The sequence below is a fragment of the Metabacillus niabensis genome (genome assembly GCF_020524345.1).
Classification (GTDB): domain Bacteria; phylum Bacillota; class Bacilli; order Bacillales; family Bacillaceae; genus Metabacillus; species Metabacillus niabensis_B.
Genome location: NZ_JAIVLH010000003.1, coordinates 115,344 through 230,686 on the forward strand (window position 1 = coordinate 115,344; position 115,343 = coordinate 230,686).

The window sequence follows — 115,343 nt, forward strand, 5'->3', positions numbered from 1 at the left end:
TCATTAAACGATAAGAAAATCGCATATAAAATAGGGCCAACAACAAATAGTAACAGGACAAATAAAGCAGGTGACATGAATAAATAACCTTGACCTGCCTCTCTTAATCTTGCTGGTGAGTACTTTCTTTTCATGTGTTTCATCTCCCTTAATAAGAGCCCTCTCTTTTAGTTTATATAACTCTTTCTAGCGATGTTAGATTGAAACATCGCTAGAAAGAGTTGTATACCTTAAAAGGATCAAGAGGAAGGAAGCAATTCCTTCCTCTCTTAAAATTATTGTTGTGCTTCAATCTCTTTATTCGCTTGATCTTGTGCTTCCTTCAATGCATCTTTTAGTGGTCGATCACCTAAGTATGCACTAACAAACTGATTATTAAAGTTCGTAAAAATAACAGGTAGGTTTTTACCATCAGACCAAACTGTTGCATATGGTGCACCTTTTACAAGTGCGCCACGTAACTCATCTTTATCATATCCAAGCTCAGCTGCAACGGATTGACGAGATGGTAGTTCAAATCCTTTTGACGTCCAAGTTTTCATTCCTTCTTTACCAGTTAGATAGGAAATCAGCTCCCAAGCAGCTTCTTTCTTCTCTGATGCTGCATTCATCACGTAACCTACAGTAAATGCCATTGTTCCTTGTTTTCCATCGATTGTTGGTACTTCTGTTGTTCCGAAATCAATATCTCGGAACGTACTTTGTAAGTATGGAATAGCCCAGTTCCCTTCAATGACCATTGCCGCTTTTCCTTGACCGAACATTTCACCAGTCCAACCTGCACCAACTTCATTCGGTTGTGCTGCCGTTTTGTCCACTAAGTGCTGATCCACATATGGTTGTAATCCTGCGACAACACCTTCACTTGCGAAGTTTGCTTTACCATCTTTTACAACATCCCCGCCTCTAGATTCTGCAATGAATTGAAGGCGTGCTAATTCTGGATTTTGACCGAAACCAAATACTTGATTACCTTGTGTTAATTTTTTAGATACGTCTTGTAGTTCAGCCCATGTTTTTGGAACTTCTACGCCAGCATCAGCAAACATTTTCTTATTATAGAAAAGAGCTAGAGTAGAATATCCTTTCGGGAAACCATACGTTTTACCATCCATTTGGAAAGCTTCTATTAGAGGTTTTTCAAAATCATCTGTGTCAAATTCATCTGTCACGTAGCTATCTAAAGGTTCTACAACACCTGTTTCAATTAAACCTGGTGCTTCAAACGCATCAAGATAGAATACATCTGGACCTTCACCACCGATTAATCTTGTTTTCATAACATCCATATATTGATCAGCGATTACTTCATGCTTCACCTTAATAGTAGGATGACTTGTTTCAAAATCTTGAAGAACTTGTTTTAGTAGTTCACTTTCTTCTGGAGATGACCCCCATCCAGCAAGTGTAATTTCAACTGGTTGATCGGAGTTTGTTGCATCTCCGCTTGCACTATCCTTTTCATCACCATTGCTACAGCCAGTTAAAACACTTCCAACTAAGAAAGATACTGTACCTAAAGCAGCTAACCACTTTTTCATCTTCATTTTTGCTTCCCCCTTTTATGGTTTTTCTTCATAAACAATGCTGTATTAATAGATAAGTTCAAACCCTGTTGTATTCTCTAAAACTGTTACTTCAATGCGATCTTGATTTCGTTGAAGTGAAACCGATAGTTGACCATTTCCAATTGTCATTCCTTCAACAGTTAATGAGTTCATGTCATCTAATAGAGTCGGATTTAGTTTCATTTCCTTTTTCAAACTATCTGGGAATAACCCTAATAAAGTTTGGATAAAGACAATTGGTGTTCCAGCAGCCCAAGCCTGCGGGGAGCACGCAACTGGATATTTCACAGCCTGACCAATCTCTTTGCTGTAACCACAGAAAAGTTCAGGCAAACGATCATATTCGAAATGAGCTGCGGCATCGATTAAACCAGTCATCACTTTTTTGGCTTCTTCCTGCTGACCAAGTTTACCCATTCCTAATAAAATCATGCTATTGTCATGAGGCCAGATGCTTCCATCATGATAACTCATTGGATTATAGCCAGCTTCCCCCTCACCCATTGTTCGAATTCCATAGCCTGAAAACATTTTTTCCGAAAGAAGCATGTTCGCTACAGCTTTGTTTCTTTCTTCAGAGAGCATACCCGAGAATAAGACATGACCTGGATTTGACGTGATGGTTCCAACTTGTTTTTTATTTTCATCAAGAGCAATCGCATAGAAGTTCACATCATCCATCCAGAACTCTTTATCAAACTTTTCTTTCAGTTCACCTGCTTGTTGTCTAAGCTCGTTAGCTTCCTCTTGTTTTCCAAGTTGGTCGTAAAGATCAGCCATTCCTACTTTTGCTTGATAGACGTAACCTTGAACTTCAGCTAATGCAATTGGTGTTTTTGCATAATCTCCGTTACGGTGCACAATGGAGTCACCTGAATCTTTCCAACCTTGATTCGCAATTCCCTTACTAGATTCTTGATGATATTCAACAAATAAATCACCATCACGATCTCCGTATTGATCGATCCATGTTAAGGCTGCCGCAATATTCGACTCCACTTCCTTCACAATCTCAAGATCACCCGTCCATTTTACATACTCGCTGATTAAGACCAGGAAAAGTGGTGTAGCATCAATTGTTCCATAGTATGGTGTGAATGGAATCTGATTTGTGTTTGCTAGTTCCCCAAAACGAATTTCGTGCATAATTTTACCTGGTTGTTCATCACGCCAGGAATCTAGGTTTTTCCCTTGTTGGCTTGCCATTGTTAAAATTGTCCCTTTAGCCACGTCAGGGTTTAGTGATAGCATTTGTAGAGCAGCTATTAAACTATCACGACCAAATGGAACGCCGAACCAAGGTAAGCCCGCTACAGGGAACTTGCCATAACCAAGATCTGTTAATAGAACTCGTAAGTCGCCAATCCCTCGATCCACAAGACGTTGAAGAGCATCATGATCTGTTTTCACCTTCGGAATGTTTGCTTCCCACTCTTGATATGATTTTTTTAGTTGATTAAGAGCCAATTCCGATTCAATGACCTTATTATCGTTTGTGTCACCTACTTGTGGTTGAACCATAAAAGTGACAGATTCTTCACACCCATGATCAAGATTAAAATCAAACGTAATGTCACCTGCTTCGGTTACCTGAACTGCTTCTTTATTCCAATCAATTCTTGTGCGTCTATTAATTTGATCAGCACCTTCATAATGATAAGTTAATGAATTCCCATCAATTGTTTGCCCTGTACGCTTTCCAACCTCTCCATTTTGAAAGCCGCGAACAATAAACATGTCTTTAAAATCAACATCCACATGGATACTTAGGTTAAATTCAACAGGCTTTGGATAGTAATTTTTCACCTTAACTGTTTCATATAACACGTCTCCGTAAATAAACCGTGTACGTTCTATTTCGACTGATTCACGCCATAAAATGAGTTCTCCATCTTTTTCCATATGTGGATTTGTTAATAAAATCTTAGCCATATAGTTTTCATCAGCATCTGATGACAACAGAATAGGTTCCTCCCCATTAATACGAAGATCCAATTTGCTTAGAAAACGAGTATCCTTCGTATATAAACCTAAACCATATGAATGATTCTCAGGGATATTTCCTTTGTCATCTGTTAGTAAAAATAAATCATTTTCTTTTATCACGCGGTAATCCATTCTACTTCCACATCCAATCTCTTAACATTGATGTTTAATTATGAACTTAATTTCCAAAACGTTTCGGAATTTGCACATAAAAAAATCTTATTTATATGTAACTTTAACGTTTTGGATTTTTGTTAAATAAAATATAATCGAGCATTTTTACCAATACTACTTAAACGTTTTGGATTTACGCTAAAAACCACTCATTACTTGTGGTTTTTAGCCGCAGATTCCCTTACAACAAGTTTAGTTCCAAGGGTAATCACATGTGGCTCAAGTGTTCCTTCTAACATTTTTATTAAAAGGTTTGCAGCTTGATAACCTAATTGAAAGATATTTTGAGAAATAGTTGTCAAAGGTGGGTTAGAGTATCCTGCTAATAATATGTCATCATACCCTACTACAGATAAATCTTCTGGGACCTTTCTACCTATCTCTTTTGCCCCTTCAAGAATTCCTAGTGCCATTAAATCACTTGCAGAAAAAATAGCTGTAATTTCAGGGTGTTTTTTTAATAGTTTAATAGCTTGTTCTTTTCCTGTTTCTTCTTCAAACATTCCATTGACTACCCATTCTTTTTTATATGAAAGACCAGCCTCCTGTAATGCTTCCATGTATCCTTCGAGTCTTATTTTACTAACAAAAGCCTTGCTATGACCATTGATCATCGCAATATTTTTATGCCCCAATTCAATGAGGTGATTAACTGCCTTTTTGGCACCTAATTTATTATCTGTTGTAACGTGTCCAACATTCTCACTTTGTATTGGATAATCAATTAATACACAAGGAATATCACTATTTACAACCTCTTGCAAATATGGGTCATCTGTTTTAATTCCCTGAATAATAGCCCCATCTACTCTACGCTCACGACAAAGCTGTGTATAGGTTTTCTCCCGCTGTTTAGTCGAGTTCGTATTAAATAATACGAGATCATAATCTAATTCAGATGCACATTCATTGATACCAGAAAGAACCGAAAAAGTAATTTGATCTTTTTCACTTTCTCTGTTTAACCCTGATACTAACAATCCGATTGTTTTGGATTTATTCATTACAAGTCCTCTTGCCAGCGTATTAGGGCTATAGTTTAGCTCTTTAACTAATTTCATAATTTTTTGTCTTGTTTTCTCGCTAACATCTGAGTATCCATTTATCGCCCTAGAAACTGTTGTAACTGATACACCAGCAGCTTTAGCAATATCTTTTATTGTTGTCATGTCACCCAGCCCCCAAAACGTTTCGGATTACTTATGATTTTATAATAATAGATCATAAAACCGTTTGCAAGTATTTTCTTTTTTCTATCATATTAGACACGAAAACAAAAAAGCGTAAGGCGCTCACCTAGAACAATAAGACAAGTTTTATCATTTTCTTGTGTATGAAATAATGTATTATACTCAACAGCCGACAACATAAACCTATCAGTGAATGTTCCTATTCTAAAGCTAATCAATTAGTTTATAATATTATCCATTTTATTTCGCAGAAAATAAATTATTTCAGAAGAAAGACAAATTACACTATGTCTCTTACCTATTTCCTTAAATAATACTCTAATCAAGCTTTCCTTTTCCTTGAGCGTCAGACTTGCTAAAAGCTATTAAACAGCAGAATGGAACATTTTTTTGTATATAAACCATATCGAAAAAAGACTGAACCCAAAAGACTAATTAGCTAGACTTTTGGGTTCAGCCCACATACATTCTTTAAAACATATATCAACTATCCTAAAACCGGAGAAAACTCACCAGTAATTGTCTGATACCCATTATTCTTATCATACTCTTGTTTGCGTTCCAATCCGAATTTCTCCAAGATTGGTAAATCATTTGTTGAGAATAAATAGCTATCACTTGAAGCAACGTGCTCGTGTAATGCCCAGTTTGGTACAACAAAGAAATCACCTTTTGACCAATCAAATCGAACACCATTAATAGTTGTATAGCCTTCACCTTCATGAACGTGATAAATAGAAGCATGTGTATGTCGGTGTGCTTTTCCTCTAAATCCAGCAGGAAGCTTTTGCATCCAAGCTGCAATGGTTGGACATGCTGTATCTCCATTTGAAGGATTAATATACTCAACGGCATAGCCATCATACGGATCTGGCTCAAATCGACTTAAGCCGTTGATTGCTGCCTCTGTTCCTTGCCATTTATAAGAGCCAAGAGGAGCTTTTTTCGAATAGCGATCGGAAATTGGACGAACCATTCCACCTTGGTAACGTTGTGAACTATAATTATCTGGAAGACTAGGCTGCTCGATACGATCTGGATATGGTTCAAAGAATGTTCCACCAAGATAGTAGATTGTAGGAATATCAAGACAGTCCATCCAGATCATTGGTTTATCACCTTCATGTCCGTGACCGTGCCACAGGCCGTTTGGTGTTGTTAAGAAATCTCCTCTTTCCATGAAGATTCTTTCACCCTGAACAATGGAATATGCCCCTTCTCCTTCCATGACAAAACGAAGTGCGTTTTGCACGTGTCGATGAGATGGTGCTGTTTCACCAGGTTGGATTAATTGAACAGCTGCGTATAATGTTTGAGTCGTTGATGCCCAGCCCCACGGCTTTCTGTAATTTAGACCCGGATTTTGTAAGTAAATTGCTCTTCTTTCTCCCCCACGATCTGGAGTAAAAATTTGTGTAGCTTCCTTTAGCTTTTTCATTAATAATTCACTTTTCCATAAGTATGCCTGTGCATGTGGTTCAGGTGTATGCTTCATTAAATCTGGAATCGCATTCCATAAAGGACCAAGATGGTATTGTTCTATGTCTCTATTAAAATCCTGAACAATCGTACTGTTAAAAAATTCATTTTTTTCCGCCATGTCTTCTCCCCCTATTCTTGATTATACTTTGATAAATTGCGCTGAATTTGATGATAGTGCTTTTCAACATGCTCCACGATCAAATGGTTCACGATAAACTCAACAGGTTTTCCATCAAAGCGCGGGTTACGGCTTGGAGCAATTATTTCTAAATCTTCACTTGAAAGGGCTTGAAGCGTTTTTTCTACCTCAGCTGGAATAGAAGCAAGTTGGTCTAGTACATCCGCAATCTGCAAACTGGTCACATTTTCTTCTGACACTGTTTTCAGTCTTGTTTCATCCGTTAAGCCTCGACCCCATGTTTGATCAGGATGTTCTTTTATCTGTTGAATTTCCCTCACCCAATAAGGAATAGCTTCGGCAACATGAGTAATAATTTGCATAATTGACCATTCTTCCGTAGATGGCTGCCATCTAATTTCCTTCTCTGAAAGTCCCTTCACAACGTTCATGATGTTATGAATAGAGTGCTGTACAGATTCAATAGAGCTCGCTTGTAATGTTTTGGTCATGATACGGGCACCTCCGCTGTTTGTTTCACTTTATTCTCAAGGACTCCAACCTGATCGACCTCAATACGAACCACGTCTCCATCTTTTAAAAACACTTGTGGATCTCGTGCAACACCTACTCCTCCGGGTGTACCAGTTAAAATGATATCACCGGGCTCAAGCGTCATGATATTGGACAAAAATTCAACAAGATACGGAACCGAGAAAACAAGATTGGCAGTATTAGATCGTTGGCGTTCTTCTCCATTCACCGTTAAAACAATTTCTAATCCAGATGGATCGGTCAATTCGTCTGTTGTTATTAACCAAGGACCCATTGGAGCGCTTCCATCAACTGCCTTTCCTTGAAGCCACTGTAATGTACGTCGTTGTAAATCACGATACGTAACATCATTCACAATTGTATATCCTGCAACATATTTTAAAGCCTCATCTTGCGAAACATTGCGTGCACGTTGTCCAATCACAAAAGCAAATTCCGCTTCATAGTCAAGCTGCTCTGAAATCGGATGAAATGGAATATCATCCTGTGGTCCGACAATCGTATTGGCAAACTTAGCGAAAACAACTGGATGTGGAGGCAGTTCACGCTTCATTTCTAAAATATGCTCACGATAATTATGGCCAACGCAAATCATTTTGCCAGGAGCAGGAACAGGTGCCTCTATTTTGACATCAGAAACAGAGAACACCAGCTTACGTCCCTTTACTTCATCATGATTTACCGCATAAGCAACTGCCTTTTTTGCCTCCTCAATGCTTTCTAATCCACCTTGTAGAAATTCCGTCATTTCTCCTGGAACAAATGCTTCTGCAATTTTTTCGGCACGTAACTTCCCTTCTGAATCAAGTAAGGAACGATAGGCGGCGTTCAAATCAATCACGTTTTCATTCTCTATTGCCCCTAAACGGGATATCCCATCTTTCGTAAACATCACTAGCTTCAATTTCATTCCCTCCAAATCGAAAATTGTTTTACTCTTGCTCATATTATATCGAGATGAATAGTGAGCTCACATTCTATCGTTCTTCTATATGGAACAATTCAGAAAAAAAGCAAAAAAATAAAGCTGAGAATCAAATTCTCAGCTTTTGAAACGATTATTTTCCTTTCGTTTGCGCAACCTTACTAATTCCGTCATTTTCTCTCCTGAACGAACGACTTCTTCAACTAATCTATGACTATTCAACTTACTTTTCATCCGATTTGCTGGTCCGACCATATTAATGGCTGCCAACACTTGTCCCTTCTCATTAAAGATTGGTGCTGCAATTGCCATTACGTGTTCCTGAAATTCTTGGTCACATACAGCATATTTCTCTGCTTTAATACTATTTAACTTTTCATATAAACTTTCATGGGAGGTTATCGTGTTACTTGTAAAGGATTCCAACTTCTCCGGCAAAAGTTGATGTCTTTCTTCCAACTCCTGAAAGGCTAGAATAGCTTGACCAATGCTTGTTGCATGAATAGGATGCCTTTTCCCAATATGTGTAAACAGTGAAGTTGGGTTATCACACTCTACCTTTTGAAGGTAAATCATATGTTGATCCTCAAGAATTCCAAGATGTGAGGTTTCACCTGTTCTTTCTGTTAACATATTTAAAACAGGAACGGATTCAGTTAAAATTGGTAACTGTGAACTCACAAGATTCGTTAATGTTAAGACAGAGGTCCCTAAGCTGTAACGATTTGAACGAGGATTTTTATAAACAAAGCCTTCACTTGCCATAGACGCAAGCAGCCTGTGAACGGTACTTTTGCTTAATCCTAAATGTTTCGCAACATCTGTCACACCTTGTTCAGGATGATCCACTGTAAAGCCTTTTAAAATACTTAAAGCATTTGCTAGAGATGAGTCTCTTTTCTCCTTCAATACACTCACTCCACCCTCTTAGACTCTTACATTTTTACTCATATCTATCAATTCACTAAAAAGCCTAACTTTTCCTTTGTTAAATAGAAGAAACTCATTCTTTTTTAGTATAATAGAAGAAGATTCTAAATAGAGGTGTGAAGCTAAATGGATATGGATACCCCAGCAAAAGCTATCTTATCATCTGTTAAGAATGCTATGAGAATATTACGTTTGTTCAAAAAGGGTCAGGAAGAATTAAGTGTAACAGAGATTGCAAGACTTATTGATTTGCCTAAAAGCACCGCACATCGATTAATTGCGGAGCTAGTAAATGAAGGATTTTTATCTAAAAATCCGAAAACAAATCATTATCGCTTAGGACTATCTCTCTTAACTTTAGGTGGTGTTGTATTTAGTCATAGAGAACTCTATCGTGAAGCACAACCTATCGTAGACAATCTTGTAGATGAGTTAGGGGAAAGCGTTCATATTTGTCTTCTTGAAGATCATGAAGTTGTTTATTTATTTCGAAAAGAATGTGACCAACCTGAAAGACTCTTAACCTATATGGGCAGGAAAAATCCTATTCATTGTACTAGTGAAGGGTTAGCAATTATGGCTTTTCAAAAACAAAAGAGTATCAATAGCTTTTTAAAGAATACTTTTTACTCTTACACAGAGTTCACACTAACAGAACCAAAAGAATTAAGAGATGAAATGAGTAAAATCCGAAAAAAAGGCTATGCCATTACACCCGGCCATTTTTACAAAGGCTTTGTCGGGATCGCTGCCCCTATCTATGATCATACAGAAAACGTAGTTGCTTCTGTATCAATTATTAGTTCAACATCACGAATAACAGAGGAAAGGTTTCCACTATTCATTGATAAAATAAAAGCAGCAGGCAGTCAGATCTCTGAAATGCTGGGATACTTTAAATAAACCATCCAGCAACAGAACACTGGATGGTTTTTCAATACTATATTAGATAAAACGTATTTCCCTCAGGTCCTATCGGTAAATGACCAGCCTCAATTAAATCAACAATTGATATAAAAATATTTTTCCCCTCGGCTAGCTCCGCTGTGCATGACATTACACTCACGTACATGGCTAAACCAACTAGGTATTCTACGGTTTTCTTTTCTTCAAATTGCTGAAACAGATGTGAATAAGCACCATGAAAGACGAGTTCCGGCACGCGATCACCTAAATCCAAAAGGTACTTTTCATGACCAGCTTCCTTAATCTTGCGGCTTAACTCTTCTGGAATTTCTTTTAAAGATTCCCACATTTCACTTCCCTCAAAGGTAAGACAGCTAATTGTTTCTGGTACTTCTTCTTTGGATAACCACTTTATTTCATAAGAATTCACATTAAGATTATCCATAAATTCAATGACTTTTTCCTCTGCCTCTAGGTTTTGCTGTCCAGCCTTCTTCCCCCAATGAATAGCTTGTAATCTATTCACCATTGCGTCAATAGATTTAGTCTGCAAATCAACTTCTGCAACATTAATATTCTCAGACATGTATCTTCCGCTCCCTTCGATTGGTTTTATGTTAATATTTTGTTGTTAATTCAGGTGGTCCAAATTTAGGACCATAAGGACCTTCATCTAGCCAACGTCCCAATCTAGGAATAATAGATACAAGTGATGCAGCTAATTCACGCTTCATATTCATATCAGGAGCATTTCCTTGTAAATGATGTAGGGCTGTGCTTGAGCCATCACGGTTCCACAACGCTGCAATTCTACGTTCATTCGCCACCGCTTCAATGGCTTCTGTTCGCTCTTCTTCTGAATTAGCTTTTAGGGCTTTTTCAATTCCACGAACAGCTAACAGTGCATCAGGAACTCCAGAGTTTAGACCGCGAGCACCAAATGGAGCGAATAAATGAGCTGCTTCCCCCGCAAGAAGAACTCTGTGTTTTTCATCTGTAAACGAGTTAGCAACAACCTGATGAAAACGATATGTTGATACCCATGTAATTCTTTCCGAGTATTTTGAATCCATTACTTTTGGTAGCCACTTTTTCACTCCTTCAAGATCAGAAAACTCTTCTGGATTATCGTTTTCTAACAGTTGAAGGTCGACACGCCAGCCCCCTTTAAAAGGAACAAACATCACATTTCTCCCTCCCATTGCAGGGTGCTGATAATGGAATGTTCTCTCAAGAGGGAGAGGATTCTCTTCATCTTCTTTCACATCGACGACAAGAAAAGTATCATTTGTTCTCGGACCCTCAAACTTTAAGCCAGCTTGTTCCCGCACTATAGAACGAGCCCCATCACTACCAATAATGTATTTAGCTTCCCATTCTTCACCAGATTTCGTCGTTAAAATAACATGATCTTTTTCAATAACTAATTTGTCTACAGGTGAATTCCAGGAAAACTCCACACCAGATTCCAAGCATTCTTCATAAATATGTTTTTCAATTTCATCTTGATGAAGTGCTGTAAAATGCGGTAGTTTATGAGGATCCTTGTTATTGGTTATTCCATAATTACGGACATACACTTCTTTACCTTTGTACAAAGTTCTTTTTACTGGCCAGATAATTCCGTTTCTTGCTAGAGTAAAACCAAGTCCTTTTGATGTTTCTTCTAAGAGCTTTAACGTGGCACTATGCAGATAAATAGCACGACTCCCTGGGCGGGCACGTCCAAATGGTTCAGCTTCCATCACAACTGATGAAATCCCCTTTTTTTGTAAAGCAAGACCTGCTACAAGTCCAACCGGACCAGCACCGACAACGATTACATCACATTTCTTTTTATTCGACATTTCCTTCTCCCCTTTAACGAAATTGTTTTCTTCTTATCTTGATTATAAGAAATCGAAGCGATTATCCTTATCCTTTTGTTCCTCTATACGGAACAGGAATATAGTTTTTTTCTAAAACCTCTATTAAAATTTTCCTAAACAAAATTACTCTACTAACGTCCATACAAAAAGACTCATGGCAGAAAATCTTTCTACCATGAGCCCTCAAAACTAGCACTCTATTTTTTCAACTGCGTGACAAACATTTACTTCAAATCCACCAATTTGTTCAATTTCAATCTTCACCTTGTCACCATGCTCAATTGGGCCAACGCCTTCTGGAGTTCCTGTTGCGATAATATCTCCAGCATTTAGCGTCATATTATTACAAGCAACTTCAAAACATTTATAGCAATCATAAATCAAATGTTTTGTACTGCCATCCTGGCGTATTTCATCATTTACCCACAAAGTCATTTTTAAATCATTAGGATCTTCAATTTCATCAGCTGTGACTATCCAAGGACCAATTGGGGTAAACGTATCAAACGACTTTCTCCATGTTCGCTCTTCATTTCCTCTAATTGATATATCTAACAGAGCAAAATAACCAAAAATATAGTTTTTCGCATCCTCTGCTTTTACGTTTTTCGCTTTCTTACCAACAATATAGCCAAGCTCCGCTTCATGATCTGTTCGACGATCCTTAAAAGGAAGAATAATCGGGTCGGACGGTCCTGATAATGATTCAGGAGACTTTAAAAATAGTGCTAAATCTTCAATTGTTCTTGGAGCATTGTTAAACATTTTATTCATTTCAATTTGATGGTTTTTATAGTTAACTGGTGCAGCCCAAATTTTCTTTGTGGAAGGTACAGGTGAATGAAGTTTTACACTAGATAAAGGATATGATGTACTCTTGGCTAAGGCATCCTCTATTCTTCCTTTCAACACATCAAAGTTTTCAATAAGGCGTTGAAAGGATTCACCTGGATTAGAAGGCTTCCACTCTACTGCAATTGATACATCAAAGATTTGGTTTCCTTGAACAATTCCAAGTAAATTCTCGTTAAAAATCGCAATTTTCATTCCAGGCTACCTCCTTATCTTAATGCTAGTTTTCCGGTACAAACACTTTCTCTACAATTTGATGACCCTCGTTATCTTCGTATGCTTCACTGTACTCAAGGTCTAATTTTTCCATAACCGGTTTATCATTAAACGAAAACAGAAACACATCACCTTCTCCAGTGTTCACATGCTCATGTAAACTCCATGGCGGTAAGATAAAAAAGTCACCTTTTTCCCACTCAAACTTCTCTCCATTAATGACCGTATAACCTGAGCCTTCAAGAACGTGGAAGATCGCACTATGCACATGTCGATGTGCCTTTGTTTGTTGACCGGATTTAAGCTTTTGCATCATCGTTCCAATTCGAGAATCTGCAGAGCCGCCTGTTGTTGGATTAATGTACTCAATTGCATAACCATCAAAAGGATCGTTATCTTCTTTTGTCATTTCATCTAGCAAATACTTCACCCGTTCAAACTTATACCCAAAGATTGGGGAAGGATAGCCAGGCTCCTTTGATTCGTTAAGCTTCTTAAATGCTCCCATAGAGAATTGCTTTGTTGAGTAATTTCCAGGTGCTTCCATTGGGTAGGTTTCCTCTTCATATGGTTCGAAAAATGAGGCAGCCATTGTTTTCACTAGTCCAACATCAAGCCCATCTAGCCAAAACATTGGCTCAGTTCCTTCATGCTTATGTTCATGCCACGTCCATGCCGGAGTTAAAATCATATCTCCGCGCTCCATATATGTTTTCTCACCATTAACGGCTGTATATGCTCCGTCTCCTTCAATAACAAAACGAATCGCTGACTGTGAATGATGGTGTGAAGGTGCACTTTCACCTGGTAACAGCAATTGAATACCAGCATAAAGGGTATGTGTACCATAACCTACAAGACCTCGTTTTAATAAACTTGGATTTTGTAAATAAACAACGCGTCGCTCAGCATCTTTACCTGGTTCAAGTAATTCGCCAGCTTTTAACACATATTCTCGGATTGTTTTCCATTTCCACAGATATGGTTCTACATCATGAACAGGCTCCTTTGTTACCATATGTCCGAGATTATACCAAAGTGGTCCTAAATGCTGCTTTTTCATCCCTTCGTAATACTGATCCAATTCTTCTTTCATAAACACATTGTTTTTTGCCATCTTTATTCACTCTCCTAGAATTACGATCTATATTTTTCTTCTTTTATAATGATGTCAGCAATCCTTCGTTTTACCTTTACTAAATCCTTCTGACTGCTTCTCACGAGTCGACAGGCAAGCTGAGATAGAGATTCTTCATCACCTATGTGTAGTAGGAGGTTTAATGCTCTTATCGCCAATTGCTGCGATTGTTCATGTGTATACAATATTGTGTAATCAATCTTTTGCTGGTTTCTTTCAATACCAGAAAGTTTAATCACCTTTTCTGTTCTTAATATCGCACTCTCAATTGCATAGATACATGAAACAAGGTCAGCAAGGAATGCTGCAACTTCTTGTTCATCGTTTAACAAGATCAAATCATATTTTTGTATGGAAAAAATCATTGCGTGATACAATTTTTTTAATAGATGAAGAGTTTGTTTTTCCTGAATGAGAATTCCTTCTTGCGCTTTTGTTTGCTCAATTGGCTTTTCATACGTTTTAAATAGTGTTGAGGCTATATTCAATCGATTAATTTCGTTCGTCCCTTCAAAAATACGAGTGATTCTGGAATCACGATATAACGTCTCTATTTCGTATTCGGCCATGTATCCGTAGCCTCCATGAATTTGAAGGGCTTCATCAACAACAAAATCTAGTGTTTCTGTTGACATCACTTTATTGATAGAGCATTCAACTGCCAAATTGCTTATTGTTGGTGCAACATCTTCTTGATCAGCTAATTGGTTAAATGACTTTTCTAACAATCCTGCTGTTCGATAAATAGCACTTTCATTTACATATGTTTTTATTACCATATCCGCAAGTTTATTTTTAATGAAAGGAAAGCTAGAAAGTGACTGACCAAATTGTTTTCGCTGATTAGCATATGTAACCGCTAGCTCAATCGCATGCTTGGCTGCTCCAAGTGATGTGGCAGAAATTTTGTGACGCCCAAGATTTAAAACATTAAGTGCAATCACATGTCCTCTTCCAATTTCACCAATGATATTTTCCTTAGGAACCTTCACATTGTCTAAAATAAGCGAACAAGTTGAAGACCCTTTTAGCCCCATCTTTTTTTCCTCTGGACCAATAGACACTCCATTGAAGTCTTTTTCTAAGATAAAGGCAGTAAACCTGTCTCCCTTTACTTTTGCAAAAACGATAAAAAGATCTGCAAAACCAGCGTTTGAAATCCACTGCTTTTCGCCATTCAAGATATAAAAACGATTACATTCGGAAGGAATGGCTGTTGTTTTTATATTCATAGCATCTGTTCCAGCTCCAGCTTCTGTTAATGCGTAAGCTGTAATAAGATCACCAGTTAAAATGGCGGGTAAGTATTTGTCTTTTTGTTTCTCTGCGCCAAAGTAAGCAATTGGAAGAGCACCAATCCCGGTTTGCCCTCCAAAAGTAATTGAAAAAGAACGAGCTGGTGCTATTTTTTCAGAGATAATCGTTGCGGAAATTTTACCAAGACCCAGACCTCCAATAGCCTCTGGAATATCGGCACTGATTAATCCGAGTGTACCAGCCTCTTTCATCAGTCGTACCGTTTCATGATATTGCTGATTTTCTATTTTATCTAGTGATGGTCTTACATCTTTCACAACAAACTTCTCAACTAAGTCTTTAATCATTTCATGCTCCTGATTAAAATCCTCCGGAATAAAGACTTCATCAAGTTCAACATCAATCGTGAGATAATGCTGTTTCTTTTTTTCCGTGAGCATTTTTTAAGCCTCCACAGGTTGGTCAGGTTGTAGCATTTTTCCTCGAACTTCTTCAGGGATTTGCTGTGCTTTTGGCTTTTCTTTAAAAGAAGTCCAAGCCCGAACTTCATATCCATTTGCTATTTCTTTTTCTCCTCTTAAGAACACATGACTAATTTTAAACACTTTATTTTGAATTTCCTGAACTGTGCTTTGAACTCTAACCGAATCTTCAAATAAAAGTGGTTGCTTGAATTGACAATTTGCCTCAAGAATCGGACAGCCTATTTGCTGTTCTTGAAATAACTTGAAAGATGGATAGCCAATTGCTGATAAATATTCATGTGTAGCCTCGTCCATCCATTTATAAAAATTGGGATAAAATACGATACCTGCAGCATCTGTATCTCCCCATCTCACTTTAAAATCATAGTTACTTTTCATATAAAACACCTTCTTTCGCTTTAGACGGGACGACTTATTTCCCCTGCCAATTGATCACGAAGCTTTAGCTTTTGAATTTTCCCACTTGCTGTGACTGGAAAATTCTTTGTTAAGATAACTTTCCCGGGCAATTTATAGATTGCAAGCTGCTCTTTTAAATAGTCTTTCAGTTCCTCTTCTGTGCATGTTTTTCCATCTTTTAACCGGATCACAGCACAAACAATCTCACCTAGTGTTTCGTCTGGAAGCCCAACTACAGCTGCTTCAGCAATTTTCGGATGCTTCATTAAAACACCTTCAATTTCTTGAGGGTAAATGTTAAAGCCCCCGCGAATAATCATTTCTTTTTTTCTACCAACAAACGTTAAGTAACCTTGTTCATTTAATTTTCCTAAATCACCTGTATAGAACCATCCTTTATCATCCAATACATGAGCCGTTTGCTCAGGCAGCTTATAATATCCCTTCATCATCCCAAAACTTTTAATGGCAATCTCGCCAACATCACCATTAGAAACTACTTCTCTTTGATCATCTACAATTTTTAACTGCACACCAGGAATAGGTTTGCCGACTGTTTCACAAATATTTTTTTCTTCATCATCGTATGGCGTCATAGTTACTGAAACAGTTTCTGTGATTCCATAGGATTGACAAAGGTTAATTCCCATCTTTTCTCTAATTTCCTTCATTTTTGCTGGCGAAATAGCAGATGCCCCTACGATTCCTGCTCTTAAGGATGACAGATCATACTGATCAAAATTTTCTGTTTCCAACACTTTAATAAACATGGTTGGAACACCTTGTTTGATCGTCACCTTTTCTTGCTGAATCAGCTCTATCATTTGCTGTGGATGGAATTTTTCTTGCAACACTATACGCGCTCCTGAGGATATTGCACAATAGAGATTAATCGCCATACCAAAGATATGAAAAAATGGAGCAGCAACCACAAATACATCTTGATCTGTACAAAAAAGTTGTCTTTTAATTGTGTTCGCTGATTGCACAACACTTCGATGCGTAATCATAACCCCCTTTGGAACTCCTGTTGTTCCAGAAGTATAAAGAATACAATTAACATCATTGTTTGTATCAATTTCTGCTTCTTCACCTTCATTTTCATTATTTAAGCGTAATTCATCATACGATGGAATACCAGCCAGCTTACATTTAACCGCGATCGCTTCAGGTACAATATAAAGAACTTCTTTGAATCCAATGTTTTCTTCAAATTCTTTCGTAGCGAAAAGAATTTTAGGTTCAGAGTTATTTAAAATAAAATTGACTTCATGTTTTTTATACTTTGGGTTAAAAGGAACAAGTACAGCCCCAAGTTTAGCGACAGCAAAAAAGATTACGGCCGTTTCGTATAGATTGGGTAATGCTACAGCAATGCGGTCACCTTTCTTAATTCCTTTTCCCCTTAACCCTGCTGCAATACGATCCACATCTTTTAAAAATCCCGAATATGAAACACGTTTCGTTAAGTCGTATATGGCCTCTTTCTCTCCATACTGAGTAGCTGTCCTTTTTAGTAATCCATACAAAGTCATTTGATCTTCGTTATGATTCATAACTAGCATCCCCTCCCTTGTTCCTATGTCTTAACAAGTGATAGATCATGAAATTCCTATATAAAAGGGTCTATATCCTTGTAATTGATCTTAATTCACACATATAACATTCGATACAACGCTTTCATTCCCTTGGGAATTTAAACTATTTCTTTTTTGGAAAGCAATTACAATGCTTCCCAGATAGCTGCAATTCCTTGACCTCCTCCGATACATACTGCGGAAGCCCCGAATTTTTTGTTTCTTCTTCTTAATTCATAAATGAGGGATGTTGAAATTCTCGTTCCACTTGCAGCTAACGGATGTCCAATCGCAACGGCTCCACCATTTACATTTCCGATCTCTAAATCAAACCCTAACACTTTTTGGCATGCCAGATATTGTGCCGAGAAAGCCTCATTAATTTCAATTAAATCTAGATCACCAAGTGACATATTCGCTTTTTTCAAAGCACCTTGAATAGCTGGAACAGGGCCAATTCCCATATACTTAGGCTCAACTCCGACTACTTCCCATGAAACTAAACGGGCAATTGGCTCTAAGCCACGCTCACTGGCATAATCACTTGATGCAACAACAATCGCAGCAGCTCCATCGACCATTCCACTTGCATTCCCAGGTGTTACCACACCGTTTTCAACAAATCGTGGTTTTAATTTAGCAAGCTGTTCCATACTTGTATGACGAACATGTTCATCTTCTGAAATCACTTTATCACCTTTTCGTCCCTTGACTATTACCGGAACAATTTCTTCCTGTAAATAGCCCTTTTCTCTTGCTGCCAATGCCCGTTCATGACTTGATAGCGCATGTCGATCCACTTCTTCTCTAGTCACATTGTATTTTGCTGCAAGATTCTCGGCTGTTTCTCCCATTGTGCAATCTCCATAGGTATCATAAAGACCATCCCATACCCAATCCTCAACAACTGGTGCACCAAGCTGACTTCCCCATCTCATCCCACGAATAACGTGAGGCACCTGACTCATGCTTTCTGTTCCACCTGCTAACACTACATTTGCTTCATTCGTTAAAATATAGCGCGCTGCCGTTAAAACAGATTCAAGACCTGTTCCACATAAACGGTTAATGGTTAGTGCAGGTACATCAATGGGTGTCCCTGCCTTTAATCCAACATGTCTTGCTAGGAGGTGAGCATCTTTACTTGATTGCTGAACATTTCCAAATACAACCTGATCAACATCCTCACCAGTTATCTTTGCTCTTTGCAGGGCTTCTTTCGCTGCAATTGTACCCAAGTCAGTTGCGGTAATATCACGAAATGATCCGGAAATCTCGGCAAATGGTGTTCGCGCCCCTTCTAAAATCACGATATCTTTCATATATTTCACCTCATTTTTAATTGATGGTGTTTCCTATCTTCCCGTATAAACAGGTTTTCTTTTCTCCACAAATGCTTGAAGTCCCTCGACTCTATCCTGAGTTGAAAAAGCATTGCCAAAGCAAGTACTTTCAATGATAAGTCCTGATTCTAAGTCAGTATTTCCACCAACATTTACTGCTGTTTTTACCATTTGAAGTGCAACTGGTGGTTTTTGAGCCAATTTCTTTGCCCATTCCTTTGCTGCACTAAGAACCTCTTCAGCAGGAACTACTTTGTTAACAATCCTTAGTTCTAGCGCTCTATTTGCATCAAACATATCACCGAAGTAAAGAAGTTCCTTTGCTATACCTTGACCAACAATTTTTTGTAATCGCTGTGTTCCACCACCACCAGGGATGATTCCTAAACCAACCTCTGGAAATGCAAATCTTGCTCGATCTGAGCTGATTCGCAGATCACATGCAAGAGCAAGCTCTAAGCCCCCACCAAGTGCCAAGCCGTTTAGTGCCGCAATAACAGGCTTTGTTATTTGTTCAATTTTTGAAAAAACGGTTCTAGATACTTTGTTCATTTTATTAACACCAACAAGATCAAGACTAGCCATTTCGTTGATGTCAGCTCCTGCCACGAACGCTTTCTCACCGCTACCAGTAAGAATGATGGCACGGACTTCATCGTCCGCATCAAGTACATCAAATAAGGTTGAAAGCTCCTGAAAAACTACTGTGTTCAATGGATTTACCGGCGGTCTGTTAATTGTGACCACCGCTACATTTTCTTCAATTTCACATAATAAAAATTCATAAGTCATTATGACGTCCTCCTTCATTATTCGTAATCGTAAAATCCTGCACCTGTTTTCTTACCGTGTCGCCCTGCTCTCACCAGCTGCTTTAATAATTGTGGTGGGGCAAAATGGTTATCATTAAATTCTTCTTTAAAATACTCCATCACATGGTAACCAATCTCAACTCCTGCATAATCTTGAAGAGTGAAAGGTCCCATTGGGTAGTTCAATCCTAGCGTTACCGCCTTATCGATATCCTCAGCTGAAGCAACGCCTTCCTCTAATAGCTTAATTGCTTCAATAAATTGTGGAATCATAATTCTATTTACGATAAACCCAGGCGAATCTTTCTTTACTTCTACTGGTTCTTTCGATAGTTGTTTAGATAGCGCTTTCAATTCTTCGATTGTTTCATCACTTGTCTTATATCCACGAACTACCTCAACAAGCTTCATGAGTTGTGCTGGATTAAAGAAATGCATCCCTGCCACACGATCTGGACGTTTCGTTGCAGAAGCAATTTCTGTAATAGACATGGACGAAGTATTTGTAGCTAAAATGCAATTTTCGTTCACAATGTTATCAAGCTTTGAAAATACTTCTTTCTTTAATGAGAGATCCTCTAGGACTGCCTCAATCACAACATCTACTCCACTCATTTCTTCTAAGCTAGTAGTTGTTTGTATACGGGCAAATGCTTCTTGCTTTTGCTCTTCAGTCATTTTTCCTCTTTCCACACTTTTGCTCATAAACTTATCAATACGTTTAAGAGCACCATCTAAATAACGCTCCTCAATATCATTTAAAATAACATTAAACTTATTCAAAGCTGCTAGATTCGCAATACCTGCTCCCATCGATCCAGCCCCAACCACACCAATTGTTTGAATAGCCATCTCATCTCATCCCCAATCTCTTTATCAATTTCGATATGTTCATTATAGCCGTCGCTATAAGGGGTTTGTACCTACACAATGTAGGAAAAAAATTATTTATTTTCCTACATTGTGTAGAAGGTGGCAGTGCTATCACTACTCGTAATTTGTCGAATAAGTTTACAAAAAAGCAGTCCCAACTCAACACAAGTAGGACTGCTTTTTTACTACTAATCTAGCTCTTCTTCAACCGCTCTCCATTCATATCATACAGCTTGAAAGCCATCATTAAATTAAATCTTATTTCAGCATCATTTAAATCAACGTTTAAAAGCGATTCCACTTTTTCAAGTCTGTATAAAAGGGAACTCCGGTGAATGAAAAGCTCATCTGATGTACTTTTTATATTTCCGTTATTTTGTAGAAAAACATATAAAGTATGATATAAATCTATGTTTTTATTTTCTGTGTAAGTTAACAAAGGATCCAGCTGACTTTTTAAAAACAAGTTTACTGCATTAGATTGGTCGAGATAGTGGAGAATAGTATACGCTCCAAGATCTTCATATAGTGAAAAAGAGATATGCTTCATCCGAATTTTAATCACATTTAATGATAGAAGTGCCTGTTGATAACTCACATAGTAATCTGGCATTTTGTCTGTTGATGAACCGATACCCAGTAAAACCTTACAATCGCGAAACACTTCTAGTGACCATTTTTCAATATTATGATAAAGGTTTTTCCAATACTTTTTACTTTGAATGTCTTCGTCATCCACCGGTATTAGCAAAATATAGTTTTCATCATGTGACACTGTTAAAATTCGATGATCGAACTTAGCAAGATGTGACTTGATCGCATCCCATATAAGGACTTTTTTTGCCTGTTGTTCTAAAAGGTCGTTTTCATCTAATGAAATCGTCAATACCGCGACACGATGACATTTGAAAATATCCCATTGAAAAAGGTTAGCATATTGAATGATACTTTCCTGATCTTCGATTTTTTCTACTAACAATTTACTAATAAAACTATCCTTTACCTGCTCTTTTGTATCAAGAACAAGCTTTTGCTTAATAAATTGTATTGAGCATATGTTACGTGCCATCTCAACTGTTAGCTGGTCGAATTCATTCATTTCACTAGCTGTATTACAAACAGAAAGATACCCTAATAAATTGCCTCCACCATTTATCACCCAGAAGGAAAACACACAGTCATTTTTTTCAGGATGTATGACTGTAAATTTTTCTTGTTTATTTAGAGTTTGCCTTGTCTTATTCGCTTGTGATGCCAGATTATCAGGTAACATGTAATCGCTATCACCATTTCGTAAGTTAAAGGTAATGGGCCTCATAAATCGATCATATAGAATAACTGTTTCTTGAAATAAATCTGAGAGCTTTAATGTAATTCCTTCAAAATCATCATCTTCAACTGTTTTTTTCACAAGTGATTGTTGAAAATCCAGTAAAAAGTGAAGGCGGTTTTTATTATCTTTTTCACTTTTATATAATCGCGCATTCTCTAAGAGAGTCGCAACATGTGTTGAAAGCATTTCTAAGATTTTTAAGTCTTCTTTAGTAAAAGGTCTTTCATATTTATTCTGAACATGAAGTACACCGATTGGCTTAAGATCAATTAAGAGTGGGACTGTCATTTGGGCGCATTCCGTTGCCTCAAGAAATGGAAAATATTCCTTAAGTGCATAGTTATCCTCAATCATGATACGATCGAGATATTCCATTTCCCCATAAACAGGCTTTTGTAGAACAAAGCAATTTTCTTTTTCATTATATAAATACATACAAGCAAAATCGGCATTTGTCGAGTTACCCGCTCTGTATGTTACTTCCGAAAAATGCTGGTCTAGAGAAGAGTCGAGAGATTGATTTTTGCTGATCCATTCAATACCTTCTAGCTTCTTTAACTGATTTTCCTTTTGTCTTGCCACAGATAAAGCTACAGCCATATCTTTTCCGAATTCCTCAAAATGACTTTCCATCTCTAGTAGTGGCACATAACTTAAAAATCCTACTATACAAAAACCAAAGTGATGAATGTCATCATTTAGTGGAACAGTAAACCATGTTTTCACATTTTCTTCCTTAAGTATCTTTGTTAACCTGCAATGACTAGTTGATGCAGATGTTTTATATGTTAAGCTTTGACGAAGAAGTTTGGAGGAACAGCTTGTCGCTAAAAGAGGGAAGTGCCTAAGGACTGTCGGAATATTTCCACTCCATGCCTTAGGAATAAAATGATCTCCCTCACTCAAAACGACTCCAACAAAATCACAGTATAATTCAGAACGGAACGAATCAGCTAAATATTGAAGCACTTCATCTTCTGTATTAATTTTGATTAGCTGCCGGGATGTGGTTCGTAGATGATGTTCTACCTTTTTCATTAGTACTTCTCTCTTACTGTTTGACACACAATAACCCCCTGTTTCCGTTTTTCTTGATATTAATAGTATAAAAGAAGAAAAACTTAATTGAAAAGGTAATCGTGATCGTTTTAACGATTAATCTACTTGATAAAATGATATTTGAACATCATTTGGTCTCCTAATTCCTTCTCCAATAAAAATCATTCGGTTCAAATAAGAGTACTTTTCACTGCTTGTTTCAAAATTGGGAGTAGTTTTGAAATAATAAGAGCCATCAGGAACCTGCTCACCACGTATGATTTTATCAATAATTTCTTTAGGACCGTGTCTGAATCCTTTATTAATCACATAAATGGGTACGCCATCGTCCGTTTCAATCACATAGTGAGCAAGAGCTTCTGTTACACCATCATATCTTATAATCTGATAATCAGCCCCTCCTGATAGGACTTTTCCTTTTATTCCATTACCTTCAAAAGTACCTCCAACAATCGGAATCACTCTCCTTATACCTGTTCCAACATCCCCAACTTCAATTGGATTTACCACCTGAATATTTGCTTTAAAAAGAAATGTCGTTTCCATCCACATAACCCTTTCTTTGATTAACATTTTTAGTTACATAAACAAAATAACAAATGGGCAACCTTCTACCATTCTAAAATTTCTTGAAGAATAGTAGGGAAGTTAACCCATTTGAAGGTAAACCCTGACAAACTTATTTTGCTACATTCACTGGTCGATTTTCTGATTTAATTTCATCTTTTGCTTCATAATAATCCCCATGCTTTTCCTGAACAAACAACATCGCGATCCCACCTAGTAACGCAGCCCCTCCGATTGCCACAAAATTAAATTGTGGTAAAAGATTCATTGTTAATAGGAAACCGACAAAGGTTGGCGCAACAATTCCACCAATACGACCAAAGGCCATCGTGCTTCCAAGTGCTGTGGAACGCATGCTAGAAGGATAGTATTGAGAAACAAATGCATTGGAGATGTTCTGTAATCCAACTGAAGCTGCACCGATGATCGATATCAATACAAAGGCGATTGCCATACTATTTGTTAATCCGATAAAGGATAATGCAATAGCACCACAGAAGAATAAAGGAACAAGAACCTTTTTAAATCCAATTTTATCAACCAATCGACCAAAAATGATCGTTCCTACGATTGCTCCAATTTGCATAACAGCAGTGAATGCTAGACTTGAGCTAAGATCATAACCTGATTGCATCATAAGACGCGGCAACCATGTATTCATCGAGTAAATCAAAACAAAGGCACTAAAGCAAGAAACCCAGAACATAACTGTACTTAATGCACGCTTATCTTCAAAAAGCTTTACAACTGGTGAACCTGGATCTTTTGCGGGTGGCTTAACAAATTCGAATCCCCCGCCATTTTTTAAGCTTGGGTCAATTTTCATTAACGTTTTTCTTGCTTCCTCTTCTTTTCCCTTGTCAATTAGAAACCCTACGGACTCTGGGATACTTTTTAATAGAAATGGAATAAACAATAGCGGAATACCTGCTAACCAATATACCGGCTCCCATCCAACGGTTGGTAAAAGCGAACGACTTGTTAGTGCTGCAGCAAGTGCTCCAATGGAATAACCACAGAATATGAAAGAAACAATAGCAGATCGAACTCGTTTTGGAGAAAACTCAGTAGCAAGCGCAATAACGTTCGGCATTACCCCACCAAGACCAATTCCAGCAATAATTCGAAATACGGCAAATAAAATTGGACCTGTTGCAAAACCAGATAACATAGTAAAAAAACTAAATAAAAACGTAGTAAGTATAATAATCTTTTTACGGCCTATTTTATCAGACAACATCCCAAATATAACTGCCCCAAGAGCGGTTCCAATAACAGTGTAACTACCTATTGCTCCAGCAGTTACATCAGAAATCCCCCACTCCTGAATTAATGAAGGAACAGACGCACCATAAACGACAACATCGTAACCATCAAAAGCAATAACCAAAAACAACCAAGTTATCAACCATACATGAAACGAAGAAATTTTACTATTATCAATAACATTCATCGGATTAATCACTTTCATTTTTGTTAGCCCCCTATTAGCATTTTTAGAAAACGCTTTCAAAAACTCCCTCCCTTTTTTAAATATTCAGTTTTCTTATTTTTATTGTAATAGATTTAGTGGAAAATAGTTACCTACTTTATGTAGGAAAAGAGGGATTTTATTTCGTTATATTTGTGGAAAGAGTGTACAAAAAACTTCAATCCTATGTTGGACTGAAGCTAAGTTAAAGACTTTCATTCATGTTCCAACAACTGACGAACTTCATTAGGGATCACAACAGCTTTAGGTTTTTTATCAGACAGATCTCCCCAGGCTCTTAATTCAGTACCAATAGCTATAATGTCATGACCCTTATGAAAGGTATGCTCTACTAAGAAAACTTTACTATGAATCTCTTTAATTTCTGAATGTATCGTCACATTGTCTTCAAAAAAAAGAGGTTGCTTAAAATCACAAGTAGTCTTTATAAGTGGTAATCCAATCTTCTTGACCGTAAACAACTCTGATGTCGGATATCCTATTCTTGAAAATAGATGATGTGTTGCCGTATCCATCCATTTATAAAAATTAGGATAAAAAACAATTCCTGCTGCATCGGTATCTCCCCAAGTAACAGAAAACTGATACTCGCTTTTTCTCATGTAAATTTCCCCTTTAAAATGGAAAACACCTTATAGTGGAAGTAAGGTGTTTTCCTAGTTTATAAACTTACTAGTAATTAATTAACAGCTCTTTCATCCACAACCCGCTTAGCTTTTAAGTCAAATCGAGGCAGTGAATTCTCTGCTACCATTTCTACATCAATTCTTAATCCAATTCTGTCTCTTAATTTAGTTGCAACTTGAGTGACAAGATCGGCCTCAGCTTCTATTTGCACTTTAACTTGATTCATATTTTGTTCTGTGTAATAAATAATTCTAAATTCCTTCACAGCCTCAAACTCACGTATGATGGATTCAATGGAAGAAGGAAAGATATTAATCCCACGAATAATAACCATATCATCCAAACGCCCAATAATGCCGTTAACTAAGAGGGTATTTTTATTACCACAAGGACATGGTTCTTCACTGCAAATGACCATATCACCTGTGCGATAACGAAGTAGAGGATACCCATATCTTCCGAGGTTCGTTAGCACCAACTCACCACGTTCCCTTTTTCCAACAGGCTCTAACGTATCTGGATTGATGACCTCCACAATAAATTCTGCTTCATTCACATGCAGTCCATTTTGTTCAGTACATGAATATCCATATGCCCCTATCTCTGTCATTCCAACATGATCATAAAGCTTTGCATTCCAAAGCCTTTCGATTTGTTGTCTAATTGATGGAACAGATCCTCCAGGTTCTCCTGCAGTAATGATCGTTTTTATGTTAGTTTCTCGTAGATCTATAGAATTTTCCTCGGCTACCTCTGCTAGGTGTAGAGCATAACTTGGGGTGCATAATAAAACGGTTGCTTCATTATTTATCATGCTTTGTAATCTTTCTTTAGAGCTTTGACTTCCTCCTGTAATGACTAGTGCACCTAGTCGCTTAGCTGCTTCGAATGCAGCCCAGAAGCCAATAAAAGGTCCAAAGGAAAAGGCTGAGAAAGCGATGTCATTTTTTGTTACATCACTAGATTTAAATACTTCCAACCAACAATCTTCCCACCAGGTCCAACTCTCTTTTGTATCAAGTACTTTTAATGGTTTCCCTGTTGTACCAGAGGTTTGATGATATCTCACATATTCTGCCTTAGAAAATGTGTGGTTTCTTCCTAATGGTGAAAAATTTGTTTGATCTTGTACAAGCTCATATTTACATGTAAAAGGAAGCTGTTGCAAATCTTCCTTTGACCGAATCGGTAATAAAACATGTTTTAGCCTATCTTTATAAAACTCATTGTATTGAGAAATAAACACAAGCATTTGATTTAGCTTCTGAATTTGTAAGTCTGATAGTGTCGTGTCCATTTCATTTACACGGAATGTGCTTTCCATTGTAGTCCCCCCTATTCATGCTCCAATTATAGAGGATTAAAAACTGACCTTGTATTCTATCGTTCCCCTATATAGAACAACTAAAAAACAATTTTACATCGTTATATTAATATTCTTAGGCTGTTTCACCTTTATTGGTACTGTTTCTTTAATACCAAATGTACAAACAAACGCAATGAATGCTGCGACTGCTGTAATTCATAACGGAGCCGTTAATCTGTAATTATCAGCCAAAACTCCCGCCGTCATCGGCCCCATCGCCCCACCGATTATTTCTCCTGTTAAAATAACGAAGATTATGCTAATTGCAATAAACACACGAGGAACAGATTCTGCAGGAACAATATTCATTACTAGTGGCTGATAGCCATTTCCGATTGAAAAAATAATAAGAGCGGATGAAAAATAACATCACGACAACTTAACAGAGAGAAAAATATATAAAAATTTTTCTAATTTCATTCTCTGAAAGGTCCTTTACGATGTTAATGATGTTATGAATAGATTCAATGGTGCTCGTTTGTAATGTTTTGGTCAATGATACCGGCACCTCAAATGTTTGTTTCACTTTATTTTCAAGGACTACTCTAGTAGCATTTGATAAGATTAATTTAAATCAACAACTACTTCATTTTCAATAGACCCAATACGTGTTACACCTTCTCTAGTAAATGATACAAGTTTCATAAAAATCTCCTCTCCTACTCTTTGTTATGCCACTCCGACTTTTCTTGAAATTTCATTTCTTATACCTCTTCACTCTACTATCTTGAATCACTCCATCCCAATTTAATCCATAGGCAAAATCATAGACATTGCCTTCTGAATCCACATAACATTCCATGTCATGAGGAACATCTTCTTTTTGTTCTTCAATTGTTCTCATATTAGCAGGCATTTGCATTGGTAATAATCCGGACGGCTCTCGGTCACCGGTAAGAATATCCAAAATAACTTGATCCTGAACCCCAAAATTCGCGACAATCGCATGAACATCTTGTTCAAACTCCGCTACTATAGCTGGTTTGTTTAAAAGTAAAGAAACGATAGCTGGTTTCCCGTTCATCTCTTCTTTTGTTTTCTTTACCATCTCTAAATCTGTCGTGTTTGCAGGAGTAACTATTTTTCCTTTATAGCTTCGATTATCACCTGCAATACTTTTTTCTCTAGCATGTTCAGCCATATATGTTCCATATTGAAGACTAATTGGAACATATCCATTTCCTCCAGCCTCAGCATCTGAACGGCTAAAGCCTGTTCCTGACTCAGGGTTAAAATGAAAATCAGGATTGGTTATAAACACAAGACTAAAATCAGCTTGGTCTGGGTCTTCGGTCACATTAAAGTATTTCCTTACAATATCCAGACTGACCGGGTAATCGTATTTTTCCGGGACAGGGTTGCCAAACCAATCTTCCGATTCAGCTGTATATCTTTTCGGAATATAAACGGTTTTCCCCTTTTTCAAAGGTAGAATATGATCCTTATTTTTCAAACATACAACTGATTTCACTTGAGCTTCATAGCCTTCAGCCATGTATTCTGCCTTCCCAACCGTCTTTTCACTTTCCTCTACATGAAGATAAGGATTTTCAAAAAGACCAGTGCGGAAAATATTTTCTAAAAGACGAACTGCTGACGCCTCAAAGCGCTCACGCATATAAGCTTCACCATGCTCTTTTACGCCCATGTTGTATGCATCAATGACTGGTTGAACTTCATTATTTCCACCAAACTGATCTACTCCTGACATAAGCAGTTTATAATGACGCTCAGCTACTGTGTATCCTTCTACACCCCATGGTTTGCCTGCAAACTTATCTTCCGTTTCCGGCTCATCGGCAGTAATTAACCAATCTGTACAAACAACACCGTCATAGCCATACTTTTCACGCAGAAGGTCGGTAATAAGATAAGAGCTATAAGAGTTTCCGACATTTTCTCCATTAACTGGGTCTTGGTCAAAAGAAATCGTGTAATATGGCATAACTGCCGATGCCTTTTTGGTTTTCCCTTCTAGTTTAAAGGCACCTTCAAGGAATGGTTTTAAATGCATGTCAAAATTATTACCTGGATATACTGCATATTTACCATAGCCAAAATGTGCATCACGTCCACCTTCACCGGATCCTCCGCCCGGCCAATGTTTTACCATCGCATTCACACTGTCATAACCCCAGCCCTCAGTGATTTCTTTTGGACCATCCGAAGTCTGAAATCCATCAATATAGGCGCGCCCCATATCAGTAGATAATTTCGGATCTTCTCCAAACGTCCCATTAAATCGATACCACCGCGGGTCTGTTGCAAGGTCTACTTGCGGTGATAATGCCGTTGTCAGCCCTATCGCACGATATTCCTTTGAAGCAATTTCCCCAAATTTACGGGAAACTTCAGGGTCAAACGTTGCGGCAATTCCTAGTGACTCCGGCCACATAGAAATTTGTCCTCCGGCACCTTCATTAAACTCTGCACTCCCTTCAATTCCATGTCTAGGGTCTGAACTGTTGTTGGCTGGAATCCCTAATCTAGTTCCTTCTACGAAAGCTTGAACATTGTTATTCCACTTTACCGCTGCTTCCGTGCTTTCCACTGATGTAATGAGAACATGTCTAAGGTTATCTTTTTTAAGAAATTCCTTTTGCTGATCAGATAAATCCCAAGGCTCCGCATCACTTTCCGGGTATTCCTTTCCAGCAAACGTATACTTATAGGGTCCTCTTGACAGCGCCGGAATAGATTGATGGCGACTATAAAGCATGAGACCTGCTATTTCCTCAATTGACATTTTTGATGCTAAATCTTTTGCCCGCTCCTTTGGAGACAAACGCCAATCCTCATATTTATCCAATTTCCCATCTTTATTTAAATCCTTAAATAGATGTCCATCAATATTTATAATTGAAACATCGGAACTTGTGGAATAACCGAGAAAAGGACCTTCTGAATTTTCCACATATTGAATCGTTGCCTGATTACTTTTTGTCTTCATCCTTCATTCCCCTTTTCACTTCATATCCAAAGATTTTTCCAACTCAGGTACATTCTTTATTAGACTTAGCCCTAATCGAATATATTGGCCTTCAGGTGCTTGAACAAGCTGCATCTCTTCAATTAATTGATTAATAAACCGTGCTTCTATTTCTTTGTCATAGATTGGCTCTACTTGCTCATAATCTTCTTTTATATTAAATAACATGGATTCTTGAAAGTTTTTATAAAATTGGAATGGGTTTCCTTCTTCACTAAACGGAATCTTATAAACAGGATAATCCGTATACTGCAAATATCTTCCTACCTCGATCTGATCACATTTTCCGTTACCCATAAAATTGCGGAATGAGGTTGGCATGGCTGTATACCAATCACATGGGAAATTATCTTCCCTTTCAGGCCCCCGGAAATACGTATAGTGTCCATCCGTAATATTTACTGTCATTCCAAACATGCCATATAAAGCATGGCCTCGTATTTTCCGCTTTGTACCATGAATAAGGCCGAGTAAGGAGCTACCACAAACCGTTGCCGGAACATCAAGATGAAAATAATCTAAAATGGTTGGCATGATATCAATATTTTGAGTGATTTCAGCGATCCGTGTTCCCCCTTCTACTCCCGGTAGATGAACCATTAATGGAAGGTGAGCGACCTCATTGTAAACATGCATAAAGTTTTTTCCTGTCCACTCATGTTCACCTAATAAAAAGCCATGGTCTGTTGTAAAAATAACCAGTGTATCATCCCACAATTGTTGACCATCCATTTCATCCAGTAATTTGCCTAACCAATGGTCAATCATTGTGAGGTTAGCAGCATAGCGTTTTTGAAGATGATCCATTGCATCTTGTGGCTCGGTTACTTTTTTATAGCCTGGCCAGTTAAACCTCGGCCCTTCATACTCATCACCATAGAGGTCCAAATAATGCTGTGGACAATCGAAAGGCTCATGAGGGTCAAAAGCTTCAACCATTAAAAAGAATTGATCCGCACCTTTGTTATCCTTCAACCATTTGCATGCTGCCTCCATTGTTTTAGGACCTGGGTAATCTTTTTCATTCTTTATAGTACTGCGATTTTTTTCATTTTGCGGGAGAACCCTCCCAAGAACTTCTGGCATGATCGGATCAGTTACTCGTGAAACCCAAGGATCTCCCTCTTGACCACGATGAAAATCCCATGTATCAAAACCTTGGCAATAATTTTCTCCGCCAGTTGAAAAATAGTGATAATGATCAGTAACGATATGTGAAAAAACATTTCCTTCGCGAAGTGTTTGCTGAAGTGTGACATCAAACGGTTCCATCCCGCCCCAGCCTCGTTCTAGAAAAGCAAGGCGACCTGTGAATAAATCCCTTCTTGCAGGCATACATGGTAAAGACCCTGACCAATGATTGTCAAAAATGACTGACTTATCGGCTAGCCTCGATATATTAGGTGTTTTCACCCATGATTGTTGATTATATGTTTCTAGCATTTTACGAGTTAAGGTATCTAATAAGATAACAACTGCTTTCATTTTGCATTCTCCCTTCATTTGTTCATAGTTAAGCCATATTCCATTTGATCAATTTTCTTAATACGCTCGTTCAGCCTTTCCTCTGGTTGTGAACCTTTGAGAGAAAGGACTTCATTAACAATTCTAGTTGCTACCGGCGCTAATTTTTTCCCTTTAGGTAATGTTTTTTGACGCTCTTCAAGCCTTTGTTTTACTTCTTCAACCGATTCGAAATGAAATTGTAAGTCCATAATATCCGCTCTCCAGGTCAGCAAAGCTTGAACAAGCTCACTTTTGATTGGAGCAACTGCCTCATCATGAAATAAATCATTCCTTTCTTGAGGGTCATGCCTTCGATCAAATAATCTTCCTGTACCTTCTTCAAAATAATATTCCAGCTTCCACTTTTCACTAGCCACTGCTGCTGATTTAAATAAGGTTGCAACAGCACATTGACGAGGGGAGGAATCCCCATCTATTAAAGGTGTAAACAAATCAAATCCTTGCATGGAATCACTGTGAATACCAGCTGCTCCAAGGATCGTTGGTCCTATATCATTCCACGTTGCAAACCGCTCTCTTTTCCCTTCTGGCAATGTTCCAGGCATGCTCATCATAAAAGGTACTCTCCACGATTCATCATAATAGTTATGTTTATCATTAAATCCATGATCAAAAAGCTGTAACCCGTGGTCCGAGCTAAAAATAACAAGTGTATTCTCACGAAGACCTGTTTCATCTAAAAAGCGAAGTAATCTGCCTGTTTGATGATCACAATACGCCGCTAAGCCATAATATAGTTTCCTTACCTTTTCTACTTTCTCACGTAAGCCTTCATGATAGATTGCTCCTCGCGCTTCATACAAATCCTTTAAGGATAAATCGTCCGGTAACGGTTTACCAGAAAAATAATCTTTAAACCCTAATAATATTTTCATATGCTCTGGAAAAGCTTCAATTTCCCCTTCTATATAATTTAGTTCAGGCAAATCGATATCATCATATAGAGTGGCCCATTTTCCAGGAGGATCCATAGGCTCATGCGGGCTTACCATTGAGCAAAATGCAAAGAAAGGTTGTTCGGTTTTTGAGGACTTTTCCATTTCTTCTATCGTCTTATCTACAAGAAAAGCTTCCATAAATAAATCTTCAGGTATTGAATTCGGGTGGTCACTAACACGACTATATCCGTGTTTCGTTATATGTTCTGCATAACAATCCTTTATATTACTAAACTTTTCTCCAACTACATGTTGAATATCAAATGAATCAATTGGACCAAAGTGTGTTTTTCCAACCATTATATTTCTGTAACCAACTTTTCTTAAATAATCCGGAATTGTTAGAAAATGGGTTCGTCGTTCTAACCCATTTTCTAAACAACCATGAACGGGAGTATGGACTCCTGTCATCAAACTGCTCCTTGCAGCTGAACAAACTGGCGATGAGGTATGTCCTTGTTCAAATAAAACCCCTTCCTTTGCTAATCGATCTAAATTTGGTGAAATAGCAAATGTGCTTCCCATGCAGGATAATGTATCCCACCGTTGGGAATCTGTCGTGATTAATAAAATATTAGGTTTTTTCATCTAATCCCCACCTTAATTGATATCGATTTATAATAGAATAATAGATAAAAACCCGAATAAATAAACACTAAAATCCTATTCTTATTTAATTGTAACCGCTTTCTAAAATGAGGTTAAGGGGTCGTTTTTTATGATTCAGGGTGATTTTTTTTACATTGCATCCTAGTTTGAAACAAATAAAAAAATACTGACATGTCACTTAAAACAAGAGACAAAATCAGTACTTTTTTTGCTTTTTTCAATTATTGTGTCTTTTAAATCTTCAAATTTATAATCCCCTAAACGTAACCGCTTTCAAATGTTAGTATGGGAGTCTTCTAATTTTACCTTTTCCCGATATTCACCTGGTGTTAATCCAATATCTTTTTTAAAGGTTCTCCTGAAATGCTTCTCATCCCAAAAACCGACCTCTTTTGCGACATCTTTATTAGTTAATTCTGTTTTCTTCAACAACCTGCAGGCATGCTTCATTCTTACATTTCTTAAATATTGAACAAAGCCGGCACCTGTTTCCAATTTAAACAGACGGCTTAAATAAGAAGAATTAAAACCTGCCTGGTCTGCCAGTACAGAGAGAGATAAATCTTCCATATATGAATGTTCAATAATGGATAGTACTGATTTAACTAACTCTACACCACCATTAACCTCTGCAATATCCACCTTATCTTCTTTATTGTCTTTTGGATTTAATTGTTCTTTTAAATTTGTTAAAACATCATAAATTTCATCATTATTAATTGGTTTGAGTAAATAATCAACCGCACCGTAACGCATAGCTGTCCTTGCATATTCAAAATCGTTATGTGCCGAAATAACAATAACAGGCTGGGGTAAACTTCTTGATTTCATTTCTTCCATTAATTCCAAGCCACTCATAATTGGCATATGAATATCAGTTACGACAACATCAATCTGTTTATTATTTTCCAGCTTTGTTAAAGCTTGTCTTCCATCACGTGATGTATCAATGACAGTAAACCCACAATCCAGCTTATTAATAACCTTTTTGAAACCTTCGCACATCCATACTTCGTCATCTACCACTAATACGTTGTACATTCGTTCAACCCCTCGCTTCTGATGATTTATTACAAAGAAGAATCGTTCAACTGAAGGCTTACTCCGCTCCTAAGTCCATAGGTGTGTTTCTTGCGTCCCTTTTATCTGTCCCCCTTCAATTCTTTCAATGAAGAAAACTAGCTGTCTACAGAATCACCATGAAGAGGAATCGTTATTTCGATAACTGTACCTGCTTTTTCATTACTCTTTATATTGAGCTTTCCTTTTTTACCATAATTATGATAAAGCCGTTGTTGAACATTATTTAAACCAATATGATTTGATTGTAACTTTTCCTTATTTATTATACCTTTACGTAAACTACTAGTTAAATAGTTTCTAATTTGAATAAGTTTGTCCTTTAGTATGCCAACTCCGTCATCTTTTACTTGTAAGATTAATAGATCCTCTTTTGATTCAGCTGAAATCCAAATGTTTCCTTTCTCTCCTTTTGGAAGGAGACCATGCTCTATCGCATTTTCTACTAATGGCTGCAATATCAACTTTAAGACAGGAATTTCTTTAAGATACTGAGGAATGTCTATATGACAATCTATAGAATCTGGAAAACGGATACTAATAATATTTAAATAAGCTCTGACATGGTCCAATTCTTCGTCAATCAGCTTATATTTTTCTCCATCAATACTGTACTTGAACATAATGGACAGAGATTCACTCATTTCATAGACTTCCTTCACCTCATAAACTTCACCGACGCATTTCATTGTATTTAATGTGTTATATAAAAAATGCGGATTAATTTGCATCTGTAATGCATGAAGCTCTGATTCACGATTGAGTAATTGCAGTTTAGTTTCTCTAAGCCCTGCCAAATAAACTTCCTCTTTTAAATGTTCCAGTTTTTTTAACATATGGTTAAAGTGTCTACTAAGATCGCCCAGCTCGTCGCCGCGATCCATTGGTACTTGAAATGTAAAATCACCTTGTTCTACACGTTCCATTGATTCCTGCAAACGAAATAATGGACGCGTGATAACCTGACTTAAATATTTTGAAAAAATTAAAATAAATATAATACCAATTATACAAAAAGCAACGATGCCATAACTAATCGTTTTAATCTTAGCTGACACCTCATGAAATGGAACAACCCCTACGATTTTCCATCCTGTTTCCTTTGATGTCGAGAAACTTACCAATGTTAACACATCATTAATTGTCATTAGTGAGTAGCCACTATCTTCTTTATACATTGAAAGAGAAGATAGTTTACTAATAATCTCTTCATTTTCCTTTTCGACAGACGTTACAGGCTTTCTATCATTTGTAAGCATGAATACAAAACCTGTATCCCCTAATTTAATTGAATCAGTCATTTCGGATAAATATTGGGGGTCAAAGTTTAATAATAATGTCCCTTGTTCTCTATATTGACTAAAATAGTTTAATCTTCCCATGTATGTAAAAGAAGATTTTCCTCTTGCAAAAGCATGTTGCTTAACAGGTAGCAAATGAAATCCTTCCTCTTTTATTCTATCAACATACCAAGGGTCACCTAAAAAATCATAGTCAAATACAGAACTAGATTTACTAGAATGGATTACTTTTCCGTAATCATTGATGACATAAACAGAATCCAGGCGGGCGCGATGGTGTGTAATGTTGTCCAGGAATTGACGTAATCTTTGAGAATTTTCAATAGTTGATTGTTCATATGGGTCATCCGTATCCAGAAAATTCTGAACACTATCATTAAAATGGATCGTAGAGGTAAGGTGGTTCATCTCTTCAAGAAAAGAGCTTAATCGTTGATCAACCTGTTTGGTTGTCCCGACCATGTATGCTCCAAGTTCATCCTTTAATATTTCAGTCGAAATAAAATAAAAGAATGCCGCTAAGGTTAAAAGCGGCACAAAGCTAACAAAGTAAAAAATAATCAATAATTTAGGTTGTAGTTTAAACTTCCCACCCCAGCGATCTAATTTGTCTAATAATGTTTTCAAAGTAAGCTCTCCTTACCCTTTTACTGCTCCTGCTATTCCTTCTACAAAGTAACGTTGGAACAGGATAAATACAATGATAACAGGAATTAGAGAAATACTTGCAGCCGCTGCAGCACCTGTCCAGTCAATCGAATTTTCTCCAACAAACTGATACATACCTACACCAAGGGTTCTTAATTCCGGCTTGTTTAAAGTAAATACTAACGGAATTAAGAAGGAATTCCAAGCCCACATAAATTGTAAAATTCCTGTTGTTGCAACAATTGGTTTTGATAATGGCAGCATTACCTTTACAAAAGTACGAAAGAAGCCGGCTCCGTCAATTTCTGCTGCCTCCTCTAATTCTTTAGGAATACCTCGGAAATGAGCAGTAAAAAGGAGAATGAATAGAATATGTGCCCCACCTGACTCAGCTAAAATAACACCAGCTAGTGTGTTATTTAATCCTAGTGAGTTGACCAATGTATACATTGGGATGATCGTGTAGCCCTTCGGTAGAAACATAGTTGCTGCAATGGCAATGAGCATAAACTTTCTTCCCGGGAATTCATAACGACCTAAAGCATATCCAGTCATCGCACAAAGTACAATAACAATGATCACTACAGATACAGTAATAATAACCGTATTAATAAAATAGGTAGAAAAATTTGCTGTTGTCCATGCACGAATATAATTTTCAAATTGGAACTTTTCAGGTAATAGCGACAATCCTCCTGAAATATATTCTGAGTTTGTCTTAAATGAAGCGGTTACCATCCAAATAAATGGATAAATCCATATTACCCCAAATCCAAGTAATAATAAATGAACAAATGGTATCCCTATCTTTCTTTTTATGTTTTTGTCCATGGTTAATTCACCTCTTTTTAAATTAAGATCCTTATTTTACTGTCTTTTTCCCGCCAGTCGCTTTAGCAAAATAACCAAGTACTAGTGAGACGATTAAAATAGCAATTCCATATACAACACCAGCTGAAGAAGCAAACCCTATTCTAGCTTCACCTTCACCGGAGAATGCATAACGATAGATGTATACATCAACCATGTCAGTTGAAAATGAAGGACCTCCGCCTGTCATTGATTCTACTAAATCAAATACATGCAGGGCATTTACAGCCGACAAGAGGATGATAACGCTTCCAACAGGAATTAATAAAGGAAGTGTAATATAGCGGAATGCTTGAAAATTTGTAGCACCGTCTACTTTTGCTGCCTCATAAATATCCTTTGGCAAAGCCTGAATCCCCGCTAACCAATAAATGACTTTGATACCAAAGTTTTTCCAAATCCCGACGATAATAATAATCAATAATGCTGTATCCATACTTCCTAACCAGTCAATGGGTTGACTAATAAGTCCTATTGCAATTAACACTTCATTAACTAAGCCCTTGTATGAACCAAAGATAAATTTCATAATCGTTCCGACAATCGCAGTAGTTGTTACAACAGGCAGAAAATATAATGTACGATAAAAAGCTGACCCTTTTAACCACTTGGCACTAAATAACAGAGCAGCAAGCAATGCCAGTGGAACCTGAACTAATACAAGGGCACCCATAAAGATAAAACTGTTTTTGAACGCATTCCAGAATAGCGGATCTACTAACGTTTCTACAAAATTTTCAAAACCGATAAAATCATCCATCGGTCCAATTCCACTCCACTCATAAAAGGCATAAACATAACTCATGATAATCGGATAGAGTGTGAATCCTAAATATAAAATTGCTTGAGGTAAAACAAATAAATAACACCATAGCATTTTCTTTCTTCTTAACTTAGAAACTTTCTCTTTCCCTATACTGATTGGTTTCGATTGATTAATAGGGACACCTTTCATTTCATTTCCTCCCATCATTATTTACTATACGTTAATTGTAATCGCTATCATAAAATCGTAAAATGTGCTATTTTTTACTTTATGAGGGCTTTTTTTTGTGGTGTCAACAATATGAAAATATGAACTCTTAATCTTTCAAATCTTATATTTAAAGCCGATTTTAGTTGGGTTATAACAACAAACTATTAGAAAAGAGCCTAATAAAAGGATAACCGATTATAGCAGCCAACTTACTGTGATATAATCGGTTATTATTTATGTTATTAATTTATTTAAGTTCTTCGTAGTTATCTTTTGTATAGTCCGCTTTAGGATCCCAATTAGGGAAAATATAATCTTCTAAACTTACATTTCCACCTTTTCCTTTAACCTTTTCAATCCCTTCTTGTAGATTTTTATTTAATAGGATATTTGCTTCTTTTAGTTTGTCTTCAACATTTCCCGTTTCATTCATTAACATAACAAATATTTCACTTATAGAAGGTTTCATTTTCGATTGTTCCATTCCACCTATTTCATTAGAAACAGCAATCTCTTCAGGATTTCTCACAAACGGGTCTGGTATGGCTTTTATTGTATCATTATGTGTTTGTACAAAATTTTCAAATTCCGGGAATGGATATAAACTCTCATCTTCATTAACTTCAGGCATTGGTGAAAGTCCTTTTGCACCTTGTACCCATTTTTCACTAAAGTTCTTAGAACCAATCCCTTCCTCAATAAATGTTGCTACTGCTTCCGCATGTTTTGTATCTTTAGATACAACGATTCCACGTTCAGGCAGTGCTGAATTATATCCGTATGTCGGAGTACTGCCATCTTTAGTTGGAACATGTGTTACACTATAATTTACGTCCGCATTATTATCTTTAATATTCCCCATTGCCCATCTACCGTCTATCAAGAAAGCTGCTTTCCCTTCTGCAAATAACATTTGTGCTTCAGGTACCTTTAACATCATAGACGACGGAAGGATGCTTCCATCTTTCTTTATATCTAATAAAAAGTTAACGCTTTCAACCCAATTTTCACCATTAAACTCATACTTTCCTGTTTTAAAATTAAAACCATCCATAGTGTGCTCTGGATTACTTCCTATAGCAAATCCGGCAATTAAATTTTGCACAAAAACTGCCGGTCCTCCACCTGCAAACGCTAAACCGAAGATATCACCTTTCCCTTGTTCTGTAACGACTTTAGCCATGTCACGTAATTCATCCCACGTAGTTGGCGGCTGATTCGGGTCTAGACCTGCATTTTTTAATACATCCTTGTTATAGTAAAGCATATAGCTCAACGAAGGTCCGTCAAATGACCAAGAATAAATCTCTCCATCAAATACATTTACACCTTCTTGGAATGAATCGTCGTAAAAACGTTCTGACCATTCTTCAGAAACTAACCCTGATATAGGTTGAATTAATTCATCTTTAACCATACTACTTACTGTAGTTCCTAAAGGCATCTGGAAAATATCTGGTGTATCTCCAGAAGAAAACGCTGCTTGCATAGATGGATTATGTTCTTCCCAAGGAGCATACTTTGCATCCACACGTATCTTCCCTTTATATTTTTCATTAAACTCTTTTATAACCTGCATACCACCACTATCTTCACCCCTAAATTCTCCTGCAGCTGTCCAAAACTTAATCACGACTTCTCCATTTTCAGTAGTGTCGTTTTGTGTTTTTTGTCCTCCGGCACATCCTACAACGGTTATTAATACTAATAGGATGAAGATGGAAATTTTCGAAAACGATTTTAACCTTTTAACACTCATTGCATTTCCCCCTTTTTATTTTTGAATAGTTTGAATAATTTCATTGTAAACGCTTTCTACACTTGTAGTTAGGGGATCTTTTTTACTTTACCGGGACTATTTTTTACTTCATCAAAAAAGTCCTAAATAAAGAAGTGCGGAATCCTATGAAGGTAAATTGATAGAATGATAAAAAGCCTGTCTCCTTAAAAGAAAACAAGCTTCTTACTAGATAATATTATAGACTAAACATAGTTTAAAGAAAACGCTGCCTAATCCGCAATGCAAATTTACGAACCAGTTCGGGCTGAACTTCTCCTAGATTTTTTAATTCAAGTGGATCCTCTTTCAAATCATATAATTCAGAAATATCATTGTAATTTTCTATATATTTGTACCTATTTGTTCGGAGTACTCTAAAATTACGTTCTGCACTTACTATATCGCTTCTATGATTCAAGCTCTCCTTCCTGAGAATTGAGCCAAAAGATTTTGCGTCAATATTCTCTTGAGCCGGGAGTCCTGCCAATTCACACACAGTTGGATTCAGATCAATGAGTTCGATCAGTGCGTCAGACACTTCCCCTTCCGGAATGTCAGGACCCGAAATAATTAATGGAACATGTAACGCAGGCTCATAGCCAACGCTTTTTTGATATAATCCATGATCACCCAGCATCTCCCCATGATCACTTGTAAAAATAATGTACGTGTTATCTACCATATTTCGTCGTTCTAAAGCGTCCAAAATCATACCTATTTGATCATCAATAACCTCAATCGCAGCACAATATTGTCGTCTTGTACTTGCAATTATTTCAGGGTCATCCGTAATTTGTCGATTTTTTACCCATTCTGGCTTTCCTTGCATTGAATCTTTTACTGCAGATGGTACATCCTTTTCTCGATATTTCTCTGCATACTCTGTTGGAGGATCAAATGGATCATGTGGCCCAACAAAACTCACAAAGTTAAACCATGGATAATCATCTGGAACCTTTTCAATCCATTCTGCAGTTCTTCTACCAATATAAATATCTGCAAAATGCTCAGTTGGAAGTACAGAATCATGATGATTAAGAACAGATTGTTGATGGCCAATTTTAAATCGAGACATATAATCCTTATTAAACGGTTCAAGCAACCCATGCTCTTGCAGGTAATAGCTATATGGACCTTGAGGAGTAAGTGACCTGGCAGCGTGCATTTTCCCTTCACATTCTTCTGGATGTGTAAAACCCCATTTGAAGGCATCTGCTCGATCGCCGTTTTTGCCGTTATAGGGATCAGGCTTATTCAAATCAAGTTTACCAACACAGCCAACCCGATAACCATGATCACGGAAACGTTGATAAAAAGTTGGGATATTAGAAGGTAAACTGCACCAATTGTCAACTGCACCAATACGTGAAGGTTGAAGACCGGAAGCCAACCCAATACGTGCTGGAACACATATTGGTGAATTTGTAAAACAATTCGTAAATCTAACACCTCTTGAAGCCAGTCTATCAATATTTGGGGTATTAACAGAATCTAAACCCGCACATCCAAGATAGTCAAACCTATGTTGATCGTCCATAATAAAAAGAATATTTGGCCTATCAGATTTCCTGCTCATAGTAACACTCCTCACTGTTATTAGGTTATCAATTACTTAGTTGTAGCAAAAAATACCTGTCTATTTAGAGAAACAGGTATTTTTTGGGGAATATAATCAGTTACAGTCTAAGAAGAAAGTTAGTATACAAAATAAGTCTATATTTTTGCTTTTCCCCAAGTAGACTCCGGATCTACTATAGGTTCTTTTGATAATGCACCTGTTTTAGCCCACCAATCGTCTACTTTGTCCTTTAATTTCTGTTTGATAGATTTATATTGAGTGTCATTGCAAATATTTTTTAATTCGTCAGGATCATTTTGTAAATCGTACATCTCTTCTATATTGTCTTCATAATAATAAACATATTTGTAGTTCTCTGTTTGAATCCCCCGTAAAGGATGCTGACCCCAATATGCTTTGTAGTGTTCAATAAAAACATGAGCTTCAGGATTTTCAGTTTCTTCATCCAATAATGGTAATAATGATGGATAAAAAGATTCCGGTAAAGGGACTCCGGCTGCATCTAGCATTGTCCCGGACAGACTGGCACTAGAAGTAAGATCCCCAATTACCTTTCTTTTCGAAGAAATCCATGGTAAATACATGATTAAAGGAACATGATAGAGCTCTTTATAAGGTAATACTCCTTTTAACCTCAGTCGATGAGCCCCTTGCATATCACCGTGATCTGATGTAAAAAGAATCATTGTATGATCTAATAGCATTTTTTCCTCTAGCTTTTCTAAAATCTTCCCCAGGTTACGATCCATTAATGAAACTAATTTTCGATACTTTCTGGCATCTTCTCTAATCAATTCTTCTGTTAATTTTGACTCTCCTGATTGCGCTCTAATTTGCTGATGAGCAGGTTTGGTTGATAAATCATCTTTATAGTAACTGTTAGGCACAGGCATATCACTTTTCTTAAACCTATCATCGAATGCGCTTACATCTTCAAACGGTCCTGTTTCAGGCTGATTTGGATGCGGCATATACCAAGAAACATGCATAAAGAACGGATCTTTTCCACTATACTCATCTAAATAATTGATCGTCTGAGCAGTTGTATGTGCATCTTTATTGCTAAAATATTGATGAGATTCATTTGCGCCACTCAAATCAACACCATCTGTACGGTAATCAGTAACTTTAAAACCATAGTCAGATGGTCGACCTCCAAGGTGCCACTTTCCAAAATAGACAGTCTCATACCCTGCATCATTGAAAGAATAAGCAATATTCTCATCCTGAGGATCGAGCATATGCCCGATAATATTTACGCCAACTTGATGCGGATATCTTCCTGTCATCCAAGTAGCTCTAGAAGGTGCACATTGAGCTGATGTCACAATATGTTTAGTAAATGTAACACCCATTTCTGATAGTTTATCTAGGTTTGGAGTATAATAGGTACCACTATTACCTATAGCGTCAAATTGTTGTTGATCTGTCGTAATAAATAGTATGTTTTTAGGCTTCATTTTATCTCTCCTAAAATTGAAGTAAATGAATTCAATAAAACTTATAAATTACTTATTCAGCTCTTCATAATCTTCCTGAAGATACTCAGCTTGAGGGTCCCAATTTGGAAACTTATAGTCTTCCAGGCTGACATTTGCACCCTCTTCTTTCACCTTTTTTACCGCTTCTTCTAGATTTTGATTCAATTTCTCATTCGTTTCATTAAGTAATTCTTCAACGTCTCCTGTCTCATTCATTAACATAACCATAACTTCACTAAATGATGGTTTCATTTTTGATTGTCCGATACCGCCTATTGCATCAGAAACTGCATCTTGTTCAGTATTTCTTGCAAATGGATCAGGAATAGATTTTAGAGTTTCCTCATGAACTTGAACAAAATCATGAAAAACAGGATAAGGATACGAACTAGTATCTTCATTTACTTCTGGCAGTGGAGTTAGCGATACTCCACTTTGAAGATATTTTTCATAGAATAATTTAGAAGTAAGTCCTTCTTCAATAAATTTCGCAACCGCTTCAGGATGCTTCGTATCTTTTGAAATAACGTTTTCTCTCTCATGTAATGCAATATTATATCCATAAGAAGGAATACTGCCGTCTGGTGTAGGACTATGTGTAACACCAAAATTTGCTTCAGGCGTATTTTTCTTGATTTGCCACATTCCCCATCTTCCATCTAGTAGGAATGCAGCTTTCCCTTCACCAAATAACATTTGTGCTTCCGGCACTTTTAACATCATAGATGAAGGTAGAATATATCCATTTTTCTTTAAATCTAGTAAATAGCTTACACTATTCACCCAATTTTCCCCATTCACTTCATATTGACCAGTTTTTAAATTAAAGCCATCATTAGTATGTTCAGGATTTATCCCCAAAGCAAAACCGGAAATTGCATTTTCAACAAATACTGCAGGTCCTCCTCCAGCAAAAGTTAAGCCGAAGGTATCTCCTTTTCCTTGCTCTGTCACTTTTTTGGCCATCTCTTTGAGTTCATCCCATGTCTTTGGAGGTTTATTAGAGTCTAAGCCTGCTTTTTCTAACACATCCTTGTTATAATAAAGCATATAGCTCATAGAATCTCCTGATTCAGGCCATGCATAAATTTTCCCGTCAAATTGGTTTACCCCTTCTACAAAAGTACCTTCATAGAATTTACTTGACCACTCATCAGAAACTAATTCAGAAATCGGTTGGATCAACTCGTCTTCTACCAATGTGCCTACTTTTGCACCTAGAGGCATTTGAAATAAATCAGGTACGCCTTCAGAAGCTAGTGCTGCTTGCATAGACGGATTATGTTCCTCCCATGGAGAATATTTTGCGTCTACGCGAATTTCTCCTTTATACTTTTCATTAAATTCTTTAACAGCTTGCATTCCAGGACTACTCTCACCATTGAATGTATCTGATGCAGACCAGTATTTAATAACAACTTCTCCATTGCTGCTTTCAACGGTACCCGCTTCTTTTCCACCCGAGCAGGCTGCTAGAACTAGTAATAAAAGCAGCATTGCTAGTGATATTTTTGAGATTTGTTTAAGCTTTCTACTCCTCATTTCTTCCCCCCGTTTATTATATTTGAATAATTAAATTGTAATCGTTTACCCATTTTTCTGTTAGGGGAAGTTTTTTACATTATTTAGAATATTTTTTACATAAGGGAAAGTTGGTTAAAGATTACCGGTGTCTATTCACTGCACAGTTAGCTATTATTCCACTTTTTCTCACTAAACATTTGTGCCCTGAATATTTTGTTAAATTCAATATTCACTGCATTTGGTTCCTCAGGAAACTCACTCGGATGTTTTCTTTTTAACTCTTCTGCTTGACTTAGGCGTCCCGTTTCTATCAATCTATTCGTATATCCAGGTAAAAATCCTTTTGCGTGGCCTGGACCTCCTTCTTTCATAACTGTCCATAATGGATCAACGTTATCTCCTGATCTAAGCATCATTTCATCATGCCACTCATTTAAATAATAAACTGCTTCCATACAGATTGATTTATTCTCAGTAGCTACATTGTTTTGTTCATTTGGGTCTTCAGCTAAATTAAAGAGCATTTCCATCTTAAAAAGGTGGTATCCATCATGATAAGTTCTGATATACATCCAATCGCCGAATCGTACTCCACGCTGGGCAACATGGGCACATTGAGAGACAACAAGGTAGTCACGACCGCAATCTGCTCCTTCCTTAATAGATGGCGCAAAGCTTTGACCATCCCATTTAGGGGAAGGGGGAAGATTTAAGATATCTGCTAGAGTTACAGGAAGGTCAATGTGATAATGTAAACCTTCATCAACTACCCCTTCCTTCATACCCGGCCAACGGATAATCATTGGGATATTACACGTTCTATCATCTGCGGTTGCGTGCTCACCATAAATTCCGAGTTGACCCATATTTTCCCCATGGTCAGCAGAGATAATAACAATTACCTCATCCATCACACCTTGTTCTTCCAATAACCCGAACAATCTGCCAATATGGTCATCTATATATCGAATCCCACAATCGTAGCCATCAATCATTTTTCTCATTTCATCCATATCCTGAATTTGACCTGGATTTCGCGGGAACTTTTCATTTTCCGCATTATTATAGGTTTTCCCGTGATGATCAATATTTAATTCATTAACAGTATGAGGACCGACCCTTTCTTTATGTTTTTGAAGAACCTCTTCATTTAGCCACTCCGGCAACGGCTCTTCTGCAAACGGATTACCAAAGTTCTCTGGAGCACGGTATGGAGTATGTGCATCCCAGTAGTTGATATATAAAAACCAATCATCCTTCATCGCATTTTGTTCCACCCAGTCTTTTACAACGGGCGACACATGTTCAGCTGATTCAAATCCATACATTCCTGTATTCCTTATGTCATTAAAACCTGCATAGAAATTAAAGGTTGAATGTCTTTGTGCAAACGGACTTATGAGAACTGTGTGCAAACCAGCAAATGACTGCAAGAAAGATGGCAAGGAATGTCCCAGAGATAAACTTCCCATCATCCCTCTAGGTTCACCCTCAGGCTTCATATCACCTGCTGTACCTCCGTGCCCTACTAAGCCATTTCTAATTCCAAATTGACCGGACATTAAAGCTGTACGTGAAGGAGCACACGGAGCATCAGACGTATAATAGTTCGTAAAACGGCAGCCTTCCTCTGCTATTTTATCAATATTCGGCGATGTGTTCCGATGATAACCATAACAACCTAAATGTTTAGGACTGACTGCATCTAAATCTAAAAATAATATTTTCATCTCAATTCCTCCTCTATCTGAATTTTATTTATTTTAAATCCTTAGCTATGAAAATAGTAGCCATCACATTCCATGTTTTTAACTAAAATCTCTTGTCCAGTTCATGTCTTACTACATCTGAAGTTTCTAAATAAAACCTTAACAATCTTTCCTTTAAGCTCATTAATTCTTCAGTTAAATTAGGATCATCAATACAATTATTGACCTCATTCGGATCGTTTCTAAGATCATATAGCTCATCTTTCTCATAAAGCCGGCTAACATACTTAAACTCTTTTGTTCTGCACATTACAGCCTTTGTATGTTCAGGTCCTTCCTGTGTCTGCAAATCAAGTCTTGGCCAGTAAAGACCTGTTTTCGAACCATGACTCGTAGCATTTGCTTCCATACAATGTGTTTCACCGTGTAATCTCCCTCCCTCACAAAAAACAGCATCTCTGTGATGTTTATCTCGATCATGTAATAAAGGGATAAGGGACTTCCCAAAGTGGGTATGACTTGGTGTAATACCGACCATCTCTTCTATCGTAGCCGGAATATCAATTAGTTCTACTAAACTATCACATATCCCGGCATTCAATGGGTAAGAAGCTGGCGGTTTTATAATCAAAGGGACATTTGTTATTGGGTCCTCGAATGTATTTTGATTTTTTTCAACAATACTAAAATCTCCAGTGTAGTCGCCATGGTCGGAAAAGAAAAATACTGCCGTATCATCGTAAATCCCCGCTTCTTTTAATGCATCCATCACCATTCCAAATTGATGGTCCACTCGTGCACACATACCGTAATAAGTTGCCCTTAACTCTATCCATTCTTCTTCCGTCCAGGACTGCATGTTTTGTCTTTCATGAATACCCTTTAACATGCTCGGCTTTCCTTCCCAATGACCAGGATGTTTCACTCGTTCCGGAATTTTTTCACGGTCGATCATACTGTACCAAGGCTCTTCCACTCCATAAGGAGGATGTGGATACATTAATGGAAGATAGATACATAGCGGCTGATCTTCAGGTGCATTTTTAATTTTATCGATTGCTCCATATACATAAGCCCAATCTTTATCATAGAATATCTCGTCTCCTGGAAATGGCTCTATTTTTCCTGCATAAAATGAATAATAGTTCCTTCCATCAGGCTCCCCGCGCCAAGTATTATTAAAATGTAGATTTGATTCTTTTCGGGGCATATTTTCCGGTTCATATTTTTCATCACAATATTCATCAAAATTTGCATCACTAGGGATCAGATCATTTTTTCCTCCCCACCACACATAATAGTCATTTTGTTTTAACGTTCTTAATAAAACAGGTTCATCCGGCTGCATCATGTGATAGATTGTGCGGTGTCCTCTTACATGTGGATACCAGCCGCTCATAAATGAACAACGGCTTGGTGTACAGACCGGATTTTGACAAAATGCTGATGAAAACGAAACCCCGTCTTCCTCTACCATTTTGTCAAGGTTAGGTGTTATGGCTGCAGGGTTATTTAAATGCCCCATGACATCTCCTCTCCATTGATCTGGATTAAAAATAATAATATGTGGTTTCTTTGCCATAATTAGTACCTCCATCTTTTCATTTATGTGATTGTAATCGCTATCAAAAATCTCTTAAACATTCAGTTCTTTACATGAACGGTGGTATTTTTGACTACTTTTATTTAGATTGAAGCGATATACTTACAATTTCACTAAGCAAATCATGTTTTGCACTGCTGGTACCCTCAGCCATTATTCAGCCAAACAATTTGTTCACTCCTTTTGAACTACTTTTACAAATGCATTCTTAGCTGACCACATCATTAACAATGCTAAACTACTGCCTCCTAAAAAAAGGATTAAGCTAGGGATAAAACTTCCGATTATATAAAGAAGGATTATTCCTATAGCCATACCTATAGTTGATTTTGGGTTAAGAACCATAATAAGAAAGGAATTTTTAATCACTTGTAATAGATTAATTTCATAATGAACAAAGACAGGAAAAATATATAAAAGCATTATACTAAAACAGATCGTAATGGCTAAAATAGGAACATAAAAAATTTCAGATGCTGTTATTGAGAAAACAAATTTCATATTTACATATAAAGTAACACCAAACAATAGTAGGATTAGACCTAACAAGTTTCCTTTAATAAAATCAGATTTATAATATTTCCAAAATAGCTTAAATACCGGTAGATCTACTTCTCCGCCTATCCACCTTCGGATCACGGCAAACATCGCTATTGTTGCCGGAAAAAAACCAAATACAATTAAACCCGTTAAACTGGCTACAATCCATAACGCGTTAAGATACGCTAATCTAACAAACACTTCAGAAATTTTATAAAAGGCTGCTGAAATCCCACTTACATGCATTTAATCACTTCCCTGTATAATGTAGAGTTCATAAATGGGTAAAATTGCTTCTATCTCCCTATTACGACGAAATATGTTCAATCTTCTTCTGCCCACATAATTTACAGTTAACCTTTCTTACTGAAAGTCGGATTTTTAGGTTTCTCCTTTCCTTTATTAAACTATCTTCTATAATCGTAACCGCTTACCACCAGTTAGTTTAGGGTGATTTTTTTACATTATTGGTTCTTTTTTTTACATTTATCACATTTCAATGTCCCAAAAAAAGACCCCATTGGTCCAATATCAATACACCGACCAACCCGTGACATGCTTTGCGTCATCTTTGCCGCATCTATCTTGCGTTTAAAGCCTTTAGAGGTGTATTGGAATCCACGGTAACTATGGATAAGAGGTTGTTCTCCATTCAATAGTACTGTTGCTTTATCAAGTGTCTTGAATACAAGTTGATTATTATTAGAGTGTCCTAATGGATCCATCATAAATTTCACGAATCGCACTTAAATAAGCTTTTTTTGATTGACCATACTTAAATTCCGTAACGTCCGTTACCCATTTTCCCCTTCCTGAATAATGGCCTATAATTTGTTATTTACTTTACTAATAAAATTTTAATATTTTATAGGAGTTTTTTTCTACCTCTTAACCAATTACTTGTTAATTCTTTATTTATATTTCAGAGAAAAAGAACTTAGATTAAAAAATAGTTATGGAAGTGTTTTTGACAAGTGGTTGAAGTTTGGTACTGTAAAAGATATGAAGCAGGAAGAAGTTGAATAGCAAATTTGCATTTTTATATTTAAGTTGAGTATACTAAGTAGCTAATAATTCTATACATTAAAACGGTAACCTTGAAATCCATGAGGTCGGGTAGTTGGATGATATGGTGAGAAGTAAGTGTTGGAGGTTAAAGATCACATGTTGATTATTAACCTCTTTTTTTGTTCTCTTACTATCTGCACCCAGGAGGCGAATATAGGGATTGATAAGTAAAGTGATATATATGCCTGAAATAACGCTGTTATAAACCTATCTTGAAATTTCAGGGTATACCAAACGGTAAGTACAGTAAAAATGCTTATAATTATAACACAGCACCTGGTAACGGTCCTCAGGACAACACCTTTTTAGTAAAAAACAAAAAATAAAACTAGCCTCTTGTCCTGAGACTAAGAAGCTAGTTTTTATTCGTTTATTAACCTTTCAATTTCTTTAATAGAACAATCAATATCTTTGAGTTTTCTTCAGAAATTGATTTTCCAGTTTGAGCTTTTAATTGATTTTCATAAGCGTTTAGTTGACCATTCATTGCCTGTTGATTGCCTTTTGCTGCTGATGCTTTCGCAGCTTGAAGCTTTTTCACTAGGGCGTCAGCTATTCCTTCTTTCGTTACCATCGTCTCTGTTAAGCGACCGAAACTATCAAAATCAACAGTGACTGTAAATTCGATTTCTGCTATTGCAGTATTACCTGCTTTGTCTGTCGCTGTAGCCGTAAATTTATTGATTCCTAGCTCAAATTCATAAGCTGGTCCTTCAATATTTTCACATTCTTTTGAAGCGATACCAGACAAATCATCGGTGATGTTACAAGTAATCTTAATATTTGAATCAACGGTATATGTTTCTTGATAGCCATTAAATTCGATTACTGGTGGTGTTGTATCCTTTGGCTTCTCGACAGTTACTTCACTCACCGCCATTAATCCACCGTCAACTGTTGTTACAGTGATTTTTGCTTTTCCTTCTTTTAAGGCCGTAACTTTTCCATTTTCGTCAACGGTTGCAACTTCTTCATTATTACTAGACCATACAACCGCTTTATTGACAGCATCATTAGGTGTAACTGTTGCTTGCAGTGTTCCTGTTTTACCTTCTGACAACGTGACTGCTTCCTGATCAAGTGTTACACTTGTTGGATGTTGTTCAGCGCTTGGAACTTTAACAGCCGGAACTGTTTTTAGTAAGGCTTCATGTTCCGCTTTGGTTACTGGAAGTACTGTTCCATGACGTGGTCGTGCTGGTAAATCGTAGTTTTCAGATACTTTCCATTCGCCTGACTGCAGATCCGTTGTTTCAAAAGGAACATATCCTCTACCGCCGAACTCATCAATGAACATATACCATTTTTCTTCTGCATTTGATTTAAAGATCGTTGGACCTTCACCTTGACCAATTGAGCCTTTTCCAATTCCCTCTTTAATAAGCGCGAAGTTAGGGTCAAGGACTGAGTTTCCTACCTCCTGGAAGATAAACTTACCGTTTGGTGAGGAAGATGTATTGCTTCTTTCATCTTTTGATAAACGGTAAATTTTATCATCATGTTCAATCATTGTTGTATCAATAACTGAATAACCAAGATCAATATAGACTTCAGGTTCAGTGAATGTGTAGAAATCTCTTGTTTTACTGTACATCATTTTATTATAAGTTGAGCCACTATGATCGGCATTGTCATAGAGTTTTGATGCCCAGAAAACGACGTACTCTCCTGTTGTATCATCGTAGAAGATTTCAGGTGCCCATGTATTTCCTGCCTCTGGTGGAGCTACTTCTACCATTCTTTGCTCAGACCAATTAATCAAATCTGTGGATTCCCACACCATAATCGATCGACTGCCTGATCTTTGGGCTCTGTCCCAATTCCAATCTCCATTAACTTTTAGATCTGTTGCAATTAAATAGAATTTATCACCTTCAGGAGAACGAATGATAAACGGATCTCTAAGTCCTTTTTCTCCTAATTTAGATGTGATGGCTGGTGCTCCATTGTTTAACTCATTCCATTTAAGTGGGTTATTGCCTTCACTTAAAGCGAAATAAATTTGTTCACCATTTGTATAGCCTTCGCCTGTAAAGTAGCTGAAGACGTAACCTTCATAAGCTTGTTTTTGCGGCATTTCTTTCACATTTGCTAAAAATGCCTTTGTAATGGTTTCCTTATTTAACGTGATTGTTGCCGTTAATTTCACATGTTTATTTCCTTCTCCATGTGCCGGGCGTTTTACTTCACCAGTTGCTGTAATCATCTTTGAATCACTAGATTTCCAAGTAATCTTTGATCCATTCTCACCAGATGTCGGTAATGTAAGATTACCGCGAACATCATGAATGTTATGAACCTTCAATGCTTCTGCGTCTGCTCGTACTGCGACTGAATCGTGTGGTTTCTTTACTACAGTAACAGTAAACTCTTTTGTTGCTTCATTTGTCCCATCAGTAATCTTCGCTACAATCTTAACTGTTTTGTCTCCATCTTCATATGAAGGTCTTGAAACTTTTCCTTCATTTGTAATGATCTCTTGATTTTTTGATTCCCAAGTGATTGAAGTCCCATTTGCTCCTGTCTTAGGGAATACTAAATTTGACGTGATTTTATCTTTGTTTTCATTTTTATTGATAATTGTTGAGTAATCTAGTTGTTTGATCGCATTTTGAAGAAGTAAACCTTCCATTTCAGCAACTTTTTCATCTGCTTTTTCTTTTAGTTCACTAATTTCTGCAGCTGTTAAGGCTCCATTATAGATTTCGAAGTCTGCAATCATTCCTCCAAAATATGGATCAGACGAATAGAATGAGCGACCAATAAATCCACTTCTTTCATTCGGATTATTGATCTGTGCTAATGTGTATCCATTTGTTGAATCTGATGCAACTTCAACACCGTCAACATACAATTTTAACGTCTTATCTTTGCCTGACATAACAGCTGTAACCAGTTTCCATTCATGTGACGTTAATGAACCAGTTGTGGCATTTGCTGCAGCTTCATTCGTCCAGCTTGCTGTTGCAATCCCGACTCGAGCAGAACGATCGCCTGAATTTCGTTTTGGTGTTGCAAATAGATATTTATTGTTATCCTGACCTAAAGCAAATATCCATTCAGCCTCGTTCTTCCCCTCCCAATTCACTAATGATGAAACGGTTACACTTTCTAATCCATTTAACACACCTTGAGGCATTTCAATATAAGAGCTTGTAGAGCCGCCTTTAAAATTGATCACCCCAGCTTCTTCTCCTTTAATAACTTCAGCGTTTTGAGGATTGACAAGCTTACCATCATAAGTACCTGTTTGATCTACTACTTTCGTGTCTTCCACTTTACTCATATCGTAGTCAAGAATTAACTTTGTTTCTTCTGGTTCCTTTTCAGGTGGTGTTGAAACCTCTTCATCCGCTAAACTGGTAATTTCTTCAGCGTTCAGAGCTCTGTTGTAAATTTTAAAGTCATCAAACTTCCCCTTAAAAAGACTATGATTGTTATTGCTCGATTTACCTAAATAGTTCATTGTTGTTTCTACTAGCATTCTAGGCTCTACATTATATGTTGAGCTTCTTGAAACTTCCTTTCCATCCACATATAAAACAGCATCAAATCCTTCAATTGTCATCGCTACATGATGCCATGAACTAGCAGAAAGCATTGGCGCTCTCACAGCATATTTATACGAGCTTCCTAAAAGAGAATGTTGATTGGCAAACTTTTCTGTGAATGGAGTCACAATAGCAAATTCCAAGTTACCTGTATCACCTTGTGTACTCAAATACATCGTATTGCGGTTTGCAACTCTTCCTGTATTAGATGAAAAGTCAAAAATGCGTTGATTTGCTTGATCACCTTCGACTTTTACCCAAGTAGACATTGTCATACTTTCTAGGTTAAGATCTTTAATGACATTTTTCGGAAGCTCAACATATCCTGTACTTCCATCTAAGTCTACTGCTCCAGAAGATTTCCCAACTGTGTCAGTAGAATCAATCTTAGATCCACCAACTAATTTTGCATCAAACCCATTATTGGAAACATCTTTAACTGTTGTTCCATCAATGTCTTCTTTATCAAATGTATAATGTACAACTGGCTTATCAGATTTCTCAGGTCCAGGCATACCGTATTTTTTTTGAAGTGCATTGTATTCCTCAGTCGTGATCGGAATAACGGTTCCATGTCGAGGACCAGGTGGGAGTGCATATTCAGAATCAGGAAGTAAATTGTTCACAAATTGAGTACCATCTTCCAAATCTGTCGACCAACGCACATGATATGGCCAAGAATCTAAGAACATGTACCATTTATCTTCATGGATGTCTTTGAAAATTGTTTGCCCTTCGTTGTTGCCTTGGTGACCGATTAGACCTTTATTTCCATCTTTTGTTCCAGGGATCACATCGTATTGGAATCCATTCTCCTTAATACCATCTTTGTCATTGAAAAGATCTGTTGCTTTCTCATAATACACTCGGTAATTGACTTCAGATTTTGTAAATCGATAAAATGTTCCGTCGTTTTCGATAAAGCTGGTGTCGATCGTCGGGAAACCTTCATCAATAAATACTTTTGGTTCAGAGAATGTATGGAAGTCTCTTGTTGTTGCGTAATACATGACATTGTACTGTCCTGCTGGTCTTCCATTCGGATAATTCCCGTATGTTTCTTCGTTTTTCATCGAAGAAGCCCAGAATACAACGTATTCACCTGATTTCTCATCATAAATAGCTTCAGGTGCCCAAGTGTTTCCACCCGTTTTAGGAGCCACCTCTACCATTCGTTGTTCGCTCCAATTCACAAGATCATCCGATTCCCAAATCATAAGGGAGTGACTTCCAGTGATTTGAGCTTGGTCAAAGTTTGTGCTTTCACCCATTTTCAAATCAGTTGCTAACATATAAAATTTATCTCCCTCAGGAGATCGAATGACAAACGGATCTCTAATCCCCTTTTCACCCATCGTTGATTGAATGATCGATTGACCATTATTTAATGAACGCCATTTTAATGGATCTTCTGCTGTTGCGAAAGAAATTTCCTCTCCACCTTCGTACTCTCCAGTGAAATACGAGAAGAAATAGGCATCATATGTTAATTTGCCAGGGTCTTTTATTACGGTAAGCTTAAACGTTTTTGTTGTTTTAGCACTTCCTTTTGAAATTGTTGCCGTTAATGTCACTTCTGTATCAGCTTCTGGTCTTGTTACCCAGCCAAGCATTTTATTATGATCAGCTGCCTCAGCTGACCCTTTTACAATTTTCGGGTTTGAAGATTCCCAAGTAATTGTGCTTCCTTCTATGCCTGATAGCGGTAAAGTTATATTCCCTTTCACGTTATCTGTGTTAGTAAGTGCTAAGTTTGATGCGTCTAAGTCTACTACTTGATCATCAGAATACTCTTTTAAAACGGTTACAACAAACTTTTTCACTTTTTCAGCTCCTTCATAGGAGATGCTAGCAGTTAACTCTACTTCTACATCTGTTTCTGTTTTACCAGGACGAGTAACGGTCCCGTCATTTGCAATGACTTCCGTGTTACTCGAGCTCCAAGTAACATCTACCCCATGTTTGCCTTTTGTCGGAAGTGCGATATTACTAGTTATTTTATCTACTTGATCACCACTATCTAAATATTCTATCATCTCTAGAGATTCTGTCGCATCGTTAATAACAAGTTGATTGATTTTATCAATTTTACTAGATGTTTCTGTATATAAATCTGCTACCTGTGCTTCTGAAAGTGCACCATTATATACACGGAAATCACCTATCATTCCTTTAAAAAATGGATCATTTTTAAAGATGGATTTTCCAATAAAGCCTGAGAAGCTAGATGAAGGATCGATCATTTCTGCCAGTTTCTTTCCACCAGCTGAGCCTGACGCTACCTTTTTCCCATTTACGAATAATGTGATCGTGTCGGATTTTTCCGAGAACACGACGGTAGCGACTTCCCATTCCCCCGCTCTCATCGTCGATGTTGCCTTTACAAGTGATTCATTTTTCCATCCGGCTTTAGAAATCCCTGTTGCAGCTACATCTCCCGAACCATGTCTTGGGGTAACAAAGAAATATTTATTGCCGTTTTCAGCATCATCTGTTACTGTCCCTAATCCAAAAATCCAACGATTAGCACCGTCATTCGTCCAATTTACAAGAGTGGAAATCGTGACTTCTTGTAAGCCTGTTAATAAATCTGAACCATCTTCACTTTTTGGGACCTCAATATATCCGCTTTTTGACGTTGAACTTCCCCCATTAAAGGAAACATATCCGACTTCATCATTTTTAACCAATTGTCCATTTTCTGGGTTTTTAAATATTCCATCAAACGCTTTTTCATCCCCTGATACGTCAGTCAATGTCATTTGATCACCATTTTTACTACTCGATTTCATATCATAATGAAGAATCAGTTCAGGAGTTGTTGAGCTTTGCTCTACTGCAAATAATGATTGCGGTAGTAATCCTGAAAAAAGATTAAACATCATAATTGTTAATAAACAAATCGAGAGCTTTTTCCTTTTTTTCATTTTTTCACTCCTCGATATTTATTTCTCCATCGCATCACAATGTTCCTTTAATGGGAGGATATTGTTGTTTGACCCGCCTTGCTCCTGGCAACAATCACCCGTTGTAATACAATAAATAATAATAACAATGCTCCAATTGCAATTTTAGTCCACCAAGAACTTAATGTTCCTTCAAAGACAATAACTGTTTGAATAATACCTAAAATTAGGACACCTACGACACTTCCAGCTACATACCCAGCACCTCCTGTCAATAAAGTACCACCAATAACAACAGCTGCAATTGTATCTAGCTCTAAACCATTTGCATGCAGTCCATAACCTGATAACATATAGAAAGTGAAAATTAACCCAGCAAGTGATGAGCAAAATCCACTAACTGTATAAATTAAAATTTTTGTTTTCCCAACAGGTAAACCCATTAATAAGGCAGATTGTTCACTTCCACCTAAGGCATACACATTACGTCCAAATTTCGAGTAGTGAGCAACAAAAATAGCGGCAATCACCACTAACATTGCAATGATGACACTAATGGAAATAAAGTTTCCTCCACCGACTGAGATTCGGGTACTAGCCATAAAACTAAAGAACTCATGGTTAATCGTGATCGATTCAACACTAATGAGATAGCATAATCCTCTTGCCAGGAACATCCCTGCAAGTGTCACGATAAATGGCTGTAAGTTAAAGAAATGAATCAGGCAGCCCATACAGAAGCCAAGGATTGTTCCAACAAGTAAACTGATCGGAATGACAAGAACTGGAGAAAGTTGAGCATTCATTGTCAGGCTTGCTGCCACCATGCTTGTTAACGCAATGATCGAACCAACTGAAAGATCAATTCCTCCTGATAAAATCACGAATGTCATCCCTACGGCAACAACAATCAAGAATGCGTTATCAATAAACAAATTCAAGAAAACTTGTGTAGAAAAAAATCCAGTATATCTTACAGAGCCAAATATGAACATCATAATAAATAACAGAATTGTTGCTGTTAAGGGGAGGTGTTTAGAATCTATTTGTAACCTTTTATTCATGATACCGACACTCCCTCACTTTTTTCTTTTGCCTTTTTCACTGAAAAAACACTGAATACTTTTTTTCTAAATTCAGGAGATTGTAATAAACAAACAATTAAGACAACAACTGCTTTTACAACAAGGTTTATTTCCGGTGCAATTCCAATTGAGTATATCGTTGTCGTTAAACTTTGAATGATAAGGGCACCGATCACTGTTCCCATTAAGTAAAATCTACCGCCATTCAGTGATGTACCACCAATTACGACCGCTAATATGGCATCAAGCTCATACCATAAACCTGCATTATTACCATCCGCACTCGCTACATTTGAGCTTAGGATTAAACCACCAATCCCTGCACAAAGTCCTGAAAACACATAAACCATTAATAAGATATTTTTGGAGTTAATACCTGATAGCCTACTAGCTTCAGGATTCGTTCCAACCGATTCAATAAATAATCCTAAAGCGGTTTTTCTAGTTAATAGAGACGCAATAATCAACACTGCAGCTACGATAAAAATGGAAAAAGGAAGCATAAGCCAATATCCGCCACCGATAAAGGTGTATGGATCATAATAGACTGTCATGATTTGACCATCAGTAATTAATTGGGCAATACCTCGTCCAGCCACCATCAGGATTAATGTGGCAACAATTGGTTGAACACCTATTCTCGAAACTAGCACACCATTCCATAATCCCGTTAAAATAGAGATTCCAATAACCAATCCAATTGCGGTAAATAATGGGAGTAAACTATCGCCATTTGCCCCACTTACGGTCATTGCACCAACTGCACCAGCCATCGCAATAACTGAACCAACACCTAAATCAACTCCTTTTGTTGCAATAACTAGAGTCATGCCGATTGAAACTAATAACAGCGGTGCTCCTCTATTAAGAATATCTATTAAACTACCAGTTAAATAGCCGTTCCTCACTTCAATCGAAAAGAAACTTTTATCAAAGAACAGATTAATAAGCAAGATGATAAGTAAAACGACAATAGGCCAAAATAATTTTGATTTCATCATGTCACACCTCCAGCCATTGCTTTCATAATATCTTTTTGTGTAATTTGTTGATTATTTTCTATCTCTGAAACCTTTTTATGATCTCGTAGAACCGCAATTTTGCGACAAGTTCGTAATACCTCTTCTATTTCAGATGAGACAAATAAAATGGACATCCCTTCTTTACTAAGTGAAACCATAAGCTTTTGAATTTCTGCTTTTGCACCTACATCAATCCCTCTTGTTGGCTCATCTAATATTAATAAATTAGGATTTGTAATCAGCCATCTAGCAAGCAAAACTTTTTGTTGGTTTCCACCGCTTAAATTTTTGATTAACTGCTCGGGATTTGGTGGATTGATGTTCAGTAATTTGATATATTCATCTGCAATTTCAATTTGCCTTTTCTTTGGGATATACCTAAACCAACCTTGTATTCCTTGCATCGCTAGAATCATATTTTCTCTAATTGTGAGGTCTGCAATAATCCCTTCTGTTTTGCGGTTTTCAGAACAAAAAGCGATTCCCTTTGAAATAGCTTGTTTTGGGGATGTAAGATTGGCTTTGCTTCCGTTTATCTTAAATTCACCTGTATCTGCTTTATCTGCTCCAAACAATAGCCTTGCCAACTCTGTTCTCCCTGAACCAAGAAGTCCAGCAAGCCCTACAATTTCTCCTTCATGGATATCAATATCAAAAGGAGAAATTTTCCCTTTCTTCGATACTTCTTTTCCTTCTAAAAAAAGCTTTTTCTTTTCATTTGAATGAATGGCTGTTGCGTGATCATTACTCTTAAGCTCGTTTAGGTCTTTTCCAATCATTTTAGAAACTAATTCAAGTCTCTCAATTTCATTTGTCATATATTCACCAATCCATTGGCCATTCCGTAAAACGGTTAATCGATCTGTTATTTCATAAATTTGGTCAAGGAAGTGACTGACAAACACAATAGCTAAACCATCATGTTTTAATTTCCGAATAACATTAAATAATTGATTAACTTCATTTTGATCAAGGCTTGATGTTGGTTCGTCTAAAATCAGGACCTTCGCAGAGACTAAAAGTGATCGTGCAATTGCTATCATTTGTTGAATCGCAACCGAATAGGATGAAAGCAACTTTGTGACATCGATATCTAAGTTTAATCTTGTTTGCAACAACTCTTTTGCTTTCCTATTCATTTCCTTCCAATCAAGACGACCTCTTTTCATTATTTCCCGACCAATAAAGATATTTTCTACGACAGAGAGATTCGTACATAAATTCACCTCTTGGTAAACTGTACTAATCCCTAGGTTTTGTGCTTCAAGTGGGTTAGATACTCTTATGGTTTTTTCCTCCAGAGTGATCGTTCCTTTATCAAACGTATATACACCGGTTAACACTTTAATTAATGTCGATTTTCCAGCACCATTCTCACCCATAAGTGCATGAACCTCACCTGGATAAAGTGTTAACTGCACATTTGATAAAGCTTTTACTCCCGGAAACTCCTTTGTTATTCCTTCCATGATAAGGACTGGAGTCTTTTTCACGCATTTCCCTCCTAAACTATTTATTTTAAAAGCCACTAGTCAGTAATACGAAGATATACTACTAATCTAGTGGCTATATGTTTGTTTAATCTCTTAATTAATATTCACGTGTTGGTAATAACTCTTCTGCTTGATCCATTGTATACATGCTTTCCTCGACAGCTACACGCTTTTCAATTTCTTCTCCAGCAAGATGTGCTTCAATCAAATCGACCATTTGCGGTCCAAACAATGGATTGCACTCAATTGTGACATTCATTTTGCCTGCTGCCATCGCCTCAAATGCTCCTCTTACTGCATCCACGCCGATGATTTTAATGTCTTCACCGGGCGTTAAGCCATACTCTTCAATTGCTTGAATCGCACCGATGGCCATATCATCATTATGGGCGTATAAAACATCAATGTTTTCTCCATCAGATTTTAAGAACGCTTCCATAACTTCTTTTCCTTTAGCACGTGTGAAGTCACCTGTTTGAGATTTGATAATTTTTAGATTAGGATGATCTTTAATAATTTCCTCAAATCCTTCTTTACGGTCGATCGCTGGAGCTGAACCTACTGTCCCTTGAAGCTCAACAATATTCACATCACCGTCCATATCCTTTGTTTCTTCCACTAACCAGTTTGCAGCTTTTCTTCCTTCTTCAACAAAGTCAGATCCTAAGAATGTGACCCAGAGTGAATCATCTTCAATATCTACAGCACGGTCTGCGAGGAATACAGGAATCCCTGCATCTTTTGCTTCCTGTAATACCGTTTCAAACCCTGTTTCAACAACTGGTGAAAAAACAATGGCATCTACCTTTTGAGCGATAAAAGAACGAATGGCTTTAATTTGATTTTCTTGTTTTTGCTGAGCATCAGAAAACTTTAACTCATGACCTGCAGCTTTTATGGCATCCTGCATAGACTTTGTATTTGCCGTTCTCCACTCACTCTCAGCCCCTACTTGCGAAAAACCGATGACTAACTTTTCACTAGACTTAGAATCTCCTGAACTAGCACTACCAGATTCTGTTCCCCCTCCTGTTCCTGATGAACTACATGCAGCTAATAAAAGCATGAGCGACATCATTAGGAAAAATACTGTTTTTCTTTTTAAACGTTTTTTCATCATTTGCTTCTCCCCCTCTACTTTCCCACTCAGATTGTTTAAACAAACAACATTCCTTTATTGGAATAACCTTATTATAAAACGCTTACACACTATCGGTGAATGGAATAACTTTCGAAAAAATTGCAAATCATTTAGTTTATAAATTGTTTTTGTTTATAAAATTGTAAATTCTTTTAAAAATGTGTAAAATCTTTTCATCTACTTTTCACTCTTTCTATAGTAGAATATGTCTAGAAGGGGGAGGGGTTAATTGAAAGCGCATCCAAAATTATCAGATCTTTCATTACGAAAAAGAATAATCTTTGTTTTTTTGGTCATTCTGTTATTGCTTGCAACAATTAACTGTGTACAAATCTATCTTTTCCTTGGATATGTTCGGCAGTATAACGCGATGATGGAAACAATTAAATTAACGAATTCAATAAATGGTTCACTCAAGCAAAAGTTAGATGAGGAGATTAGGGATATTGCGTATGGGAAGGTACTGTTTGAAAATGGTACCCAATACGAACACCTTAACAATATGTACCATAACTTAGATAAAATTGAACAAGATGATAAGAATAGCCAATTTACTAAGGAAATTTCAGAGGTTCGCCAGACATTAACGACTACGACTGAATATATTGATAAGCTTGGGGAACAAATACAAGAAAATGCACCTGCCGATAAACGAAATATCACCTATGAATATATTACAATTCTCACAGACCTCATTGATGAAAAAGTTCAGTCACTCTTACAAAAAACCCTTTTAGTAAAAGGGGAATCACAACATATTATATCCACTAACCTAAAAAGAGATATCACTATTTATATTTGTGCATTTATTTCGGTCATTATGATCTCATTATTTTTTGCAATCTATATATCTGGAAGCTTTGTAAAACCCATACGTCATTTAGGACAAAAAACAAATGAAATTGCTGAAGGAAATTTAACAATAGGTGCAATAACCTATCCTTACAAAAATGAAATCGGAGAATTATGCCGCTCGTATAATCGAATGTTTCATAATTTAAAGGATATTATCTTAAGTGTGAGAAGAACAAATGATTTAGTCGTGTTAACCTCAAAGGATATTCACCAAAGTATTCTGGAGAACCGGCTGGCAGGAGAAGAAGTTGCCGAAGCCACACAAAAAATTTCAACCAATCTTTACACACAAGATCAACTCATCCAAAACTCAGTCTCAACATTTGAACATCTGATTTTTAAATATAACGAAATACTAGGAAAATCAAATAAAATCAACCTCCAATCAAATGAAACCTTACATATTACAAATAAAATTAGTAATGAACTTATAACCTTTCATCAACAACTTGGAAATATGAGTAAAATGATTTATACCATGAATACAAAATCAGAAGAACTTCAGAGATTGTCAGGAGAAGTGAATGAAAATATTCGATTCATTAAACTTGTTTCAAAGGAGTTTACTTTACTGTACCTTTCTCTACTAAATGAGATGCCAAATCTTTCAGAAAATCAACATGTATCAAACACATTTACTCGAATAAAGAAAATTTCTGATGAAACAGATAGAGTTTCACAGCAATCTGATGACAAAACAGACGATATTTCAAGACTATCATCTTCAATCAGAAAACAAAACGCTGAAACACTGAAGAATATTCAAACCAGTAAAATCATAACTGAGGAAATACAAAGTGGCTTTAAAACGATTCTTTCGATTAGAAGTAAACAGCAAGTTGAAATTGAAAGTATAAAGCTAGACATGCATGAGGCTTTTGATCAAATGCTTTCTGTTCGTCAAATGATCTCAGACATTGAGCAAAGCTCTCAAATAACAAATGCAGAATTAGCCGGGATTGCTTCTATGGGAGAAGAACAGCTAACGACTCTTGAGGAAGTTTCTGATTCATCCTATAAACTTGTTGAACGAATTCAAGAAATGAAAGATAACATAAGGCAATTCAAAATATAAGATCCACAAGCTTATAACATGTTGTCGAAATTATACAAATCTACTAATCATACTACTGGCAGGTTGGAGAAATATGAAATTTATCAAATGGATCGTATCAAGTTTACGCGCGAAACTTCTAATGTTGTTCCTTTTTTTAACGGTGATCCCCCTTATTCTTGTTGGGATGATTTCATATATGAAATCGTACGATATTTTTGCACAAAAATCATATTCATTAGCCCAAATTCAACTATCACAATTACGCAGTGAATATGATGAGGTGATTCAAGACATTAAAAGATTTAATGAAATTGGGAAAAAGGAAAGCACAGTCCAATTTTTAATAGACAAACAAAATACTTCTGAGGAATCAAAAAGCATTTTAGGAATGATAAAGCTTTACAGAGAAAGTTATCAATATAGTGATAGTATCATGAATATTAAAATTATTGGCCTTGATGGGAAAGCTGTTAGCGAAGATCGAGGAGTTCACCAATTAGATCGTCTAGCACTCACTAAACCTCCATTTGTGACATTACTTGATGAACCTACGAAAACATTGATTGAGCCAATCTATAAAAATAGTAATCCAGCACTTTCCATGACAAGTACGATTGTGTCCGATTCATCTAAAGAAGTAATTGGTTTTATAGATATTGTTATTAAAGCTTCCGTTTTTAAGGATATTCTTCACGATGCTTCCTTAAAAACTTCTGGCACGATTCAAATTCAATCTGAGTCTGGAACTATCTTATTTTCGCATCCACAATTCGCAAAGACTTCACCACTCTCAGATCGAAAATCAATAGAAGAAAACAGCTCTGGTTATTTTACGAAAGGGTCCACATTTTTTGTTTATGATACTTCTGAATTAACCGGATGGAAATTTATAAGATATACACCGTTAACAGAAATTACGAAAGAAGCTAATGAAATAAGGAGTCTCATTGTCTTAACGGTTGGCTCAATATTAATTTTCACAATTGGATTATATATCTTTATTACTTCAAGATTGATTCTTCCACTTCGCCTATTAAAGAGGAAGATGAAACAAGCTTCCCAAGGAGATCTTGAAGTGAAGTTTGAAAACAAAGGGACAGATGAAATTGCAGAACTAGGTGAAAATTTTAATAGTATGCTCATAAAAATCAATGATCTATTAACGAAAAGTGTTAACGAACAGAAACAGTTAAAAACGGCAGAATTACGTACGATGCAGGCCCAAATTAATCCTCACTTTCTATATAATTCACTTGAAACAATTATATGGATGGCAGAAGCCAGAAAAACTGAACAAGTCATTGAAATTACAAAGGCATTATCCCACTTTTTTAGAATTTCTTTAAGTAAAGGAAAAGATGTCATTTCTCTAGAAGATGAGATTAATCACATCCGTAATTATCTTACGATTCAAAAAATGAGGTACCAAGATATTTTAGATGTAACGTTTCACTTAAATGAAGATATTTTTGATTATGAAATGATTAAATTAACAATTCAACCTATTGTTGAAAATGCAATCTATCATGGAATAAAAAATAAACGCGGCAAGGGGTTTGTACGAATTAAAGGTGATTTTACACCTGAAGGATATATTTCAATTGATGTAATAGATAACGGTATTGGAATGAAAGAAGACAAATTAGAAGAAATTCGATCTCAATTATCTCAAGGTGTCCCATTTGAAAAAGAGCAAGGTGGCTTTGGTATGGTAAATGTTCATCAACGAATACATTTACACTATGGAGAACCTTTTGGTCTTACAATCAATAGCTGGTATGGGTCAGGTACACGCGTCAGTTTGATCATACCTGCAGAAGGGAGAAACAGATGAAAAAAGTATTTTTAGTAGATGATGAAATGGCTATCCGTGCGGGGATCGGGAAAAGCATTGATTGGAAACTAGAAGGGTTTATCTATTGTGGCGATGCTTCAGATGGCGAGATGGCCCTTCCATTGATCGAAAAACACCAACCTGATATTGTCATTACTGATATTAAAATGCCTTTTATGGATGGACTGGAACTCAGTCGTATTCTTCGTGAAAAAATGCCCTCAATAAAAATTATTATTCTAAGTGGGCATGATGAATTTGAATATGCTAGAGAAGCAATGCGTATTCAAGTTGCAGAGTATTGCTTAAAACCTGTAAGTTCTTTAGATTTACTTACTATTTTAAAAAAAGTCTCCTCAAAAATTGATGAGGAGGAACTGAAAAATAAAAGAATAAATGATCTAGAAAATCAAATTTCCCAAAATAAATCTGCTACTAGAAATAAATTTTTATATGAAATTTGTGAAGGCTCTTATACCTCTTCAAGAGCAATAAAAGAGGCGACACAATTAAACATAAATCTAATCTCAAGCTATTATTATGTTGTGATTATTGAATGTACAATTGAATCAGACCTTATTAACTGGATTGAAAAGGAATATGATTGTTTGCAATTTAGCAGAAAATTAAAGGAAACTATTTTTATTATGAAGGGTGAATCAAAACAGACACTTGAATATGAAGCAGAGGTCATTCGAAAGCGTCTCCTCCTCGCGCATGAAGAATTACATCCAAAGAAACCATTAATCTTTGGTATCGGAAGAGTAGAAAGTCGTATTAAAGGGATTTCTGTTTCGTTTTCGGAAGCTGATGAAGAAAAAAGTTATTCAAGTATTATTCAAAAATACAGTTCTAAGGGAACTGAAATAGATATTGAATCAAAGAAAGAGCTCCAACATTTTAACCGCAGAGACTTAATTGACTTTTTAAAATTTGGACTTCTAAACGATATTTCTAGTTTTGCTCGTACCTATTCTTCTTATCTGTCAAAGGGAAATATTCGTTCACCTTTTACAACGTATTATTTTTTAATGGATTTCACTATAACGATTTCCCATTATTTAAAGGAAAGAGAAATGGACCGTCTTGAAGTTATGCAGGAGATTAATCAATTAGAAATGAAAGCAAGCTGGATTAGGAGCTATAACGAGGTTCTAGCCTTTATAGAGGAAATGCTGTACCTCGTTTTATCAACTAGAGATTGTTTAACAAGCAAATACTCATCATCCGTTCAACTGGCTATGGATTATATTAATAAAAATTTTCCCGACTCACAATTATCGTTGCAGACAGTTGCTGATGCCGTAAATGTAAGTGCCTCCTATTTGAGTCATTTGTTTAGTCAGGAAACAGGTAAAACATTAATTGAATATTTAACAAACACCCGTATTGATATGGCAAAAAATCTATTAAAGTCAACAAACAATAAAACCTATGAAATAGCCGATCAAGTTGGATATAGTGATTCACATTATTTTTGCAAGACTTTCAAAAAAATAACCGGGTTAACAACAAAGCAATTTAAACATCAAAAACAGGATTTTTTTGTTTAAGACTTTGGAATTAAACGATTCCTATCCTTTTTAGGATAGGAAGTATCATTTCTAATTTTTCCAAAAAAATTTTAAAGGGACTATTTACACTTAAATTTAGTAAACTTTCATAATATAAAAAGACCAGAGGTTTAATGTTCTTAAACCTCTGATCCCCGTTCATCTTATCTTCTCCAAATTGCTTCATTCCACTTTAACTCATTGCGGAATTGTCTCACATTTGTATCTTTGTCGATGACAACCACTTCGATTTTTGCCATATCAGCAAAGTCATATAGTTGTTCAGTTGTCACTTCAAAAGAGAATACTGTATGATGTGCTCCGCCAGCATAGATCCAAGCTTCTGTCGCTTCACTTAAAGATGGCTGCGGCTTCCACAATACTTTTGCTACTGGTAAATTTGGTGTTTCAATAGTAGGTTGTTCAGCTTTCACTTCATTGATGACTAGACGATATCTTCCACCTAATTCGATAAGTGAAGCATTTACTGCATCTCCACCTTTACCATCGAATACAAGACGTGCTGGATCCTCTTTTCCACCGATACCTAAAGGATTTACGACAATTTTAGGTTTTGTGGCAGAGACTGTCGGACAGATTTCAAGCATATGTGAGCCAAGAATCATTTCGTTGCCAGGCTCTAAGTGGTACGTATAATCTTCCATGAAAGAAGTTCCTTTATTACCGGAAATAATTTTCATTAAGCGTAATAATGCAGCTGTTCTCCAGTCACCTTCACCTGCAAATCCATATCCTTCTGCCATTAAACGTTGTGAAGCTAGTCCCGGAAGTTGTTTCATTCCATGTAAATCTTCAAAATTTGTCGTGAATGCGCTGTAATTCCCTTTTGACAAGAATGCTTTTAATCCTAACTCAGTACGTCCTTGCTCAAGAATTGCGTCTCTTACTGCTCCTGGCTCACTCGCTTCTGCTGGAAGTTCGTATAATTCACTATACTCTTTATAAAGTGCATCTAACTGATCATCTGTTACTTTGTTCATTTCTTCTACAAGATCACCAATACCGTAATAATCTACTGTCCACCCAAACTTTATTTGCGCTTCAACTTTATCTCCGTCTGTTACGGCAACATTTCTCATGTTATCACCGAAGCGAGCAACACGAATATTTGGACCCTCTGTTACACCAACAGCTGTTTTCATCCAGCTACCTAATTTTGTTGTGACTTCTTTGCTTTGCCAATGTCCAACGATTACTTTTCTTGACACATCCATACGAGTTCCAATAAAACCGTACTCTCTATCACCATGAGCTGCTTGGTTTAAGTTCATAAAGTCCATGTCGATATCGCTCCATGGGATATCACGGTTATGTTGGGTATGAAGATGAAGCAATGGTTTTTGCAGAGCCGTTAGTCCTGCGATCCACATTTTAGCTGGTGAGAATGTGTGCATCCACGTAATAATCCCTGCACAATTTTCATTTGTATTTGCTTCAAATGCCAGATTTCTAATTTCCTCTGCCGTCTTAACAACAGACTTGAATACGATATTAAAAGGAAGATCTCCTTCTTTATTTAACCCGTCTACAACTTCCTGTGAGTTGTTAGCCACTTGGCGTAATGGTTCTTCTCCGTATAAGTTTTGACTACCTGTAACAAACCAAAATTCATAAGGTCTTGTTTTTAACATGTGAATTCCTCCTAATTTATATAGATTGTTAGATTTATCGTTTAGTAGCATAGCTTACTTTTTCTGTCCGTAATAGGCATTTGCTCCATGTTTTCTTAAGTAGTGTTTATCTAATAATGTCTGATCCATAGGCGGAATTTCCGGGTTAATTTGGTATGTGTGGAAATTCATTTTTGCCACTTCTTCCAAGACAACCGCATTATGGACTGCTTCATTCGGGTCTTTTCCCCAATTGAATGGAGCATGACTATGAACTAGTACACTAGGAATCTGTGATGGATCTATGTCTTTAAATGTTTCAACAATTACATTCCCTGTTTCCAATTCGTACTCACCTTGAATCTCTTCTTCTGTCATTCTTCTCGTGCAAGGTACAGTACCGTAAAAATAATCCGCTTGCGTTGTCCCTAATGCATGAATAGGTTTACCCGCTTGAGCCCAGCTTGTTGCCCATGGGGAATGGGTATGAACAATTCCCCCAATTCCGGGAAAGTTTCGGTAAAGAACCAGATGTGTTGGGGTATCAGATGATGGGTTTAAATTACCTTCTACAATATTCCCCTCTAAATCAAGTACAACTAAGTCTTCGACTGTCAACTTGTCATATGCAACGCCGCTAGGCTTGATTACGACTAGTCCTTCCTCTCGGTCATAACCGCTTACATTTCCCCAAGTAAACGTTACCAATCCATATTTCGGTAAAGCCAAATTTGCATCCAACACTTGTTTTTTCAAACTTTCTAACATGATCTGGTTAGCACTCCTTTCAAGCATCTATTATCTTGTACGCATAAACTTAAACTCATATTTAAATCATATCGTAATTTGTACGTACAATCAACAAGTATTTAAATAAGTGATGCACTATAACTTCAATCTACCATTTAAAACATGTGTGGACAGCGAATACTTTTTTAGAAGAACTCGACAAGAAAGCTGTTCCTGTCGAGTTGCAAATTCACTCATAACTTACCGAAGATTTTCAACTGCTGCTCTTTCAATAACAAGACCGTTTTTATAACGTTCCATAAATTGCTCAAAGCCTTCTACATCACTCGGATCCGGAGACACTGTCTTCACTGATTGATCAACAAATACTTTGTCATTTAAAAACTCTTCCAAAGATTCCTGTTCCTTTTTGTTTATCATATAAGATCCAAGTAGGGCCATTCCCCAAGCACCACCTTCTCCTGCCGTTTCCATAACAGACACAGGAACATTAAAAGCAGCTGCCAATATACTTTGACCAACACCTTCTGTCTTGAATAATCCGCCATGACCCAATACTTCATCCAACTTTACGTTTTCTTCATTTAATAGAATATCCATACCAATTTTCATCGCGCCGAATGCTGTAAATAATTGCACACGCATGAAATTAGCAAGATTGAAACGACTTCCTGAAGAACGAACAAACAATGGACGACCTTCTTCAAAATGGGTCATATGCTCACCTGAAAGATAGCCATATGATAATAGGCCACCTCCATCCTGATCTCCTTGAAGGGCTTGTTTAAATAACGTTTCATATATTTTATTCTTGTCGCCTTCCATGCCCATTGCACCTAAAAATTCTTCAAATATTCCGATCCATGCATTTAAGTCCGAAGAACAGTTGTTGGAGTGAGCCATCGCTACTAAATTACCTGTAGGTGTTGTAACAAGATCAATCTCAGGATGGACTTTGGACAAATCTTTTTCGAGTACAACCATGGCAAATGCAGATGTCCCGGCAGAAACATTTCCGGTACGTTTCGCAACACTGTTTGTGGCAACCATACCAGTTCCTGCATCACCTTCCGGAGGACAAAGCGGAATACCTGCTTGCAGTTCTCCAGTAACATCGAGAAGCTTGGCTCCTTCTACTGTTAATACGCCAGCATTTTCCCCCGCTAATAAAACATGAGGCAAAATGTCTTCCAGTTTCCAAGATAAATTTTTGTGATCAACCAATTCATTGAATTGATTGATCATGGTTTGATTATAATTCTTTGTTTGTAAGTCAATCGGAAAGACACCAGAAGCTTCACCAATACCCAAAACCTTCTGTCCTGTCAATTTCCAATGAACATATCCTGCTAATGTTGTCAAAAAAGAAACGTCATTAATATGTTCTTCCTGATTTAAAATCGCTTGATATAAATGAGCAATACTCCATCTTTGAGGAATTTGATAGTTAAACAGTTCTGTTAATTCTTTCGAAGCATCTCCTGTAATATTGTTACGCCATGTACGGAATGGGACTAAAAGCTTTTCATTTTTGTCAAAAGCCATATACCCATGCATCATCGCACTAAATCCAATAGCACCAACTGTTTGTAAAGTGATGCCATACTGTTGCTTTACATCATTAGCCATCTTTTGAAAGCTGTCTTGAACACCCTTCCAAACTTCCTCTATGCTATATGTCCACAGATTATTTATATAACTATTTTCCCAATCATGGCTTCCTGATGCGATTGGTGTATTATCTTCGCCGATTAGAACTGCTTTAATTCTCGTTGATCCAAGTTCTATACCAAGTACTGTTTTACCACTTTGAATTGCATGTTTTGCATTAAGACTCATTCTATATTCCTCCTATAAATAAACGATTTAATAAATAAAAAATCGTAACCGCTTACATCAACATAAATATAAATTAACCACATTGTAATTTTCCCATCATTCATTACCAACAGCAGTTCTCACGTTTACGAAACTAAGCTTTCGATACTTCATCTTAAAACCTTGTGCGTATATATATGAATTTATAAGTTTATAATACTATAATTGGTACGTACAATCAACCATAGCTTGACGATTTATACACTGCATGAAAAAAGTTGGACCCTTGCTGTAAAGATCCAACTTTCTTCTATAATTAATCTACTACTTACTTGTTGTTTCTTCTATAGCGTAACCAGTGAAATCTTCTTTATCAAAATCAGCTGCTTTCTTTCCTTTAGGCTTCCAAATTTGCGCGATTTCTTCAAGCGATTTGTTTTTTGTTTCCGGTACAATCGTCATAACGAAGATGAAGCATATCGCATTAATGACAGCGAACATCCAGAATGTAAATGATCCACCCATATTATTGATTAGAATTGGCGTAAACTGTCCGATTGCCCAGTTTGCCCCCCAAAGGAACATCGTTGCAATTCCAACCGCTTTACCACGCAGATGGTTTGGGAAGATTTCCGGAATCATAATCCAAGGGATTGGTCCCATTGATACACAGAATGCCGCAGTGAAACCGGATACAAAGATGACTAGTAATGGACCACTATTTGCAGGTTCAAAGTAGAATACGCTTCCAATCAGCACCATAAATATCGCCATCAAACTAGAACCAATTGCCATCAATTTCTTTCTGCCAAGTTTGTCAATTAACAAAAGAGCTACAATCGTGAACACTACTTGGACACTACCAATGATACTTGTTGCCAAAAACTCCGTGTTATTCTCAAAACCAACACTGCGGAAAATATCCGGACCATAGTATGTTACAGCATTCATACCAATTACTTGGTTAAACAGGGCAAGAAAAATTCCCACTCCCATAGCCATTCGTAAACCAGGCTTCAATAATTGTTTAACAGAACTATTTTTTTCTGTTTCGATTGATCTTTTAATCTCTTTCACTTCTTGTTTTGCAACTGTTTCACCGCTGATTCGTTTAAGTGTTTGAAACGCTTCTTTTTCTTTTCCTTTTTGCATTAAATATCTAGGGCTTTCCGGAATAAAGAATAATAGAACGAAAAAGATTAAACCTGGAAACGTTCCATAACCCAGCATCCAGCGCCATCCTTCCTCTAATCCCCAAGCATGTGTCCCACTGTTTGCTACTGCATAGTTGATGTAAAAAGTAGCACAAATTCCGAAGATCGTAAATAACTGATAAAGAGATCCTAGTCTACCTCGGATGTTTGGCGGTGCACACTCACTTATATACGTAACAGATAGAGCTGATGCAAAACCTATTCCAAATCCGCCGATAATTCTAGCATAAACTAGCATAGTAACACCTGTTGCAAAGGCAGATCCTATTGCAGAAATAATAAACAGAACGGCAGATAAAAACATAATATTTTTCCGGCCATATTTATCACTTAAAAAACCGGACATCGCAACACCAAGTACCCCGCCGATCATTACACAGGAAATGACCCAGCCCTGCATAGCAGGTGTTAAGTCGTATCGTTCTGCGAGAAAGCCAATTGCTCCTGAAATAACCGCTGTATCAAAACCGTACATTAGTCCGGCTACACCTGCCGCAACTGCAATTAAAATAACATACCATGATGAATGTTTTTGTAACATATTGATCCTCCTCATACTCTATAGTTGATTACACATCTTCATGTAGAAGATCCGGTAATTGCTCTTCATAACTCCAATACTCAAGCTTGTTTTCTCTTACCTCCTGTCATAGTGTGTATATGATTTCGTTTACATTATTTCTTTCATATCTTTCAAACGTTACAGTAAATTTATCATAAACAAATCCTCATGATAGCACTTTCATCTTCACATTCTTGTTAACACCTAGACTATATTGTGAAGGATATTTTTCTTGTTGTTTAACATACTAAAAAAGCTTGTAGAAAAACTCTAGGTTTCTCTACAAGCTATAAAGGCAGCAATTATCATGGTTTCATGATTGGTATTTGCTTCTATATTCACTTGGACTAAGTCCTGTTTCCTTTTTAAAGACTCTGCTAAAATAATTTGGGTCCTTATATCCTATATTCATTGCAATTTCTTTTAATGGAGTTTTTCCACCCAATAATAAGTCTTTAGCTTTTTGGATTCTTATATTGGTTATATACTCAATAAAAGTTACCTCAAACTTTTCTTTAAATAGCTTACTAAGATAATAAGAGCTGAGGCCTATCTTTTCAGCAACTTCTTCCAGCATGACCGTTTTATTATAATGATGATCAATATATTCTTTTGCTTGTAAAATCAGACTATCCACACCATTCATGCGCCAATCTCTTAAACGCTCGATAATAACTAACAAATGTGATTTCGCACGTTCTTTTATCTGTATGGATGTTTCTAATTGGTCAAAGCTCATTTGAACATCTTCATCAAATCCAAACTCTTTCATTGATCGTGTTAACACAATAAAAAAATTCCCCATTGATTTTTTCATGATTTCTACCTTTGAATCTGAGGCTTGGTATATGTGATGAAAATAAGTATCAAACAATTGTAATCCTTTTTGCATATCCCCTTTTTTAACTGCATTCACCAGTTCTTTCTCTACTTCAAACGGGATAAGTTCTGTCCGCCTTTGCTTCAAATGACTACTGTAGGCCATATACGATGCACTTTTATGATGATAAACTAATTCCAACGCATAGACCGCTTCCTCATAGGAACGGGAAAATTGATGAACATCAGTAACTACCGTTCCTATTCCTGCAACCAGCCTGCAATCATTCAACTGATTTTTCACCTTATGAATGATTGAACCTGCAAACTCCTGCCTCATTTTTAGATTATCTTCTTCTTCATGATTCAGTAACACAAGTGTTGGGACTTGAATGCCAGTTAACGGACCTACAAGACATGGATACTCCTGATTATGTAATGTCTTTTTTAAAACCCTATACCATTCGCTTCTTTCTTGTCGTTTTGGATGAAGCTTATTAGAATCAAAAGAAAAAACAACGATGAATCCTTGCTTTTGTTCAAGATTCAACCATTCATTCCAATCTTCTTTACCAAAATCATGAACATGATCCAATAGTAACGACACAATAAACTCCATTTCTATAAAAGAGTTGAATCGTTCTAACCGATGATTTATTTCCAACATTTCATTTCCTTGTTTTCTTTCCTTCTCTATTTCTTCTACCATTCGGTCAAAAGCTTCGAGTACTTCTGACACTTTACTCGGCTTTAACAAATACTCCTTAATCCCGACCTTCATCGCTTGGCGTGCGTAATCAAATGTGTCAAAAGCAGATACCATCACACATTTTGTATTTGGATATACCTCGAGAATTTTTTGGATTGCTTTAAGTCCATCTAGCTGCGGCATTTTAATATCCATAAAAATTAAATCCGGCTTTTTGGCAATGGCTAGATCGACTGCTTCTTTTCCATTTTGTGCTTCAGCTATGACCTCAAACCCTGAACGGTTTTTAGATAGCATTAGCTTAAGTCCTTCTCTTTCAAGTAACTCATCATCTACCAGCATGACATTTATCAAGATTTCACTCCTCTCATCATTTTGTTATCCGAATCCTTACCGTTGTTCCTTGTCCAAGTTCGGAATCAATGTCAACATGACTGCCCTTATCAAACAGCTTAAGACGACTTATCACATTTTTCATTCCTATCCCGGTAGAATGACCAGAGCTTTTTTGAGGTAAAGTAACATCTTTTTCATTACTTGTATCCAACAATTTATCTCTGGTTTGTTGATCCATTCCAATGCCATTATCCCTAACCTCGATACAAACCTTTTCATTTTCTTGAAAAATCGTTAATGAGATGACAGCCCCTTCAGCCATGTCTTCTATTCCATGTACAAAAGCGTTCTCAATTATTGGCTGAAGCGTCAGACAAGGGAGAGGAGTTGATAAACATCCGGGATCAATGTTTTCTTCGAATGTTACCCGATTACCAAATCGTGTTTTTTGTATAAAAAAATACTCTTTTACAACGTCCACTTCATCCTTTAGTAATGTTTCCCTCTCTAGATTACCAATATTATATCGTAGTAATGCGGAAACAGAAGCGATTAAATCACTGGTTTTCTCTGCCCCTTCAATATAAGAGGTCTTGGAAATCGTATTTAATGTATTAAATAAGAAGTGTGGATTTATTTGATTTTGTAAACTCTTCAGTTCCATTTCTTTTAGAAGTTGGGAAAGTCTTGCTTTTTCTTCAATTTCGGTAACAGATTGAAGAATGTTTCTTTTCATCTCATTAAACGTCTTTGTTAAAAACCAAAGCTCATCTTTTCTTGACACAACAACATCTTCACCTGAATAATGTCCTTTGGAAATTTTCTGTGCAGCCTTTGTTAGTCTTCCAATGGTTCTAGTAATTCCATTGGAAAACCATAGCGCAAATAAAATGCTAAAAATAATAATAGAAAGAATAATTGTTGACCCTAGCTTTTTCGTATAGGAGATTTTTTTCTCTATAAGGGAGGAAAGCTCTTTATATTCTGTCAGTTCATTATTGATTAATTCCAGTGTTTTCTCATGTATATAATTGGATGTTTTTTCTGCTTCATTTAGATTCATGGAATATTGCTGGATATCCTGTCTTTTTACACCTTCTACTGTTTGATCTGATCGTTCAAGAAAACTGCTTAACATATTCAGATAGTTTTTCTTTGGGATCCCAACTTCTTCTTTCGTCGTAAATTCCTGTTGTAATGTAATAAGTTGTTCTTTTTCTTCCATATAAATAGATAGATTTTGAGGTAAAGGTTCATACACATAAATTTGCAGAGATTGAAAAGTCTGCGTTGTTTTTTTGGTCAATTCATTTAAAAGAATAAAATGCTCTACACTCTCATCATACAAGTCCATTACTTTTTGATTACTTTGTTCCCGAACAAAAAAGACGACGACAATCATGAATAAAATCGCTGCAAAATAAACTAATAACTTTGTGCGGATCTTAATCATAAAGAATCACCATTTTGAACTTTCCATTTATCTAAGTTTGCATTACGTATAATGGAAGCATCCGTATGGTAGATTTCCCGAACCGACTTCCCATTAAGCATATCCAACATGATCTCAATACTTTTGTACCCCATCTCATACGGCTGTTGTTCAATGATCGCATCCAGATCTCCTTTTTCAAGTAAATCAATGTTCTCAGCTAATGGATCAAAAGCCATCACATACAGATCCTCCTGCTTATTGAGTGACTTTGCTGCTTCTACGATACCAAGCCCATCCCATGAACTCGTTCCTATAAATGCAGTAATGTTTTCATTCTCTGTTAACATGGTATATGCTTTTTCTTCAGCATCCACCCTCGTGATGTTCGATTCTTCAATTGCGACCACCTCAATTCCTTCAACCTTTGCGACTGCATCTCTAAATCCTTGGACACGCAACTGATGATGGGTATTCTCAAAGCTTCCTGTGATAATTCCAACAGTCGCTTTTCCATTGGTATCTTCTATCAACGCTTTCCCAGCTAATTGACCTGCTAAATAATTATCGGTACCTATATACGCAGTACGCAAGCTTTCTTTAGAATCTGTATCAATCGTTATAACTGGAATGCCTTCACTAACCGCCTTATTAATCATTGGAGTAAACTCTTCGTTAAGTGCTTGGACAATGATGCCATCTACTTTTGACTTTATAGCCATATCTAAAAGCTTAAGCTGCTCCTCAGGATTTGAACGCTTAGGCCCCTCATATTCAACAAAAACATCATACTTTGATTCAGTCTCTTTTGCTCCTTTACCTACTAAACGCCAATAATCATGATTCATTTCCTCACCAATCAATACAAAATGATACTTAGGAAGAGAGGTATCTGTAACAGTACTTTTGACAATCTTTTGATCATAGATCTGTACTTGCTGATAAAAATAAACTGAAAAAGCTAATGATGTTATAAAAAACGAGATTAACGAAATATATTGAAATGATGTACGTTTCACGGTTGCCCTCCTACGATAGGTAACTTTGTAGCTTATTGTATATTACCGTTTTTACTAACTCAAACATATAAGACTTTCTTATCTCTAAGTAAAAAACAATATCAAACGCTAAAGGCAGTTTTTTACTATTACTATTTACTAAAAGTATCGAACACATGGAATAACTAAAATATCGAATTGAGAAAGTTTATTTTCACTTGTATTTTCACAGCTCAAATAGATAATGGTATACTTAACCTTACTATCAACCTTTATAGGAGGAAATGAAAAATGGATTTTAATAAACGAGCGTCCAATGCTTCAAAATTAGCCAGTGCTGTACAATCAGGGACAATTAATGTGAAAGAAATGGCTTCTATAGTAAACACTGCCAACAAATTTAAATCAAGTATTGTTTTGCATGCAGAAAACAAAATAATTGATGTAAAAAGTTTTCTTGGCCTAAGTGTATCCTTGATGTCTAATTCTACTCAGTATACATTAGAAATTCATGGTGATGATGAAGAAGAAGCAAAAGAAGAAATGAAAAAGGCTTTTAATGAATATGGGATAAAGGTAGAAGTTAATTAAGCCTGTTAAGAGTTTATAAATGAAAGTGGATTGAAATTTATAGAAAAAATTATAAAAACGTCATAAATCCTCTTACCGAAGATTTATGACGTTTCATTTACACCTTTAGGTTTAGACCAAACATATCCTTACATAGTCGTTTTACTGTTATTTTAATAGAATTGTTTTTGTAAAGTTTATAAAATCCACTTGATGTTCTTCAACAATCTTTTGCAGGATGACTAAATTTATCTCTTGGTAATCATGAACAGCAATGTTTCTAAACCCAACCATTGCCTTCATTTTTTGACCTAGGATAGCAGGGAGATATTAGCTATTTCAATTAACGTAAAAGCATCTCTTGTGCTTTTTGTGGTAAACCAAGTTTCTTTTCAGCAACTATATGCATAGCAAAATCAATACTACTTGCTTCACATGCACGTTGCAGGTTGAGGATAATCTCGAGCCTAGCTTCGTGAATTCATGGTAAATTAACCCGCTTTCCTCTACCTTATCAATAATTACTTGCCGTTCCTCATTCAATTTCGCATATATTTATAAAGCCAACTTAAATAAGTATTGAAAAATCAATGTTTTGGATTATTTTTTGTAAAACATAAAATTCATAAAATAAATTAAGTCAGTGCAATTTTTGTGCAGTTGGAAGTATGGCTTGAAATTTTTTCAACCATATTATTTTTCAAACTGAACAACACCCTCCCAGTTTAATTTATTTTGTTGTATTGAATTTCACTTGTATCCTTATTATGACCTATACTTTTTGATTGTATTGCCAGCCACTGAAGAAGAGTTACGTCTTTTCCATTTACTTTTACAGGAGAACCATCGTAATCTAGCACACATTCATCCTTCAGCATATAGATCCAGGTTCCATGTCCGAAGAATTCAAAAGGGTTACCTTCAGAATCCTTGAATATACCTGACGTATCTACTACCTTATCAAAATATGAAAAGTGAACATCTGGTGCACCGGCTTTGAGTAGTCGCTCATAAGTTGGAATTGCTGTAATTTGCGGATCTACAATCGTATCATTTTGGGCATGTGTAAACCAAATAGGTGTATCTTTAATATCTTTTATTTGTTGATCTGTAATCATTTTATCCAGAAGGGCTTCGCATACAGGAAATGCTGCAGCGAAGAAGCAGGGGTAATCAATGATCATACGCATTGTCATAAACCCGCCATTTGAACAGCCACCAATATAAATACGATTTACATCTATGTTTGGATGAACACTTACAAACTCGTCAATGAGCGCTTTCAATGAGGAAACGTACTTTGAATTACCACTCCAAGAAAACTCTCCAGAGCCATCATCCATCCACATTGTAGGTACTTGTGGAGCAAGAACATAAGCTCCTCCGAATATTCTCTGTACTTTTTCACTTGACAAATTTACAACATTATTTCCAGCATACGCAACTGTGGTGTCAAAGCCACCTTCCCCTCCGCCATGCAGCCAAATGATTAGCGGATGTTTCTCCTTACTCATATTTGGTGAATAATAACCAAAACGTAGTGGCATCTCAGCATATGAGGACTCACTGTTTACCCAACCTCTGACTTGCTCCATTTTACCGGCGCTATAATGATCATAAACAAGCCCAGAAATAGGTTCATTTTCGGTTGGTATTTCTTTTACCTGTGTTATTCGAAAATCGCAAAATACAAATACATTGTGTTCTAGATAGGCAACTTCAGAATTTAAACGGTAGATTGCCTCACACTCAAGTTCTAGTGTAGCGTAATTACCTATGGGTGTTTTATTCCCTTCATCATCTGATGGATAAGCTTTTGTAACTCGACAATACCCTTTTGATGATTGAGTCTCTTCCGATAAAAAGTCTTTTCTAAGTTGAAGAACTTCACCGTTCTTTTTATTACGCCGTTCCACATAAACGTTAAATGTATCTTCAGATAACACCTCTGATTTAACAGCTACAGGCATCGGAAGAATAATTTTTGTTATATACGGACCATAGTCAGTGACTTCGGTAACAGTCATGTATGGACGGTTCATTTTGATATCTCCTTTTTTATATGGATTTAAATGAAACAAACGTACAAAAAATTAGAATATTCAAAGGCTATTTGTCTGTACAACCCTACTGTGTTTTACTATAAATCTACCTTTCCCTTTTAATAGATTATTTAATGACTTTGTTGCTTTCAAGTGGCAGCCAATCTAATACTCGTTGAATATTCGTATCCCAGTAGCCCCACTCATGTCCGCCTGGCCCTTCTTCATAATGTAAGTCCACTCCTAAACTATTCGCAAAGTCTCTAAATGTAAGATTATTTTGATATAGAAAATCTTCTCTTCCACATGCTTGGAATAATTTAGGAATCCTTTCATTTTCTTTCTTCATTTGTTCCAGTACATATACTAAGTCATTCCTACTTTTCGGAACAGTAGAGCTATCGCCGAATACATTTTCAAAAAAGCTTGGACCAGGTTCGTTTAAAGAGCTAACCAAGTCTACTAAACCCGACAGTGAAGCAACAGCTGCAAATTTCTCGGGTTTACGTAACCCAAGTTTGAATGCACCGTAGCCTCCCATTGATAATCCAGCAGCAAAAGTATCTTCGCGTTTACTTGAGATCGGAAAAGCAGCCTCAATAAAATTCGGCAATTCCTCACTAATGTACGTCCAATACTTATGGCCATGAATCATATCACTATAACAACTTAAGTCAGCATTTGGCATGACAACAGCAATCCCTTTATCTTCAGCATACCTTTCTATTGAAGATAAACGTAACCAACAGGAATGATCGTCAGTTGCCCCATGCAAAAGATATAAGACAGGAAACTTTTTATGCTCATAGGTTAAGTCTGACATCTTCTCTACATCCACTCTATTTGTTCCCATAGGCAATAATACATTCACAGATGTTTGCATCATAAGTGCTTTCGACTTAAAACTCACTTGTAATAAAGCCATCTACTTTTCCTCCTTATAAAATGAATGAATATACTCGCTTCGGTTATACATGAACGAGAGAAAGCCTTTCGTCTAGTTTTTCGATCTGTTCAGGTGTTACTACTTTTGCACCTAGTGGCGAAGAACTCAATTCTCTCAATGAACTCTCCGAGAATCGGTGTATAATCATTTTGTTCGAAATCATTTCTGGTAGGAGTTCAGCTAGGATTTCTTCTGTTTTTACATTGCTTAGTAACTCTCTTATGCTATTATTTGAGCTATATTTCAAGATATAATCTTTCGTAGGAATGTAGGCTATATGATATGAACCTGCAACTAACTCACCCTTTACTTGAGCACCTTCTTGTATAGCTTTAATTGAACTTGCAGCCAATGGTTTACCGTTTACTAATACTTGATCTAATAATGCATCAGGAAGGATAAATTCAGCTGTAGAATTGAATGGAACGTTAAAGTCAAATGATAATTTGCTATTCTCATGAATTTCCCAGCCACTCTCAATTAAGCCACTCGCTGAATGTAACGTTGCCTTTGCAGATGATAATTTACCATATGGTTTTGGGCTGAACACAATTTTGCGATATCCCGGTGCATTCTCTACCGGATTTATTCCGCACATTTGCGTATACATCCACTCTGCAATCGAGCCATATGCATAATGATTCAATGAGTTCATACCTGTATCACTAATACTTCCATCTGGCAGTACGGAATTCCATCTCTCCCAAATGGTTGTCGCCCCTAAATTAACTGCATATAACCAGCTTGGGAAATCCTCATTTAGTAGTAAAGTATAAGCATCTTCATTAGCTCCATTTTCTGATAACACATGGCAGAAATATGGGGTTCCGACAAATCCCGTTTTTAGATGCATCTTATCAGCACGTAATTTTGCTTTTAAATCATTTATCACACGTTCACGGAAATTGTCGGGAATAATGTCCATGTAAAGTGCTACGATCATGGCTGTTTGTGTATGAATCGTAATTCTTCCATTTGGAGAAAAATACTCATTTTTCATTGCATCTTTTATCTCATTAGCCAGTATAGTGTATTCATCTGCTACATCTGTTTCACCTAAAACTGACGCTGCTTTTGCCACTAATTGTGCAGAATAGCAGTAATAGGCTGAAGCAATATAATGAGCATCCGTTCCACCCATTGGACTTAATGGATCTGGACCATCAAGTGCTAACCAGTCACCAAAGTGAAAGCCATCCTGCCATAATCTCTTTCCGCCAGTTTCTTCATCAATTTTTTTAATGTAGTCTACCCAATCCTTCATCGTCTCAAATTGCAGAGCAAGTAATTCCTTGTCTCCATAATGCATATAAAGGACCCATGGAATGACTGTTGCCGCATCACCCCAAGCTGCAGATCCATGTCCTGTAACAAAACCAAGGTCATCTTTCGGTTTGATTTGAGGAACGATGAAGGGGACGGATCCGCCAAGGCGCTTTTGTTCTTCCCGTAAATCATACATATACTTATGATAAAATGCTGGAGAATACATATTGTAACAAGCTGTCGAAGCGAATACTTGTGCATCCCCTGTCCAGCCCATTCTTTCATCGCGTTGTGGACAATCTGTTGGTACATCCAGGAAGTTTCCTTTTTGCCCCCATAACGCATTTGAAAATAATTGGTTTACTAATGGATTTGATGTTTCGATATGACCAGTTTGATCAATATCACTGTAAATGACACATCCTGTAAAGTCCTCGAGATTAATTGCAGTATCAAATCCGGTTAACTTCACATAGCGGAAACCATAAAACGTGAAATATGGCTGTACTACTCTTTCACTTCCATCTGAAATATACGTATACTCTGCCTTTGCCGTACGTAAATTATCTCTGTAAAAACAGTCATTTTGCAGTATTTCTCCGTATTGAAGTTGTAATATTGTGCCTTTTGGAGCATTTGTTTTAAAAGTAACCCACCCAGTCATGATCTGTCCCATATCAAGAACAGTTTCTCCTGCAGGAGTTGTGATGATTTCAACTGGTTTACGAACTTCTTTAATCTTTACAGGCAAGCTTAGTCTTGCTAGGAATTTGTCCGTTTTTACTTCTGTTTGTGTAACTCCTGTCCAGTTATTTTCATCAATCTCAGCATTTGTCCAATTTGGAATTTCAAGATTTGCATCATAAATTTCTCCATCATAAATACCACTAAACGTAATTGGTGATGAAGTGCATTTCCAATTCTCATCAGTACCTATAACAACTGTCGAGCCGTCTTCAAGAGTTGCAACAATCTCTCCAATTAATGCAAATTGGCTCCCATACAATTCATGGTAACCACCGTCAAATCCAAACCGTCCTTTATACAAGCCATTGCCGAGCATAACTCCGATGGCATTACTTCCTTCCGTTACTAAATCCGTCACATCATACGTTTGATACTGTATCCAGTGATCATAAGAATTAAAACCTGGTGCGAAATACTCGTCACTGACACGCTTACCATTAATTTGCAAGTCATAGATTCCTAATCCAGAAAGATAGACTCTAGCAGAAACGATACCTGTTGGTAACGTAAATTCTTTTCTAACAAGGGGGTGGATTTCTTTATCAAGGTCAGGTGAAATCCATTTCCCCTTCCATTTTTCATCCATTTTTGCTGTTTCAAACCATGCTGCACCACTAGTAACACTGTCACCAGCATCCCCCCAAACTGTTACCCGCCAGTAATAACGTGTACGAGGTTTTAATTCTAGTTCAAGTGAATATGCTAAACTATTAATCTCCTCTTGAACTCCACTATCAAAAAGGACGGTTGAAAAATTAGATTCTAAGCTGACTTCTACTTGCGCTGCTTTCTGTGAAACGGATTGACTATCACCAGCTACTGTCACCCATGATAGATTTAATCGTTCAAATTCAAAACCTAATGGATTCGTAATCTGGTTAGTTCGTAACTGTGTAATTTTCACGCTTTCCCCTCCATGCATTCTTTCATTCTCTACTGCAGTCTTACTCAAAAACTGAATTCTTTGTAAAATATCTTATACAGTATTCCTCCTCTTCTCCTTATTAGGTTAGTTTTTTACTTTATGAATCTTTTTGTATTTTTTTGTTCGATCATCTTGAATGACCCCCCTCCAATTTAGACCAAAAGCAAAATCATATTCATTTCCTTCTGTGTCTACGTGACATACCATGTCATGTGGTACATCTTCGTATTGTTCTTCAACAGTCTTCATATTTGCTGGCAACTGCATTGGAAGAAGTCCTGAAGGTTCTGTAACTCCAGTTAAAATATCAAGTAGAGCTTGGTCCTGCACGCCAAAGTTTAAGAGGAGAGCATCGATGCTACTTTCAAATTCCTCAACTATAGTAGGTTTTGATAAAAGTAGAGATACAATAACAGGTTTACCCTTCATCTCTTCTTTTGTCTTTTGTACCAACTCAAGATCAGTTGTATTTCGAGGGGTAAAGGATTTCCCTTTGTACGTTCGATCCAATACATCTCTCACATCGCCCGCAATACTTTCTTCACGGGCATATTTGGCCGTATACGTTCCATACTGTAAGCTAATCGGAACATATCCTGTTCCACCGTTTTCCACATCTTCTCTACTGAAGCCCTCACCCTCTGGACTTGATATACCAACTAACGCAAAATCTGCCTCATCAGGTTTATCTGTCACGCTAAAATATTTTTTTACCACGTCTAGATTAAATGGGTATTCATACTTTTCAGGTATTTCTATACCGAACCAGTTCTTTCCAGCAGCTAAGTAGCGTTTTGGTATATAGACCGTCTTCCCTTTTACTAACGGTAGAAGTTGATTTTTATTTTTCACCATTACAATTGACTTTAATTGCGCGTCGTACCCCTTCTCCATAAATTCTGGATTTCCAACTGTATTTGCCCTTTCTTCCACATATGGATTTTCAAATAGACCTAGTCGGAAAATATTTAATAATAAGCGAACAGCTGATGTTTCAAAGCGCTTACGCATAAATTCTTCGCCATGTTCTTTTACACCCATTTCATATGCTTCAATTATTGGAGCAGCCTCATTATTCCCACCAAATTGGTCAACTCCCGCCATCAAAGCTTTATAATGGCGTTCAGCAACTGTTAAGTGTTCTACACCCCATGGTTTACCTGCAAAAATATCAACGGCATCTGGTTCATCTCCAGTAATTAGCCAGTCAGTACAAACGACACCATCATACCCATACTTGTCTCTCAGAAGATCTGAGATGAGATATTTATTGTATGAATTCCCGACATTTTCACCGTTCAAATCGTCTTGATCAACTGAAATCGTGTAATATGGCATAACTGCAGAAGCCTTGCCGGTTTTTCCAGCGAGTTTAAAGGCGCCTTCTGTAAACGGCAGTAAATGGTCTGCAAAATTGTTTCCAGGGTATACGGCAAACTTTCCGTAACCCCAGTGTGCATCTCTCCCGCCTTCTCCTGAGCCACCACCTGGCCAATGCTTAACCATTGCGTTTACACTTTCTTCTCCCCATCCATCAGTGGTGTCCTCTGTTGTTTGAAAACCATCTACATAAGCTTTTGCTAGATCAGCTGAAAGAATCGGGTCTTCACCAAATGTCCCATTAAATCTTGACCAACGTGGATCTGTTGCAATATCAATTTGTGGCGATAAGGCTGTTGTAATACCAAGTGCTCTGTATTCTTTTGAAGCAATTTTTCCAAACTCTTCTGTTACTTCAGGATCAAAGGTTGCTGCAAGACCTAGTGTCTCTGGCCACATTGAAATCTTGCCACCCGCGCCAGCATTGTACTCTGTGCTAGCAACAGAAGCATGACGAGGGTCAGAGCTAGTGTTTATCGGGATACCTAACCCAATTCCCTCAACTAATTCTTGTGCATTATTATTCCATTGTGCAGCCACTTCAGGGCTTTCGACCGTAGTAATTAATACATGTCTCAAATCATCATTTGTAAGGAATTCCTTTTGTTGATCTGATAGATCACTTAGATTTGCAGCGCTTTCAAAAAACGGATTGCCACCATATGTACCCAGGAATGGCCCTTGGCCTGCAGGGATTGATTGATGTCGACTATAAAGCATTAATCCCGCAATTTGGGCAACTGACATTTTTGAAGCCAAATCTTTTGCACGTTCTTCTGCAGATAAACGCCAGTCTTCATATTTGTCTAATTTGCCGTCTTTATTTAAATCTTTAAATGCTTTTCCATCGACATAAAGAATCTGGACACCTGATTTACTAGAGTATCCCAAAGTAGGACCTCCATCATTTTTAACATATTTTATGGGCATTTTACTTCTCCTTTTCCATTAAGATATTATTCTATTACTATAACTTTCTTCTAATATAAAATATAAGTATACGTTGCTAGGTCTTATTCAATATTTTATTTCAACAACTTTTGAAGCTCGGTTAAAGGCATAGTTACTTAAAAACATAAGCAAAAATGAAATCATACTGCCACTGAAGAATGGGATTAGCCCAGGAAATTTATAAATGATGAATAGTAAAAATCCAGTTAATACGACCATACAAAAGGTGGAAATCGGATTAATAGTCATGATAATAAATGCATTTTTAGCAACCTTCGTTAACTTCACATCATAATGAACGAAAACCGGAAAAATATATAGAACAGTTAATAAAAATAAAAGTGTTACAAGTCCATTAGGTATATATAAGACCTTTAAAGGAGGAATCGTTACGGAACTGATGATGTTCAAACTGGAATACATAATAAATGCAAAAATACTAATAAATATACCTAGTATGTTACTTTTTACAAATTCCTTTTTATAATTTGACCAGAAGGTTTTAAAGACGGGGATATCACAATCGCCCAATACCCATTTGCGAACAACAGCAAACATAGCAGTAGTGGCAGGATAAAAACCTAATACCACTAATCCTGCTATTGTAAAGAAAATCCAAAGAATATTGACGTAAGCTAACCTTGCAACCCATAAGGAAAATGTATAAAAACCTTTCATTAAGCCTTCCATTTTGTCCCTCCTTATGTTCCTTTCTCCTTTTCACAAAGGGCCCTAGCAATATCTACGAGGGCCCTTATATATATCAATATACATTGTTTAACCTTTTACTGCCCCAATCGCAATACCTTTTACCAAATACTTTTGGAAGAATGGATATGCAATCAGAATTGGCAACACACCGATAACAGCGATGGCCATTTGAACTGCAGTTGTAGGAATTGAAGCAGATGTTGAGCTTGCGTTACTACCAAAGTTATTACCACTTGAGGATAAGAACTGAATATCCTGAAGCATTCTATTTAATAAATTCTGAATACTAAATAGTGAAGGGTCCGTAATGTACACTAACCCGTTAAACCAGTCATTCCAATAGTTAATTGTTTGCAATAATCCAATCGTAGCTAAAATTGGCAATGACAACGGAAGAACGATCGAGAAGAATGTTCTGAATTCACCTGCACCATCTATTCTTGCTGACTCAATAACAGGTTCAGGTATTGATGTTATAAAGAATGTTCTCATTAATAATACGTTAAAACCATTCATTAATAATCCTGGAACAATTAATGCCCAAATCGTATTCTTCATATGGAATATTTCGGTGTAAACAAGATATGTCGGTACTAATCCGCCGTTAAACAACAGTGTAAAGAACACGATAAATGCAAATAGGTTCCGATATGGTAAATCACGTCTTGAGATGGCATATGCTAATAGAGATGTGATCGCTAGGCTGGCAGTCGTTCCAAAAACCGTGATAAAAACTGTGATACCATATGCTCTTCCGATACTTTCAAAGTTATTTAATAAATAATCATATGCAGCTAAGCTAAACTCTTTTGGAATGAAAGAATATCCATCAATTAACAACGACTCTTCTGATGTTAGTGAAGAAGATATCAGAATAATGAAAGGAATTAGACATGATATTGTCAAAATAATAAGAAATATATGTGATACCCATTGTGTAATTCGATCAGATTTATACATCTAGTGCCACCTCCATTTTAAAATAACGCATTATCCTTATTGCGTAAACGAACGAGCCAGTTTGAGAATATGACTAGTACAAATCCAACGATTGACTGATATAAACCAGCTGCTGCTGACATTCCGATATCACCTAGCTGCATTAAACCGCGATATACATATGTGTCAATAACATTTGTTGTCTCATAGATCGCCCCTGAGTTCATCGGTACTTGATAGAATAAACCGAAATCAGAGTAGAAAATACGGCCTATCGCAAGTAGCGTCATCATGACAATGACAGGCATAATACTTGGAATAGTGATGCTCCAAATTTGCTGAAGCTTTGAAGCTCCATCTAATTGAGCTGCTTCATAATACTCATGGCTAATTCCCACAATAGCTGCTAAGAAAATAACGCATAAGAACCCAACGCCCTTCCACACATTGATAATCGTTAAGATATATGGCCAATATTTCGCTTCAAAATACCATGCAATTTCTTCTAACCCTAACATTGGTAAAAGTGTTTTGTTAAAGAATCCTACGTCTACACTTAAAAAAGATAAACCTAGATAACTTACAATAACCATTGAAATTAAGAAAGGAAGAAGAATGATACTTTGGTAAAAACTTTTGAAAAACTTGTTTTTAATTTCATTTAACATGATGGCAACAGCAAGTGCGATGACAGTATTTAAAATAATAAATCCGCCGTTGTAAAGGATGGTATTTCTTGTAATAACATACGCATCTCTCGTGCTAAATAAATATTCAAAGTTTTTAAATCCGATCCAATCACTTGCAAAAATTCCAACCGCGTAGTTAATGTCCTTAAATGCAATGACAAGACCTGCCATTGGCATATAATTATTGATTATTAAATAAATAAGACCTGGTAGCATCATCACAAAAAGTGGCAGATACCGTTTAAATTTTTTCATTTTCGTTTTTGTTTTCTTCTCTGATACTACCTGTACTTTAGTTTCTAATGGCTTGACTGATGCTTGTGACATTTCAATCCCCCTTTTTTAAAAAAGAGAACTAGTACGTATGCTAGTTCTCCTTATTTGATTTCATTATTTATTTGATTCCCACTCATCAAATTGTTTTTGTTTTTCAGCCATGATTTTGTCAAGCCCTGCTGCTTTTAGCTTTTCGTTAAAATCAGGGAGACTCTTATCCGGATCTAATGTTCCAGATTCTACCCCTCTACGGTACTCATTTAAGACGTTTGTCGCAGCAGCAATCTCTGTCTTCACAGGATCTGGGTTAAATGTAAACCCAAACGCAGGAGATATGATTGCAGACTCATTAAACTCACTCATAATTTCCCAATAATTAGCAGGATTACCTACCCATGGATCAGTTAAAGCGTTATTACCTAACATCCATGCGTTGAATACATAATTAGATTCAGTAACACCTTCTGGCATTTCAATTGTGCCCTCATCATTTTCAACATAGTGTTTCCCTTCAATACCATTTGCTAATAAATTCATTACATCAGCATCTGTATATAGGAGATTTAAAAATTCCATCGTTTTTTCTTTATTTCGTGTATTTTTTGAAATAGACAAATTAAATCCTGTTGATGCGCTTGTAAATGTAAAAGGTTCAGTAAATTCTAATACGACCATTTCAGTACCAGCAATTATCGACTCTTGAACATCATAGCCTGGTTTCAAATTATTAAAATAACCAAATCCTTTACCAGCCGCAACGATATTAACGGATGCCTCAGTTGAAGTTGCCGCATCTTTTAAAATATAGCCTTTTTGATACCAGTCTCTTACAAGTTCGACATTTTCTACATAATCAGGTTGTTCGAACAGGTTAACTACTTTCCCAGGGTCATCAAAACGCATAACTCCTAAATAATCTCCAATTTGATCAAATTTACCACCCATCAACATTTCTACTGGTGAAAGACCTGTGTTAACTAATGGAGTCATCGTCGGTTCATTTTCCTTAACAATCGCGAACACTTTCTCTAAATCTTTCCACTCTTTAATTTGAGTAAGATCTATATTATATTTATCAATAATATCTTTCCTCATTGCGATGCCATAATTTGCTCCCCAGTCACGAACACTTGGAATACCATAAATATTTCCGTCAACCCTATTACCTTCTAAAATATGCTCTGGCATGACTTCCAAAATTCCTTGACCATGAGATTCAAGTAAATCATCTAAAGGTAGATATTGCCCTTTAATCGCATTCGTATTATAGCCATAAAATGATGACGAAAGAATAAGATCTAATTTTTCACTACCAGTTAACAATAAGTTTGATTGCTCTTGCCATGCACCTGCACTTATTGGCACTAGCTTTACGGTTGCATTAATCTTTTCTTTGGAAATTTTGTTCATTTCTTCTTGAACCAACTCAATATCATTAACATTTGTAAAATTCATGTAGGCCATGACTACTTCGTATGAGCCATCCTCGTTTGTGCTACTTTCTTCATTGGAAGAACAACCCACCATTATTAATGCAGTCATCAACAAAAATACGAGCATCTTCATCATTTTCTTCATTCTTTCTCTTTCCCCCTTTATTTTCATTACCTAAAACAAATCAAGAAAGCGCTATCATTAAAACGCTTACATTCTTTGTTTCTATCTGTATTATAAGATGATTGAAGAACATCCACTTACTAAAAATACGACTAGTTATTTTCACTATTCCGACTTCTCTTAATGTGACATTTCTTTTCGATACTCAACAGGAGATATATTTTCTGTTTTTTTGAAGAGTGTTGAAAAATAGGAAAAATTAGAGTATCCAGCTTTAAGTGCAACTTCACTTACAGGAAGATCTGTTTCTTCTAGTAATTTCTTTGCATATTCTAATCGCTGCTGTTGCATATAATCTGAAATAGATAACCCTGTTTGTTTTTTGAATACTCTTGTTAAATAATCTGGGTTTAAATAGACATGATTCGCAATGTCTTGGCGAGAGAATCTTTGTTCTCCAATATTGTTGCTGATAAATTGAATCGCCATCTCTACGACACAGCCTTTATTCTGTGGAGACTGCATTTTATTTGCAACAACATCCACAATATAAAGAACCCATTCCTGAAGTGTGTTAAAGGAGCGAAGAACCTTCTCAGGTGTTTCTATCAAAATCTTTTGTGAAAAAACCTCATTTGCTAGAACCCCTTTTTCCTTCAATACATAAAAAATTACCTGCAGGAAATCTTGATAAAATAAATAAAGGGATTGTGCAGTAATGTTACTATTGTCCTTTTTCCAATTGCTGAAATACTCGCTAATCTCTTCTTCAAATTGTTCAAAGAAACCTTTCTTCAATAAGTTAATCCAGTCATCCACTGGAATATGAGGAACAGAACATTCACCTGTTTCTACATTTCTATATTCAATTGTTTGATTATTCATCGTTACGTTATTACGATTAAGTTCTAGTAATTTAGTAACCATACTTACTACTTCTTGAATTTGAACTTGTGTACCTATATAACAACATAACTCACAAGAAAAAAACGATGAAAATTTGGAAATCAAATCATTACATTTCTCCACAAGATAATGTTTATTTACCTTCCCCATCTGTGGAAGGATCATTAATACTTGTCCACTATTTAAAGTGATAATTGGGGCATGAATGTCACTATCAAGACCGACGATTGCTTCTTTCACACCATTTTTCAAGGCAAGCTCTAACACTTTTTCATCCTTAACAGAAAGCTCTTCCTCCCAGGATTGTATATGAACAAGTATTGGTAAAAAGGATTTGTATTTTGTATAGGAAATATTGAAATTTTCCATATGCAGGTTTATGTTGGTCAAAGAAGATGGAACTACTTGTTGAATCAAATCTAACCAAAAACGCTCCTCAACGACAGAGCGGTGAGATTTCTCATATTGAAGATATGAGTCACGTATCTTTCGCTCTTTTTGTTCCTTGTGAATCTTTTCTAATGCTTTTTCAATTTCATCTCCAAGTTCCTGATAATCTACAGGCTTTAATAAATAATTAAAGCTATTTAATTGAAGTGCTTTTTTTGCATAGGTAAAATCTGAATGACAGGTTAAAAAGATAGCTTCTGTTACAGGATAATTTTCTCGAACCCACTTGAGTAAATCGAGCCCAGACCCTTTTGGCATTTCAATATCACATAATAGAAGATCAATCTTATTATGTTTAAATACTTCTTGTGCTTTTGCCATACTTGTAGCGGTAAATATAGTAGAGATATTTAGCTTTTTCCAATCGACACCAGCTTGAACACCTTTAATTGAGTAAACTTCATCATCAACAATTAGCACTTGAAACTCTTTCATTATTGATCCCCCTCTATTGAAATGTTTTCGAGTGGTAGTCTCATCAGGACAGTTGCACCTTTACCAGGTTCATTCGAAAAATGAATGTCGGTTTTTTCTTTATATAACAATGAGAGTCTTCTTTTTAAATTCCAAATACCAATGCGTTCGCCTTCCTCAGTAGTTAATGATTCATCTCTTTCCAATATTTCTAATATATCTTCAGCAAAGCCTTCACCTGTATCTTGAACTTTTATTTTTATAAAATCTTTATTTTCTTGTTCAACTAAGACAGAAATTTCGATTGATTCATCCATAGTAAACGCATGCTTAATTGAATTTTCAACCAAGGTTTGGATCATAAGTGGAGGTATTTTACACTCCGCTAATTCAGTCGGAGTTTGAATCGTATAAACAAAGGTATCTGGAAAACGTAGCTGCTGAATTTTTAAATAATTGTCAGTATGCATGATTTCGTCTTTTAAACTAACAAAATATGAATTACTTTTAAACATGAATCGGAAGTAATTCGCTAAACATTTTGCCATTTCTTGTATAACAGCATAATCCTTCACCGTTGCTAAATTATAAATAATATTTAACGAGTTAAGAAAAAAGTGTGGATTAATTTGTAGCTGTAAATGTTTTAATTCTGCTCGTTGATGATTCAATTTTTCTTCATAAATATTAATTTTCAAATCTTTAATTTCGGATATCATGTGGTTAAATGTTTCATTCATAACGACAAACTCTGTGGAGCTATGCTGTTCCGGAAGTCTGATACCTAAGTTTCCCTTACGTAGTTTTTTCATCGCAATCACAAGTTGAGTAATTGGTTGAAGAAATATTCTCCTCATGATAAAGATGAAGAATAATAGAAACAGTATCGCAATGACTAAGAAAACAGATGATATCTTCTGTAGAAAGGGTAATTGTTCTAAGATCTTGCTTTCCGGGATTAGTGCAACTAAATAAAAATCACCTTTATTCGAATGCTCCTTCATTACAATAAAAGGTTTACTTTCACCCGAAACCGCATACATATTTTCTTCAAATGAAATATCAATCCCTTCTCTTTCTACGAACCATATACTTGTTAAAGGTTCAAATGAAGAATTCGCTATTAAAGCCCTACCCGTGTCGTCAAAATCAAGATGCTTAAAAGGTATGATTAACTTGTCAATATCAACCCAAGCACCCACATATACATTTTCATTTTTAATATAATATAAAAGATAATTCCGTTTCTTCCCTTCTAGTATTCTCCAATGACCATATTGAAGTGGTTCTGGCTTTGTCTTAATGAATTGTAAAATTTCACTTTTAGCTGAATCTCTTTCCAATAAATTTCTTCCAAATGTTTGTGTATTTAAAAAGTCATCATAAGCACTTGTGTATACAAAAACAGAATCGATAGCTCCGTAAAAATCCGCATTAGAGTGTAAGGTATTATTCAAACGAAGCTTCGCTTGAAGAAACTCATTAAAATCATGCTGCTCTCTCGATTGATAATAAGTTAAATCACTATTATCTTGAGAAAGTTGATAGAGATATTTTTCAACGATTTCTAGATTTCGGTCTATTTCACCCATATATATATTCAACATATTTTTATTCGATTGAGCTACTTGGTTACGGATAACAGATACCGAATAAAATTGATTGACCACTAACACGATGAGAAGCGGCCCAATTACTGCAAAAACTGCCAAGAATAGTTTAAAAAGTAAGGAGTTAAAGACTGGTTTCATCTTTTGCATTGCTTAAGCCCCCGAGTAATAGAATCAATCACAAACAAGGTAAAAATACCCATGCATAACTGAGTGTTTTTTATTATACACTAATTGACGGAATTTTCTTATAACTATTTAAAAACGCTACCATTTTTTCATGAAAGAGCTTAAATTTCATAAATTTTTTTACGTAAATACCTTTATTTTTTTACATTATATAATATTCAAAATGCTACACTCAACATATTTCCTGTTTTTTTAGTTAATATATTATAAATATCAACTAAAATATCGTTATTAAAACTAAATATTTTTATTGAATGCGCTAACATCCACTGTTAAAATTTATATATAACGTACTCTAAAGGGGGATTTATCTATGAAACACCCATTTGATATTCCTGAATCCAAGAAAATTCGTTTAATTATTAATACGGATGCTAAAAATGAAGCTGATGATCAATTTGCAATTGTGCACGCATTATTAACACCTCGTTTCAAAATTAATGGGATAATAGCTGCCCATTTCGGTAAACACCGAACAGATTATTCGATGGAAGAAAGCTATGAAGAAGTGATCAAGGTTTTAGATATTATGAATCTTCAAGACGAGGTAAATGTATATAAAGGAGCAGTAAATGCAATGCCTGATGAAGAGACACCTCAATTATCAGAAGGTGCTGATTTCATTATCCGTGAAGCAATGAAGGATGATCAAAGTCCTTTATATGTTGCATTCTTAGGACCTGTCACTGATTTAGCAGCAGCCTACATGAAGGAACCTGCAATAGCAGACAACCTGACAGCACTTTGGATTGGCGGTGGTGCCTGGCCGGAAGGAGAATTTGAATTTAACTTAATGAATGATATCAATGCAGCAAATGTCATTTTCCGTTCACCTATTCCATTATGGGTCATACCACAAAACGTTTATAAGCTTATGCGTGTGAGCATTGCAGAATTAGCTGTTAATGTAAAACCATACGGAGAAATTGGTGCATACCTGTATCAACAACTAATAGACTTTAACTTTGACATGGTAGATAAATATATTCCTAATATGATCGAACATGCTAAACAGGCTGGTAAGGAAATTGATCCTAAAAGTTTTGAAGGATGGCCAAAAGGCGAAATGTGGCATTTAGGAGACTCTCCAATCGTTAGTTTACTTTTAGATGATCATCAATATGGATACGAGATGAAGCCTGCACCTAGAATAACTTCTGATATGCGATATGTTCACTATCAAAAAGAGCGCTTGATTCGTTGGTATCATTTTGTTGATGCTACTTTTACATTACAAGATATGTACGCTAAATTAAAATTACATTACGGATAACAATTAAACCTGTTTCCTTTCCTGCAGAATAGGAAATAGGTTTTTTATTATTAGTAGTCTTGAAACTAAACTCCCACTAAAACAATTTAACTTATGGTATAATTTAGGTTAATTAATTTATCCAACAAAATAGACTAACTTTAAGTAGGTGTACCTTTTTATGAAAATAGATGATATCGCTAAATTAGCAAACGTTTCTAAGTCTGCTGTTTCTTTAGCGTTAAACGGAAAACCTGGGGTGAGTCAAGAAACTCGTGACAAAATATTAAAAATCGCCCAGGAGCATGGATATATTCCCCGCCCAATAATAAAGGCTGATCAATATTTCCAATCAAATTCAAAGCTTTTAAGGTTTGTTGCGTGTACGAACGAAGGCATCGTTACAGAACAATATGAATCACTTCCATTTTTCACAGAATTAATTAATAATATTGAAAAGCAAATAAGTGCTAGCGGATATTCACTTATTGTTTCATCAATAAATATAGATAAACTAGATGAAGAAATATCCAGACTTGAGAGGGAACAAAAATCAGCCGGGATTTTGTTACTAGGTACTAACTTAAGACCCGAACAAATTAAACTTGTTTCTTCTATACAACCAAATTTAGTTGTACTAGATACTAGTTTCGAAACGTTAGATGTAAATTTTGTTGTGATGAATAACGTTTACGGAGCATATCAAGCAGGAAAATACTTAGTGGAATTAGGGCATCAAAACATTGGATATGTGGAATCACAATCAAGAATGTACAACTTTGACATGAGAAAAAAGGGATTTCTCCAAGCCATATCTGATAGTCATTTAAGAATTAATGAAAATAACTTTTTCTCCATTTCACCAACTGTCATTTCGTCACAAGAGGTTTTTAAAGATAAAATAAAAAACCGCCTTAATAAATTACCAACAGCTTTGTTCTGTGAAGCTGATTATATGGCCATTAGTACAATAAAATCCTTAAGTGAACTAGGAGTTAAGGTGCCAGAAGATATTTCAATTATCGGCTTCGATAATATTTTTGAATCTCAAGTTATCACTCCAGAGCTTACAACCATACATGTCAAAAAGGACAAAATAGCATTACTAGCGATTGAACAGTTAATTAGAGAAATCGACCACAATGATACAGATAAAATTAAAATTTTTGTTGATACAGATTTAATCATAAGAAAGTCATGTAAGGCTTTAGATGATTAAGAAAAGCGCAAGCGCCTTGGTCATCGCCGTACAAACTGGAGAAGCATCGACTGAGATAAAGGAAACACGGTAAGCGAAGCGAGCCGATGTTGACTTATCGTAGGGAGATGATTTGTAGTTTGATAGGCGCCGGAGCTGGACACCAAAACTAAGTACAAAAATTTATACTTTCTTATCTTATTAAAAAACAACCACATGCCCGGATTTATATTAGGGCATAACTTAGTAAAGTACCTAGTTAGACAAAGAGTTCTAATTCTTGTGCTCTTTGCCTTTCGTTTTCTCAAACTTTGTCGCTTTATACCAAGTATTGGAGAGGGGTTGATTTCCGCTCCAAACAACTTTAAATGGTTATCGTCAATGAACTTGTCTATATAAAACAACAATCTTTTAGAAAAGCGCTCTGTCTTTTTAAACTCCATTTTATCTTTAAGATTTTATATTGTATTTTCTTACAATAATTATGCAGAATGAAATAAGGAGGAAGATTATATGGTCAATCCCATTAATCATCCTCCTTATTATATTATCTACTTATGAAAAGACCTTCGTTATTCTTAAAGCCATATACGGTTTACCAAGCAAGGCAATAGGACTCTCCTCTGTATACAACCCCCCTAAAGGTGTAATAGACATTTCCCAGGTATCAATTAACTCAACCTTATATTGATTACCCTTTGGAAGAGGTAATTGTTTAAACGAAGGCCTACTTTGTCCGAAATAAACTAAGATATATTCATCGTCAATGATCCCCGCAGAAACATCCCAGCTAAAATCAATAGGAGTTAATCTTTTTGAGGGACCTTCTTCTACGATATTTCTTAAGAAGGCAATCCTTTCCGGACTTTCTCCATGTAGCTTCCCACCATGAGACCACCAGATAATTCCTTCTGGATGCATGTATGTTTCTCCATGTGTCACGTATCCGCCACTACACACACCATCCCAAAATAGTTCCACCATTTTTTCGGCTGTAATATTTCCCCATCCATGGTTGATATCCCCTTCATAACGACATTCATCATTAATAATCGGTTTTCGGAAAGTTTCACGCCACTCTTTCATAAAGAACATATCAGGATGCTGGATACTAGCGTGTGTTACCCATGGCTTATTATGATCATACCAATGGTTATTATTACGATAATGAATGGTTGGGTGGTGCCAGTTATGAATGGATCTTAAGTGCTGAGCCGGATCTTTTTCCTGCACAAGTTTAAAGAAACGATCCCAGTCATCCATCTTTTTGCTTTTAATTAAATCAAATTCATTTGCAAATGACCACCATATATTACGGAAAGATGCTAATCGTGCTACTAGATAGGTTAAATAGCGATCATCTGCTTCTTGTCCCATATCTGAAAAGCCCCATCGATCATACGGATGGAAAATGATCAAATCCGTTTCAATCCCTATATCACGCAAGTCATCAATCTGTTTTTCTAGTATATGGAAGAAATTAGGGTTAAATTGTGTATAGTCGAAACCTTCCTCCTTAGAACCTACAAAAGCAAAATCAACTGGTTCATGAAGGTTATAATCATAATGCTTTGGAAAAACACACATACGGATTTTATTAAACGGAGCATTTTTTAATGATTCCAACGTTTGATTTCCAAGCTCTTCTCCTTGATGATTCCATACATAGGCCGTTGTTCCAAATGGATAATATGGTGTTCCATCTGCATATTGAAAATGGGTTTGATCTGTTACTTGTACTGGTCCGTGATTATTTCCCTCTGGAGGAGTACACGTAAATGAACCTATTTTTTCATTTAATGAAGAATGATTACTAGATGTAGTAAACGTCCATTCTCCTTCTGTATCTGGCATAAATCGTATCTTGTATTTTCCGTTCCCATCATAAAATCCATCTGCTGTAACGGCTCTACTACCAATACTAAATGTCGCTTTTAATTTAATGTCTACGTACGGATTCCCATGATCAGGACCATCTAGTTCAACTTCAAAACGCTCCCAACACTCAACACTCTTTTGTTTATTCATCTTTAAATTCCCCCCCAGAATGATAAGGTAAAGTACATGTAAATTGAAAAGGAACAGGCACTAGTTAAGTGATTGTTCCTTTTTATTTCTTTCAATAGTTAACTATTTAACCTCTTCTGCTGATTTTTGTAAAAATTCTGCAGCTTCTTTTGGTGTAAATTCACCAGTTATGACATTATCTTGTGCTTCAAAAAACTTAACCACCAGCTCTTGCGGTAATGCCTGGTCAGTGATGACAAATGCTCCTTCATCAAGGGCATCTACAAGTGTAGGTACATTAGGAAATTCTTCTGGAATTTCTACCCCAGCTGCTGCGACAGGAAAATCATAATTATCTTTATTTTGATCGATTACTTCCTTAGATGTTGCGAATTCTGCAAACTTTACTGCAGCATCTTGTACTTCTTTCGATGAATTACCATTTATTTGGAGCATCTCAACAAAACTAGAAACCCTTTGAGGTTTTTGATCAGTCGGGAATGGAAATACGCCTATTTTGTCTAAATCAAACTCATCTTCTGTTGCAGTGGTATCAAACCAAGGTCCTTCTAAAAGCATTGCAGCATCTCCACTGTAAAATGGCATCTTTGCTTCATTTGGGTCAGCTGTAATAAATCCTGTTGGAAAATATCCTTTTCCTTCCCACTCTTTCAATTTTGCATACGTTTGCTCAACTGCTTGATTGTCCCAAGATTCTTCTAGATTAATTAATTGATCTTTTAATTCTGGTCCAGCATAATGCTCTAAAACAGCTTCAGTAAATCTCATCGTATGCCAACCAAATTTCCCACCAACTGAAACAGGAGTAACATTATTTTCTTTTAACTCCGCCATAACAGCTTCAAATTCTTCAAATGTTGTTGGTATCTCAATACCTAAATCTTCGAAAATATCTTTTCTATAGAAAATACCTAAGCCTGCAAGTTTTGTAGGTACTCCAGTAATTTGGCCTTCATACTTCGTTAATTCAAGTGCAGTCTCTAAATATAATTCATTCCAGTTTCCTTGCTCAGCATATTCTGTTAAATCAAGTGTTAACCCATTTTCAGGATAGAACGAACCTAATGTTCCTCCCCAGTTAAACCAGATATCCGGAAGTGTATCAGAAGAAGCAGCAACTTTTAACCCCTCTTTATGAGCATCAACGGTTCTAGTCGAATAATTGATGTCAATTTCAGGATTCTCTTTTTCAAACTCCTCAACAACTGTTTCATATATACGTTTCTGAGTATCAAGACCCCAAAATTCAACCGTAATTTTGTCGCCAGATTCACTACTATTAGCGCTTTCATTTCCATTTGAACTACATGCACTTAATAGCGATAGAACTAAAACTGTAATCATGGTAAGTGAAAAAAATCTTTTCATGTGAATTTCCCCCTGTTTTTTTATAAAACTCATAAAACTACCATCCTTTCTTTAAAAAGTTATTAATAAGTAATAGAATACCGACCTTTCATATTCTATTACTTTTAATCAAATAAAAGAAAACAAGTTAACCTTTTACAGCTCCACCAAAGCCATTTACAAAATGCTTCTGGAAGATAACATAGACGAGAAGAACAGGTAAAACTGATAATAAAACGCCTGCCATCATCAACGGGTAATTTGTAGAATACTCACCTTTAAATGACATGATTCCTGTTGTAACTGTTTTGAGTTCATCAGACGTCAAGAAGATTTGAGCTAACAGGAATTCATTCCACGTTGCCAAAAAGTCTAAGATGATTAATGTAGAAATGGCTGGTAATGCCACCGGTAAGATAATTCTCAAGAATAGTATGAGATCACTGCACCCATCAATTCTAGCTGCCTCATCCAATTCATTAGGAATTCCTTTAAAGAATCCGTATAAAATTAGCGTTGCAAATGGAATACCAAAACCTATATAAATCAAGATTAATCCAACGTGTGTATCCATTAGATTCACCTTATTTAACAACATAACCAATGGGACTAAACAAGCTTGAAATGGGATTGTCATTCCTAAGATAATAAACAAATACACAGGTTTTTCCCATTTAAAGTTAAGGCGAGTTAGGCCAAACGCCGCTAACGCAGCCACAAATATTCCTAGCGGAACTTTAATTAAAGAGATGAACAAACTATTTTTCATATACATCCCTAAATTTCCTTCTTTCCATGCTTCCACAAAATTTCCCCATTTAAATTCTTCTGGTAAAGCAAATAAGGAATTACTAAATAAGTCACCATTTGATTTTAAGGAAGTTAAGAATAGAAAGAACACGGGTATTAACCAAACCAAAGCAAACGATATAATGAAGATATAAAATAATAATTTAGATGGCTTCAACTTTTTCACACTCCTTCTTATACATGCGATTTTTTACCTTGCCATAAAATATATGGCACAGCAATGATCATAACTAAGAATAATAAAACCATAGAGATAGCCGAACCTGTTCCAACATTATTTAAAGTAAATCCTTGATAATACATCCATGAAGCTAATACTTGTGTACTATGAGACGGTCCACCGCCAGTCATCGCATAAATAATATCGAAAACTCTCATTGAGTAAAATAACGTTGTAGCAAAAACGATTATAAATGTTTCACGCAATAGCGGTAATGTGATATTATAAAACGCTTGAAAACTATTAGCTCCGTCTACTTTTGCTGCTTCAAACGGCTCCTTTGACATTGATTGTAATCCTGCTAAGAAAATAACCATTGAACTTCCTACATGTTGCCAAGTCGCTGCGATAAATACAGCATATAACGCTATTTTCGGATCTGCTAACCAAGGGATACTTTCAATGCCTACTTTATTAAGTAGTTCATTAATTAACCCCATATTTGGGTGGTAAATCCATACCCAGATAATAGCTACTACGATATTTGAGAGAATAAAAGGAAAGTAGAAAACCGCTCTAAACAATGCTCTACCTTTAAAGCTTTTGTTTAAAAGTATTGCTAGTAAAAGGGCAAATCCCATGCTAAAAACTAATGACAAGACCGTCCAGATAATATTGTTTTTTAACCCTTTTGCAAATACCGTATCATTTGTGAATAAGTTAATATAATTTCCGAAACCCACAAAAATTTTCTCTGCCGAAACACCATTCCATTCAAAGAAACTAAGATACAAAGTATAGAAAGTTGGTATTACAATAACAGCTATATAAATGACTAGAGCCGGAAGCATATACATAATCGGCTTCAGAGCCTGTCTTAAAGCTGTCTTTCTTACTATTTTTTGTGGATTTGAAATAGGTACACTTTTTTCGATTACTTCCTGTTTCATCATTTCCCCTCCTATTAAAAGCAGTCTTAATTAATTCATACTTATCAGGTCTTTTGACATCTACCTTTTTATCTCTTTTATGACTCCAAATAACCTTTTATTGATTACGCTTTCATTATCCTATAGTTTATATTGCATTAATAGGAGGTGAATGTGACATATCTTGTGTTTTAACAACTACTTTTAAAGCGTTTTCAAAAACTTTTTTTAAAACATCTTTTTGCTTATAACAGTTACTTTTTCCCTTCTCGACCAAACAAATTGGTATCTGTAAATCAAAAAAAGAATGACCAATGATAGCTCATTGACCATTCTTTTTTCATCTTTTTCACATTAAGATCTCATTTTATATTCCTGTGGCGTTATACCTAAAGATTTTTTAAACACATGAGTAAAATGTGCTGGGTCATTATAACCAACCTGTTCACAAACTTCGTAAATTTTTAATTCTGGGTTTTTCAATAATTCCTTTGCTTTTTCTATACGTAATTTAATAAGATAGCTGGAAAAACTCTCTCCTGTTTCTTGCTTGAAAATTCTACCAAGATAAGTAGGATTCAAGTAAACCTCTTCCGCCAATGATTTTAACGTTAAATCCTCCGATAGCTGGGTTCTCATTTTCTCAAGTACAATTTCAATTACACGGCGGTTCTTCTTTCCAGCGTATTTTTCAAGATCGTTAGCTTCATTTTTATTTTGATTGATATCTCCATAAAAGCTTATATGAGAAAGATCAGATTTTCGAGCATCCTCCATCGCATAAATACTTTCTTTATAATGGACATGAAGATCCGTTAATTTAAGGCAAGTGTAGCCAAATCCTATCCTAATCTCTATTTTTAACAATTCTTGAATGGTTTCATGAAGATGTTCAAACATTTCCTTATAAACCCGTCTTTTGTCTTCTGAATCATTCAAGAAAACAATAATAGCAATATGTTGTTCCTGCACAGTACCATACGCTTCCCCATAAGTAAGAAACCATTCCTCCATAATGTTTTTTATGGCTGAATAAGCATCAATCTCCACCCATCCTCTAGGAAGTTCCCTGGCATCTTTTACACAACAGGTAAAGACCAATATTTCATGAAATCTCGGTATTATTTCGTCATCATAATATGGCAAAGGTAAGCCAAAAAGCAAATCATCTAAACGTTTTTCAAGAATATCTCGTTCTCTTTTCTTTTCCAATCTACTTAAATTTTTCTCTTTCAAAATACAGACTTCAATTTTTTCAATCGATTCAAATAGTATTTCAAAGGAAGCGGGCTTTAAAATATAATCTACGACTCCGTATCTGAGAGCTTGCTGAGCATACCCAAAATCTTTATATCCAGTTAAAAGAATGACCTTTACGTTTGAAAAATTCTCTTCAATATATTTACTCAATTCCAACCCGTCAACTGCAGGCATACGGATATCAGAAATGACTAAATCAATTTCATGTTTCTGTAGAATAGTGATTGCTTCTTCACCATCCTCAACAGCCGCTACAATCTCCCAGCTATGTTTTGCGCCTTGAATCATTTCTTTAAGCATTCGTAAGGCAAACGGTTCATCATCTACAAGCAATATTTTCATCTTATCCCTCCTCTGGTACCTCATTGTAGATAAGGAATGACAAGCTGAACTTTAAGTCCTCCCAAAGAGCTAGAACTTAATTCAAGTCCATAATGATGACCATATATCAATTTGACCCGATGATGTAGGTTGGAAAGTCCAATTCCTGAATGCATCATTCTATCAGTCTCAAATTCTAGATCTTCATTAAACTCCAAAGCATTTTCCATCTCTTCTATGCCCATACCTTTTCCATTATCCTCTACAATGAATGTAACCATGTTGTCTTCCTTTGTAATGGAAATATTTATTAACCAATACTTTCTTTTTATACTCTCTAATCCATGGGTAATCGCATTTTCTACTAGGGGCTGTAGCAACAGCTTCATTACTGGAAATTCATGAAGTTCTTCTTCCACATTCATCTTAATTTGCAGTTTATCTTCATATCGATAACGTTGTAGTTCAATATAATAGTTTAATTGCTTTAAATCTTCCTTTAGTCGAACAAATTCAGAACCAGGTTGGATGCTATACCGTAGAAGTTCGCTTAAAGACAATACCATCTCTGCTAGCTTCGTTTTCTTTTCGCTTATGGCATAATAATAAATTGTATTGAGTGAATTATATAAAAAATGGGGCTGAAATTGAGCTTTCATTGCGATTAGTTGTGCCTGTTTTTCTCTTATTTGTTTAAAAGACAAAATCCTTATTGTCTCATCTAGATGTTCAATCATATGATTAAAACTATCGTATAGGACAGTAATCTCTCTATTATTCATTGTTCCAGTATAGGGTTTTAATTTCCCTCTTTTTAGATTCGACATTCGGGATGCAAGGTCTCTAATTGGTCTAGATAATGACCATGAGAAAAAGGAAGCAAATAATAAAGAAGCAATAATTCCAAGGATCACAATAAGAAAAGTACTATTCTTCATTACTTTCAAATCTATTATGGCTTCTTCAACATCTATATAAGTAACTACTGTCCAGTTACTATAGGTTGAAGTGTAAGATGAGATATACACTGGTTTTCCATCTATTTCTTCTTGTGTGATATTTCCATTGTTCTTACTATCTGAAACATTATCTAAGAAAGAATCGTCCATTATTTGACCAAACTCACTTGAGTCTGTCGAGTATAAGATACGCCCTGTTGAATCGATAACCTGAACCTTATTAGAAGGATTGGTAAGAAAATTTCCAACAACATGTTCCGTATCTTCAACCGGAATGACAGTAAGCATATAACCAATGTTTTGTGATGGACGAGAATAATTTTTAATCTCTCTTACACCTAAAATCCCATGAACCAATTCTTTCGTTTCTATGTCATATAACATATTATTCGTTGTCCAGAACATCCCTCCAGCTGAATCAAGAAAGGGATACCAATCCATCTGTTTAATATTAAAGGGATTATAGAAGCCTCCTTCTCCTTGACTACCAACTAGTTCTATCAAAAATTCATTTCCTAAATAGGCCTGTTCATGTGTAATCACTTGCTGGACATTATAATCTCGTACCGTCTGACCAACTGGTTTTTCATTTATATTCATTAAATATTCTTGGGTATCGGGATGTAAGGCAATTCTTATTGAAAGACGATCATATTCCTCCAACATGCGATCAATCTTCCCACTCATTTGAATAACCGACTCTAGTAAGTATTGTGATGTTTTATTCACGACCACTTTAGAGGAAAACCGATAAGAGAAATAACTACTTATTGAGATTGTTATAATCATAATGATAGAAAATCCAATAATCATCTGTAATAATATAGTAGGTTTTTGTTTCATATGGCTCCTCCAGCTGTGCATTGAATAATATGAAAATAATCCTTATCACCCTGAAAAGGTAGATAAGGATTAAAAAATAAATAAGAGGACTTACTAATTGTATCACTATCTTGAGACAGTCAATACTACCCTCTTGTATGATGTTAAAGGCTTATCACCATTGTCCGATGCTTCGAGAATAAAGTGTAGTGTTTGCCCATTAACAGCATCAGTAGGCACCGTAAATTGACTTATTACCTCGATCTCATCTTTTTTCAACTTAGCAATTTCCGGTGAACCTGGAGGCGGAACAACAAATGGATATGAATTCTCCGACTTATTATTTTGTTTTTCCCTAACGGAAATTAAATCTATCTGTCCAGGATACGTACCTGCTTCCTCATATTGCCACCAGCGGCCGGTTAGATGATCGCCATCTGAATCCTTAACAATTGCTTTTAGGGTAATGGTCTGCCCAGGTCTAACAACTGTGTTCTCCAAACCAACAACCTCGACTACAGGATGGTGATTTGCATCTTTATATTCCGGTGTAACAGTCCATTGCATCCTAGCTGCAAAATCGCGTTGAGCAGCACCGAACCAACGGGAGGAAGAATAGTCTTTAGAAGCAACGCCATTAGGGTCAATGTCTTTACCATTCCGCCCTCCCCAGCCACCATAGCTTGCGTCTACATGAGCATCAAGGCCGTTGTCTAAGAGATTCATGTACATCGAAGTGTCACCTTCAGATATCCAGGAACCGGGCTCTTCAACCCCTCCATACCATGGTACGTAACCTAGTTCCTTAAGCTGTTCTACTGTTACCCCAGCAAAGCCAAAGAAATCAGCGATATCATTCTTATGCATTTGTTTTCCATCACCCCAGACCATATAGAACTCTCCAAATGGTCCAACCTTGGATATATTCTCTTGCGTCCATGCAGCTGAAAGATAATGGCGATCTTCAGGCTGAACAACTTTACGTGCTAAATATCCCCAGATCATTGTCGCCATTTCTCGGAATTCTATTTCTGGCCAATTTGGGCTAATATAGGATTCATAGACACCATCTTGGTCACCGAATGACTGGATGATCACTTTCTTGGAAACCTTTTCATAAATATCCTGCCACTGACTCTTATTCTTATATTCCTCTTCAATAGATTTCAGAGCCCTTCCAATCGTTGATTGACCAGCCCCTGTTAATAAATAGAGTTTGCCAGGTTTATCATCCATAATCAGTTTCTTAATTAGATTGGAACCAGGGCTATCCTTTGAAATATCTCCAGGGAAATCCACATTGCCTTCATAGATTCTTGAGCGCAACTCATCAGGATGCGGGTAGCCTTTAGCATGTACTGAAAGATTTTGATATACTTTTTCATAAATGTCGACTGCATCGTTCATAAAGTACGAGTCTTCATCCCATCGCCATTCAGAAATCGGTCCGATTCCATAATTGGAGTGCTCAGACTCCCCATGGAACAACGTTCCTTTGCCGTCACCCTTCCAGTGAAAACGACTACTTGAATATATCAGTCCTTCTGTTTCAAACTGATTACTGTAAAGCAAATATCTGATGATCGTATTAAGATCATCAAGCTCTGGGTCGTGCATAACTACAGTACGAAGCTTCTTATCCCTCGTCATATTATCAGTTCTCCTTAAATTAGTAGCTTGCTAGTTATCATAATTATAACCGCTTGAACCAAATCAATCATTATACTAAAACGCTCTTCACCGAGTCTTTCCATCCTTGGTAATAATGATCTCTCAATTCATTTGTCATAACTGGCTGATAATATTTACTTTCCTGATTGAGTCGTTTGATATCATCGATTGAGTTCCATATCCCAACGCCTAAACCAGCTAAATAAACAGAGCCTAATGCAGAAAGTTCTGCAATCAATGAAACAACAACGTCACTTCCAATGATGTCAGCTTGGTATTGCATTAAAAAAGCATTACTTGTCGCACCACCATCTACTTTTAACTCTTTTATCTCAATGTTTGATTCCGTTTTCATTAATTCAATGGCGTCTTTCACTTGATAGGTGATACTTTCTAAGGCAGCACGGATAATATGGGCCTTTCCTGAATTTCGACTCATTCCTATGATGGCAGCACGGGCATATGGATTCCAATAAGGTGCACCTAAGCCAACAAATGCAGGGACTAAGTATACGCCTTGATTATCTGGGATAGATGTTGCGAAACGTTCAACTTCTGAGAAATCGCTAAATAACTCAAGATCTTCCTTTACCCACTTAAGAACATCCCCCGTGCTATTGATAATTCCCTCGAGCGCATAACTCACTTCACCATCAATTCCCCATGCAATGGACGAAACTAAACCATTTTTTGCATGTACGAGATTACCAGTTTGCATCATAACAGAAGTTCCTGTACCATAAGTTGCTTTCGCCATTCCTTTTTCAAAGCACTTTTGTCCAAATAGAGCACCCTGTGAGTCACCTATAATTCCCGAAATTGGCAATCCTAAAAAAGAAAGTTTAGGGTCATTTACTCTACCAAAAATGTCATTTGAACTTCTTACTTCTGGCAGCATGGTTTTCGGAATACCGAAAATCTCTAATAATTCATCGTCCCAAGTAAGCGTGTGAATATTAAATAGAAGTGTTCGACTAGCATTTGTATAATCTGTTGCATGAACACTTCCTCCAGTTAGCTTCCACATTAACCAACTATCTATAGTTCCAAGCAACAGTTTTCCTTCATTTGCTTTATCTTTTGCCCCTTCAACATGATCTAAAATCCAACTTACCTTTGACGCAGAAAAATATGGATCAATTGTTAATCCTGTTTTTGCTTGGACTTTATCTTCATACCCTTTCTCTTTTAAGCCCTTACAAAAATCAGAGGATCTTCGACATTGCCAAACAATTGCGTTATAAATCGGCATTCCTGTTTCCTTATCCCATACGACAGTGGTTTCCCTCTGGTTCGTTATCGACAATACTTTATATTGATTAAGAGAAACAGAGGCTGATTGTAAGACCTCTGTTATCACATGTTTTACATTTTCATAGATTTCTATTGGATCATGCTCAACCCAACCTGACTCTGGGTAGTATTGTTTATGGGCAAGAGCGGTTTTATGTGTAATTTCCCCTTCTGAGTTAACAACTAGAGCCTTCGTTCCAGATGTACTTTGATCGATTGCAAGAATATAGTTTGTTGTCATATCCATCCCTCAATTATCGATTACTCATTTGCAAAGCGATTTTTTTTACGTTATCCACACTAATTCCATAATGGTTAAACACCTCAGAAGTATTACCAGTAATAGGAGGTTCGTCTGGAATTCCAATGATTTTCACAGGAACCGGTTGATGTTGAATAACCACTTCAGCGACAGCTGCCCCTAAACCACCGTGTATACTGTGTTCTTCAATCGTTATTATTTTTCCAGTCTCATTTGCTGCCTTAATAATCGCTTCTTCATCTAAAGGCTTGATTGTATGCATGTTGATTACTCTACAATTCATTCCTACTTGTTCAAGTGCTTCCGCCGAGTCTAAAGCTACACGAACCGTTTCTCCACTGGCGATGATCGTTAAATCACTGCCATCCTTCATCGTAACCGCTTTCCCAATTTCAAATTCGTACTCATCTGATACATAAGAATCTTCTACTGGATTACGTCCAATTCTTACATAAGCAGGTCGGTCACTTTCAACTAACGCTTCAAGCATTTTCTTCGCTTCATGACGATCTGCAGGCATCATAACATCAAGACCAGGTATCGCACGTGTTACCGCTAAATCTTGTAAAGAGTGATGTGACATACCAAGTGCACCGTAACTAACTCCTCCACTTATCCCAATTAACTTTACATTGGTTTGTGAATAAGCAACATCTACTTTAATTTGTTCGATACTTCTCATACTTAAGAAACAAGCTGGTGAAGCAACAAACGGCTTTTTACCAGAATGTGCTAACCCAGATGCTACCCCAACAATATTTTGTTCAGCAATCCCAACCTCAACAATTTGTTCAGGTAATTCTTTTCCGAACTGAACCATTGAAGCAGAGCCTCTAGAGTCACTTGTTAGCACTAATATATCTCGATCTTTTTTACCAAGCTCTAATAATATTTCACTAATTGCTTGGCGATTAGCTATTTTATTCCCTTTTGTTGGTTTCACAGCAACATTTTTCATACTAAAACCTCCAATTGTTTTGAAAGTTCGTCCATGGCTGAGTTGTATTCTTCTTCAGTTGGAACACGATGATGCCAGCCCACTTGATTTTCAGCAAACGAAATACCTTTTCCTTTTACTGTATTGGCTAGAATTAACGTTGGTTTTCCAGGGGTTTTAGGAGCACTTAACACGTTCACTACTTCTTCTACATCATTTCCGTCTACTTCTACAACTTCCCACCCAAAGCTTCTCCATTTATCACCAAGTGGTTCAAGACCCATGACATCTTCTGTATTGTTTGTAATTTGCAGACGATTCCGGTCTATAATAGCCGTTAAGTTATCGAGTTTATATTGTGAAGCTGCCATCGCACCTTCCCATACAGAGCCTTCAGCCTGCTCACCATCTCCCATTAAGGTATAAACTCGGTAAGACTTTCCGTCCATCTTAGCAGCTAATGCCATTCCTACAGAAATAGGTAAACCGTGCCCTAACGCTCCTGTATTCATCTCGATGCCTGGTACTTTATTATTCGGATGGCCAATTAGCCTAGAATTAAATTTTGAAAACGTTTTTAGTTCTTCTTTAGGAAAGAAGCCTTTGTCGGCTAATATTGCCCATAAAGATTCAACTGAATGTCCTTTACTTTGAACATAACGATCACGGTCTTCCCAGTTCGGATTATTTGGATCAATATTCATAATCTTATAGTAAAGAACAGTTAAAATATCAGTGTTTGATAGCGAGCCACCAGTATGACCTGTTCTTGCCTCATAAATCATCGTTAATAATGATTTTCTAATTTCTATCGCTTTTCTTTTCAAACATGCAATCTCTTCCATATTAAGAACCTCCCATTTTTAATTATTAGAATTCTTTATTTATTAAGATCACTACCACGAAGCCACGCCTTAATTTCCTCCACCGTTGGATCAACAGGATCTGGTGTTAAACCAGGAATATACTCACATGCCTCAAATAGTACCGGGATTACGTTTGCATGAATGCCAACTGAATGATGAATATATGGTCCTTTCACTAATTTTTCCTCCCATAGTGGCCAGTCATTTACCTCAACCCACACATAAGATCCTCTAGTAAATGGCCCTTCAATCCCTTTTGCTTTCCCTAGGAAAATTGAATACTCACCATGATCTCCATCAAATCGAGCTAATGTCATTTCTCCACCCTTAATTTCACCTTCATGAGTTCCTGGTGAATGATCATCAAATAAGAAGTGTTTGTTTAATTTAGGTTTTTCTTCTTTACTAAGTGATACTGGGAAGTTCCCACAATGGAACAATAGTTCACCATTTGGATTCTCAGGATGACGAACCGTGATGTCGGCAAAGAATGTTGGATGGGTATTTAATGTTGCTGCTTGAACCATAATTGATGTAATCGCTCCATGGATATCTGTTTCACAAGTAACTGGAATTTGTTCATCTGTTAAAATGGCATTTGCTAAGCAAGGCATGATGCCAATAATATCTTGTAGTGTCGACCAACATTGGATCGCAATTGCTGTACTTCTTGTTTCTTCAGCCAACTGTTTCATGGCTACTTTTAATGATGCAATCCTTCTAACATCCTCTTCAGTTACTGAGCTCCAATCAAGCTTTTCCTTAATATAATTCATAGCCTCATCTAACTCCGGGCTATCCGTCTTTTCTATTTTTAACGTTGTTTTCTTTAACTCATCTAGTGTTATAGGATGAATTTGAATACCAAATGTCTCTAATAACTCACCCTCGTTGCAAATAACTGACCAGAAATCAGAAGGTCGAGTTGAAATCTGTAAAATTCTTAAACTATTAAAATGCTTAACTACATTTGCGGCACCAATGAAATTTTTAAAACCTCTCTCGAAGATTGGATCATCAACGCGGCAGTTCGTAATGTAAGTGAACTTTACATTAAATCGTCTTAAAACCTTCCCTGTTGCAAAGATTCCACATTGTGAATCACGAAGGCGCATACCATCTTCTAGTGGAGCTTCATCTCTTGGCCCCCAAAGCAATACCGGCTTTCCAATCGCCTTTGCCACACGAGCAACAATATCCTCAGTTCCAAAGTTACAGTGAGGGAAAAACAGCGCATCTACTTCAGCATCTCTAAAACGTTTAATAATAGTAGGCTCTTCAAGGCGTTCATGTAACAGCCCTTCGTCGTTAATCCCCTCTAAATCAACAATCTCGATATCCAATCCAAAGCTTTCAATTTTTTCTCTTATTAAGTTTTTGTATTTAAGTGCATCTTCTTTACTAAACACAAATCGACGTGTAGGTGCAAAACCTAACTTTAATCTTTGCATGAGTAGCTACCTCCAAAAAATGTTCTGAATTTTGGTCAATTTAATTTTAAAGCGCATACATAAATAAAGTAACTAAACTTTTTAGTTTTTTTATGTGTTATAAATGTATAATAAGTCTTTTTTTTCACTCGGTCAATAAACATAACTAATATTTTTTAGTAATTTTTTTGGAGTTTAGATAAAAATTCATTAATAAAACTTAATTTTACCTTCTCTCTCAATAAAACGCTTATTATTATAATAATCACCAAGAGACTTAACGGTATCATGTTTAATTTAGGCTACAATATATAAAAATATTTAGTTTAGTTTATATAAACTTTAAATAGGCGGAAGAACTTAAGATGAGACTAGATGATATCGCTAAATTAGCAAATGTTTCAAAATCAGCTGTTTCTTTAGCTTTAAACGGAAAAAATGGGGTGAGCGAAGAAACTCGTGAAAAAATAGTCAAAATCGCACAAGAACATGGATATATTCCACGTCCGATTATAAAAGCTGAGCAATACTTTCAGACCCGAAATAAATTATTAAGGTTTGTAGCTTGCACAAACTCAGGAATTGTGACGGAACACTATGAATCTCTTCCTTTCTTTATGGAGTTAATAAATAATATTGTTAAACAGGTTAACCCCAGCGGATATTCCTTATTAGTAACATCAGTTGACATTAATATGTTAAAAGAAGAATTAACAAGACTTGAGCAAGAGCAACCATCTTCAGGTATTTTATTATTAGGAACAAACTTAACACCTGAACAAATCAACATAGTATCCACTATTCAACAAAATATAGTTGTACTAGAGACGTGCTTTGAGACGTTGAATACCAACTTTGTCATTATGAATAATGTCCATGGGGCGTATTTAGCTGGAAACTATCTTATAGATTTAGGACATACTGAAATTGGTTATATAGAGTCTAATTCAAGAATGTATAATTTTGATATGATAAAAAAAGGCTTTTTACAGTCACTTAGTGAACATGGTTTAAAAATGAAGACTGAAAATCTATTTTCACTATCACCCACGATGATTTCATCCCAGGATGTATTTATAGAAAAGATAAAAAAACGTTCACACAATCTTCCTACAGCTTCGTTTTGTGAAGCAGACTATATGGCAATTAGTGTGATTAAATCACTATTTGAGTTAGGAATTCATGTACCTGATGAGATATCGGTAATAGGATTTGATAATATTTTTAAATCCCGGGTTATTACTCAAGAATTAACAACTATTCATGTCAAGAAAGAAAAGATGACTGCAATAGCAGTTGAACAACTTATTAATCAAATCGAAAATAACGATTCTGATCGAATTAATATGTTTATCGATACTGAATTAGTGGTAAGAAAATCTAGTACTTTTTATAAAAATGAAAATAAGACTGATAAAGTAAAATTTAATAAGATTCCTAGTAATTTAATAAACTAGGGATTTTTTGTTCTTATTCATCCTATTTGATTACTAAAAAAATCATGTAAGATTAGAGACCAATAGTGACTAAAAAATATAAGGTGGATGATTACTAAATAGAAGGAAAACAAAAAAGCCCCAATCCCTTACCAAGGAACTGAAGCTTTTTTCTATGATCCGAGATGGATTCGAACCCCCGACCACTACCCTATCAAAATTGGGTAGGGAATTAATAGGTGTTAAACTATAAAACCGAGTTAAATAATTATTGGTAAAACAATGTTTTTTGCTTGTAGAAGTAAAATACTTTAATTAATATCAATGAAATAAATCAAGTCTGTCCAATTTGAGGTATGTGGTCTAGCTTAAGCATTCCATAGGTTCTATCTCTTGCTTGGAGTAATTTTTTAAATATTACTTGTACTTGCTCTATCAGTAGCAGAACTGAACCAAATATAAAAAAATAATAAGAAAAAGCAACCTCAATGGTTTTATATTTCTTTTGTAATTTCCATCTATTACACAATAAAAAGAGTTGCTTAGACACAAACAGCAAAAATAAATACCTTCAAGCTAGTTCATCTAATATTATACAAATTCCTCTTGTTAACTTTTCTCAGTCATTAGCACCAGTCCCAGATACACTTGCCATATACACATTTTCTGATTGAGTAATTTTCTAGCCAGTGGTGATGTTAACTTCTTCCTTACTCTAAGGAAATTGTTTAACATTTTTTCATGAATTCTCCCCTTCGGACCACTGCCTTTTACAAATCGAGCATAATCTGTATTCTTGTCTTGCAACGCCTTCTTGTTGCCGGAGTGGTACGTACCTTTTCCTCAGAATTAACTTGAGTCTCTTCTGCTTGGAACGCTTCTTTATTACTCTCTGAGTCTGTTTCTAGGGGGCATTTCACTAGATTCTTCTGAAGAAATTCTTGGTGATACGTCATAACAATGAATGTATATTTCCATTTATGAATTCAACTGTGTTTGACGATAAAAGGAAGAGTGTTTAAAATCCAACATCCCTTACGACTGACTGCCCTGCCTCACAAAAAGTTGCTAGATTGATAAGAAATTTGAAATACCTTCGCAAGATAGTGGAACACGATCATCAGCTCATAATAGAAGAGCCCTTGATATGTTATCCTAAAGAATTCTGTACTTGTGCCACATTCTCACTCTCTTTAAGAGTTTCAAAATGACTTTTTTTATAGTAAGAGAACACTCTTGCACCTATAATACCTATAATAAAGCCACAAAGTGCACAAGTAAGAGTTATTATCACAACTTTTACCGGATCATTCCACCCAAAGAGCACAATTACAGCCGGAATTGGTGATGCTGTTCCCGGTGCATTATTTAACAACCCAGACAAAGCAACTACAATTCCTGCGAGCCCTCCTCCTATGAAATTTGTAGTATAAATCGGAATAGGTTTTGACGAAATGATGTCTGCTTGAGTAAGTGGTTCAATCATTACTGATACAATACTTCCCTTATCGCCAAATCCCAGCTTGTGAAATAACAAACCATTTGTAAATGATACAGCAAGTATTCCAAGACCTGCTATGGCCATCGGAAGTCCAGTTAGGCCAAGCATAGCCGTAAGCGCCATTGAACTTAACGGTGATGTTCCAATTACAGCAGCAATCCCTCCAAGTATAACACCCATAATAATAGGTGACTGGTTCGCAGCGACCGTTAATATTTCTCCTATCTGTCCAAGTGTACTATTCACTAAAGGATTGATACAACTCCCAACCAATCTAACCGCTGGCGCAATAAATATGATAACAATTAAAAGATCTAACCCAGGTGTTACCCTTTTTTCGATATAAGGCAGTGTAAGACCAACAACATATCCTGCTATAAATCCTGGAAGTATACCGTACCCCCCGCACGCAAGTCCAACTAAAACAGCATATAATGGATTCACACCCATTTTTAGTGCCACCAGTGATGCAGCAGCCACTCCACTCATTGTCCCCGCAATTGTACCAAGGTCTCCTAAAAATTTAATACCTAGAATTTCTCCGCCTATATACAGTTGTATTGCCTCAACCAAAAAACTTGCAATAGCTGCTGCTGCCATCCCGCTCATAGCCTGCATACCCATTGGAGCTTTTAAACTAAATATTGTGAAGATGGTTAAGCAAATTAATAAAAGGCCAACACCTTGTAGAACTTCCATACAAACCCCTCCCATACATAACCTTGTAGTTCATAGACCATAAAAAATCATTTATTCTAGAAAGCATTTCAAAAATACATTAACTGAATTTCTAGATTAATTAGTTAGTACCAATATTAAAGGATGCCGTTTTACAATGGATAAAAAGCGTCTACAATTAAGGTTCTAAATCCTTCGTGTTTAATTAATAGATGATGACCAAATTCGTAGAGAATAAACCTGCAAAAATACATTATAAAACTTATGAACAAGCATACTTCATTCCCTCCTTTAGCTATAATTCAAATGTTTTTTACTTAGTTCACCCTTAACCTCACATTGTTCGTTACATTCCCTTACATATTTATGAATTTCTTATTAAAAAACTGATATATTACTGTTATTATCATACTACCCCCGTAACCCCCCCCCTGTAAAGCGACTTAAAATGATAGGTATAATCACATATGGTGATAGGTTGATATAACCAAGATGCCCAATTGGATCAGTTCATTCTTAAATAGAATATTTACCAGCTATAACTAGGTTTTTCTTATGAAATATTTATCTGAATAATTCAAAAAGAATAGGAGATGTTCAACATGGAGATAAAAGATATGCGAATTTTTGAAGCTGTAGCTGCTCATGGGAGTGTTAGTAAAGCCGCAAAAGAATTGAACTATGTTCAATCGCATGTTTCAGCAAGAATTAATTATCTTGAAACATCACTTCAAACATGCTTATTTCATCGTTATAGCCGCGGCATGATTTTAAATTCTGAAGGCAAAAAATTATTAAACTACACAAAAAATATTGTTTCATCAATAGATGAGATGATAAAGGTTGTTCAAGATTCCAATAATCCATCCGGATCACTTGAAATCGGTACAGTCGAAACCGTCATTAAGCTTCCTAATGTATTATCGGTCTTTCTTAACAAATACCCTAATGTTGATTTATCTCTTGTATCAGGTGTAACTAATCAACTTGTCAATGATATTCTTAACTACAAATTAGACGGTGCTTTTGTAACAGGATTTGCTCCTATTCCCAGCGTTATACAATATGAGGTTTTCCAAGAAGATTTAGTACTTATATCTAATAAAATAATTAATTTCGATACCTTTGACCGTGAACCCCTGTTAGTGTTTAATTCGGGTTGTAGTTATCGAGAAAAGCTTATGAACTGGCTAACAGATCAGGGATTCACCTCTCCAAAAATTATGGAATTTGGCACTTTAGAAACGATTTTAGGCGGAGTTATATCCGGACTAGGTGTCAGTCTTGTTCCAAAATCGTCTGTCAGCCATTTAGAAGCCGAAGGGCTAATACAATGTAATTCCATCCCTGAAAAATATAGTAAAATCACTACAGTTTTTATCCATCGGGCAGATGTCTATTTGACAAAATCAATGGAAAAATTCATTGAAACAATTACAAGTTTTAACAACCAAAGAGAAGATTCAGTTTCCAAGTCAGTACTCTTTAAACTTGTATCTTCTAATTCTATTTAAAGAAGACAATTAAAC

At 36.3% G+C, this 115,343-nt stretch carries 80 protein-coding genes and 2 pseudogenes (1 of these 82 only partly in view); 9 read left to right on the forward strand and 73 right to left on the reverse strand.

The window, feature by feature from the left end; genetic code table 11:
• From LC095_RS05525 to LC095_RS05560, 8 genes are all read right to left on the reverse strand, one after another.
• Nucleotides 1-134, reverse strand: partial view of a carbohydrate ABC transporter permease gene (locus LC095_RS05525; protein ID WP_226527209.1) — the 5' end (the start) only. It extends 766 nt beyond the left edge of the window; the window shows 134 of its 900 coding nt (coding positions 1-134); the start codon lies at nucleotides 132-134; its stop codon lies beyond the left edge, outside the window.
• Nucleotides 135-275: 141 nt separating this feature from the next.
• On the reverse strand, nucleotides 276-1,547 hold the full coding sequence (locus tag LC095_RS05530) for an ABC transporter substrate-binding protein (RefSeq protein ID WP_226527210.1): 1,272 nt from the start codon (nucleotides 1,545-1,547) through the stop codon (nucleotides 276-278).
• Nucleotides 1,548-1,592: 45 nt separating this feature from the next.
• Nucleotides 1,593-3,686, reverse strand: coding sequence for an amylo-alpha-1,6-glucosidase (locus LC095_RS05535; RefSeq protein WP_226527211.1), 2,094 nt, complete (start codon nucleotides 3,684-3,686; stop codon nucleotides 1,593-1,595).
• A gap of 194 nt (nucleotides 3,687-3,880) precedes the next feature.
• Entirely contained in the window at nucleotides 3,881-4,897 is a 1,017-nt protein-coding gene (locus tag LC095_RS05540) for a LacI family DNA-binding transcriptional regulator (RefSeq protein WP_226527212.1), read from the reverse strand.
• Between the two features lie 508 nt (nucleotides 4,898-5,405).
• Nucleotides 5,406-6,518 carry a cupin domain-containing protein gene (locus LC095_RS05545; RefSeq protein WP_226527213.1) on the reverse strand — a complete coding sequence of 371 codons (1,113 nt, stop codon included), beginning with the start codon at nucleotides 6,516-6,518 and terminating at the stop codon, nucleotides 5,406-5,408.
• Nucleotides 6,519-6,529: 11 nt separating this feature from the next.
• Nucleotides 6,530-7,030 carry a DinB family protein gene (locus LC095_RS05550; protein ID WP_226527214.1) on the reverse strand — a complete coding sequence of 167 codons (501 nt, stop codon included), beginning with the start codon at nucleotides 7,028-7,030 and terminating at the stop codon, nucleotides 6,530-6,532.
• A complete protein-coding gene (locus LC095_RS05555) occupies nucleotides 7,027-7,977 on the reverse strand; it encodes a fumarylacetoacetate hydrolase family protein (RefSeq protein WP_226527351.1) in 951 nt (316 codons plus the stop codon). Before LC095_RS05555 ends, LC095_RS05550 begins: the two co-directional genes overlap by 4 nt.
• Nucleotides 7,978-8,115: 138 nt before the next feature.
• Nucleotides 8,116-8,916 (reverse strand): IclR family transcriptional regulator, encoded by an 801-nt coding sequence (locus LC095_RS05560; RefSeq protein ID WP_226527215.1) that lies wholly within the window; start codon nucleotides 8,914-8,916, stop codon nucleotides 8,116-8,118.
• 138 nt (nucleotides 8,917-9,054) lie between these two features.
• On the opposite strand from LC095_RS05560, the gene LC095_RS05565 reads away from it, so the two are divergent.
• Nucleotides 9,055-9,831 carry an IclR family transcriptional regulator gene (locus LC095_RS05565; protein ID WP_226527216.1) on the forward strand — a complete coding sequence of 259 codons (777 nt, stop codon included), beginning with the start codon at nucleotides 9,055-9,057 and terminating at the stop codon, nucleotides 9,829-9,831.
• Nucleotides 9,832-9,868: 37 nt separating this feature from the next.
• Here LC095_RS05565 and LC095_RS05570 read toward each other — a convergent pair whose 3' ends face one another.
• The 35 genes and pseudogenes from LC095_RS05570 to LC095_RS05740 all read right to left on the reverse strand — a co-directional run bounded on the left by LC095_RS05570 (nucleotide 9,869) and on the right by LC095_RS05740 (nucleotide 60,494).
• Nucleotides 9,869-10,420, reverse strand: a complete 552-nt coding sequence (locus LC095_RS05570) for a hypothetical protein (protein ID WP_226527217.1) — start codon at nucleotides 10,418-10,420, stop codon at nucleotides 9,869-9,871.
• Nucleotides 10,421-10,451: 31 nt separating this feature from the next.
• On the reverse strand, nucleotides 10,452-11,681 hold the full coding sequence (locus LC095_RS05575) for an FAD-dependent oxidoreductase (protein ID WP_226527218.1): 1,230 nt from the start codon (nucleotides 11,679-11,681) through the stop codon (nucleotides 10,452-10,454).
• Nucleotides 11,682-11,891: 210 nt separating this feature from the next.
• Nucleotides 11,892-12,749 carry a fumarylacetoacetate hydrolase family protein gene (locus LC095_RS05580; RefSeq protein ID WP_226527219.1) on the reverse strand — a complete coding sequence of 286 codons (858 nt, stop codon included), beginning with the start codon at nucleotides 12,747-12,749 and terminating at the stop codon, nucleotides 11,892-11,894.
• 25 nt (nucleotides 12,750-12,774) lie between these two features.
• The gene (locus tag LC095_RS05585; RefSeq protein ID WP_226527220.1) at nucleotides 12,775-13,887 is read right to left on the reverse strand and encodes a cupin domain-containing protein; all 1,113 of its coding nucleotides are present in this window, start codon (nucleotides 13,885-13,887) and stop codon (nucleotides 12,775-12,777) included.
• A 20-nt stretch (nucleotides 13,888-13,907) separates the two neighbouring features.
• Nucleotides 13,908-15,605 (reverse strand): acyl-CoA dehydrogenase family protein, encoded by a 1,698-nt coding sequence (locus tag LC095_RS05590; RefSeq protein ID WP_226527221.1) that lies wholly within the window; start codon nucleotides 15,603-15,605, stop codon nucleotides 13,908-13,910.
• A gap of 3 nt (nucleotides 15,606-15,608) precedes the next feature.
• Nucleotides 15,609-16,028, reverse strand: a complete 420-nt coding sequence (locus LC095_RS05595) for an acyl-CoA thioesterase (protein WP_226527222.1) — start codon at nucleotides 16,026-16,028, stop codon at nucleotides 15,609-15,611.
• Nucleotides 16,029-16,048: 20 nt separating this feature from the next.
• Nucleotides 16,049-17,605, reverse strand: a complete 1,557-nt coding sequence (locus tag LC095_RS05600) for a class I adenylate-forming enzyme family protein (RefSeq protein WP_226527223.1) — start codon at nucleotides 17,603-17,605, stop codon at nucleotides 16,049-16,051.
• Nucleotides 17,606-17,772: 167 nt separating this feature from the next.
• Nucleotides 17,773-18,948 carry an acetyl-CoA C-acetyltransferase gene (locus LC095_RS05605; RefSeq protein ID WP_226527224.1) on the reverse strand — a complete coding sequence of 392 codons (1,176 nt, stop codon included), beginning with the start codon at nucleotides 18,946-18,948 and terminating at the stop codon, nucleotides 17,773-17,775.
• 33 nt (nucleotides 18,949-18,981) lie between these two features.
• On the reverse strand, nucleotides 18,982-19,761 hold the full coding sequence (locus tag LC095_RS05610) for an enoyl-CoA hydratase-related protein (RefSeq protein WP_226527225.1): 780 nt from the start codon (nucleotides 19,759-19,761) through the stop codon (nucleotides 18,982-18,984).
• Between the two features lie 17 nt (nucleotides 19,762-19,778).
• A complete protein-coding gene (locus tag LC095_RS05615) occupies nucleotides 19,779-20,633 on the reverse strand; it encodes a 3-hydroxyacyl-CoA dehydrogenase family protein (RefSeq protein WP_226527226.1) in 855 nt (284 codons plus the stop codon).
• A 214-nt stretch (nucleotides 20,634-20,847) separates the two neighbouring features.
• Complete coding sequence (locus LC095_RS05620; RefSeq protein ID WP_226527227.1) at nucleotides 20,848-23,052, reverse strand: helix-turn-helix domain-containing protein; 2,205 nt, start codon at nucleotides 23,050-23,052, stop codon at nucleotides 20,848-20,850.
• Between the two features lie 90 nt (nucleotides 23,053-23,142).
• Nucleotides 23,143-23,592 carry a DUF3237 domain-containing protein gene (locus LC095_RS05625; protein WP_226527228.1) on the reverse strand — a complete coding sequence of 150 codons (450 nt, stop codon included), beginning with the start codon at nucleotides 23,590-23,592 and terminating at the stop codon, nucleotides 23,143-23,145.
• 133 nt (nucleotides 23,593-23,725) lie between these two features.
• Complete coding sequence (locus LC095_RS05630) at nucleotides 23,726-25,084, reverse strand: MFS transporter (RefSeq protein WP_226527229.1); 1,359 nt, start codon at nucleotides 25,082-25,084, stop codon at nucleotides 23,726-23,728.
• 215 nt (nucleotides 25,085-25,299) lie between these two features.
• Complete coding sequence (locus tag LC095_RS05635) at nucleotides 25,300-25,707, reverse strand: acyl-CoA thioesterase (protein ID WP_226527230.1); 408 nt, start codon at nucleotides 25,705-25,707, stop codon at nucleotides 25,300-25,302.
• 77 nt (nucleotides 25,708-25,784) lie between these two features.
• Nucleotides 25,785-27,056 (reverse strand): phenylacetate--CoA ligase family protein, encoded by a 1,272-nt coding sequence (locus LC095_RS05640; RefSeq protein WP_226527231.1) that lies wholly within the window; start codon nucleotides 27,054-27,056, stop codon nucleotides 25,785-25,787.
• A gap of 739 nt (nucleotides 27,057-27,795) precedes the next feature.
• A complete protein-coding gene (locus LC095_RS05645; RefSeq protein WP_226527232.1) occupies nucleotides 27,796-30,048 on the reverse strand; it encodes a glycoside hydrolase family 3 protein in 2,253 nt (750 codons plus the stop codon).
• A 15-nt stretch (nucleotides 30,049-30,063) separates the two neighbouring features.
• Complete coding sequence (locus tag LC095_RS05650) at nucleotides 30,064-31,572, reverse strand: sulfatase (RefSeq protein WP_226527233.1); 1,509 nt, start codon at nucleotides 31,570-31,572, stop codon at nucleotides 30,064-30,066.
• A gap of 14 nt (nucleotides 31,573-31,586) precedes the next feature.
• Nucleotides 31,587-33,140 carry a sulfatase gene (locus LC095_RS05655; protein ID WP_226527234.1) on the reverse strand — a complete coding sequence of 518 codons (1,554 nt, stop codon included), beginning with the start codon at nucleotides 33,138-33,140 and terminating at the stop codon, nucleotides 31,587-31,589.
• Between the two features lie 294 nt (nucleotides 33,141-33,434).
• Nucleotides 33,435-34,202, reverse strand: a complete 768-nt coding sequence (locus tag LC095_RS05660) for a response regulator (RefSeq protein WP_226527235.1) — start codon at nucleotides 34,200-34,202, stop codon at nucleotides 33,435-33,437.
• 137 nt (nucleotides 34,203-34,339) lie between these two features.
• On the reverse strand, nucleotides 34,340-36,169 hold the full coding sequence (locus LC095_RS05665) for a sensor histidine kinase (protein ID WP_226527236.1): 1,830 nt from the start codon (nucleotides 36,167-36,169) through the stop codon (nucleotides 34,340-34,342).
• Between the two features lie 12 nt (nucleotides 36,170-36,181).
• On the reverse strand, nucleotides 36,182-37,021 hold the full coding sequence (locus LC095_RS05670) for a carbohydrate ABC transporter permease (protein WP_226527237.1): 840 nt from the start codon (nucleotides 37,019-37,021) through the stop codon (nucleotides 36,182-36,184).
• A gap of 31 nt (nucleotides 37,022-37,052) precedes the next feature.
• Nucleotides 37,053-38,015, reverse strand: a complete 963-nt coding sequence (locus LC095_RS05675; RefSeq protein ID WP_226527238.1) for a carbohydrate ABC transporter permease — start codon at nucleotides 38,013-38,015, stop codon at nucleotides 37,053-37,055.
• A gap of 268 nt (nucleotides 38,016-38,283) precedes the next feature.
• Nucleotides 38,284-39,795 carry an ABC transporter substrate-binding protein gene (locus LC095_RS05680; protein WP_226527239.1) on the reverse strand — a complete coding sequence of 504 codons (1,512 nt, stop codon included), beginning with the start codon at nucleotides 39,793-39,795 and terminating at the stop codon, nucleotides 38,284-38,286.
• 235 nt (nucleotides 39,796-40,030) lie between these two features.
• Complete coding sequence (locus LC095_RS05685; RefSeq protein WP_226527240.1) at nucleotides 40,031-41,392, reverse strand: sulfatase; 1,362 nt, start codon at nucleotides 41,390-41,392, stop codon at nucleotides 40,031-40,033.
• A 137-nt stretch (nucleotides 41,393-41,529) separates the two neighbouring features.
• Nucleotides 41,530-42,855, reverse strand: coding sequence for a sulfatase-like hydrolase/transferase (locus LC095_RS05690; RefSeq protein ID WP_226527241.1), 1,326 nt, complete (start codon nucleotides 42,853-42,855; stop codon nucleotides 41,530-41,532).
• A 48-nt stretch (nucleotides 42,856-42,903) separates the two neighbouring features.
• Nucleotides 42,904-44,418, reverse strand: coding sequence for an ABC transporter substrate-binding protein (locus LC095_RS05695; protein ID WP_226527242.1), 1,515 nt, complete (start codon nucleotides 44,416-44,418; stop codon nucleotides 42,904-42,906).
• A 146-nt stretch (nucleotides 44,419-44,564) separates the two neighbouring features.
• A complete protein-coding gene (locus tag LC095_RS05700) occupies nucleotides 44,565-46,130 on the reverse strand; it encodes a sulfatase (RefSeq protein WP_226527243.1) in 1,566 nt (521 codons plus the stop codon).
• Between the two features lie 82 nt (nucleotides 46,131-46,212).
• Complete coding sequence (locus LC095_RS05705) at nucleotides 46,213-47,691, reverse strand: sulfatase-like hydrolase/transferase (protein WP_226527244.1); 1,479 nt, start codon at nucleotides 47,689-47,691, stop codon at nucleotides 46,213-46,215.
• 195 nt (nucleotides 47,692-47,886) lie between these two features.
• Nucleotides 47,887-48,498, reverse strand: coding sequence for a YesL family protein (locus LC095_RS05710; protein WP_226527245.1), 612 nt, complete (start codon nucleotides 48,496-48,498; stop codon nucleotides 47,887-47,889).
• A gap of 242 nt (nucleotides 48,499-48,740) precedes the next feature.
• Nucleotides 48,741-49,056: pseudogene (locus tag LC095_RS05715) on the reverse strand (transposase); the annotation flags it as partial.
• A 637-nt stretch (nucleotides 49,057-49,693) separates the two neighbouring features.
• On the reverse strand, nucleotides 49,694-55,798 hold the full coding sequence (locus LC095_RS05720) for an immunoglobulin-like domain-containing protein (RefSeq protein WP_226527246.1): 6,105 nt from the start codon (nucleotides 55,796-55,798) through the stop codon (nucleotides 49,694-49,696).
• Between the two features lie 47 nt (nucleotides 55,799-55,845).
• A complete protein-coding gene (gene yjfF, locus LC095_RS05725) occupies nucleotides 55,846-56,841 on the reverse strand; it encodes a galactofuranose ABC transporter, permease protein YjfF (RefSeq protein ID WP_226527247.1) in 996 nt (331 codons plus the stop codon).
• On the reverse strand, nucleotides 56,838-57,860 hold the full coding sequence (locus LC095_RS05730) for an ABC transporter permease (protein ID WP_226527248.1): 1,023 nt from the start codon (nucleotides 57,858-57,860) through the stop codon (nucleotides 56,838-56,840). Before LC095_RS05730 ends, yjfF begins: the two co-directional genes overlap by 4 nt.
• A complete protein-coding gene (locus tag LC095_RS05735) occupies nucleotides 57,860-59,353 on the reverse strand; it encodes a sugar ABC transporter ATP-binding protein (RefSeq protein WP_226527352.1) in 1,494 nt (497 codons plus the stop codon). The genes LC095_RS05730 and LC095_RS05735 overlap by 1 nt, the downstream gene beginning before the upstream one ends.
• Before the next feature lie 121 nt (nucleotides 59,354-59,474).
• Entirely contained in the window at nucleotides 59,475-60,494 is a 1,020-nt protein-coding gene (locus LC095_RS05740; protein WP_226527249.1) for an ABC transporter substrate-binding protein, read from the reverse strand.
• Nucleotides 60,495-60,747: 253 nt separating this feature from the next.
• On the opposite strand from LC095_RS05740, the gene LC095_RS05745 reads away from it, so the two are divergent.
• From LC095_RS05745 to LC095_RS05755, 3 genes are all read left to right on the forward strand, one after another.
• On the forward strand, nucleotides 60,748-62,448 hold the full coding sequence (locus tag LC095_RS05745) for a HAMP domain-containing protein (RefSeq protein ID WP_226527250.1): 1,701 nt from the start codon (nucleotides 60,748-60,750) through the stop codon (nucleotides 62,446-62,448).
• A gap of 178 nt (nucleotides 62,449-62,626) precedes the next feature.
• Nucleotides 62,627-64,264 (forward strand): sensor histidine kinase, encoded by a 1,638-nt coding sequence (locus LC095_RS05750; RefSeq protein ID WP_226527251.1) that lies wholly within the window; start codon nucleotides 62,627-62,629, stop codon nucleotides 64,262-64,264.
• On the forward strand, nucleotides 64,261-65,817 hold the full coding sequence (locus LC095_RS05755; RefSeq protein WP_226527252.1) for a response regulator: 1,557 nt from the start codon (nucleotides 64,261-64,263) through the stop codon (nucleotides 65,815-65,817). Before LC095_RS05750 ends, LC095_RS05755 begins: the two co-directional genes overlap by 4 nt.
• A gap of 164 nt (nucleotides 65,818-65,981) precedes the next feature.
• Here LC095_RS05755 and araA read toward each other — a convergent pair whose 3' ends face one another.
• The 7 genes from araA to LC095_RS05790 all read right to left on the reverse strand — a co-directional run bounded on the left by araA (nucleotide 65,982) and on the right by LC095_RS05790 (nucleotide 76,107).
• Nucleotides 65,982-67,469 (reverse strand): L-arabinose isomerase, encoded by a 1,488-nt coding sequence (gene araA / locus LC095_RS05760; RefSeq protein ID WP_226527253.1) that lies wholly within the window; start codon nucleotides 67,467-67,469, stop codon nucleotides 65,982-65,984.
• A 54-nt stretch (nucleotides 67,470-67,523) separates the two neighbouring features.
• Nucleotides 67,524-68,216 carry an L-ribulose-5-phosphate 4-epimerase gene (araD, locus tag LC095_RS05765; protein WP_226527254.1) on the reverse strand — a complete coding sequence of 231 codons (693 nt, stop codon included), beginning with the start codon at nucleotides 68,214-68,216 and terminating at the stop codon, nucleotides 67,524-67,526.
• Between the two features lie 222 nt (nucleotides 68,217-68,438).
• Nucleotides 68,439-70,037, reverse strand: a complete 1,599-nt coding sequence (locus tag LC095_RS05770) for a xylulokinase (RefSeq protein WP_226527255.1) — start codon at nucleotides 70,035-70,037, stop codon at nucleotides 68,439-68,441.
• 303 nt (nucleotides 70,038-70,340) lie between these two features.
• On the reverse strand, nucleotides 70,341-71,771 hold the full coding sequence (locus LC095_RS05775; protein WP_319005766.1) for a sugar porter family MFS transporter: 1,431 nt from the start codon (nucleotides 71,769-71,771) through the stop codon (nucleotides 70,341-70,343).
• Nucleotides 71,772-72,105: 334 nt separating this feature from the next.
• Nucleotides 72,106-73,674 (reverse strand): response regulator, encoded by a 1,569-nt coding sequence (locus LC095_RS05780; protein WP_226527257.1) that lies wholly within the window; start codon nucleotides 73,672-73,674, stop codon nucleotides 72,106-72,108.
• 16 nt (nucleotides 73,675-73,690) lie between these two features.
• Nucleotides 73,691-75,109, reverse strand: a complete 1,419-nt coding sequence (locus LC095_RS05785; protein WP_226527258.1) for a histidine kinase — start codon at nucleotides 75,107-75,109, stop codon at nucleotides 73,691-73,693.
• Nucleotides 75,106-76,107, reverse strand: a complete 1,002-nt coding sequence (locus tag LC095_RS05790) for a sugar-binding protein (RefSeq protein WP_226527259.1) — start codon at nucleotides 76,105-76,107, stop codon at nucleotides 75,106-75,108. Before LC095_RS05790 ends, LC095_RS05785 begins: the two co-directional genes overlap by 4 nt.
• A 270-nt stretch (nucleotides 76,108-76,377) precedes the next feature.
• On the opposite strand from LC095_RS05790, the gene LC095_RS05795 reads away from it, so the two are divergent.
• Nucleotides 76,378-76,677, forward strand: coding sequence for an HPr family phosphocarrier protein (locus tag LC095_RS05795; RefSeq protein WP_264195928.1), 300 nt, complete (start codon nucleotides 76,378-76,380; stop codon nucleotides 76,675-76,677).
• A gap of 147 nt (nucleotides 76,678-76,824) precedes the next feature.
• Here the strand turns inward: LC095_RS05795 and hepT are convergent.
• The 11 genes and pseudogenes from hepT to LC095_RS05850 all read right to left on the reverse strand — a co-directional run bounded on the left by hepT (nucleotide 76,825) and on the right by LC095_RS05850 (nucleotide 92,615).
• Nucleotides 76,825-77,137 (reverse strand): annotated as a pseudogene (gene hepT, locus LC095_RS27040) (type VII toxin-antitoxin system HepT family RNase toxin).
• A 244-nt stretch (nucleotides 77,138-77,381) separates the two neighbouring features.
• Nucleotides 77,382-78,698 carry a hypothetical protein gene (locus tag LC095_RS05805; RefSeq protein WP_226527261.1) on the reverse strand — a complete coding sequence of 439 codons (1,317 nt, stop codon included), beginning with the start codon at nucleotides 78,696-78,698 and terminating at the stop codon, nucleotides 77,382-77,384.
• A 127-nt stretch (nucleotides 78,699-78,825) separates the two neighbouring features.
• The gene (locus LC095_RS05810; RefSeq protein WP_226527262.1) at nucleotides 78,826-79,623 is read right to left on the reverse strand and encodes an alpha/beta hydrolase; all 798 of its coding nucleotides are present in this window, start codon (nucleotides 79,621-79,623) and stop codon (nucleotides 78,826-78,828) included.
• Between the two features lie 43 nt (nucleotides 79,624-79,666).
• Nucleotides 79,667-82,561, reverse strand: coding sequence for an alpha-L-rhamnosidase (locus LC095_RS05815; protein ID WP_226527263.1), 2,895 nt, complete (start codon nucleotides 82,559-82,561; stop codon nucleotides 79,667-79,669).
• Nucleotides 82,562-82,666: 105 nt separating this feature from the next.
• Complete coding sequence (locus LC095_RS05820; RefSeq protein WP_226527264.1) at nucleotides 82,667-84,892, reverse strand: glycoside hydrolase family 3 protein; 2,226 nt, start codon at nucleotides 84,890-84,892, stop codon at nucleotides 82,667-82,669.
• Nucleotides 84,893-84,979: 87 nt separating this feature from the next.
• Complete coding sequence (locus tag LC095_RS05825; RefSeq protein ID WP_226527265.1) at nucleotides 84,980-85,603, reverse strand: YesL family protein; 624 nt, start codon at nucleotides 85,601-85,603, stop codon at nucleotides 84,980-84,982.
• Nucleotides 85,604-85,690: 87 nt separating this feature from the next.
• On the reverse strand, nucleotides 85,691-86,584 hold the full coding sequence (locus tag LC095_RS05830) for a carbohydrate ABC transporter permease (protein WP_226527266.1): 894 nt from the start codon (nucleotides 86,582-86,584) through the stop codon (nucleotides 85,691-85,693).
• A 17-nt stretch (nucleotides 86,585-86,601) separates the two neighbouring features.
• Nucleotides 86,602-87,507, reverse strand: coding sequence for an ABC transporter permease (locus LC095_RS05835; protein ID WP_226527354.1), 906 nt, complete (start codon nucleotides 87,505-87,507; stop codon nucleotides 86,602-86,604).
• A 135-nt stretch (nucleotides 87,508-87,642) separates the two neighbouring features.
• The gene (locus tag LC095_RS05840; RefSeq protein WP_226527267.1) at nucleotides 87,643-89,106 is read right to left on the reverse strand and encodes an ABC transporter substrate-binding protein; all 1,464 of its coding nucleotides are present in this window, start codon (nucleotides 89,104-89,106) and stop codon (nucleotides 87,643-87,645) included.
• A 159-nt stretch (nucleotides 89,107-89,265) separates the two neighbouring features.
• A complete protein-coding gene (locus tag LC095_RS05845; protein ID WP_226527268.1) occupies nucleotides 89,266-90,876 on the reverse strand; it encodes a helix-turn-helix domain-containing protein in 1,611 nt (536 codons plus the stop codon).
• On the reverse strand, nucleotides 90,876-92,615 hold the full coding sequence (locus LC095_RS05850; RefSeq protein ID WP_226527269.1) for a sensor histidine kinase: 1,740 nt from the start codon (nucleotides 92,613-92,615) through the stop codon (nucleotides 90,876-90,878). The genes LC095_RS05845 and LC095_RS05850 overlap by 1 nt, the downstream gene beginning before the upstream one ends.
• A 352-nt stretch (nucleotides 92,616-92,967) precedes the next feature.
• On the opposite strand from LC095_RS05850, the gene LC095_RS05855 reads away from it, so the two are divergent.
• Together LC095_RS05855 and LC095_RS05860 are read left to right on the forward strand one after the other, a co-directional pair.
• Entirely contained in the window at nucleotides 92,968-93,927 is a 960-nt protein-coding gene (locus tag LC095_RS05855) for a nucleoside hydrolase (RefSeq protein ID WP_226527270.1), read from the forward strand.
• A gap of 160 nt (nucleotides 93,928-94,087) precedes the next feature.
• Nucleotides 94,088-95,125 (forward strand): LacI family DNA-binding transcriptional regulator, encoded by a 1,038-nt coding sequence (locus LC095_RS05860; RefSeq protein WP_226527271.1) that lies wholly within the window; start codon nucleotides 94,088-94,090, stop codon nucleotides 95,123-95,125.
• Between the two features lie 534 nt (nucleotides 95,126-95,659).
• Here the strand turns inward: LC095_RS05860 and LC095_RS05865 are convergent.
• From LC095_RS05865 to LC095_RS05915, 11 genes are all read right to left on the reverse strand, one after another.
• Nucleotides 95,660-97,132, reverse strand: a complete 1,473-nt coding sequence (locus LC095_RS05865) for a DUF5060 domain-containing protein (protein WP_226527272.1) — start codon at nucleotides 97,130-97,132, stop codon at nucleotides 95,660-95,662.
• Nucleotides 97,133-97,234: 102 nt separating this feature from the next.
• The gene (locus LC095_RS05870; RefSeq protein ID WP_226527273.1) at nucleotides 97,235-98,500 is read right to left on the reverse strand and encodes an ABC transporter substrate-binding protein; all 1,266 of its coding nucleotides are present in this window, start codon (nucleotides 98,498-98,500) and stop codon (nucleotides 97,235-97,237) included.
• 127 nt (nucleotides 98,501-98,627) lie between these two features.
• Complete coding sequence (locus LC095_RS05875) at nucleotides 98,628-99,455, reverse strand: carbohydrate ABC transporter permease (protein ID WP_226527274.1); 828 nt, start codon at nucleotides 99,453-99,455, stop codon at nucleotides 98,628-98,630.
• Between the two features lie 8 nt (nucleotides 99,456-99,463).
• Entirely contained in the window at nucleotides 99,464-100,399 is a 936-nt protein-coding gene (locus tag LC095_RS05880; protein ID WP_226527275.1) for a carbohydrate ABC transporter permease, read from the reverse strand.
• A 333-nt stretch (nucleotides 100,400-100,732) separates the two neighbouring features.
• Complete coding sequence (locus tag LC095_RS05885; protein WP_226527276.1) at nucleotides 100,733-101,980, reverse strand: response regulator; 1,248 nt, start codon at nucleotides 101,978-101,980, stop codon at nucleotides 100,733-100,735.
• Nucleotides 101,981-102,000: 20 nt separating this feature from the next.
• On the reverse strand, nucleotides 102,001-103,761 hold the full coding sequence (locus LC095_RS05890; RefSeq protein WP_226527277.1) for a sensor histidine kinase: 1,761 nt from the start codon (nucleotides 103,759-103,761) through the stop codon (nucleotides 102,001-102,003).
• A 105-nt stretch (nucleotides 103,762-103,866) separates the two neighbouring features.
• Complete coding sequence (locus LC095_RS05895) at nucleotides 103,867-105,390, reverse strand: DUF1593 domain-containing protein (protein WP_226527278.1); 1,524 nt, start codon at nucleotides 105,388-105,390, stop codon at nucleotides 103,867-103,869.
• 70 nt (nucleotides 105,391-105,460) lie between these two features.
• Nucleotides 105,461-106,945, reverse strand: coding sequence for a glycerol kinase GlpK (glpK, locus tag LC095_RS05900; RefSeq protein WP_226527279.1), 1,485 nt, complete (start codon nucleotides 106,943-106,945; stop codon nucleotides 105,461-105,463).
• Nucleotides 106,946-106,958: 13 nt separating this feature from the next.
• The gene (locus LC095_RS05905) at nucleotides 106,959-107,924 is read right to left on the reverse strand and encodes a transketolase family protein (RefSeq protein WP_226527280.1); all 966 of its coding nucleotides are present in this window, start codon (nucleotides 107,922-107,924) and stop codon (nucleotides 106,959-106,961) included.
• Nucleotides 107,921-108,748, reverse strand: a complete 828-nt coding sequence (locus LC095_RS05910; RefSeq protein ID WP_226527281.1) for a transketolase — start codon at nucleotides 108,746-108,748, stop codon at nucleotides 107,921-107,923. The genes LC095_RS05905 and LC095_RS05910 overlap by 4 nt, the downstream gene beginning before the upstream one ends.
• 35 nt (nucleotides 108,749-108,783) lie before the next feature.
• The gene (locus LC095_RS05915; protein WP_226527282.1) at nucleotides 108,784-110,220 is read right to left on the reverse strand and encodes an L-fucose/L-arabinose isomerase family protein; all 1,437 of its coding nucleotides are present in this window, start codon (nucleotides 110,218-110,220) and stop codon (nucleotides 108,784-108,786) included.
• 344 nt (nucleotides 110,221-110,564) lie between these two features.
• Here LC095_RS05915 and LC095_RS05920 point away from each other — a divergent pair, with 344 nt between their 5' ends.
• A complete protein-coding gene (locus LC095_RS05920; protein WP_226527283.1) occupies nucleotides 110,565-111,656 on the forward strand; it encodes a LacI family DNA-binding transcriptional regulator in 1,092 nt (363 codons plus the stop codon).
• 1,129 nt (nucleotides 111,657-112,785) lie between these two features.
• Here LC095_RS05920 and LC095_RS05925 read toward each other — a convergent pair.
• On the reverse strand, nucleotides 112,786-113,835 hold the full coding sequence (locus LC095_RS05925; protein WP_226527284.1) for a PTS sugar transporter subunit IIC: 1,050 nt from the start codon (nucleotides 113,833-113,835) through the stop codon (nucleotides 112,786-112,788).
• A gap of 581 nt (nucleotides 113,836-114,416) precedes the next feature.
• Here LC095_RS05925 and LC095_RS05930 point away from each other — a divergent pair.
• Entirely contained in the window at nucleotides 114,417-115,328 is a 912-nt protein-coding gene (locus tag LC095_RS05930) for a LysR family transcriptional regulator (RefSeq protein ID WP_226527285.1), read from the forward strand.
• Nucleotides 115,329-115,343 lie beyond the last annotated feature (15 nt).

What these genes read in the sequence shown, in the direction of transcription:
- LC095_RS05920 (WP_226527283.1), top strand. Translation starts at nt 110,565, where the DNA reads ATGAGACTAGATGATATCGCTAAATTAGCAAATGTTTCAAAATCAGCT.
- LC095_RS05805 (WP_226527261.1), bottom strand. Translation starts at nt 78,698, where the DNA reads ATGAACCGTCCATACATGACTGTTACCGAAGTCACTGACTATGGTCCG.
- LC095_RS05580 (WP_226527219.1), bottom strand. Translation starts at nt 12,749, where the DNA reads ATGAAAATTGCGATTTTTAACGAGAATTTACTTGGAATTGTTCAAGGA.
- LC095_RS05835 (WP_226527354.1), bottom strand. Translation starts at nt 87,507, where the DNA reads ATGAAAAAATTTAAACGGTATCTGCCACTTTTTGTGATGATGCTACCA.
- LC095_RS05890 (WP_226527277.1), bottom strand. Translation starts at nt 103,761, where the DNA reads ATGAAACAAAAACCTACTATATTATTACAGATGATTATTGGATTTTCT.
- LC095_RS05690 (WP_226527241.1), bottom strand. Translation starts at nt 42,855, where the DNA reads ATGAAGCCTAAAAACATACTATTTATTACGACAGATCAACAACAATTT.
- LC095_RS05575 (WP_226527218.1), bottom strand. Translation starts at nt 11,681, where the DNA reads ATGTCGAATAAAAAGAAATGTGATGTAATCGTTGTCGGTGCTGGTCCG.
- LC095_RS05740 (WP_226527249.1), bottom strand. Translation starts at nt 60,494, where the DNA reads ATGAAAAAACGTTTAAAAAGAAAAACAGTATTTTTCCTAATGATGTCG.
- LC095_RS05585 (WP_226527220.1), bottom strand. Translation starts at nt 13,887, where the DNA reads ATGGCAAAAAACAATGTGTTTATGAAAGAAGAATTGGATCAGTATTAC.
- LC095_RS05685 (WP_226527240.1), bottom strand. Translation starts at nt 41,392, where the DNA reads ATGAGCAGGAAATCTGATAGGCCAAATATTCTTTTTATTATGGACGAT.
- LC095_RS05915 (WP_226527282.1), bottom strand. Translation starts at nt 110,220, where the DNA reads ATGCAAAGATTAAAGTTAGGTTTTGCACCTACACGTCGATTTGTGTTT.
- LC095_RS05615 (WP_226527226.1), bottom strand. Translation starts at nt 20,633, where the DNA reads ATGGCTATTCAAACAATTGGTGTGGTTGGGGCTGGATCGATGGGAGCA.
- LC095_RS05650 (WP_226527233.1), bottom strand. Translation starts at nt 31,572, where the DNA reads ATGAAAGCAGTTGTTATCTTATTAGATACCTTAACTCGTAAAATGCTA.
- LC095_RS05930 (WP_226527285.1), top strand. Translation starts at nt 114,417, where the DNA reads ATGGAGATAAAAGATATGCGAATTTTTGAAGCTGTAGCTGCTCATGGG.
- LC095_RS05710 (WP_226527245.1), bottom strand. Translation starts at nt 48,498, where the DNA reads ATGCATGTAAGTGGGATTTCAGCAGCCTTTTATAAAATTTCTGAAGTG.
- LC095_RS05895 (WP_226527278.1), bottom strand. Translation starts at nt 105,390, where the DNA reads ATGACGAGGGATAAGAAGCTTCGTACTGTAGTTATGCACGACCCAGAG.
- LC095_RS05860 (WP_226527271.1), top strand. Translation starts at nt 94,088, where the DNA reads ATGAAAATAGATGATATCGCTAAATTAGCAAACGTTTCTAAGTCTGCT.
- LC095_RS05820 (WP_226527264.1), bottom strand. Translation starts at nt 84,892, where the DNA reads ATGCCCATAAAATATGTTAAAAATGATGGAGGTCCTACTTTGGGATAC.
- LC095_RS05845 (WP_226527268.1), bottom strand. Translation starts at nt 90,876, where the DNA reads ATGAAAGAGTTTCAAGTGCTAATTGTTGATGATGAAGTTTACTCAATT.
- LC095_RS05540 (WP_226527212.1), bottom strand. Translation starts at nt 4,897, where the DNA reads ATGACAACAATAAAAGATATTGCTAAAGCTGCTGGTGTATCAGTTACA.
- LC095_RS05595 (WP_226527222.1), bottom strand. Translation starts at nt 16,028, where the DNA reads ATGAAAAGTAACTATGATTTTAAAGTGAGATGGGGAGATACAGATGCT.
- LC095_RS05850 (WP_226527269.1), bottom strand. Translation starts at nt 92,615, where the DNA reads ATGCAAAAGATGAAACCAGTCTTTAACTCCTTACTTTTTAAACTATTC.
- LC095_RS05775 (WP_319005766.1), bottom strand. Translation starts at nt 71,771, where the DNA reads ATGTTACAAAAACATTCATCATGGTATGTTATTTTAATTGCAGTTGCG.
- LC095_RS05610 (WP_226527225.1), bottom strand. Translation starts at nt 19,761, where the DNA reads ATGACTTATGAATTTTTATTATGTGAAATTGAAGAAAATGTAGCGGTG.
- LC095_RS05855 (WP_226527270.1), top strand. Translation starts at nt 92,968, where the DNA reads ATGAAACACCCATTTGATATTCCTGAATCCAAGAAAATTCGTTTAATT.
- LC095_RS05530 (WP_226527210.1), bottom strand. Translation starts at nt 1,547, where the DNA reads ATGAAGATGAAAAAGTGGTTAGCTGCTTTAGGTACAGTATCTTTCTTA.
- LC095_RS05645 (WP_226527232.1), bottom strand. Translation starts at nt 30,048, where the DNA reads ATGAAGACAAAAAGTAATCAGGCAACGATTCAATATGTGGAAAATTCA.
- LC095_RS05880 (WP_226527275.1), bottom strand. Translation starts at nt 100,399, where the DNA reads ATGAAACAGGAAGTAATCGAAAAAAGTGTACCTATTTCAAATCCACAA.
- LC095_RS05785 (WP_226527258.1), bottom strand. Translation starts at nt 75,109, where the DNA reads ATGATTAAGATCCGCACAAAGTTATTAGTTTATTTTGCAGCGATTTTA.
- LC095_RS05730 (WP_226527248.1), bottom strand. Translation starts at nt 57,860, where the DNA reads ATGAAATCAAAATTATTTTGGCCTATTGTCGTTTTACTTATCATCTTG.
- LC095_RS05625 (WP_226527228.1), bottom strand. Translation starts at nt 23,592, where the DNA reads ATGGAAACGACATTTCTTTTTAAAGCAAATATTCAGGTGGTAAATCCA.
- LC095_RS05840 (WP_226527267.1), bottom strand. Translation starts at nt 89,106, where the DNA reads ATGAAGAAAATGATGAAGATGCTCGTATTTTTGTTGATGACTGCATTA.
- LC095_RS05720 (WP_226527246.1), bottom strand. Translation starts at nt 55,798, where the DNA reads ATGAAAAAAAGGAAAAAGCTCTCGATTTGTTTATTAACAATTATGATG.
- araA (WP_226527253.1), bottom strand. Translation starts at nt 67,469, where the DNA reads ATGTTAAAAACAAGACCTTATGAATTTTGGTTTGTTACAGGTAGTCAA.
- LC095_RS05755 (WP_226527252.1), top strand. Translation starts at nt 64,261, where the DNA reads ATGAAAAAAGTATTTTTAGTAGATGATGAAATGGCTATCCGTGCGGGG.
- LC095_RS05810 (WP_226527262.1), bottom strand. Translation starts at nt 79,623, where the DNA reads ATGGCTTTATTACAAGTGAGTTTTAAGTCGAAAGCACTTATGATGCAA.
- LC095_RS05885 (WP_226527276.1), bottom strand. Translation starts at nt 101,980, where the DNA reads ATGAAAATATTGCTTGTAGATGATGAACCGTTTGCCTTACGAATGCTT.
- LC095_RS05660 (WP_226527235.1), bottom strand. Translation starts at nt 34,202, where the DNA reads ATGTACAACGTATTAGTGGTAGATGACGAAGTATGGATGTGCGAAGGT.
- yjfF (WP_226527247.1), bottom strand. Translation starts at nt 56,841, where the DNA reads ATGAATAAAAGGTTACAAATAGATTCTAAACACCTCCCCTTAACAGCA.
- LC095_RS05750 (WP_226527251.1), top strand. Translation starts at nt 62,627, where the DNA reads ATGAAATCGTACGATATTTTTGCACAAAAATCATATTCATTAGCCCAA.
- LC095_RS05795 (WP_264195928.1), top strand. Translation starts at nt 76,378, where the DNA reads ATGGATTTTAATAAACGAGCGTCCAATGCTTCAAAATTAGCCAGTGCT.
- LC095_RS05570 (WP_226527217.1), bottom strand. Translation starts at nt 10,420, where the DNA reads ATGTCTGAGAATATTAATGTTGCAGAAGTTGATTTGCAGACTAAATCT.
- LC095_RS05535 (WP_226527211.1), bottom strand. Translation starts at nt 3,686, where the DNA reads ATGGATTACCGCGTGATAAAAGAAAATGATTTATTTTTACTAACAGAT.
- LC095_RS05695 (WP_226527242.1), bottom strand. Translation starts at nt 44,418, where the DNA reads ATGAGGAGTAGAAAGCTTAAACAAATCTCAAAAATATCACTAGCAATG.
- LC095_RS05910 (WP_226527281.1), bottom strand. Translation starts at nt 108,748, where the DNA reads ATGGAAGAGATTGCATGTTTGAAAAGAAAAGCGATAGAAATTAGAAAA.
- LC095_RS05670 (WP_226527237.1), bottom strand. Translation starts at nt 37,021, where the DNA reads ATGGACAAAAACATAAAAAGAAAGATAGGGATACCATTTGTTCATTTA.
- araD (WP_226527254.1), bottom strand. Translation starts at nt 68,216, where the DNA reads ATGTTAGAAAGTTTGAAAAAACAAGTGTTGGATGCAAATTTGGCTTTA.
- LC095_RS05675 (WP_226527238.1), bottom strand. Translation starts at nt 38,015, where the DNA reads ATGAAAGGTGTCCCTATTAATCAATCGAAACCAATCAGTATAGGGAAA.
- LC095_RS05590 (WP_226527221.1), bottom strand. Translation starts at nt 15,605, where the DNA reads ATGCTCACGGAAAAAAAGAAACAGCATTATCTCACGATTGATGTTGAA.
- LC095_RS05605 (WP_226527224.1), bottom strand. Translation starts at nt 18,948, where the DNA reads ATGAAAGATATCGTGATTTTAGAAGGGGCGCGAACACCATTTGCCGAG.
- LC095_RS05770 (WP_226527255.1), bottom strand. Translation starts at nt 70,037, where the DNA reads ATGAGTCTTAATGCAAAACATGCAATTCAAAGTGGTAAAACAGTACTT.
- LC095_RS05600 (WP_226527223.1), bottom strand. Translation starts at nt 17,605, where the DNA reads ATGAATCATAACGAAGATCAAATGACTTTGTATGGATTACTAAAAAGG.
- LC095_RS05865 (WP_226527272.1), bottom strand. Translation starts at nt 97,132, where the DNA reads ATGAATAAACAAAAGAGTGTTGAGTGTTGGGAGCGTTTTGAAGTTGAA.
- LC095_RS05630 (WP_226527229.1), bottom strand. Translation starts at nt 25,084, where the DNA reads ATGAAAGTGATTAATCCGATGAATGTTATTGATAATAGTAAAATTTCT.
- LC095_RS05635 (WP_226527230.1), bottom strand. Translation starts at nt 25,707, where the DNA reads ATGAGAAAAAGCGAGTATCAGTTTTCTGTTACTTGGGGAGATACCGAT.
- LC095_RS05830 (WP_226527266.1), bottom strand. Translation starts at nt 86,584, where the DNA reads ATGTATAAATCTGATCGAATTACACAATGGGTATCACATATATTTCTT.
- LC095_RS05640 (WP_226527231.1), bottom strand. Translation starts at nt 27,056, where the DNA reads ATGGAAAGCACATTCCGTGTAAATGAAATGGACACGACACTATCAGAC.
- LC095_RS05925 (WP_226527284.1), bottom strand. Translation starts at nt 113,835, where the DNA reads ATGGAAGTTCTACAAGGTGTTGGCCTTTTATTAATTTGCTTAACCATC.
- LC095_RS05905 (WP_226527280.1), bottom strand. Translation starts at nt 107,924, where the DNA reads ATGAAAAATGTTGCTGTGAAACCAACAAAAGGGAATAAAATAGCTAAT.
- glpK (WP_226527279.1), bottom strand. Translation starts at nt 106,945, where the DNA reads ATGACAACAAACTATATTCTTGCAATCGATCAAAGTACATCTGGAACG.
- LC095_RS05545 (WP_226527213.1), bottom strand. Translation starts at nt 6,518, where the DNA reads ATGGCGGAAAAAAATGAATTTTTTAACAGTACGATTGTTCAGGATTTT.
- LC095_RS05680 (WP_226527239.1), bottom strand. Translation starts at nt 39,795, where the DNA reads ATGAGTGTTAAAAGGTTAAAATCGTTTTCGAAAATTTCCATCTTCATC.
- LC095_RS05705 (WP_226527244.1), bottom strand. Translation starts at nt 47,691, where the DNA reads ATGGCAAAGAAACCACATATTATTATTTTTAATCCAGATCAATGGAGA.
- LC095_RS05870 (WP_226527273.1), bottom strand. Translation starts at nt 98,500, where the DNA reads ATGAAAAGATTTTTTTCACTTACCATGATTACAGTTTTAGTTCTATCG.
- LC095_RS05565 (WP_226527216.1), top strand. Translation starts at nt 9,055, where the DNA reads ATGGATATGGATACCCCAGCAAAAGCTATCTTATCATCTGTTAAGAAT.
- LC095_RS05550 (WP_226527214.1), bottom strand. Translation starts at nt 7,030, where the DNA reads ATGACCAAAACATTACAAGCGAGCTCTATTGAATCTGTACAGCACTCT.
- LC095_RS05735 (WP_226527352.1), bottom strand. Translation starts at nt 59,353, where the DNA reads ATGGAAGGAATAACAAAGGAGTTTCCGGGAGTAAAAGCTTTATCAAAT.
- LC095_RS05655 (WP_226527234.1), bottom strand. Translation starts at nt 33,140, where the DNA reads ATGAAAAAACCTAATATTTTATTAATCACGACAGATTCCCAACGGTGG.
- LC095_RS05700 (WP_226527243.1), bottom strand. Translation starts at nt 46,130, where the DNA reads ATGAAAATATTATTTTTAGATTTAGATGCAGTCAGTCCTAAACATTTA.
- LC095_RS05825 (WP_226527265.1), bottom strand. Translation starts at nt 85,603, where the DNA reads ATGGAAGGCTTAATGAAAGGTTTTTATACATTTTCCTTATGGGTTGCA.